103 protein-coding genes and 9 tRNA genes (1 of these 112 only partly in view) are annotated in these 115343 nt (G+C 27.5%); 69 read left to right on the forward strand and 43 right to left on the reverse strand.

Features of this window, described 5'->3' with window-relative positions; genetic code table 11:
* Window positions 1-13 precede the first annotated feature (13 nt).
* The 3 genes from CVV26_00065 (at window position 14) to CVV26_00075 (ending at window position 3026) form a co-directional block, all read left to right on the forward strand.
* Window positions 14-565 carry a hypothetical protein gene (locus CVV26_00065; GenBank protein PKL72654.1) on the forward strand — a complete coding sequence of 184 codons (552 nt, stop codon included), beginning with the start codon at window positions 14-16 and terminating at the stop codon, window positions 563-565.
* 362 nt (window positions 566-927) lie between these two features.
* Window positions 928-1533 carry a threonylcarbamoyl-AMP synthase gene (locus CVV26_00070; protein ID PKL72655.1) on the forward strand — a complete coding sequence of 202 codons (606 nt, stop codon included), beginning with the start codon at window positions 928-930 and terminating at the stop codon, window positions 1531-1533.
* A 5-nt stretch (window positions 1534-1538) separates the two neighbouring features.
* Complete coding sequence (locus CVV26_00075) at window positions 1539-3026, forward strand: hypothetical protein (GenBank protein ID PKL72656.1); 1488 nt, start codon at window positions 1539-1541, stop codon at window positions 3024-3026.
* Between the two features lie 2 nt (window positions 3027-3028).
* On the opposite strand, the gene CVV26_00080 is transcribed toward CVV26_00075, so the two are convergent.
* A complete protein-coding gene (locus CVV26_00080) occupies window positions 3029-4048 on the reverse strand; it encodes a methionyl-tRNA formyltransferase (protein ID PKL72657.1) in 1020 nt (339 codons plus the stop codon).
* Between the two features lie 46 nt (window positions 4049-4094).
* Window positions 4095-4601, reverse strand: a complete 507-nt coding sequence (gene def / locus CVV26_00085) for a peptide deformylase (GenBank protein ID PKL72658.1) — start codon at window positions 4599-4601, stop codon at window positions 4095-4097.
* 146 nt (window positions 4602-4747) lie between these two features.
* Between def and CVV26_00090 the strand changes: the two genes are divergently transcribed.
* From CVV26_00090 to CVV26_00120, 7 genes are all read left to right on the forward strand, one after another.
* A complete protein-coding gene (locus CVV26_00090; protein PKL72659.1) occupies window positions 4748-4927 on the forward strand; it encodes a preprotein translocase subunit SecE in 180 nt (59 codons plus the stop codon).
* A 33-nt stretch (window positions 4928-4960) separates the two neighbouring features.
* Window positions 4961-5506: a transcription termination/antitermination protein NusG gene (locus CVV26_00095; protein PKL72660.1), complete on the forward strand. Its 546-nt coding sequence runs from the start codon at window positions 4961-4963 to the stop codon at window positions 5504-5506.
* A gap of 178 nt (window positions 5507-5684) precedes the next feature.
* Complete coding sequence (locus CVV26_00100) at window positions 5685-6086, forward strand: 30S ribosomal protein S9 (GenBank protein ID PKL72774.1); 402 nt, start codon at window positions 5685-5687, stop codon at window positions 6084-6086.
* A gap of 168 nt (window positions 6087-6254) precedes the next feature.
* Window positions 6255-6326 (forward strand) — tRNA-Cys (locus tag CVV26_00105).
* Between the two features lie 64 nt (window positions 6327-6390).
* On the forward strand, window positions 6391-7767 hold the full coding sequence (locus CVV26_00110; protein PKL72661.1) for a cysteine--tRNA ligase: 1377 nt from the start codon (window positions 6391-6393) through the stop codon (window positions 7765-7767).
* Window positions 7768-7833: 66 nt separating this feature from the next.
* Window positions 7834-8997: a hypothetical protein gene (locus CVV26_00115; protein ID PKL72662.1), complete on the forward strand. Its 1164-nt coding sequence runs from the start codon at window positions 7834-7836 to the stop codon at window positions 8995-8997.
* Between the two features lie 159 nt (window positions 8998-9156).
* Window positions 9157-10668: a hypothetical protein gene (locus tag CVV26_00120; protein ID PKL72663.1), complete on the forward strand. Its 1512-nt coding sequence runs from the start codon at window positions 9157-9159 to the stop codon at window positions 10666-10668.
* 120 nt (window positions 10669-10788) lie between these two features.
* On the opposite strand, the gene CVV26_00125 is transcribed toward CVV26_00120, so the two are convergent.
* The 7 genes from CVV26_00125 to CVV26_00155 form a co-directional block, all read right to left on the reverse strand.
* Window positions 10789-10862, reverse strand: a tRNA-Gln gene (locus CVV26_00125).
* 77 nt (window positions 10863-10939) lie between these two features.
* Window positions 10940-12535 (reverse strand): hypothetical protein, encoded by a 1596-nt coding sequence (locus CVV26_00130; protein PKL72664.1) that lies wholly within the window; start codon window positions 12533-12535, stop codon window positions 10940-10942.
* A gap of 13 nt (window positions 12536-12548) precedes the next feature.
* Window positions 12549-13658: an RIP metalloprotease RseP gene (gene rseP, locus CVV26_00135; protein ID PKL72665.1), complete on the reverse strand. Its 1110-nt coding sequence runs from the start codon at window positions 13656-13658 to the stop codon at window positions 12549-12551.
* Between the two features lie 35 nt (window positions 13659-13693).
* Window positions 13694-14251, reverse strand: coding sequence for a ribosome recycling factor (locus tag CVV26_00140; GenBank protein ID PKL72666.1), 558 nt, complete (start codon window positions 14249-14251; stop codon window positions 13694-13696).
* Between the two features lie 24 nt (window positions 14252-14275).
* Window positions 14276-15352: a hypothetical protein gene (locus tag CVV26_00145; protein ID PKL72667.1), complete on the reverse strand. Its 1077-nt coding sequence runs from the start codon at window positions 15350-15352 to the stop codon at window positions 14276-14278.
* Between the two features lie 10 nt (window positions 15353-15362).
* The gene (locus CVV26_00150; GenBank protein PKL72668.1) at window positions 15363-16340 is read right to left on the reverse strand and encodes a hypothetical protein; all 978 of its coding nucleotides are present in this window, start codon (window positions 16338-16340) and stop codon (window positions 15363-15365) included.
* Between the two features lie 6 nt (window positions 16341-16346).
* Window positions 16347-17354, reverse strand: coding sequence for a rod shape-determining protein (locus CVV26_00155; GenBank protein ID PKL72669.1), 1008 nt, complete (start codon window positions 17352-17354; stop codon window positions 16347-16349).
* 216 nt (window positions 17355-17570) lie between these two features.
* On the opposite strand from CVV26_00155, the gene CVV26_00160 reads away from it, so the two are divergent.
* The 12 genes from CVV26_00160 (at window position 17571) to CVV26_00215 (ending at window position 31989) form a co-directional block, all read left to right on the forward strand.
* Window positions 17571-19748, forward strand: coding sequence for a hypothetical protein (locus tag CVV26_00160; protein ID PKL72670.1), 2178 nt, complete (start codon window positions 17571-17573; stop codon window positions 19746-19748).
* Window positions 19749-19920: 172 nt separating this feature from the next.
* A tRNA-Trp gene (locus CVV26_00165) sits at window positions 19921-19996 on the forward strand.
* Window positions 19997-20030: 34 nt separating this feature from the next.
* Window positions 20031-20642: a nucleoside-diphosphate kinase gene (locus CVV26_00170; protein ID PKL72671.1), complete on the forward strand. Its 612-nt coding sequence runs from the start codon at window positions 20031-20033 to the stop codon at window positions 20640-20642.
* The gene (locus tag CVV26_00175) at window positions 20626-23277 is read left to right on the forward strand and encodes a hypothetical protein (GenBank protein PKL72672.1); all 2652 of its coding nucleotides are present in this window, start codon (window positions 20626-20628) and stop codon (window positions 23275-23277) included. Before CVV26_00170 ends, CVV26_00175 begins: the two co-directional genes overlap by 17 nt.
* A 3-nt stretch (window positions 23278-23280) precedes the next feature.
* Window positions 23281-25323: a hypothetical protein gene (locus CVV26_00180; GenBank protein PKL72673.1), complete on the forward strand. Its 2043-nt coding sequence runs from the start codon at window positions 23281-23283 to the stop codon at window positions 25321-25323.
* Window positions 25324-25384: 61 nt separating this feature from the next.
* Window positions 25385-26491 (forward strand): NAD-dependent dehydratase, encoded by a 1107-nt coding sequence (locus CVV26_00185; protein PKL72674.1) that lies wholly within the window; start codon window positions 25385-25387, stop codon window positions 26489-26491.
* Window positions 26492-26532: 41 nt separating this feature from the next.
* A complete protein-coding gene (locus CVV26_00190; protein PKL72675.1) occupies window positions 26533-27087 on the forward strand; it encodes a pyruvate synthase in 555 nt (184 codons plus the stop codon).
* Window positions 27088-27116: 29 nt separating this feature from the next.
* On the forward strand, window positions 27117-27383 hold the full coding sequence (locus CVV26_00195; protein ID PKL72775.1) for a pyruvate synthase: 267 nt from the start codon (window positions 27117-27119) through the stop codon (window positions 27381-27383).
* A 4-nt stretch (window positions 27384-27387) separates the two neighbouring features.
* Window positions 27388-27915 (forward strand): hypothetical protein, encoded by a 528-nt coding sequence (locus CVV26_00200; protein ID PKL72676.1) that lies wholly within the window; start codon window positions 27388-27390, stop codon window positions 27913-27915.
* 8 nt (window positions 27916-27923) lie between these two features.
* Complete coding sequence (gene porA, locus CVV26_00205) at window positions 27924-29087, forward strand: pyruvate ferredoxin oxidoreductase (protein PKL72677.1); 1164 nt, start codon at window positions 27924-27926, stop codon at window positions 29085-29087.
* An 82-nt stretch (window positions 29088-29169) separates the two neighbouring features.
* Window positions 29170-30093: a pyruvate ferredoxin oxidoreductase gene (locus tag CVV26_00210; protein ID PKL72678.1), complete on the forward strand. Its 924-nt coding sequence runs from the start codon at window positions 29170-29172 to the stop codon at window positions 30091-30093.
* A 285-nt stretch (window positions 30094-30378) separates the two neighbouring features.
* Window positions 30379-31989 (forward strand): Asp-tRNA(Asn)/Glu-tRNA(Gln) amidotransferase subunit GatB, encoded by a 1611-nt coding sequence (locus CVV26_00215; protein PKL72679.1) that lies wholly within the window; start codon window positions 30379-30381, stop codon window positions 31987-31989.
* Here CVV26_00215 and CVV26_00220 read toward each other — a convergent pair.
* The gene (locus CVV26_00220) at window positions 31984-32949 is read right to left on the reverse strand and encodes a tRNA (adenosine(37)-N6)-dimethylallyltransferase MiaA (protein PKL72680.1); all 966 of its coding nucleotides are present in this window, start codon (window positions 32947-32949) and stop codon (window positions 31984-31986) included. The two genes, CVV26_00215 and CVV26_00220, sit on opposite strands and share 6 nt — an antisense overlap.
* Before the next feature lie 673 nt (window positions 32950-33622).
* Between CVV26_00220 and CVV26_00225 the strand changes: the two genes are divergently transcribed.
* Window positions 33623-34252 carry a hypothetical protein gene (locus CVV26_00225; GenBank protein ID PKL72681.1) on the forward strand — a complete coding sequence of 210 codons (630 nt, stop codon included), beginning with the start codon at window positions 33623-33625 and terminating at the stop codon, window positions 34250-34252.
* 110 nt (window positions 34253-34362) lie between these two features.
* Here CVV26_00225 and CVV26_00230 read toward each other — a convergent pair whose 3' ends face one another.
* The 3 genes from CVV26_00230 to CVV26_00240 all read right to left on the reverse strand — a co-directional run bounded on the left by CVV26_00230 (window position 34363) and on the right by CVV26_00240 (window position 37001).
* Entirely contained in the window at window positions 34363-34644 is a 282-nt protein-coding gene (locus CVV26_00230) for a hypothetical protein (protein ID PKL72682.1), read from the reverse strand.
* A gap of 62 nt (window positions 34645-34706) precedes the next feature.
* A complete protein-coding gene (gene miaB, locus CVV26_00235; protein ID PKL72683.1) occupies window positions 34707-35864 on the reverse strand; it encodes a tRNA (N6-isopentenyl adenosine(37)-C2)-methylthiotransferase MiaB in 1158 nt (385 codons plus the stop codon).
* A gap of 9 nt (window positions 35865-35873) precedes the next feature.
* Window positions 35874-37001 carry a hypothetical protein gene (locus CVV26_00240; GenBank protein PKL72684.1) on the reverse strand — a complete coding sequence of 376 codons (1128 nt, stop codon included), beginning with the start codon at window positions 36999-37001 and terminating at the stop codon, window positions 35874-35876.
* Between the two features lie 296 nt (window positions 37002-37297).
* Between CVV26_00240 and CVV26_00245 the strand changes: the two genes are divergently transcribed.
* From CVV26_00245 to CVV26_00255, 3 genes are all read left to right on the forward strand, one after another.
* Entirely contained in the window at window positions 37298-37639 is a 342-nt protein-coding gene (locus CVV26_00245) for a hypothetical protein (GenBank protein PKL72685.1), read from the forward strand.
* Between the two features lie 487 nt (window positions 37640-38126).
* Window positions 38127-40658, forward strand: a complete 2532-nt coding sequence (locus CVV26_00250) for a leucine--tRNA ligase (protein ID PKL72686.1) — start codon at window positions 38127-38129, stop codon at window positions 40656-40658.
* Between the two features lie 77 nt (window positions 40659-40735).
* On the forward strand, window positions 40736-41221 hold the full coding sequence (locus tag CVV26_00255) for a hypothetical protein (GenBank protein PKL72687.1): 486 nt from the start codon (window positions 40736-40738) through the stop codon (window positions 41219-41221).
* A 395-nt stretch (window positions 41222-41616) separates the two neighbouring features.
* On the opposite strand, the gene CVV26_00260 is transcribed toward CVV26_00255, so the two are convergent.
* Complete coding sequence (locus CVV26_00260) at window positions 41617-41931, reverse strand: hypothetical protein (protein PKL72688.1); 315 nt, start codon at window positions 41929-41931, stop codon at window positions 41617-41619.
* Window positions 41932-41960: 29 nt separating this feature from the next.
* The gene (locus CVV26_00265; GenBank protein ID PKL72689.1) at window positions 41961-42506 is read right to left on the reverse strand and encodes a hypothetical protein; all 546 of its coding nucleotides are present in this window, start codon (window positions 42504-42506) and stop codon (window positions 41961-41963) included.
* An 868-nt stretch (window positions 42507-43374) separates the two neighbouring features.
* On the opposite strand from CVV26_00265, the gene CVV26_00270 reads away from it, so the two are divergent.
* From CVV26_00270 to CVV26_00340, 15 genes are all read left to right on the forward strand, one after another.
* The gene (locus CVV26_00270) at window positions 43375-45837 is read left to right on the forward strand and encodes a hypothetical protein (GenBank protein PKL72690.1); all 2463 of its coding nucleotides are present in this window, start codon (window positions 43375-43377) and stop codon (window positions 45835-45837) included.
* A gap of 41 nt (window positions 45838-45878) precedes the next feature.
* Window positions 45879-46295, forward strand: coding sequence for a hypothetical protein (locus CVV26_00275; GenBank protein PKL72691.1), 417 nt, complete (start codon window positions 45879-45881; stop codon window positions 46293-46295).
* Between the two features lie 11 nt (window positions 46296-46306).
* Window positions 46307-47065, forward strand: a complete 759-nt coding sequence (locus CVV26_00280) for a hypothetical protein (GenBank protein PKL72692.1) — start codon at window positions 46307-46309, stop codon at window positions 47063-47065.
* A 139-nt stretch (window positions 47066-47204) separates the two neighbouring features.
* Window positions 47205-48260 (forward strand): hypothetical protein, encoded by a 1056-nt coding sequence (locus CVV26_00285; protein ID PKL72693.1) that lies wholly within the window; start codon window positions 47205-47207, stop codon window positions 48258-48260.
* Between the two features lie 133 nt (window positions 48261-48393).
* The gene (locus CVV26_00290) at window positions 48394-48612 is read left to right on the forward strand and encodes a ferredoxin (GenBank protein ID PKL72694.1); all 219 of its coding nucleotides are present in this window, start codon (window positions 48394-48396) and stop codon (window positions 48610-48612) included.
* Between the two features lie 7 nt (window positions 48613-48619).
* Complete coding sequence (locus CVV26_00295; protein PKL72695.1) at window positions 48620-49573, forward strand: hypothetical protein; 954 nt, start codon at window positions 48620-48622, stop codon at window positions 49571-49573.
* A gap of 47 nt (window positions 49574-49620) precedes the next feature.
* Window positions 49621-49695, forward strand: a tRNA-Arg gene (locus CVV26_00300).
* Window positions 49696-49818: 123 nt separating this feature from the next.
* Window positions 49819-51111 (forward strand): preprotein translocase subunit SecY, encoded by a 1293-nt coding sequence (locus CVV26_00305; protein PKL72696.1) that lies wholly within the window; start codon window positions 49819-49821, stop codon window positions 51109-51111.
* 125 nt (window positions 51112-51236) lie between these two features.
* Window positions 51237-52196 carry a thioredoxin-disulfide reductase gene (gene trxB, locus CVV26_00310; GenBank protein PKL72697.1) on the forward strand — a complete coding sequence of 320 codons (960 nt, stop codon included), beginning with the start codon at window positions 51237-51239 and terminating at the stop codon, window positions 52194-52196.
* 29 nt (window positions 52197-52225) lie between these two features.
* Window positions 52226-55690: a hypothetical protein gene (locus tag CVV26_00315; protein ID PKL72698.1), complete on the forward strand. Its 3465-nt coding sequence runs from the start codon at window positions 52226-52228 to the stop codon at window positions 55688-55690.
* Between the two features lie 34 nt (window positions 55691-55724).
* The gene (dprA, locus tag CVV26_00320) at window positions 55725-56813 is read left to right on the forward strand and encodes a DNA-protecting protein DprA (protein PKL72699.1); all 1089 of its coding nucleotides are present in this window, start codon (window positions 55725-55727) and stop codon (window positions 56811-56813) included.
* Window positions 56814-56844: 31 nt separating this feature from the next.
* Entirely contained in the window at window positions 56845-59046 is a 2202-nt protein-coding gene (locus CVV26_00325; GenBank protein ID PKL72700.1) for a type I DNA topoisomerase, read from the forward strand.
* Between the two features lie 15 nt (window positions 59047-59061).
* Complete coding sequence (locus CVV26_00330) at window positions 59062-60072, forward strand: hypothetical protein (GenBank protein ID PKL72701.1); 1011 nt, start codon at window positions 59062-59064, stop codon at window positions 60070-60072.
* 30 nt (window positions 60073-60102) lie between these two features.
* Window positions 60103-60924, forward strand: a complete 822-nt coding sequence (locus CVV26_00335) for a hydrogenase (protein PKL72702.1) — start codon at window positions 60103-60105, stop codon at window positions 60922-60924.
* Window positions 60925-60975: 51 nt separating this feature from the next.
* Window positions 60976-61060: transfer RNA gene (locus CVV26_00340), tRNA-Leu, on the forward strand.
* 296 nt (window positions 61061-61356) lie between these two features.
* On the opposite strand, the gene CVV26_00345 is transcribed toward CVV26_00340, so the two are convergent.
* The 6 genes from CVV26_00345 to CVV26_00370 form a co-directional block, all read right to left on the reverse strand.
* Window positions 61357-62445 (reverse strand): hypothetical protein, encoded by a 1089-nt coding sequence (locus tag CVV26_00345; GenBank protein PKL72703.1) that lies wholly within the window; start codon window positions 62443-62445, stop codon window positions 61357-61359.
* Between the two features lie 26 nt (window positions 62446-62471).
* Entirely contained in the window at window positions 62472-62666 is a 195-nt protein-coding gene (locus CVV26_00350; protein ID PKL72704.1) for a hypothetical protein, read from the reverse strand.
* A 45-nt stretch (window positions 62667-62711) separates the two neighbouring features.
* Window positions 62712-62927: a hypothetical protein gene (locus CVV26_00355; protein PKL72705.1), complete on the reverse strand. Its 216-nt coding sequence runs from the start codon at window positions 62925-62927 to the stop codon at window positions 62712-62714.
* Entirely contained in the window at window positions 62899-63111 is a 213-nt protein-coding gene (locus tag CVV26_00360; protein ID PKL72706.1) for a hypothetical protein, read from the reverse strand. Before CVV26_00360 ends, CVV26_00355 begins: the two co-directional genes overlap by 29 nt.
* Window positions 63112-63283: 172 nt before the next feature.
* On the reverse strand, window positions 63284-63832 hold the full coding sequence (locus CVV26_00365; GenBank protein PKL72707.1) for a hypothetical protein: 549 nt from the start codon (window positions 63830-63832) through the stop codon (window positions 63284-63286).
* 11 nt (window positions 63833-63843) lie between these two features.
* Complete coding sequence (locus CVV26_00370) at window positions 63844-64431, reverse strand: hypothetical protein (protein ID PKL72708.1); 588 nt, start codon at window positions 64429-64431, stop codon at window positions 63844-63846.
* Window positions 64432-64868: 437 nt separating this feature from the next.
* Here CVV26_00370 and recA point away from each other — a divergent pair, with 437 nt between their 5' ends.
* The 21 genes from recA (at window position 64869) to CVV26_00475 (ending at window position 84015) form a co-directional block, all read left to right on the forward strand.
* On the forward strand, window positions 64869-65876 hold the full coding sequence (gene recA, locus CVV26_00375) for a recombinase RecA (protein PKL72709.1): 1008 nt from the start codon (window positions 64869-64871) through the stop codon (window positions 65874-65876).
* 36 nt (window positions 65877-65912) lie between these two features.
* A complete protein-coding gene (gene nusB / locus CVV26_00380; GenBank protein ID PKL72710.1) occupies window positions 65913-66338 on the forward strand; it encodes a transcription antitermination factor NusB in 426 nt (141 codons plus the stop codon).
* Complete coding sequence (gene rnc / locus CVV26_00385; protein ID PKL72711.1) at window positions 66335-67039, forward strand: ribonuclease III; 705 nt, start codon at window positions 66335-66337, stop codon at window positions 67037-67039. The genes nusB and rnc overlap by 4 nt, the downstream gene beginning before the upstream one ends.
* Window positions 67040-67152: 113 nt before the next feature.
* The gene (locus CVV26_00390; protein ID PKL72712.1) at window positions 67153-67914 is read left to right on the forward strand and encodes a chromosome partitioning protein ParA; all 762 of its coding nucleotides are present in this window, start codon (window positions 67153-67155) and stop codon (window positions 67912-67914) included.
* Complete coding sequence (locus CVV26_00395) at window positions 67904-68833, forward strand: chromosome partitioning protein ParB (protein PKL72713.1); 930 nt, start codon at window positions 67904-67906, stop codon at window positions 68831-68833. The genes CVV26_00390 and CVV26_00395 overlap by 11 nt, the downstream gene beginning before the upstream one ends.
* Before the next feature lie 2 nt (window positions 68834-68835).
* Complete coding sequence (locus tag CVV26_00400; GenBank protein PKL72714.1) at window positions 68836-70815, forward strand: hypothetical protein; 1980 nt, start codon at window positions 68836-68838, stop codon at window positions 70813-70815.
* Between the two features lie 22 nt (window positions 70816-70837).
* A tRNA-Leu gene (locus CVV26_00405) sits at window positions 70838-70919 on the forward strand.
* A gap of 83 nt (window positions 70920-71002) precedes the next feature.
* Complete coding sequence (locus tag CVV26_00410; GenBank protein ID PKL72715.1) at window positions 71003-72268, forward strand: hypothetical protein; 1266 nt, start codon at window positions 71003-71005, stop codon at window positions 72266-72268.
* A gap of 53 nt (window positions 72269-72321) precedes the next feature.
* The gene (locus CVV26_00415) at window positions 72322-72540 is read left to right on the forward strand and encodes a hypothetical protein (GenBank protein PKL72716.1); all 219 of its coding nucleotides are present in this window, start codon (window positions 72322-72324) and stop codon (window positions 72538-72540) included.
* Between the two features lie 77 nt (window positions 72541-72617).
* Complete coding sequence (locus CVV26_00420; GenBank protein PKL72717.1) at window positions 72618-73466, forward strand: hypothetical protein; 849 nt, start codon at window positions 72618-72620, stop codon at window positions 73464-73466.
* Window positions 73467-75350, forward strand: coding sequence for an AmmeMemoRadiSam system protein B (amrB, locus tag CVV26_00425; protein ID PKL72718.1), 1884 nt, complete (start codon window positions 73467-73469; stop codon window positions 75348-75350).
* Window positions 75351-75409: 59 nt separating this feature from the next.
* Window positions 75410-76615 carry an AAA family ATPase gene (locus CVV26_00430; protein PKL72719.1) on the forward strand — a complete coding sequence of 402 codons (1206 nt, stop codon included), beginning with the start codon at window positions 75410-75412 and terminating at the stop codon, window positions 76613-76615.
* Window positions 76616-76626: 11 nt separating this feature from the next.
* Complete coding sequence (locus tag CVV26_00435) at window positions 76627-77580, forward strand: hypothetical protein (protein ID PKL72720.1); 954 nt, start codon at window positions 76627-76629, stop codon at window positions 77578-77580.
* Between the two features lie 291 nt (window positions 77581-77871).
* Window positions 77872-78339 (forward strand): hypothetical protein, encoded by a 468-nt coding sequence (locus tag CVV26_00440; protein PKL72776.1) that lies wholly within the window; start codon window positions 77872-77874, stop codon window positions 78337-78339.
* Window positions 78340-78359: 20 nt separating this feature from the next.
* Complete coding sequence (locus tag CVV26_00445) at window positions 78360-79754, forward strand: hypothetical protein (protein PKL72721.1); 1395 nt, start codon at window positions 78360-78362, stop codon at window positions 79752-79754.
* Window positions 79755-79759: 5 nt separating this feature from the next.
* Window positions 79760-80929, forward strand: a complete 1170-nt coding sequence (locus CVV26_00450; protein ID PKL72722.1) for a hypothetical protein — start codon at window positions 79760-79762, stop codon at window positions 80927-80929.
* A gap of 32 nt (window positions 80930-80961) precedes the next feature.
* Window positions 80962-81033, forward strand: a tRNA-Lys gene (locus CVV26_00455).
* 131 nt (window positions 81034-81164) lie between these two features.
* Entirely contained in the window at window positions 81165-81347 is a 183-nt protein-coding gene (locus tag CVV26_00460; GenBank protein ID PKL72723.1) for a 50S ribosomal protein L35, read from the forward strand.
* 4 nt (window positions 81348-81351) lie between these two features.
* Window positions 81352-81984, forward strand: a complete 633-nt coding sequence (locus CVV26_00465; protein ID PKL72724.1) for a hypothetical protein — start codon at window positions 81352-81354, stop codon at window positions 81982-81984.
* Between the two features lie 23 nt (window positions 81985-82007).
* Complete coding sequence (gene infC / locus CVV26_00470; GenBank protein ID PKL72725.1) at window positions 82008-82556, forward strand: translation initiation factor IF-3; 549 nt, start codon at window positions 82008-82010, stop codon at window positions 82554-82556.
* A 7-nt stretch (window positions 82557-82563) separates the two neighbouring features.
* Window positions 82564-84015: a hypothetical protein gene (locus CVV26_00475; protein PKL72726.1), complete on the forward strand. Its 1452-nt coding sequence runs from the start codon at window positions 82564-82566 to the stop codon at window positions 84013-84015.
* Here CVV26_00475 and CVV26_00480 read toward each other — a convergent pair.
* Window positions 84012-84971 carry a tRNA-dihydrouridine synthase gene (locus CVV26_00480; GenBank protein ID PKL72727.1) on the reverse strand — a complete coding sequence of 320 codons (960 nt, stop codon included), beginning with the start codon at window positions 84969-84971 and terminating at the stop codon, window positions 84012-84014. The two genes, CVV26_00475 and CVV26_00480, sit on opposite strands and share 4 nt — an antisense overlap.
* A gap of 154 nt (window positions 84972-85125) precedes the next feature.
* Here CVV26_00480 and murA point away from each other — a divergent pair, with 154 nt between their 5' ends.
* The 5 genes from murA to CVV26_00505 all read left to right on the forward strand — a co-directional run bounded on the left by murA (window position 85126) and on the right by CVV26_00505 (window position 92353).
* Complete coding sequence (gene murA, locus CVV26_00485; protein PKL72728.1) at window positions 85126-86382, forward strand: UDP-N-acetylglucosamine 1-carboxyvinyltransferase; 1257 nt, start codon at window positions 85126-85128, stop codon at window positions 86380-86382.
* 331 nt (window positions 86383-86713) lie between these two features.
* Window positions 86714-87337, forward strand: coding sequence for a hypothetical protein (locus CVV26_00490; protein PKL72729.1), 624 nt, complete (start codon window positions 86714-86716; stop codon window positions 87335-87337).
* A gap of 14 nt (window positions 87338-87351) precedes the next feature.
* On the forward strand, window positions 87352-90351 hold the full coding sequence (locus CVV26_00495) for an isoleucine--tRNA ligase (GenBank protein ID PKL72730.1): 3000 nt from the start codon (window positions 87352-87354) through the stop codon (window positions 90349-90351).
* 252 nt (window positions 90352-90603) lie between these two features.
* The gene (locus CVV26_00500) at window positions 90604-91086 is read left to right on the forward strand and encodes a peptidylprolyl isomerase (protein PKL72777.1); all 483 of its coding nucleotides are present in this window, start codon (window positions 90604-90606) and stop codon (window positions 91084-91086) included.
* A gap of 10 nt (window positions 91087-91096) precedes the next feature.
* Complete coding sequence (locus CVV26_00505; GenBank protein PKL72731.1) at window positions 91097-92353, forward strand: serine hydroxymethyltransferase; 1257 nt, start codon at window positions 91097-91099, stop codon at window positions 92351-92353.
* A 20-nt stretch (window positions 92354-92373) separates the two neighbouring features.
* On the opposite strand, the gene CVV26_00510 is transcribed toward CVV26_00505, so the two are convergent.
* The 3 genes from CVV26_00510 to CVV26_00520 all read right to left on the reverse strand — a co-directional run bounded on the left by CVV26_00510 (window position 92374) and on the right by CVV26_00520 (window position 93097).
* Window positions 92374-92446, reverse strand: a tRNA-Thr gene (locus CVV26_00510).
* 5 nt (window positions 92447-92451) lie between these two features.
* A tRNA-Gly gene (locus CVV26_00515) sits at window positions 92452-92526 on the reverse strand.
* 334 nt (window positions 92527-92860) lie between these two features.
* Window positions 92861-93097 (reverse strand): hypothetical protein, encoded by a 237-nt coding sequence (locus CVV26_00520; protein PKL72778.1) that lies wholly within the window; start codon window positions 93095-93097, stop codon window positions 92861-92863.
* A 33-nt stretch (window positions 93098-93130) separates the two neighbouring features.
* Between CVV26_00520 and CVV26_00525 the strand changes: the two genes are divergently transcribed.
* Both CVV26_00525 and CVV26_00530 read left to right on the forward strand, forming a co-directional pair.
* Complete coding sequence (locus CVV26_00525) at window positions 93131-93376, forward strand: hypothetical protein (GenBank protein ID PKL72779.1); 246 nt, start codon at window positions 93131-93133, stop codon at window positions 93374-93376.
* Between the two features lie 94 nt (window positions 93377-93470).
* Window positions 93471-96146, forward strand: coding sequence for a preprotein translocase subunit SecA (locus CVV26_00530; protein PKL72732.1), 2676 nt, complete (start codon window positions 93471-93473; stop codon window positions 96144-96146).
* A gap of 34 nt (window positions 96147-96180) precedes the next feature.
* Here CVV26_00530 and CVV26_00535 read toward each other — a convergent pair whose 3' ends face one another.
* From CVV26_00535 to typA, 18 genes are all read right to left on the reverse strand, one after another.
* Window positions 96181-96735 (reverse strand): hypothetical protein, encoded by a 555-nt coding sequence (locus tag CVV26_00535; GenBank protein ID PKL72733.1) that lies wholly within the window; start codon window positions 96733-96735, stop codon window positions 96181-96183.
* A gap of 263 nt (window positions 96736-96998) precedes the next feature.
* Window positions 96999-99884 carry a hypothetical protein gene (locus CVV26_00540; protein PKL72734.1) on the reverse strand — a complete coding sequence of 962 codons (2886 nt, stop codon included), beginning with the start codon at window positions 99882-99884 and terminating at the stop codon, window positions 96999-97001.
* Between the two features lie 147 nt (window positions 99885-100031).
* Window positions 100032-100667 (reverse strand): 50S ribosomal protein L25, encoded by a 636-nt coding sequence (locus CVV26_00545; GenBank protein PKL72735.1) that lies wholly within the window; start codon window positions 100665-100667, stop codon window positions 100032-100034.
* A 33-nt stretch (window positions 100668-100700) separates the two neighbouring features.
* Entirely contained in the window at window positions 100701-101027 is a 327-nt protein-coding gene (locus tag CVV26_00550) for a hypothetical protein (protein ID PKL72736.1), read from the reverse strand.
* A 16-nt stretch (window positions 101028-101043) separates the two neighbouring features.
* Window positions 101044-101268 (reverse strand): hypothetical protein, encoded by a 225-nt coding sequence (locus CVV26_00555; GenBank protein PKL72737.1) that lies wholly within the window; start codon window positions 101266-101268, stop codon window positions 101044-101046.
* The gene (locus CVV26_00560; protein PKL72780.1) at window positions 101261-101536 is read right to left on the reverse strand and encodes an antitoxin HicB; all 276 of its coding nucleotides are present in this window, start codon (window positions 101534-101536) and stop codon (window positions 101261-101263) included. The genes CVV26_00555 and CVV26_00560 overlap by 8 nt, the downstream gene beginning before the upstream one ends.
* A gap of 107 nt (window positions 101537-101643) precedes the next feature.
* Complete coding sequence (locus CVV26_00565) at window positions 101644-102114, reverse strand: ligand-binding protein SH3 (GenBank protein PKL72738.1); 471 nt, start codon at window positions 102112-102114, stop codon at window positions 101644-101646.
* A gap of 49 nt (window positions 102115-102163) precedes the next feature.
* Window positions 102164-103207 (reverse strand): hypothetical protein, encoded by a 1044-nt coding sequence (locus tag CVV26_00570; GenBank protein ID PKL72739.1) that lies wholly within the window; start codon window positions 103205-103207, stop codon window positions 102164-102166.
* Window positions 103208-103316: 109 nt separating this feature from the next.
* Window positions 103317-104318: a hypothetical protein gene (locus tag CVV26_00575; GenBank protein PKL72740.1), complete on the reverse strand. Its 1002-nt coding sequence runs from the start codon at window positions 104316-104318 to the stop codon at window positions 103317-103319.
* A gap of 42 nt (window positions 104319-104360) precedes the next feature.
* The gene (locus tag CVV26_00580; GenBank protein PKL72741.1) at window positions 104361-105935 is read right to left on the reverse strand and encodes a 2,3-bisphosphoglycerate-independent phosphoglycerate mutase; all 1575 of its coding nucleotides are present in this window, start codon (window positions 105933-105935) and stop codon (window positions 104361-104363) included.
* Window positions 105936-105980: 45 nt separating this feature from the next.
* A complete protein-coding gene (locus CVV26_00585) occupies window positions 105981-107534 on the reverse strand; it encodes a 2,3-bisphosphoglycerate-independent phosphoglycerate mutase (protein PKL72742.1) in 1554 nt (517 codons plus the stop codon).
* A 127-nt stretch (window positions 107535-107661) separates the two neighbouring features.
* Window positions 107662-108102, reverse strand: coding sequence for a hypothetical protein (locus tag CVV26_00590; protein ID PKL72743.1), 441 nt, complete (start codon window positions 108100-108102; stop codon window positions 107662-107664).
* A complete protein-coding gene (locus CVV26_00595) occupies window positions 108053-108604 on the reverse strand; it encodes a hypothetical protein (protein PKL72744.1) in 552 nt (183 codons plus the stop codon). The genes CVV26_00590 and CVV26_00595 overlap by 50 nt, the downstream gene beginning before the upstream one ends.
* 56 nt (window positions 108605-108660) lie before the next feature.
* Window positions 108661-109272 (reverse strand): hypothetical protein, encoded by a 612-nt coding sequence (locus tag CVV26_00600; GenBank protein ID PKL72745.1) that lies wholly within the window; start codon window positions 109270-109272, stop codon window positions 108661-108663.
* 66 nt (window positions 109273-109338) lie between these two features.
* Entirely contained in the window at window positions 109339-111480 is a 2142-nt protein-coding gene (locus CVV26_00605) for a hypothetical protein (GenBank protein PKL72746.1), read from the reverse strand.
* Window positions 111481-111517: 37 nt separating this feature from the next.
* A complete protein-coding gene (locus CVV26_00610; protein ID PKL72747.1) occupies window positions 111518-113134 on the reverse strand; it encodes a hypothetical protein in 1617 nt (538 codons plus the stop codon).
* A gap of 42 nt (window positions 113135-113176) precedes the next feature.
* On the reverse strand, window positions 113177-114604 hold the full coding sequence (locus CVV26_00615) for an aminopeptidase (GenBank protein PKL72748.1): 1428 nt from the start codon (window positions 114602-114604) through the stop codon (window positions 113177-113179).
* Window positions 114605-114633: 29 nt separating this feature from the next.
* Window positions 114634-115343, reverse strand: partial view of a translational GTPase TypA gene (gene typA, locus CVV26_00620; protein ID PKL72749.1) — the 3' portion only. The gene runs 1054 nt beyond the window's last position; 710 of the gene's 1764 nt are visible here — the last part of the coding sequence; the start codon falls outside the window, past its right edge; it ends in the stop codon at window positions 114634-114636.

Raw genomic sequence — 115343 nt, forward strand, 5'->3', positions numbered from 1 at the left:
AGGAACTGGGACCGTGATACCTGATCCAGGAACTGGGACCGTGATACCTGATCCAGGAACTGGGACCGTGATACCTGATCCAGGAACTGGGACCGTGATGGTGGCCCCAACCGCTGGGACTGTGGGGACAGTGGTCACTATTAGTGGTACAGGCTACGGGGCAAATGATAATATCACCATAGCGTTTGGAACAAATGATAATATTCAGCAGGCAGTGGCCGATGAATATGGATCATTTACCACATCGTTTACAGTTGATACCCAAGCCTATGGCACAACAACCATTACTGTTAGTGGTGTGGGTGTGACAGTTTTTGGGCTTTTCACCCTTGAAGAGCCAGTTGACATTGCAACGATAACAATCGTTTGCAATGTTGAAAATTCCGCCGTTTTCTTCGGCGGAGTTGAGAAAGGGTTAATTTTGGGAGGGAGGTTGTCCTTTGGGATAAACTCCCTTCAGAAGATGCTCATTCTGGTTGTAGAACCAGGTGGGCAAGAGAAGAATATTTCTCGGTATGTAATGCCGGGAGAAGGAGGTGAAATAACAATAACTGTAACGTTCTAAAAAGAAAGAGCGTTACACAAGAGGAGGGATAAAAAAATAAACTTTTATCCCTCCTCTAAATACTCACTTTCACTGTGTTAACACAATGGGAAAAATTATAAATTGAAATTATAAATTTTGAATTTTTTTTATTACTTTATTATATATAAAGAAAAACAAAACAAGATAAAATTTGTTTGAAAAATTTTATGTAGGGTCTCAAAATTTTACTTATTTTAACACACTTAACTAGATGTCTAGCTAAAATTTTTAAGATAATGTAAAATATAATTAAATTATAAAATAAAAAAAATCAAAAGATAAGCTCAAGAAACTTTCAAAATTCAAATTTTGATATAATTTTATTAATAATAAAATTTTCAATGACAAAATTTAATGAGTGTTTTTTAAAAAATTCTTCACAAAAAATTGCCTTTTTTTTAAAAGAAGGAATAATTGGTGTTATTCCAACAGATACTATTTATGGCATTTGTGGTTTAGCTTTAAATAAAAAAACAGTTGAAAAAATTTATAAATTAAAAAAAAGAAAACCAACAAAGCCGATGATTATTTTAATTTCTTGTTTAGATGATTTAAAAATTTTTAAAATAAAATTAAAATTGTGGCAAAAAAATTTTTTATTAAAAATTTGGCCAAGTAAAATTAGTATAATTTTAAATTGTCCATTTTTAGAATTTTCTTATCTTCATCGCGGAGCAGAAACATTATGTTTTAGAATTCCAGCAAAAAAACAGCTTATAAAAATTCTTAAAATTTCTGGACCGTTGATTGCTCCCAGCGCTAATTTAGAGGATTTTGCGCCAGCCGAAACAATTTCTCAGGCGAAAAAATATTTTAAAGATAAAGTTTTTTATTATAATGTTGGCGAATTAACTGGCTCGGCTTCAACTTTAATTGATTTAACTAAAAAACCAATTAAAATTCTTCGCAAAGGCGCTGATTTTAAAAGGTTAAATTTAATAGATTAATTTTTATGTTTTCAAAACAAGATTATATTAAATATCGTTTTTTAGAAATTATTCCCGGTGCCTTAACATGGACAACATTTTTTGTGGCAATTATAATTTCTTTTATTCAACCAATCTGGGCTATTTATTTTATTATTGTTTTTGATTTATATTGGTTTTTTAGAATTCTTTATTTTTTGGTTTATGTTTTTATTTCTTGGCGTAGATTTAGAAAAGATATAAAAATTAATTGGTTTAAAAAAGTTCAAATAATTTCTGATTGGGAAAAAATTTTACATTTAATTTTTTTACCTTCTTATAAAGAGGGGATTGAGGTTTTTAAAACTACTTTTGAAAATTTGATAAAAATAAATTATCCTTTAAATAAATTTATAATTATTTTAACTGGCGAAGAAAGAGACAAAGAAAATTTTTTAAAAAATGCGGAAATAATTCAAAAAGAATTTGGAGATAAATTTTATAAACTTTTTGTTTTTGTACACCCAAAAAATTTACATGGTGATTTACCTGGTAAATCGTCAAATATTACTTGGGCTGGGGAAAGAATAAAAGAATACATTGATCAAGAAAAAATTTCTTATGAAAATATTATTGTTTCTTCTTTTGATTTAGACTCATGCCCAAATGTTCAATATTTTTCTTGTTTAACTTATAAATATTTAACTCATCCAAATCCAACTCGTGTTAGTTATCAACCATTAATTTTGTTTCATAATAATATTTGGGATGCTCCAGCCTTGGCAAGAATAGTGGCTAATGGAGCTTCTTTTTGGTTATTAACTGAATTAGTTAAACATGAAAAATTGATTACTTTTTCTTCGCATAGTATGAGTTTTAAGGCCTTAGTTGATGTTGGATTTTGGCAAAGAGATATGGTTTCAGAAGATTCAAGAATATATTTACAAGCCATAGCTCATTATCATGGGGATTATTCAATTGTTCCAATATATATTCCGATTTCTATGGATGCAGTTTTAGGAAAAACATTTTGGCGAAGCATGATTGGCATTTATAAACAACAGCAACGTTGGGCATATGGTATTGAAAATTTTCCATTTATGGTTTGGTATTTTAAAAAAAATCAAGTTCCTTTTTTAAAAAGAATTCATTTTTATTATAATCAATTAGAGGGCGGTTTTTTTTGGGCAGTAGCGCCGATTTTAATTTTTATTTTGGGTTGGTTGCCTTTATTTGTTGCTAGTCATAGAGGGATTGGATCTGCTATTATACAGATGGCGCCTCATATTTTAGAAATAATAATGAATGCTTGTATGGTTGGGATTTTTACATTATGTGTTTTAAGCACAATAATTCTTCCTGCTTGTCCACAAAGATATAAAAAAACAAAATGGTTATTAATGATTTTACAATGGGTTCTTTTACCAATCACTTTAATTATTTTTAGCGCCATTCCAGCTATTGACGCTCAAACTCGGTTAATGTTAGGAAGATATTTGGGTTATAATGTAACAGAAAAAGCGAGAAAAAAATAAAATTAGATAGAATGTCCTTTTAAAAATTCTTGAGAAGACATCTTTTTTTTCCCTTCAATTTGCAATTCTTCAATAACCAAAATTCCTTGACCACATTGTATAGCCAATTGTTTATTTTCTGTTAAAAAAAAATTATCTGGTTGTAAATTACAATGGTTCAACCTTTGTATAATTTTTACTTGAAAAATTTTTAACTTTTTATCTTTAAATTTTGTAAAACTTCCCGGCCACGGAGAAAAGGCGCGAATTTGTCTTTCAATTTCTTGAGCCGACTTTGTCCAATCAATTTTTCCATATTCTTTTTTTAAAATTTTTGTATAACTCGCATTTGATTCATTTTGTTTTTTTAATGATGAATTTAGAGAAATAAATAAGGGATTAATAAAATCAATTTGTTTAATGGTTAAATTTTTTTGATGTTCTTTTTTCCAAAACTTTATTATTTTTTTTACTTCTTGAATATATTTTGGTAAAGTTTTTATTAATAAATCAGCGCCTAAATGCGCTAATTTATCATGTAAAATTTGACTAGTGTCATTATTTTGTATTTTAATTTTTGTGTTGGATATTATTTTTCCGGTGTCCATTTTTTCATCCATCAATATAATTGTTATTCCAGTTTCTTTGTCGTTATTTAAAATTGCAGATTGGATAGGTGAGGCTCCGCGATATTTTGGAAGCAAAGAAGCGTGAATATTTAAACAACCGAATTTTGGAATTTCTAAAATTTCTTTTGGTAAAATTTGTCCGTAAGAAGCAACAATAATTAAATCTGGTTGCATTTTTTTTATTAATTCTATATTTTTTTGATCTTTAATATTTTCTGGCTGAAAAATTGGAATTTTATATTTCAAGGCCATTTGTTTTACTGGCGAAGCCTGTAATTTTTGTTGTCTACCTACTGGCTTATCCGGTTGAGTAATAATATTAATATTTACGGGGTTGAACCCCGTACAATTTATAATAAGAAATTTTAAAATTGGCACAGCAAAATCAGACGTGCCAATGAAAATAATGTTCATAAATTTAAAATTTATAATTTCTTAACTTTTCTTTAATTTAAAATTTCTAAATAGTTTTGTCAATAAATAAAATTCCATTCAAATGATCTACTTCATGTTGAATAATTCGAGCGAGCAAATTTTCGGCTTTAAAACTTATTTTTTCTCCATTTTTATCCAATGTTTTAATTGTAATTTTTTTTGATCTTTTTACTAAACCAAAAATTAAATTAGAATTTTTATAAATCGAGAGGCATCCTTCTTTTTCAATTTCTTTTTTCCAAGATTTATTGATAATTTTAGGATTAATTAAAATTAAAATTTTACAATTTTTATTGTAATAAGTATTACAAAATGCATTATCATTTATTTCATCGTAATTGCGAACCAAAATTAATTTTATACTTTTTCCAATTTGTGGAGCAGCCAAACCGGCTCCTTTTACTTTTTCTAAAGTTTCAACCATTTGTTTAATTAATTCTTGAGTTTTCTTTTTTAAAATATCTTTTTTTTTAATTTTTTTTGATTTTAGTCTTAAAATAGGATTGGGATATTTAATAATTTCAAGAGACATAAAAGAAGGTTTAGTAAAATAAATTAAAAATTAAATTTGACTTTTTTATATTTAAATAGTAACATAAATACTAGATGTTGACAATTTATGGTTGACATTCTTTTAAATTAAAATTATTCTATAAATATAAAATAATTTTGTAATTTATGAATAAACTTATTCAATATTTTAAAGATTCAAAAATTGAATTAAAAAAAGTTACTTGGCCAACCAAACAAGAGACAATCAATCATACATTGATTGTTATTGGAATTAGTATTGCTATGGCTATTTTTTTAGGGATTATTGATTATTTTTTAACTATAGGCATAGAAAAATTACTTTAAAAATTAATTTTTTTATTCTTTTAATTATTTATTATGCCAAAACAAGTGTCACACGAAGGACGTCAATGGTATGTATTACATACTTATTCGGGATATGAAGAAAAAGTTGCTTCTAATCTTAAACAAAGAATAGAATCAATGAGCATGGAAGATAAAATTTTTAATATTTTAATTCCAACTGAAAAGAAAATAAAATTTAAGGGTGGGAAAAGAAAAACGATAATAGAAAAAATTTTTCCGGGATATGTTTTAATAGAGATGATTGTTACTGATGATTCGTGGTATGTTGTTAGAAATACTCCGTCAGTAACAGGATTTATTGGCACAGGAGTTACGCCTACACCTATTTCAGAAGAAGAAATAAGGTCTTTGCAAAAACGAATGAAAATAGAAGAGCCAAAATATAAAATTGATGTTAATGTAGATACATTAGTAAAAATTGTAGACGGACCATTTAAAAATTTTGAAGGTAAAGTTATAGAAATAGATGAAGCTCGTGGGAGAATAAAAGTTTCAATTTCTGTTTTTGGACGAGAAACTCCTGTAGAGTTAGATTTTTTGCAAATTAAAAAAATGTAAATTTTATGCTATATCCGATTAATAGCATAAATCTTGACATATTTCTATTTTAAAATAGAATTAAGATAGTTATTTTTATTTCAATAAATTAAATAAAATTATGGCCTTAAAAAAAGATACAATAAAAAAAGAAGAAGTAAAAAAAGAAGATGCTTCTATTCAAGAAGGAGTTTTTTCAATTTTTGAAAATCGAAAATATATTTATGCTATAGGTAGAAGAAAAAGAGCAATAGCGCAAGTACGATATTACGAAAAAGGAACAGGGAAAATTATAGTTAATAATCAAGATTTTACAAAATATTTTCCATATTTTGTTTGGCAGAAAAATATAACAGATCCATTAACAAAAACTGGAAAGATTGATAAAAGTGATATTTCTGTTTTAGTTAAAGGTGGTGGGAAAAATGGACAATCAGAAAGCATTAGACATGGTTTGTCTCGTATTTTAGTAAAAATTGAACAGGAAACTAAACCAATTTTAAGAAAGAGTGGATTTTTAACTCGCGATCCTAGAGAAAAAGAAAGAAAAAAACCAGGTCTTAAAAAAGCTCGTCGCGCTCCGCAGTGGAAAAAGAGATAAATTTTTCATTATGAATTATCAAATTAATCATATTGAATTCGTAAAATGATTATTTAAAGGTAAAAAAATTGTTTGTTGTTATAATTTTTCTAAAAAGAGGTTGTATTAAATTAAAAAAATATTAAAATATAATAAAACCTCTTTTAAAAAAGAGGTTTTTTATATTCTGGCCTGGTAGCCAAGCAGTAAGGCATTGGTCTGCAAAACCAATACGCGTGGGTGCAATTCCCACCCAGGCCTTAAAAAGTTAAAAGTTAAAAGTTGAAAGTTAAAAGTTGAAAGTTGAAAATTGTATTTATTATTTATGCTTAAAATTTATAACACTTTAACGCGAAAAAAAGAGGAGTTTAAATCAATTAAAAAAAACGAAATTGGACTTTATACCTGCGGTCCAACTGTTTATAATTTTGCTCATATTGGTAATTTGCGAACATATATTTTTGAGGATATTTTAAATCGTGTTTTACTTTATAATCATTATAAAGTAAAACATGTAATGAATATAACTGATGTTGGGCATTTAACAGGGGATCAAGATATGGGGGAAGATAAATTAGAAAAAGGAGCAAAAAAAGAAAATAAAACAGTTTGGGAAATTGTGGAATTTTATACTAAGGCATTTAAAGATGATTTAAAATTATTAAATATATTAGAACCTCATATTTGGTGTAAAGCGACTGATTACATAAAAGAGCAAATTGATTTAATTAAAATTTTAGAAAAAAAAGGTTATACATATAAGACAAGCGATGGTATTTATTATGATACTTCAAAATTTAAAGATTATAATAAATTAAGTCATCTTGATTTAGAAACTTTGCAAGAAGGCGCGCGAGTTGAAAAAAATGAAGAGAAAAAAAATCCGACTGATTTTGCTTTATGGAAATTTTCGCCCAAAGATTCTAAAAGACAGATGGAGTGGAATTCTACTTGGGGAATTGGTTTTCCTGGTTGGCATATAGAATGTTCGGCAATGAGTTTAAAACTTTTAGGCGATCAACTTGATATTCATTGTGGCGGGATGGATCATATTAATATTCATCATACAAATGAAATTGCTCAGTCTGAAGTAGCTACTGGGAAAAAGTTTTTTAATTATTGGATACATGGAGCTTTTTTAAATATTGCTGAAGGGAAAAAAATGGCAAAAAGCAAAGAGAATTTTCTTACATTAGAAAACGCTTTTATTAAACAAAATATTAACCCCTTGGTTTATAGGTTTTCAGTTTTACAAACGCATTATAGAAAGCCAATGGAATATAGCCAAAATGGAGCGGAAAATGCTCAAAATGGGTTAGAGCATTTATATAATCAAATAAAAAAATTAGGCAAAGACATCGGCGATATTGATCATAATTTTAAAGAGAAATTTTTAAAAGCAGTAAATAATGATTTAAATATGCCACAAGCATTGAGCGTGGTTCAAGAATTATTAAAATCAGATATAGCTAACCAAGATAAATTAAAAACTATTTTAGATTTTGATAAGGTTTTGGGATTAAATTTGGGGAAAATAAAAATAAATAAAATTCCAAAAGAAATTTTAGATTTAGTTTCTCAACGAGAAAAGGCTCGTAAGAAAAAAAATTGGCAAAAATCTGATGAAATTCGTCAAGAAATTGAAAAATTGGGTTATCAAGTTGAAGACACAAAACAAGGTTCAAAAATAAATAGCATTTAAAAAAAGAAATTGTTAAAATTTAATAATTAATTTCTTTAGCGTTTTAATAAACCTAGAGCCTATTTTATGAAAAAAATAATTGCCTTATCTATTATATTTTTTTGTTTTTTATTATTTCCATTTTCTTTTTCGCAAGCAATTGTCCAAAAAACAGGAGAAAGTATTCGTCTTAATTCAAATGAAATTATTGATGATGATTTTATTGCTTTCGGACAAAATATAGAAATTAATGGATTAATTAAGGGTGATCTTTTTGTTTTTGCCAAAAATATTACCATCAATGGAAATATTGAAGGAGATGTTATTGGTTTTACTCAACAAATTACAATTAATGGAAATGTAAATGGGAATATTAGAATTTTAGGAGAAACTATAAATTTTAATAATCAAATAGATAAAAATGTTAATGTTTTGGGACAAAATATTATTTTTTCTGAGAAAAGTAAGATTAAAAAAAATTTATTAATTTTGGGAGAAAGCATTGATGTAAATGGAAAAATTGATGGCAATATTTTTGGCAATGGGAAAAAAATTTCTTTGGCCGGAGAAAATAATAAAAATGTTTATTTAAATACAACAGCTCTTGTTTTACAACCTAAAACAATTATTAATGGAAATTTAGATTATGTTGCGTCTCAAAAAGCGGAAATAAAATCTGGCGCTCAAATTTTAGGAAAAACTTTGTATAAAATTCCATCCTTTGAAAAACAAGAAAAAAAATATACTATTGCTTTTTTCTTTTGGAAATTAGTTTCTTTGTTTGGGTTTTTAATTATTGGTTTAATTTTTATTTCTTTATTTCCTAAGAAAACATTGGAAATAATTAATCAAATTAAAAAAACGCCATGGAAAAATTTAGGCTATGGAATAATTTGTTTTATTGTTGTGCCGATAATCGCGCTTTTTTTAATTGCTATGCTCATTGGAATTCCATTGGCTTTTATTGGAATGTGTTTATATTTCATCTTTTTATATTTAGCTCAACTTTTTGTTGGTTTAACAATTGGCGTAGAAATAGATAAAAAAATTAGAAAACCAAAAGAGATCGTTTTGCCAGCTGGCGAACAAGAACAAAAAAATAATTTAATTTGGCCAATGATTTTAGGAATGATTATTTTAATAATTTTATTTAACATTCCTTATTTAGGTTGGGCTTTTAAATTAATAGTTATTTGTATGGGATTGGGAGGAATGATAGGGATAGTTAAAAGTTCAAAGTGTAAAGTGTAAAGTTAAAGAAATTTTAAATTTTTCTGTTATCTTAATCGAGGTTATATTTTGGTTTTGACACTCAAATATAACAATAATTCTTTGCGCGAGAGACCTGTTGAAGACAGTCTTCAACAGGTCAACATTTTTTTGCTTATTTTATTTTCTAAAGTTTTTTTTATGAAAAATCAAATGAAAGTTTTATTTGTAGGAGGGGAGTTGACGCCTATTGCTAAAGTAGGCGGATTAGCTGATGTTATTGGTGCTTTACCAAAGGCATTAAAAAAACTCGGAGTGGATGTAAAAATTATTATTCCAAAATACGGAATCATTGACGAAAAAAAATATCCTCTAAAAAAAATTGCTAGTGATATAAAAATTCCTTTTTATAATCAAGAGGAATTAGTTAATGTTTATTCCTGTTTTTTGCCAGACACTCAAAGACAAGTAGAGGTTTATTTGATTGAAAATTTAAAATATTTAAGTGAGGGCGAAATTTATTTTACCATTGACGCTTCTTCATCCGGCGCGCTTAATGAATGTCAACGGTTTGTTTTTTTTACCAAATGCGTTGCGGAAATTTTTTTAAATAACAAAATAGATTGGCAACCAGATATTTTTCATTGTCATGATTGGCACACTGGATTTTTACCCTTATTAATAAAAATTCAATCTGTTAATTTACAAATGAAACAAAAAACTTTATTTACAATTCATAATTTTGCTTATCAAGGTAAATATAATCCTCAAGAAATTTTAAAAATGCTTAATTTAAAAGAACAAGATTGGCCTTGTTTGCGAGAAAGAACAAAAAATCAATTTAAAGATCTCAATGCCGTTCAGCAAGCCATTTTAAACGCAGATTTAATTAATACTGTGAGTCCAACCTACGCGCAAGAAATTTTAACCCCAGAATTTGGTGAAAAATTAGAAAATAATTTACAAAAAAGAAAGGCTAATCTTTCTGGTATTCTTAATGGGATTGATGTGGATTTTTTTAATCCAGCAACAGATTTAACTTTAATAAAAAATTATGGATTAGAAATGCCTAAAGAAAAAATATTAGAAAATAAAAAAGAAAACAAAGAGTATCTTCAAAAAAATTGTAATTTAAAAATTGATTCTAATGTGCCTTTGATTGGTTTAATTTCGCGAGTTGCTGAGCAAAAGGGATTTGATTTAATTATTAAAATTTTTGATAAATTAATGGAATTAGATTTACAATTTGTTTTATTAGGCACGGGCGATCCAAAAATGGAAAAAACATTAGCAGAATTGTCTTTAAAATATCCTGATAAATTTTCTTGTAATCTTAAATTTAATACAAAAGTAGCTCAGCAAATTTATGCTGGTTCGGATATATTTTTAATGCCTTCACATTTTGAACCATGTGGTTTGGGTCAAATGATTGCCATGCGATATGGAACTACACCAATCGTCAGAGCCTGTGGTGGGCTAAAAGATACAGTTGAAAATTATTCATTACAAACTATTCATTATAAATTAGGGATGGGTTTTGTTTTTGAAAAGTATGAAGCAAATGAGATGTTAAATTCAATCAAAGAGGCGTTAGAGATTTATAAAGATAAAAAGGCTTGGCAAGAAATAATTTTTCATAATATGCGACAAGATTTTTCTTGGGAAAACTCAGCTAAAAAATATTTAGAATTATACAAAAAACTCCTAAAATAGGAGTTTTTTTGTTAGAAAAGTTTTAAGGAATTTTATTTTTTTAATTTAATATTAGTTCCAAGAGCTTTTATTAATTGAAAAAATGTTGGAAAAGTTTTATTAAGTTTGCATATTAAAAATTGGCTCGGGGACAGGGATTCGAACCCCGATCTTAAGGACCAGAACCTGACGTCCTACCATTAGACGATCCCCGAAAAAAATAATTATTTATAAATATTTTTACGATCAAGAGAATTTTTATATTAATGTTTCAAGATAATTTAAATATTTATTATTCTACAATTTTTCCATCAAATACATTTAAAATATTATTTAAAAATTTATCTTGATTTTCTTCAAGAAAACCATTTTTTATAGGAAGAATTTCTGTTTTAAGAATAACTTTTTGTTTTAAAATATCTTCTAAAATATTTTCAATTATTTCTTTATTTTTTCTATCATTAATTCTTTCCTGATAAAACTTATGTTCAAATCCAATTTGCAATATATTTTCTTTAAAGGAAAGTAACTCTGTTGTTCTTAAAAAAGTAAAAATAGAATGATTATGTTTTTTAATTTTTTCTAAAATTTTTCCCCATTTTTCTTTAATTTCTTCTAATTTAATTTTAGATTCTTTATTTAAGGTTTCAGATTTCAGATTTTCTGTTTCATTATTTTTTGCTTTTCGCTTTTCGCTTTTCGCTTCATTGTTTTCTGGGCGTACGCAAGGGTATGCCCTTACAAAATTGTTTTTTTGTTCCATTGTTTTATTGTTTTCTTGTTCTATTATTTCATCATTTTCTATAATTTCTAAAATAGCTATTTCTAATGGCAATTGAATAATATCTGTTTCGCCTAATTCTTTTTGTGTTTTAATTAAAATTTCAATTGCTTTGCTTAATTTTTTTATATTGATTTTTTCCGTTAATTTTAAAATTTTCTTTTCAATTTCTTTATCCATTTCTTGAGAGAAGTTGTTAAGGTTGAGATCTATTTTTATTAATAAAATTTTTCGCATTATTTCAATACAATCATTAATAAAATATTTTAAATCAATCCCTTGTTCTACTAATTTATTAATTAAAATTAAAGTGGCTTTTTTATTGTTTTCAAAAAGATGTTCTAATAATTCTAAAATTAAATTAAAGTTAGAGTGTGGGAGAATCAATTCGGCTTGTTCAAGATTTATTTCTTTTTCTCCTAAAACTAAAATTTGACCAAGAAGACTTTCGGCATTTCGAAGATATCCTTGGCTTTGATGAGCGATATTTTTTATAATTTGAGGATCAACTTTTATTTTTTCTAAATCACAAATTTTTTCTAATTTTTTTGTAATTTCTAAAAAATTAATTTTTTTAAAATTAAATTGTTGGCAACGAGAAATAATTGTTTCTGGGATTTTGTGAATTTCAGTGGTGGCTAAAATAAAAATAATATGAGCCGGTGGTTCTTCTAAAATTTTTAAAAGAGCGTTAAAAGCGGAAAGAGAAAGCATATGAGCTTCATCAATAATAAAAATTTTATAATTAAGATTATGAGGGATAAAACGGGAATTTTCAATAATATTTTCTCGAACATTATCTACTCCTGTTTGTGAAGCAGCATCAATTTCCATTATATCTAAAGATTTTCCTTCGCTAATTTCATTACAAAAAGTACATTTATTACAAGGTTCTGCATCTTTTTTATTTCTGTTTTTACAATTAATCGCTTTGGCTAAAAGACGAGCGCAAGTGGTTTTTCCTGTTCCTCTAGGCCCAGAAAATAAATAGGCATGATTAATTTGATTAGTTTTAATTTGATTTTCCAAAGTAATTTTAATATGATCTTGACCAACCAAATCTTTAAAAGTTTGTGGTCTATATTTTCGGTAAAGTGTTAAATTCATAATAAATTTTTAATTAAAAAATTCTTAAAAGTGCTTTTAAAATTTTTCCACCAAATTTAACGATATCTTGATAAGTGATGATTATAATTAATAGCATTAATAAAGCGAATCCAATACTATGAGTGATATTTTCTATTTCTTGATTAATTGGTTTTCTTCTAATTTTTTCAATTATTAAAAAAAGTATTCTTCCACCATCTAATGCTGGAAATGGGATAAAATTAATAACTGCTAAATTTAAAGAAAGTAAGGCGGTAAATTGAAGAATGTAAATAAATCCTAAATTAACCATCTGTTTTGTCATTATAACAATTCCAACAGGTCCAGAAATATCTGCTGATAATGTTTGATGAATAATTAAATTTTTAATTAATAAACAAAAGGCTTTAATTATTTCAAAGGTTAAAAAAATGGTTGTTTTGGCTCCTAAATAAATGGATTGATGCCAAGAATATGAAATAATTCCAGTACTAACTAATTGAGTACCTATTATTTTTCCATTGACTTTTTCAGAAAATTCTGGATAAATTTTTTTTTCTAAAAACTTATCTCCTCTTTTAATTTTTATTATGGTTTCTTTTTCAATATTTTTTATATATTTTTGAAATAAAGAAACATCTTCAAATTTTTGTCCATCTACTTCAGAAATAACATCGCCTAATTGAATTCCTGCTTTTTGAGCTGGAGAGTTTTCTAAAACTGACATAATTTGAATTTGTGGCTGATTGATTTTTTTTGCTCCTTTAATAGTTTCTTTATTTAATGCTTGTGGAAAACCAATCATAAATCCAATAGAAAATAATATGAATGCTAAAAAAACATTCATGATTACGCCAGCAGAAATAATGGCTACTTTTTCTGAAATTTTTTTTGAAACAAAACTATCTTTTTCAGAAGGATTGCCACCTTCATCTCCTTTGATTTTACAAAATCCTCCCAAAGGAATCCAATTTAAAGAAAAAAGCGTTCCTGCTTTTTTGATACCAAAAATTCGTGGAGGAAATCCAAAACCAAATTCTTCTACAGTTACACCCATTTTTCGAGCAACAAAAAAATGTCCAAATTCATGGACAAGAACCAATAGCCCTAAAATTACAATAAAAACAATAATAGTTAAAAACATATTTAAGAAATTAAAAATTATAAATTAAAAATTAATTAGATTGTCATTATTTCTTTTTCTTTTTTTATTTCTATTTCTTTAAGTTTTTCATTATATTCTTCAACAACTTTATCTAATTCTTTGAAATAATAAAATTTATCATCTTCTGAAATTTGTTTTTCTTGTTCTTGTTTTTGTATTTCTTTTTTTATTTCATCTCTAATTTGTCGAAAACTTACTCTTGTTTGTTCAAGTTTTTGATGAACTATTTGGACTATTTCTTTTCTTAGTTCTCCTGTCATTGGCGGAATATTTAGTCTAATCATTGTTCCATCTACTGCGCAAGGAAGATTCAGACTAGATATTGAAATCGATTTTTCAATATCTTTTAAAAGATTTTTATCCCATGGTTGAATAATAATTGTTTTTGCGTCAGATATATTAATACTAGCTAATTGTTTTAAAGGCATTTGTCCATCATAAGCCTTAATTATTAAATCTTCAACTAGCGCTGGATTAGCTCGGCCAATTCTTAATTTTTCTAAATCTTTTTCAAAAAAAATAATTGTTTTTTCAAATTCTGGTTTGTGCGATTCAATCAAATTTAGTTCCATAAAAAAATATTAAAAAATTAAAATTTATTTTTCCTTGTTTAAACCTGCATAAATTGTTGCGGGAGTTTTAGGATCTATTAATAAAACTTTTACTGCATTTAAAGTAGGTAATTTTTTAGTGATCCAAGTAATTCCATTATCATTTGTTTTATAAATAGCCCCATTTGTTCCATAATAAATTTCTCTTGAATTTTTAGGATTAACTGCTACAGAATAAATTTTTACAGTTCCAGGCAAAGATAATAATTTAAAATCTTTCCATGTTTTTCCTCCATCATCGGTTTTTATTAATCCATATGTTGTTGCGAGTAAAAATCCTTCTTTTTTGCTTGGATCAAAAGCAATATCAAAAATATTTTTTCCTCCAGCATATTTTTCTAATCCTAAAGTAATGTCTTGCCAATTTTTTCCTTGATCCCCAGATCTAAAAATACCCGCATTTACTGTGGTTACATAAAAAATTCGATTATCATAAGGATTTATTAAAATTTTATTTATCTTATTTTTTGTTTCGTTTTTTTTATTAAAACTTTCTATTGTATTCCAACTTTGTCCTGAATTTAAACTTTGTAAAAGCGCCCCATCGTTTGTTCCTGCATAAATTTTATTAGGATTTTTCCAATCAATTGCTAAAGATGTAATATATCTTTTATCTTGATTTTCAATAAAAATTTCCTGTAATTTTTTTTCTTGATTAAGTAATTTATAGATTTTATTATAATATGCCACATAAATAATATTTTTATTTTTTGGATCAATAGCTATGTCGTTAATTTCCCCTTTTGGAATAAAAATATTATTCCATTCATCTCCTGCATTAAAAGTAACAAATAATCCATTTTCTTTGGTTCCTAAATAGATAATTTTAGAATCATCTAAAGAAAAAAACATTTTTGTTAGATTAATCCTGCTAATATTTTGTTTTTCTTTTTTATTTTGAGATACTAGAGATGTTTTTTGTTCCCAAGTATTTCCAGCATCAGTTGATTTAAAGATTCCTCCGCTTCCATTTCCGTTTTTTTCAAAGTTAACTTTAATACACCCCGTCAAAAATAAAGGAATGAACATTAATAAAATAAAAGTAAGTATTTTTTTAAACATAATTTAGAAATTATAAATTTAAGGTGAAGTTTTCAAAAACTAATTTGGGATTTGCGTTGGTAAATAAATATTCTTTGGATTTTTTTATCTTTTTTAAAATTTGAAGTAATTGATTTTCGTCATAATTTTGAACCAATTCTTTTAGCTCGTTTTCCAAAAAAGAATGAATAATAAATATGTTTAAGGAATTTTTGATTAAAATTAAATCTCTAATTATTAAATCCCATTGAGACAGAATATTTTGTAAAATTTTTATATTTTCTAAAAATTCATTTTTAGTAGATAGGGTTTTTTCAATAATTTGAAATTTCTCATTTAAATTTTTTTGCGGAAAATTAATAAATTCTCGAATTTGTTTTTTATGTTCTTCTAATAAATTTTGATTTTGAAAAAAAGTAATTGCTAAACCAGGTTTATTTATTGAAATTTTTGCTAATTCTAAAGCTTGATTAGCCTCTAAATTAAATTGTTTTTCAAAATAATTGACAATATCTTTTGTTGCAACTGGTAGAAATTTTAAAATTTGTGTTCGAGAAATAATTGTTTTGGGAAGTAAATTTGTATTTTCGGCAATCAAAATAAAAATTGTTTTTGGATTTGGTTCTTCTAAAGATTTAAGAAGACAATTAGCTGCTCCTAAACTTAAAGTTTCGGCTTGATTAATAAGAATAATTTTATATGATCCATGAAAAGAATGTCTAATTAATTTTTCTTGTAAAAAACGAATTTGTTCAATGGTAATATTTTTTTTATCTTTTTCTTTATTTATAAAATAAACATCCGGATGAGTATTTTTTTCTAAATTTAGACAATGGATACATTTTTTGCATTTTTTTTCACATAATATTTCAGATAAAAAATTTTTAGCAATTGTAGTTTTTCCTAAATGCGCTGGACCGCAAAACAAATAAGCATGATTTAATTTATCATTTTTAATGCTTTTTTGCAAGAAATAAATAATTTTTTCATGCCCAATGATTGAATTCATATAATTTTACTTCGTCGCTAAAATGGCTCTTTTGTATGATTCTAAGTTTTCTAAAGCGATGCCTGTGCCACGCACGACACAAAGTAGAGCATCATCGGCAACATAAACTGGCACATCAATAGCGCGAGAAAGAAGTTTATCCATATTTCTTAAAAGAGAACTTCCGCCAGACAAAACAATACCTTTATCAATAACATCTGCGGATAATTCAGGAGGTGTGTCAAAAAGAACAGATTTCACAGCATTAATAATTTCTGTTAATTCATCTTGAATAGCTACTGTTGCATCATCTGAAGTAATTGTTATGGTTTTAGGTAAACCAGAAATTGTATCTCTGCCACGAATTTTCATTTTCAATTTTTCTTCTAAAAATAAAGCTGAACCAATTTGAATTTTAATATTTTCGGTTGTGCGTTCACCAATTGCTAAATTATATTTTTTTCGAGTATATTCAGCAATTGCGCTATCAAATTTATTTCCACCTAATCGTACTGAAGCATTGGTAACAATGCCACCTAAAGAAATAACCGCAATTTCGCTTGTTCCTCCGCCCATATCAACAATCATATGTCCCGAAGCATTGCCAATAGGAATATTTGCGCCAATGGCGGCCGCAATTGGTTCTTTAATAACATACGCTGCTTTTGCCCCACCAATTAATGTAGCGTCAATTACTGCCCGACGTTCAGTAGAAGTAATTCCAGCTGGTACAGCAACCATTACTTCTGGTCTAAAAAAATGAATTCCTCCCAAAGCTTTATTAATAAAATATCGCAACATTGCTTCAGTGGTTCTATAATCAGCAATTACCCCGTCTTTGAGAGGCTTACAAGCAATAATACTATCAGGTGTTCGACCCAACATTTCCTTTGCTTCATCTCCTACAGCTAAAACCTTTTTATCAAAAACAGAAATAGCAACTACAGAAGGCTCATTAATAACAATTCCTTTTCCTGGAACATAAACCAAAGTATTTGCTGTTCCTAAATCAATGCCAATTTTTTTTATAAACATAAGATAGAATTTTTTAAATTTTAAATTTTAAATTATAAAAACGAAAAATATAACTATATATAACATAACTTATTTAATCTATCAAGATAAAAACATTTTAAAATAAATAGATTATTAAAATTTGCTTTGTAATTATGTTTATAGTATAATTTTATTAAGAGATTAGGTTTTAAAAATTTAAAATTGTAAAAATTCTCTCTTAATTTTATTTATTCTATGTTTAATGCAAAAGATTCTAAAAATAATATTCAAGTTGCGAGTTTTTTAATTAATGATCCCAAATTAACTGAAATATGGGGAAATGTTTATATTGTTGAGCCTTCAAATGAACGAGAAAGAAAAAGGGGGCAATTAATAATTTTAGCCGCTCTTTCTGATTTTTCTTCTCAAAATCCTCAAAAAGAAATTATTGAGCGTATTATTAAAGAAATTCAAACTAATTATTATAGTTCAAACATAAACAAAGAAGAGTTAAACATTGAAGAAATATTTGAAGCAACTCTTCAAAAAGCTAATCAAGAATTTGCTAAAATAATAAGAGTGAGTCAAAGTAATTGGTTCAAAAAAATAAATATATTGGTTGCTGTGGTTAAAAATGAGTTTATTTATTTTGCTCAAATAGGATCGCTTTTTTCAGCTTTTTTAATTTATGAAGATAAAATAATTGATATTATTGAAAAAGTTAGAGTAAATAATATTTCTATTAATCCTTTAAAATTATTTTCTTCTATTACTAATGGTTCAATTAGCACTAATAATAATATTTTTTTTACTTCTTCCGGAATTTTTGATTTAATTAGTTCGGAAAAAATAAAAAAAATTATAAATAATTGGGAAGCTAATTCAGCTATTTCAAAATTTCAAAATCTTCTTAGTAATTCAAAAATTAAAAATATTTTAGCCGGAGTAATAATTAAAAATGTTTCATCTGATAAAAAAAATATAATAGAAAATATTGAATTAATTCCAACCAATAATCCTTTATTTGATTTAGCTAAACAAAAAGAAAAAACAGATAGAATTCTTAGAGCTTCATTTTTTTCTAAAATTCAAAAAAAATTGTTAAATTTATTTTCTCATTGCATTTCTTGTTTATTTTATTTTTTTAAAAAAATATTTATTCATTCAAAAAGAAAATTCTATATACAAAACAGGATTGATTCGTCAGTTAAAAGACAAGAAATACCTAAAGAAATTTCTAATATTTCAACTTTTCCAAAGAAAAGAAATCTATTATTTATTAGTCATTCTCCTTTTGTGTTAAAATGGATAAATAAATTTAGATCCCTTTCTTATTTTAGTAAAATATTATTTATTATTTTTTTAATTTTGGCTTTATTTTTTATATCTAGTCTTATTTGGTTAGCTAGAAAACAAAGCAATGACAATGAAATTAAAAAAAATAATCAATTAATTGAAAAGATAGAAAATAAACAAAACGCCGTGGGCGCTGCTTTAATTTATAAAGACGAGGAAAAAGCAAAAAAGAATTTAGAAGAAATTTTAAAATTATCTAAAGAATTACCAAAAGATTCTCCAGAAAATTTAGCAAAACTTCAAAAAATTCAAAAAGAAACAGAAATTCAGTTAAATAAATTAAGAAATATTATTAGCATTGATAATCCTTTGATAATTGCTGATTTAAATCTTTTGGATTTTAAAAATAAAAATTTTAATTTAGTTCTTTTAAATCAACAACTTTATTTTTATAATCAAGATAATTCAATTTTTAAATTTGATTCTAAAGAAAAAAAGATTTTTTTTGTTTTTAATAATTTGCAGGAAAATAAACAATTTGAAAACGCAAAACAATATGATAAAAATTCTATTTTATTTTACTATAACACTAATGAATTAGCCAAATTTAATGTTTTAAATAAAGATTTAAAATTAATGGGAATTAAATTACCCATTAAAACTAATAAAATTAAAGATTTTGTTGTTTATTCTCAAAAAATTTATTCATTAGATTCAGAAAATAATCAAATTTATAAATACAATTCAACTCAAACTGAAAAAAGTAATTGGATTAAAGATGAACAAATTAATTTAAATGAAGGAGTTTCATTGGCGATTGATGGTTCTATCTATGTTTTAAAATCTAATGGAGAAATTTTAAAATTTCTTCAAGGGAAAAAACAAGAGTTTGCTTTAAAAAATCTTGAACCAGCATTAGAAAATCCAACTAAAATTTGGACGGATTTTAATTCTAAATACATTTATATTTTAGAACCATCAACTAAAAGAATAATAATTTCTGATAAACAAGGCAAGGTTCAAAAACAATATACTTCTGAAAAATTTATCAAATTGCAAAATTTTGTTGTTGATGAAGAAAAAAATAAACTTTATATTCTTGCTGATAATAAAGTTTATGAGTTGAAGATTGAATAATAGAAACAAAAAAACAAAAAAACAAAGAAACACGAAAACTTAAAAAATTATGAATTTTGAATTAATTTTTTTCTGTCATTCCCTCGTAGGCGGGAATCTAGATTAAGATTTTTTTCTAGATCCCCGGGTCTCGTCCTCAGAGGACTCGCCCGAGGATGACAAAGAATTTTTTGCGGGTGTAGCTCAATTGGTAGAGCGCTGGTCTCCAAAACCAGAGGTTCCAGGTTCAAGTCCTGGCTCCCGTGCCAAAATAATTTTATTTATTTTTTTAATATTTTTTTTATGACAATAGAACATCCGAAAAAAGAAAGAACGCTGGTTATTATTAAGCCAGATGGCGTTCAACGATCATTAATGGGCGAAATTATTAATCGTTATGAAAGAGTTGGGCTTAAATTAGTAGCTATAAAAATGCTTATTCCAAACGTTGAACATATAGAAAAACATTATACCTTGGATCCAAATTGGCGAAGAATTACGGGAGAAAAAACAATAAAAGGATATATAGCTAAAGGGTTAACGCCACCATCCGAAGATCCATTTGAAATTACGGCCGTGATTTTAAAAAATTTAAAAACATATATGTCTAGCGGACCAGTAATTGCAATGGTTTGGCAAGGAGCTCATGTAGTTCAAATTATAAGAAAATTAACTGGCGGAACTGAACCTTTGACATGTGATGTAGGAACAATTCGTGGAGATTTTGTTTTGGATTCATATCAAATGACTGATGCTGATGGGCGAGCAATTAGAAATTTAATTCATGCGTCTGGAACAGTGGGAGAAGCCGAAACTGAAATTAATCATTGGTTTAAAAAAGAAGAAATTATGGATTATCGTTTAGTACAAGAACAAATTTTATATGATGTTAATTTAGATGGGATTAAAGAATAAATTTATGTTTAAAAAAGAAAATAAAATAATTGATTTAAGCGCTGAAAGAAAAAAAAGAGAAAAAGAAATAGAAGAAGCAAGAAAAAAAATGAATTTTGGGAATAATTTAAAAGTTGAAATTATAAAAGAAAAAATTGAAAAAATTTCAAAAAAATCTAAATTGAAAGAGTTTTTTAATTTAATTGGATTTTTAAAAATTAAACGAAAACAAATTAAAGAAAAAAAATTAGAACAAAAAGTATCTGAAAAAAATGAACCAATTATAAGAGATCAATCTAAAAAATTACAATTGCTATTAAAACTTTGTAATTCTTTTATTTCAGTGCCTATTTATCTTTTGGTTTTTTTTATTCCTTTATTTTTTCTTCCTTTTACTTTTGAAATTTTTGAATTTAATAAACAATATTTACTTTGGTTTTTAGTAACAATAGCTCTAATAGCTTGGTTAATTAAAATGGCGATTATAAAAAAAGGATTTAAATTTTTGAGAAATCCTTTAAATATTCCTGTTTTAATTTTAATGATAATTTTTGCTTTGGCTACTTTTTTTAGTTTAGATAGATATTCTTCAATTTGGGGAGTTTATGGTTGGTTTTCGGGAAATCTTTTAGAGATATTAAGTTTGGGGATGCTATTTTTTATCATAATTAATAATATTAATGAAACCAATTTAACTATTAATCGTTTAAAGAATGTTTTTTTATGCTCTGGATTTTTTGTTATTTTAATTAGTTGTCTTTCAATTTTTGGTTTTCTTTCAAAAGGAATAGCGCAAATTTCTTGGTTAAATAATTTCGTATCTGAAATTAATTTATCTAATTTTAATTCAATCGGTTCATGGGAAACTTTGAGTATTTATTTAGTAATAATTATTATTTTGATTTTAGGGAAAAAACCGCAAAATTTATTATTTATTATTAATAATTACTCATTACTTGTTATTTGTTGTTTATTACTTATAGGAATTAATTTTACTTTGGCATGGATTGTTTTATCAATTACCATAGGATTATTTTTTGTTTTTAAAATAGTAAAAAAAACAGAAAAAGAAAATAGTTTTAAAATTTATTTAATTAGTATTATTTTTATTATTGCTTTTATTTCTATTTTTTATCCATTAAATAAATTTATTAAAATAGATTTAAATAAAGAAGTAAGATTAGAAAATAAAATTAGTTGGCAAATTACTGCTGACACAATAAAGCATCATCCAATTTTAGGCACAGGCCCAAGCACTTTTATTTATAATTTTTCTAAATATCATTCAGCAGAATTTAATCAAAATAAAAATTGGCAAATTCGTTTTGGAAAAAGTGGAAATTATATTTCAGAATTAATAGTAAGTATTGGAATTTTGGGAATTTTGGTTTATTTAATTTTAATGGGAATTTTGTTTAAAAATATTTTTCGTTTACCATTTACCATTTATTGTTTTCCGGTATTTTCTCTTTTTATTGCTCAATTTTTTTATCAAGGGAACACGGTTTTAAATTTTTGTTTTTGGTTTTTTCTTAGTCTTTTAATAGCTGATTATAGAGAAATAAAACCAGAAATTTTTAAATATCAAAAAATTGGATATAAAATTTTAAAAAATGTTCCAGAATTTTCTATTATTTTAAATTTAGTTATTATTTTAATTTTTTTTATTTTAATAGGAGGAGGTTATTTTGCTGTTCAAAAATATAAAGCAGAAGTGTTAATAAAATATGGGTTAAAATCAAAACAACCGATGGAAAATTTTTATGAACAAAAAATTGAAATTTTAAAACAAGCTTTAATTTTAAATAGCGAACAAGTGTATTATCAAATAAATTTAATTCAAGCTTATTTAGATAAAATTTCAAACGAATCTCTAATTTTAAAAAATCAACAGTCTTATGAAAAAATGAAAGAAACAGTTAGTTTAGGAATTGATCAAATTAAAAAAGTTCAAAAAATAGCTCCATTTAATATAGAAACAGCAGAAGTTCAAGGGCGGTTTTATAAAGATATTGAAACAATGACAGAAGGAACAATTCCTTTGGCAATAGAAGGAGTAATCAAGGCTATAGAATTAGAACCCAATAGTCCTGTTTTACATTTAGAATTAGGGAAAATGTATGCAGATTTGGCGGAAAAAAATAAAGAAAAAGATTTAGAAAAAGAATCTCAAAAAACTATTTTAGAAAAAGAATCTTTTATAGAAAAAATAAAAAAAATGAGTTCATCTGAGTTAATTGCGTTAGCACAAAAAGAATTTCAAAAAGCTTTAGAATTAAAAAAGAATTTTTGGCCAGCTGAATTATATTTATCTCTTTCTTATGAAAAACAAGGAGACGTCAAAAAAGCCATTTCTGGTTTAGAAAAAATAACAATAGACTTGGATAAGGAAAAAAAAATTGAACCAATTGTTCTTTTTGAATTAGGTAGACTTTATTTTAATCAAGAAAAAACAGACGAGGCGATTAAAATATTTCAAATAGCTATTCAAATTTCACCTAATTATTCCAACGCTCTTTATGGTTTAGCAATCGCTTATGAGAAAAAAGAACTTTACGATCAAGCATCACAAATTTTTCTAAAACTTCAAGAATTAAATCCAAATAACAAAGGAATAGAAAGAAAACTTTTAGAATTAAAAGCAAAAAATAATTAAAATATGAATAAATTACTCACAATTTTTATTATTACTTTATTTTTTGGTTTCGCATTTCCAATAATGGCTTTAGTTCCAAATGATACTTATTATTCAAAACAATGGTATTTACCGATAATTAAAGCAGATAAGGCTTGGGAAATTGCTAATAATTATTCTTCAGAAATTATTGTCGCTGTTTTAGATGCTGGTGTTGATATTAATCATCCAGATTTAAAAAATAATATTTGGACTAATCCTAATGAAATAAAAGGAAATGGAATTGATGATGATAAAAATGGTTATATAGATGATATTAATGGTTGGGATTTTATTGAAGATTCAAATGATCCAAATCCTAAATTTCTTTCTAAATTTACTAAAGAAGCTATTAATCATGGGACAATAATAACTGGAATAATAGCTGCTGAAGGCAATAATAATCAAGGAATAATTGGAATAAGTCCTAAAGCAAAAATTATGTGTTTGCGAGTTTTAAATGAGCAAGGAAATGGAAACGACAGTTATATTGCTAAAGCTGTTGATTATGCTGTTAAAAATAAAGCGCGTGTTTTAAATTTAAGTTTTGTTGGAAGTAAAAAATCAGAACAATTATCAAAAGCAATTGAACGCGCTTGGAAAGCAGGATTAATTATTGTTACAGCAGCAGGAAATGGTGATAAAAAATCAGAAACTCAAATACAAGGGATAAATTTAGATGAAATACCTTTATATCCAATTTGTTATAATGAGCAAGAAAATAAAATAATTGGAGTAGGCGCTGTTGACAATAAAGATCAAAAGACAAATTTTTCCAATTTTGGAAAAAATTATGTGGATATTTCTGCGCCGGGAATTGATTTTTATGGAACTCAGGTTTATAATTCCAATGAAGCGAATTATAAAGAATATTATGGAGGATTTTATTCTGGAACTTCAATAGCTGCACCTCAAGTTACAGCAACAGCTGCTTTAATTTGGAGTCAATTTCCAAATTTAACAAATAAAGAAGTTCAAGATTTTATTTTAGATGGAGTTGATAATATTAGTGAACAAAATCCTGATTATAAAGATAAATTAGGAAAAGGAAGATTAAATGTTTATCAAGCTTTAAAATTGGCTCAAAGTTCCGAAGAAATTTTAAAAGGTAAAAAAATTTTTATAACATCTGATAAAGACAATAAAGTATATTTTAAAAAATTTAATATTGATACTAATTTAAATTATCAACAAATAATTTATAGTCAACATTTTGATGGTGGCATTAATATGGCAATAGGAGATATTGATAAAGATGGAAAAGATGAAATTGTTACTGGTCCAAATATAGGCGAACCTTTAATAAAAATTTTTGATACAAATGGAAATTTAAAATTTCAATTTTTGGCTTATGATTTAGATTATAATAAAGGTATTAGTGTGGCAATAGGAGATATTGATGGAGATGGAAAAGATGAAATTATTACTGGTCCTAAGTCAGGCGAACCTTTAATAAAAATTTTTGATACAAATGGAAATTTAAAATTTCAATTTTTGGCTTTTAATTCAAAATTTAAAGGCGGGGTTAATATAGCAACAGGCGATATTAATGGTGATAAACGAGATGAATTAATTGTTAGTATTGCTTCGCAAGAAAGTTCTTATGTGAGAGTTTATAAATTACAAGAAAATGATTTATATCTTGAATTTCAAACAATGATTTTTAATTCAAAATTTAAAGGCGGGGTTAATATAGCAACAGGCGATATTAATGGTGACAAACGAGATGAATTAATTGTTAGTATTGCTTCGGAAGAAAGTTCTTATGTAAGAGTATATAAAATACAAGAAAATGATTTATATTTTGAATTTCAATTTATGGCTTATAGTTTTGATTTTAAAGGTGGGGTTAATATAGCAACAGGCGATATTGATGAAGACGGAAAAGATGAAATTATTACTAGTCAAAGAGAAGCAGGACAATCAATAGTGAAAATTTTTGATAAAAATGCTAATTTAAAAACCGAATTTAAATCTTTTGATTCTGAATTTCAAGGAGGAATTAATGTGGCAATTGGTAGTTTGTAGAAAATTTTAAATTTGTTATTTTCTAAAAACCTAAAAAAGCTAATTTCTAATTTCTATTTTTATGTTTTCTCAAACAAAAGAAATTTTTAAAAAAAATATTTTAGTAACAGGAGGAGCTGGATTTATTGGTTCTCATCTTTGTGAGGAATTATTAAGATTAGAAAATGTTAATATTATTTGTCTAGATAATTTTTTAACCGGTCTTGAATTAAACATTGATCATCTTTTACAATTTCCTAATTTTGAATTTATTAAACATGATATTATAGAACCTATAAATTTAGAACTTTTTTTGAATTTAAAAAAATTTAAAATAAAATTAGGAGGGATACAAGAAATTTATCATTTAGCTTGTCCTGCATCGCCAAAAGAATATCACAATCATTCAATTGAAACTTTATTGGTTAATTCTTTGGGAGTAAAAAACATTTTAGATTTAGCTATTAAATATAAAGCTAAATTATTGCATTGTTCTGATGCGGCTATTTATGGTTCATCGCCATCTGATTTTACTCATCATTTTAAAGAAGAAGAAAAAGGTCACGTTAATCCTGTAGGATTGCAAAGTTGTTATAATGAAGGAAAAAGATTTTCTGAGGCAATGGTTGCTAATTATCGACGTAAATTTTGTTTTATGCCAAATGAGGAAAAAATTAAAATAAGTCCAGAAATTTTTGAACAAATAACTCAAAAAGAAAATTTACAAGAAATTATACCATGGGCTAAAATTGTTCGTATTTTTAATACTTATGGACCTCGAATGAAATTAGATGATGGAAGAATTATTCCAGATTTAATCAAACAAGCGATTTCAAATGAGCCAATGATGATTATTCAAAGAAAAGAAGAAGTAACTTCTTTTTGTTATATAGAAGATATAATAACTGGATTAATCAAAATAATGGATTCAAAAATAGAAGGGCCAATTAATTTAGGTGATCCTAATATTTGGACAATTGAAGAAATTGCTGAATTAATCATTAAAATAAGTGGTAGTTCTTCTAAAATAATTTATAAAGAACGCCCTGATTATATGAGTCGAATAGGTATACCAAATATTGATAAAGCAAAAAAATTATTAGAGTGGTTTCCAGTAATCTCTTTGACTGATGGGTTAATTAAAACTATTGAAATAATGCGCGCTAGTCGAATATTAAAACCATTTTAAATTTTATAATTTCTAATTTCTTTTTTTTAAAAAGTTATTTTATGTTTGAAATACGTATTCATGGTCGAGGTGGACAGGGAGCAAAATCATCTGCTCAATTTATTGCCGAAGCGGCCTTAAAAGAAGGAAAATTTATTCAAGCTTTTTCTGAATATGGACCTGAACGATCAGGCGCTCCTGTTGTTGCTTATGTCCGAATTTCTGATCAAGAAATTAAAACTCATGAACCTGTGATTTGTCCAAGTGTTATTTTGGTTTTAGATGAAACTTTAATAAAAGCCGTTGATGTAGCTAAGGGATTAAAGAAAGATGGAATTTTAATAATTAATTCATCAAAAAATGCTGATGTTCAATTTCGTCATCTTTTTCAAAATATAAAAATTTTAGATGCTTCAAGTATTGCTTTAGAATTTATTGGAAAAGACAAACCCAATACTGCAATGTTGGGCGCATTGGTCAAAATAACGCAAGTAGTAAAATTAGAAAATTTAATTAAGGTAATTAAAAAACATTTTTTAATTAAAGTGGGGGAGCAAGGTGCTAAAGCAAATATAACAGCAGTAAAGAAAGGATACTTAAGAAATTATAAATTATGAATTATAAATTAAATCGTAAATCTAAAATTATGACAAAAAAAACAAAACAAAATTTAATTGGAGGAGTAATTGACAAACCAGGTTCTTCAAAAGAATGCAAAACAGGAGAATGGAAAACATTTTGTCCGATTTGGAATAAGGAAAAATGTATTCATTGTTTGCAATGCGTTCAATTTTGTCCAGAAAATTGTATTCCTGTTAAAAATAATAAACGATTAAAAACAAATTTAGACTATTGTAAGGGTTGTGGTATTTGCGCTCAAGTCTGTCCAATTAAAATTATTAAAATGAAATAAATTTATGGAAACAATTTTAAATAATGAAAAAGAAAGTGAGTTTAAAGAAGCAAGAGAAATAGCAGTAAAATTTTTTTTGGAAAAATTAGGTTTGATTAAAGAATTTAAAGAATTAATAGAAGTTGGGGAGACAACAATAATTAAAGAAGCTGATGTAATTATTTATCAAAATAGTAATAAAAATTTAGTAGAAAATATTAGATTAAAAAACATAGAAATGCCTTTTGAAATAGGATTGGGGGATATAGAAGATAGAAAAATAGACAAAACTCATCTTTCTATTGTGATAGAAGTAGAAGAAAAATTAAAACAAGCAATTCGCGTAAATATATCAGGTTTATTATGGTTAGATAAAAATAAAAAAATAAATCTTGCATTTAATAGAGAGGAATATGAGAAATCATTATTAGGGTTGCTTGATGCTAAATATTTTCAAGAAACATTAAATCGTTATGAAATTGAAAAATTATGGATGTGCGGAGAAAAAGAAAATAAAGAAATTTTTGAAAGAATGAAAATTAAATATTTTTAAAAATATAAATGAAAAATGAAAAAATAAAATTAAATATTAAAGCATTGACTGGAGCTGAGGCTGTGGCTGAAGCAATGAGACAAATAAATCCCAGCGTTGTTTCTATTTATCCAATTACTCCTCAAACACCTATTATAGAAAAATTTAGTAAATTTGTGGCTAATGGATTGGTTGATTCAGAAATAATTACTGTTGAATCTGAGCATTCAGCAATGAGTGCAGTTGTAGGAGCTCAAGCCAGTGGAGTACGAGCAATGACTGCCACTTCTTCGCAGGGGTTAGCTTTAATGTGGGAAATTCTTGGAATAGCTAGTGGTTTACGTTTACCAATTGTGATGCCAGTAGTTAATCGAGCTTTGTCAGCGCCATTAAATATTCATTGCGATCATTCTGATTCAATGGGTTGTCGAGATTTTGGTTGGATACAAATTTATTCAGAAAATAATCAAGAGGCTTATGAAAATATTTTATTAGCAATGAAAGTGGCTGAGCAAGTAAAATTGCCAGCTATGGTCATGCAGGATGGATTTATTACTTCACATTGCGTGGAAGCAGTAAAAATTTTACCAGATAAAATTGTTCAAAAATTTTTAGAAAAATATCAGCCAGCGTATTCATTATTAGATATAAAGAATCCTATTACTGTTGGTTCATTTATTTCACAGCCATGTTTTTTTGAAATAAAATGTCAGCAAATCAAAGCTATGGAACAAGTGAAAAAAGTTTATTTACAAACTGGAAAAGAATTTTCAAGAATTACTAAACGAAAATATGAATATTTTGAAAAATATAAATTAGATGATGCTGAGTATGGAATTGTTGTGATGAGTTCTACAGCTGGTACAGTTAAGGCAGTGGTTGATAAAATGCGAAGTATAGGGTTTAAAGTGGGATTATTAAAACCAATTTTATTTAGGCCATTTCCTTATCAAGAGATAGCGCAAGCCTTAGCGCATCTTAAAGCAGTTGCCATTTTAGATCGTTCAGTTTCTGTAGGAGCTTTCCCTCCGCTTTACAGCGAAATTGTCAATTGTCAATTGTTAAATGTTAAATGTCAAAGTTATATTTTTGGTTTGGGCGGGCAAGATATTTTTGAAAAAGATATTGAAAAAGTTTTTATGGATTTGTTAAATAAAAAAATTAATAAGAAAGAAATTAAATATATTAAGTAATTATAAATCAAAAACCTGTAACTAGTAATTAGCACAGAAATTAAAATAATTATAATTTTCTAAAAATAGAAAACTAATTTATATGGATTTAAAAATATTAACTCAAAAAATTCAAGAACAAAATCGTTTTGTTTGTGGACATCGGACGTGCGCTGGTTGCGCTATTCCAATTATTGTTAGAACAATTTTGTCTGCCAGTAAAGATCCAGTGGTTGTTGTAAGCGCTACTGGTTGTCTTGAAATAGTTTCTAGCGTTTATCCTCAAACATCGTGGAATGTTCCATGGATGCACAATGCTTTTGAAAATACTTCTGCGACAATTTCTGGAATTGAATGTGCCTATTCTTTTTTAAAGAAAAAAGGGAAATTAAAAAAGAAAATAAATTTTGTTGTTTTTGGCGGAGATGGCGGAACCTATGACATTGGATTGCAATCTTTGTCTGGCGCTTTGGAACGAGGGCATAATTTTGTTTATGTTTGCTATGACAATGAAGCCTATATGAATACTGGAAATCAACGATCTTCTTCAACGCCATATGGCGCGAGCACGACTACTACGCCAGAAGGAAAAACACATCATGGGAAAGAAGTTTTTAAAAAAGATTTAATTAAAATTGTTGCGGCTCATAATATTCCTTATGTTGCTCAATCCGCTGTTCATTATTGGTCTGATTTATATCAAAAAGCTGAAAAGGCTTTTCAAGTTAATGGTCCGGCAGTGTTAAATGTTTTTTCGCCTTGTCAATTAAATTGGAAATTTCCTTGTGATTTAACAATTCAAATTTCAAAAATGGCTGTTGAAACTTGTTTGTGGCCTTTGTATGAAATAGAAAATAAACAATATAAATTAAATTATCAACCAAGAGAAAAGTTGCCAGTTGAAGAATTTTTAAAAATGCAAAAAAGATTCTCCCATCTTTTCAAACCAGAAAATAAAAAAATTATTAAAACAATCCAAGAGAAAGTGGATGAGAAATGGGAGGAGTTAAGAAATTATAAATTATAAATTAAGAAACCCCCTTAATCCCCCTTATCAGGGGGACAGAATTGATTAGCCCCTTCGATAAAGAAGTTGGGGATTTAATTAGCCCCCTTGATAAAGGGGGTTGGGGGATTTCTTAAAGACAAAAGAAACCCCCTTAATCCCCTTTATCAGGGAGACTTTACGGAAGAAGGATTTTCAAAATTATTTTTATTTTTTGTAGAACATCCCAACCGTATTAGCTATCCTTGCTAAAATTGTAAAAGCTAGTTTAATATCAATTTAAAATTTAAAATTCATAATTATTTTATGTACCTCCCAATTATTGGATTAGAAATCCATATACAATTAAAAACCAAATCTAAAATGTTTTGCAGTTGTGATAATTCTGGAGAAAATCAACCTCCAAACACAACAATTTGTCCTGTTTGTATGGGATTTCCTGGATCTTTGCCCGTGATAAATAGACAAGCTGTAGAATGGACTATTTTAATGGGTTTGGCTTTGGATGGAAAAATTGCTGAATTTTCTAAATTTGATCGTAAAAATTATTTTTATCCTGATTTGCCAAAAGGCTATCAGATTTCACAATACGATTTTCCATTTGTGCAAAATGGATATTTAATTATCCCTGATTTGAATAAAAAAATTCGAATCAATCGGATTCATTTGGAAGAGGATGCGGCGAAATTACAACATTCTCAAAATAAAAAATATAGTTTAGTGGATTTTAATCGATCTAGTACGCCATTAATGGAAGTTGTTACTGAGCCAGATTTTAGAACTTCACAAGAAGCAAAAAATTTTTTGCAAGAATTGAGACTAATTGCGCGTTATCAAGAAATTTCAGATGCTGATATGGAAAAAGGACATTTGCGATGTGATGCCAATATTTCATTGATGCCTTTGAAAGAATTGGATGGTATAAATGATTTTGACGCGAAAAAATTTTTAGATAAACTTTATCCGAAAACCGAAATAAAAAATTTAAATTCTTTTAAGGCAGTTGAGAAAGCATTGGAATATGAAATACGAAGACAAACAAAATTATGGGAGCAAAAGAATCCTCCCAAAGAACAAACAACGCGTGGTTGGGATGAAAACAAAGAAATTACAGTAGAACAACGGACAAAAGAGGAAGCACATGATTATCGTTATTTTCCAGAACCGGATTTACCTCCGTTATACATTAAAGAAAAAAAAGATGATACAAATGATTCATCAAAAATAATTTTAGAACAAATACGATTACAATTAAAAGAATTACCGCAACAAAAAAGAATAAGATTTATGGAAGAATATGGATTTACTTTAGATGAAGTAAAAATTTTGACAGAAAATTGCGCCTTATCTTATTACACCGAACAAGTGATTTCTGAATTAAGAGAATGGTTTTTTTCTTTTGATAAAATTCAAGAAAAACAAAGAGAAAAAGTATGGCAGGAAAATAAAGAAAAATTGCATAAATTAGCGGCAAGTTGGCTAATAAATCGTTTGGCAAAATATTTATCCAATACGAAAATTAAAATTCCTATTTGTCTTTCTAAAAACGATTTAGAATTTTGGAAAAAACAATCATTAAAAATTTCTCCGGAAAATTTTGCCGAGTTATTATGTTTAATTTATAAAAATAAAATTAATCAAATTAATGCGCAAAAAGTTTTAGAAAAAATGTTTAAAACAGGTGCTGATCCATCAGACATTATGCGAGAACAAGGATTGGAACAGGTGAGTGATGAGATAGAATTAGAAAATTTAGTTAAGAAAGTAATTGAAAATAATTTGGAAATTGTTAAGGAATATAAAAATGGCAAAGAAAGTGTTTTACAATTTTTAATTGGGCAAGCAATGAAAGAATCAAAAGGCAAAGCCAATCCGCAGATTATAATGGAAATTTTGAAGAAGATAATAATATTATAAAAAATTTGCAATTAATTTTTCAGATTGTTTTTGATTGGAAATCCAATTAATTCGATCGTCTTTTTTAAACCATGTCATTTGACGACGAGCATAGCGACGTGTATCGCGTTTAATTAATTCAATTGTCTCATCTAAATTTATTTCATTTCGTAAATACATACCCATTTGTTTATAACCAATTCCGCTCATACTTTGTAAATTCCAATTATATTTTTTTGCTAATTCAGTAACTTCTTTTATTAATCCATCTTTAATCATTTGATCAACTCTTTGATTAATTTTTTCTAATAATTTTTTTCGATTAGTTTTTATACCTAATTGTAAAACTCTAAATAAGGGTTTATTTTTTTGTCTTTGTTGAGAAAAAAGTTTTCCTTTAGATAAGCAAACTTCCAAAGCTCTAATAATTCGACGAGCATTATTTTTTTGGACAAATTTTTCAGTTTCAGGATCTAATTTTAATAATTTTTGATAAACTTTTTCTATACCATATTTTTTAATTTCATTTTCTATTTTTTCTCTTAATTTCGTATTTGGCGGAACTTTAGGAATTTGAAAATTATTAATAATACTAGAAATATAAAGTCCAGTGCCACCAACTAGAAATGGTATTTTGCCTTGTTTTTGGATATTTTTAATAATTTTAATTGTCATTTTTTTATATTTAGCCAAACTAAATTCTTTATTAGGATTAATAATGTCAATCATATAATGTGGAATGTTGTTGATTATTTGAACTTTGTTGTTTAAACTTTTTACTTTTAATTCTTTGACTTCATTTAGACTAAGTTTTTTATTTTTAATTTTATTGGTTCCAATATTCATTTTTTTATAAATTTGTCGCGAATCTGCTGAGACAATCTCGCCATTAAATTTTTTGGCCAATTTTAAAGCTAACTCGCTTTTACCAGAAGCAGTAGGGCCTAAAATAACAATTAATTGTGGTTTTTTTCTTAACATATTTTTGTATTTAAAATTATATTGTTATTTTATTACATTTTAATTTAAAAATCTAATTAAAAGACTGACTGTGGGCGATTACATGGAATCGGCCTACAGGATTTTCCATTGAATTTTTTTACCATTTTGTAGGGGCGGGTTTTATGCCCGCCCTTTTTTTAGAGACCCTACGTAAAATTGTGTCTGATATAATAAAAATTATTATTGACGTATCCGTAGGGGCGTACCCTTGCGTACGCCCAGAAATAAAAAACAAATAATTTAATTTAATGGGAAATTTTGTAGGGGCGTATTACAATACGCCCCTACAAAATGCAAATTGTTATGCAATACAATTCCGAAATTTTTTTCCTTTTCTTCCTTGCTTCTTTTCTTTTGCTTCTTCTTTTTAGCTAATTTTAGCTACTAGTCCATAGACTGTTCTATGGACTAAGAAATTTTATTCCATTCTAAATTCTATTTTTTATTTTTTGTAGAACATCCTAATTGTAGAGTAGTGGGGTAGATGAGAGCCTCTGCTCTCATCTTTTCAGAAATTAAGAAACCCTCTAAATCTCCCTTGTCAGGGAGACTTTTTAGTAAATATAAAATGCTAAATTGTGTTAAATTATGTTGACAATTATGTTAAATTGTGTTTGTAGTTTTTATTATTTTAGATTAAAATATAAATGACTTGTGCGTATTTTTTCATTTTAAACGCACCAAACTAAAGTCAAAAGGAGGTGACAAAGAAATGAAAAGGGTAATAATGACAATAGTCGTAATAATACTATCTGCTCAGGCAAGAGCAGACAGTATGTTATTTACGACTGACTGGGTAAGTGGAACCCAGTCGGTTTCCGGTGGCGGTATAGAGTTTAATTGTACCGTCACTGTCGACCCCAGCTCCACGGAAGGATGCTGGGGTGTGGATTTTTATGGGAGTTTTGAAGGGCTAACAAACCTTCAATTTCCCATATCAGCGTTTTGCGTTCAGAGCAAAACGCTTTTCGGGATTGGGAATTTATGGGTCCCACCCGGAAATTCTTTCACATTTTCGTACGAGATGCCTAACTCGTATGAGGCCGTAAGAGGGACCGCCACCTCTTACGCATATGTTCCTGTTCCTATAGGCTTTACTCCTGGGTTAATAGACCTAGGGGTTGAGGACTCAGATTCTATTTGGGTCCCTCGATTGCGACCTGTTGGGCAACCACCTAGTGGCAATGCTGTTCCCGAGCCATGTACAATGGCTCTACTGGGAATAGGCACGGTTGGCTTAGTGGGTCTTAGACAAAAAGGGGGCAGGATAGGCGCTAAATAAAAAAACCTCACCATATGTGAGGCAAAGGAGGTGATTTTTATTTAAAAAAAGAAGAAAAAATACACGTAGAGAGAAATTCTCCCCAATCTCTACGTGTATTAAATTAATAATTAGGAAAAAAAATCTTCTTCTTTTATATCTGTTACTTTTTGTTCTACTGGATCTATATCTGTTACTTTTTGTTTTAAAGAATCTATATTTTTAAGAATTTCCTCTAAATTTTTTGCTAAATCATTTAACTCACTCCCACTAAGAGTTTTAAGATTTTCAAGAGTAAATTCATTTTTTTTAATAAAATCTTTAATTATTTTATTAAAATCTTTAGTGTCAACAATATTATTTTGTTCCCATAAAAGATTGTAACGTTGTCTTTGTTGTTCCTCTTCAGTCATATAAAATATTTTTTTAAAAATAAAATTATTTTAATAATAACAATTTTTTAAAAAAAGTCAAGTTAATTTTTGTTTATTATCTCATTTAAAATTTTCCATCTTTTCTTTTTTTCTTCTTTAGAAACATCATTTTTTAATTTAAAGGCGACGGTTTCTGCACGAGGGGAATATTGAGAAATAAAGGCTTTGTTAAATTTTATTTTTTTACATAATTTAACAGTGTTTTCAAATTGTTTTTTTGTTTCTCCAGGAAAACCAACAATAATATCAGTGGAAATAAAAATTTTTGGTATTTTTTTACGAATTTTTTGAACAAGATTTAAATAATTTTTAACTGTATATTTTCGATTCATTTTTTTAAGAATTTCATTATCGCCTGATTGGACTGGTAAATGGAGTTCTTTTTTTATTTTTTCGCATTTTGCCATTGTGTTAATCAGTTCATTAGACATATCTTTTGGATGAGAAGTCATAAAAGAAATTTTAAAATCACCAGAAATTTCATTAATCATTTTTAACAAAGAAGGAAAATTTATAAATTTTGATTTTTTAGATGTAGTTTTGACATTTGACATTTGACATTTGACATTTGACTTGTAGCTATTTACATTTTGTCCCAGCAAAATAATCTCTTTGCGTTCTTTTTTAATTAAATTTTTTATCTCTTTTAAAATTTCTTCTGAAGACCGTGAAATTTCTCGTCCGCGAGTGTATGGAACAATGCAATATGAACAAAAATTATTACATCCCGTCATAATCGGAACATAAGCAATAGTTTTATTGGAATAGCTTGGTTTAATATGAAAATAATTAGCGGAATTTATTTTTCCAAAAGGATTAAGGGATTCTTTGACTTTGTTTGATGGACTATCGGACTTCGTTTGAAATGACAAAAGAATTGATTTTAGTTGTGATAATTCTCGTATGTCAAAAATTAAATCCACTTTATTTTTAAATTTTTTTTTGTCTTTTTTTAAAATACAACCAGTAAGCGCAATAATTAAAGATGGGTTTTTCTTTTTTAATTTAGCAAAATTTTTCTCTTGTCCAAAAATTCGATCAATTGCTTTTTGTTTAACAGAACAGCAGTTAATCAATATTAAATTAGCTTTATTTTCATCTAAAGTAGGCTGATATTTCATTTTTTCTAAAACAGTTGTAATTCGTTCGGAGTCAGAAATATTCATCTGACATCCAAATGTGATAATTTTATAAAACATAAATAAAATTTATTGAATTATTATTTCTATATGGTTTTTAATTTTTGGAATTCTTTTTACCCAAAAAGGAGAAAATTTTATTTCTGTTTTTTTAATTCCTTGAAATTGACTAAAATATTCCTCTATTTCTATTTTTTTTAAACCAATTAATTTGTTTTTATTTAAAATTTCTGATTCTGAATTTAAAGTAGATATTCCTTCTAAATGAACTTTAATCAAAGCTTCTTTGGTTTTAGAATTATATTGTTCAACTGAATAAGTAAAATTTTGTAAAGGATTAACTAATTTTTGATAAGTATAAATTTTTTCTAAAAGTTTAGTTTTAGCTTTTGCTAGTAATTTTTCTTTATCAAAAATAATTGCGGTAATTTTTAATTTAATTCCTAAATTAAATTCATCTTTTTGTTCTCCAATTTCAACATCTTTTTTTGTTTCTATAATTTCAGAAACAAAAAGACAGGGGATTAAATGATTTTTTTCATTTTCTAGCGCAAATGGTTCATCAATTGCTTTTTGAATTTTTTGTAAAATTCTTTTTTTTAATTCATCCGTGGCATTTTTAATATTTTCTTTGGTAACAATTTTATTTTTTTTAATACTTTTTTTTATTGGTTTATTGCTTTGAGCATAAATTTGATCTTGTATTTGTTTAGGAAGTCCGGGAATAATAAAATGAATTTCTGATTGAGAAATTTCACTTTCTTTTCCTGGTTGATCAGCATAAATTTCAACTTCAATTTTTCCATTAGAAGGAACATATGCATCGTTTTTAATACGATATAAAATATTATCTGGAGAAAGAAGGCGAGTTGTAGCAATTAAACGGCGATCAATGGAAGTTTGGTTAAAAATTGTTGCTTTTCCAATAGCTCGTGTTTCTATTTCTGTGTTAGTTTCTTGAGAAGGGAAAGTGTCTTGTTCTTCTTCAAAAGTTTCAGAAAAATTAACTAAAAACTCATTTGAATTTTTAGAATCAATAATTTCTTTTGCCAAAATAGTAAAATCTATTTCATTTTTTTGAGAATCAGGATAAATAAAAATCATTGCTTTTGTAAAAGAAAAATAAATAATAACTAAAATTAAAAGAGTTGTGAATGCGATAAAAGAAATACTTATTTTTTTAAGAAGCTGATCCATATAATGAAAAATGAAAATTAATAATCAGATATTATCATACTTTTTCTCATATTTCAAATTATGTCAAAGTAATGTCAAAGCAATTTAGAAATGTCATACCTTGATAAATTAATTAAGTTAAAAGTTGAAAGTTAAATGTTATAATTTCTTAAGAATAATTAGAAAATTTTGATTTGACATTTTTTAAATCCGTGTTTTAATTAAAATTAATTTTAAACAGATAAAATTGATTTAATAATACGAAAACAGTTCGTATATAAACGAGTTAGACGAAATAATTTTTTTATCTCAATAATATGGAAACAATTTTTGACGAAATTTTTAAAGCGCTTGGGTACTTGTTTATAGCGGGTATAGTTTACTTTGCATGGAAAACAGCAAACGACAACGCAACGGGCGGTAAATATAAAACTGTTTTATGGAAAGGTTTTTTATGGTGCGCTGGCATAGCTTTATTTGCAAGCATAACCTTGGGAAATCCTACTTGCGAAGAACGCTCTGATCCTGTTTATGGTGGTTGTGAGCAATATGCTGATGATGGTTATGAACCAACTACTGAACAGAGAGCGGCAAAATTTGCTTATTTCATGACATTGCTATATATACCGGTAGTAATTGGCGCTTTAAAAAAGAGATAAAAAAAATTACATCGTCTAACACGGCATATCTGCAAGAGCTAAAGCCACATTTCGCCACTCTAATTAAAATAATAATGGATGTGGCGAAACGTCAGATACGCCGAAACGTTATGTAAAATAGCCAGAAATTTTTTTTATTTTTATTTATCTCGTTAAAAAATCTTACCTTGCTTACTTTTTCTAATAAGGTTTATTTATCGGCAAATTTAGATTGCCGATTTTTTTTATTTTTGCTATAATCCACTTTGGATTACGAAATGTAATTTAAGAAAGCGCCAAATGCAAAATTATAAATCCTAATCCGCTAGCTGGCGGACTTAAAAAAGTTGAAAGTTAAAAGTTAAAAGTTAAAAGTTATTGTATTCGTTTTGCTCATAAATAATAATAAAATTATTTGGTGCGAAGTAACACCTTAATTAAAAATTTATAATTTCTTGCAAAGTATCTATTTTATTTATAATTTATAATTTAAAATTTATAATTTCTTATGTATTCTCATCAAAAAATTGAAAAAAAGTGGCAGGAGATTTGGGAGAAAAACCAATCTCATAAAACAAAAAGCGCTTCAAAAAAGAAAAAATTTTTTTGTCTTGATATGTTTCCCTATCCTTCTGGCGAGGGATTACATGTGGGACATTTGCGAGGATATTCTTATTCAGACGCAATTGCCAGAAAGAAAAAAATGGAAGGGTATAATGTCCTGCATCCAATGGGCTGGGACGCTTTTGGTTTACCAGCTGAAAATTTTGCTTTAAAACATGGGGTTCATCCTATTGAAAGTACTAAAAAAAATATAGCTAATATTAAAAAACAACTTGAAGCTTCGGGATTTATGTATGATTGGACACGAGAAATTAATTCTTCTTCTTTAGAATATTATCAATGGACGCAATGGTTATTTTTACAATTATACAAAAATGGATTAGCTTACAGAAAAGAAGCACCAGTCAATTTTTGTCCTTCTTGTGAAGCCAGCTTAGCTAATGAAGAAGTGGTGGATGGGAAATGTGAACGATGTGGAACATTGACAATTAAAAAAAATTTAAAACAATGGTTTTTTAAAATTACAAAATATGCTGATCAATTAGTTGATGATTTAAAAGTTTTGGATTGGCCGGAAAAAGTTAAAACAATGCAAAAAAATTGGATTGGCCGTAGTTTTGGAACAGAATTTTTTATGGAGATTTTACATGGAGAAAAGGGTGTAATGGAATCAGAAAATATTGATAAATTTACTCAACAACGATTAAAAATTAATTTAAATGAAACAGTAAAAATAAAGGTTTATACAACTCGCATTGATACTATTTTTGGAATTACTTATGTTGTTTTGGCGCCAGAACATCCTTTGGTTCCTTATTTAACTACTCAAGAATATAAAGATGATATAGAAAAATATGTAGAAAAAACGAGAGATGCTTCAGAAATTGAAAGAACTTCACAAGAAAAAGAAAAAACTGGCGTTTTTACTGGTTCCTATGCGACGAATCCTGTTAATGGCGCCAAGGTTCCGATTTGGATTGCTGATTATGTTTTGTTTGAATATGGCACTGGCGCGATTATGGCTGTGCCAGCTCATGATGAACGAGATTTTATTTTTGCTAAAAAATATGACTTGGAAATTATTGAGGTAATAAAATCAGAGGATAAACAATCTTCTATTGAAAATTGCGCTTTTATTGATGATGGAATTTTAATAAGCTCGGGAGAATTTGATCAATTGTCATCGGTTGTAGCGCGAGAAAAAATTACTCAATGGTTAGAAAATCAGGGTTTGGGATTTGGAACAAAAAAATATAAAATCAGGGATTGGCTTATTTCTCGACAACGATATTGGGGAGCACCAATACCAATTATTTATTGTAATCAATGTGGAGAAATTCCAGTTTTGGAAGAAAATTTGCCAATTAAATTACCAGAAAATATTCAAAATTTTAGCCCCACAGCGGATGGAAGATCTCCATTGGCTAGTGTTAAAGAATTTATTGAAACAAAATGTCCTTATTGTGGAGGATATGCCGAAAGAGAAACAGACACAATTTCTCAATGGGTATGTTCTTCCTGGTATTTTACTCGATATGCTGATTCAAAAAATTCAAAAGAAATTTTTAATAAGAAAAAAGTAAATCATTGGTTGCCGGTTGATTTGTATATTGGTGGTGTGGAGCATGCAATTTTACATTTACTTTACGCGCGATTTTTTACAAAGGTGATGCGTGATTTAAAATTAATAGAATTCAGCGAGCCATTTATTCATCTTTTTAATCAAGGAATGATTTATTATAAAGGAAAAAAAATGAGTAAATCCAAAGGCAATGTTGTTAACCCAGATGAATTTTTTGAAAAATATGGCGCTGATACGATGCGAGTTTATGAACTTTTTATGGGACCTGCTGAACAAGATGTTGAATGGAATGATCAAGGCGTGATTGGAGCAAATCGATTTTTGCAAAAAGTTTGGAAAATCGTTGAAAATTCCGTAAACACGAATCCTTGTGGTTGTTTAGAAAATAAAACAATAGAACAATGTAAAAACTTAAAAGTATTGGAACGACTGACTCATCAAACAATAAAAAAAGTGACTGAAGATATTGAGGCTTTTAAATTTAACACAGTAATTAGCTGTTTAATGGAATACACGAATTCAATTTTTAATAATAAGTTTAAAGTTCAAAAAGAATATGTTGAAATTTTATTAAAATTGCTTGCGCCGATTGCACCTCATATTTGTGAGGAATTATGGCACAAACTACATCCAGAGCTTTTTGAAAAAGAAAGTATTTTTGACCAAAAATGGCCTAAATATGACGCTGATTTAATTATAAATGAAAAATTTGAATTGGTAGTTCAAATTAATAGTAAAGTAAGGTGTAGTATAGAAGTAGAAAAAAATATTTCTGAGGCTGAAGCAAAAGAATTGGCTTTGAAAAATGAAAAAACAAAAAAATGGATTTCAGAAGAATCTAAAATTAAAAAAATTATCTTTGTTCCTGGGAAATTAATTAATATTGTGATTTAATTAAATAATTAAATAAATTTACTTATCATATGGACTCTTTATATTTCAAAATATAAAAATGAAAGGCGGTGAAAATTATGGAAGATAATAAAAATTTAGAAACAGGCTGTTGCCCAAAATTTAATCCAGAACCATGGAATGACAAAGAAATTGTTTGGGAAAATAAATTATTTGTTAAAGATTGTGTAAAAAGTTTTTTTCATATCCCATTAAATTTTGGCAAGATTATGACGAAAAATATGGAAAAGATTAAATTAGCAAATGTTTTTGATTCTGAAATGATTGTAATGACAGATGAAAAATCTTTATGGGGTAGCGATGTTTATATTTCAGTTAGCAAGGACGCGCCTGAATTAGAAATAGTAAAAATATCCGGAACATTTTTAACCAAGGTTTTTGAAGGGTCTTATAAAAATATGGGTAATTGGATTAAAGAGATGCAAGGTTTTGTTAAATCAAAAGAAAAAGAGATTAAAAAAATGTTCTTTTTCTATACCACCTGTCCCAAATGCGCTAAGATATATGGCAAAAATTACACGGTTATTTTAGTGCAAATTAAATAATTTACTTTGAATTACAAAACTCTCTATTTTGTCATTCCTTCGATGGCAATTAGAAATTTATTTAGTCCATGGACCAGTCTATGGACTATTGGCTAAAATTAGCAATTTTAAATTTATAAACAAGAAAATAAAATTTTAAACTGTATTATTTTTAATATGTTAACATAATATAAATTTTTATATTGAAAGGTGTATTTTTTTGAAGTCACCTTCGTATTTTGTAGTAGAAGGGAAAAATATTAAAATCTAAAAAATATTATTTTACGGTGTGTTGACTAATAGACTCTATATTTCGATCAAATTCACCGATAAAACTTGGTTGTGTGGCAAGGCTTTTGGCTGGGGCGATTATTCTTATTTCGTCGCCTTTTTTAAGTTTTTCTGGAGTCATATTGTTATTTTAATAATTTATTTTTAAAGTTAAATCCAAAATTTTTAGGACTAAATAGTTTTAATCCTTTAGGTGTTCGCCATAATTTGCAACATTTTTTTCCAAAAACTTTCACCTTTTTATCTAAGGAAATATCACTATTATATAAAGGATAATTATTAATATCTGTACATATAATTAAATCGGGGCAAGTCAGGATTATTTTTTTATTAATCCAAAATAGGAGATATTCATTTTTAATAAACAATCGTCCTTCTGAGTTTATATTTTTAATCCTAATATCTTTAGTAATAAACCCATTCTTTTCTTTTTCTTTTATAGAAGAAACTGTTCCTTCATATAATAATTTTAATTCTTCATTTTTAAAAGATCATTAAAATTATTAGAATTAATAATTTTGCCAATTTTCAAAGCTTCTGACACAGTGCCGGTTTCTATTTTCTTTTCCAAAGTTTTTTTAGAAAAAGGGTAACCCACAACAAAAGTTTTTTCTTTAGAAAAAGTTCGCAAAATTCTTTCCTCTTCTTTAAAAGAAATTGATTTAGTAAAAATTGCTATATTGCCTTCTGTTCCAACTAAAACAAGAGGTGTTCTATTTAGTTTAAAGAGACTAATTGTTTCCAAAAAAATTTCCGGAGCAGACTTTCCACCTACAAAATCTGCATCAACAATTGGTAATTTTAATTCTGAAGCTATAAAAAAAGCAGATGCTAACGAAGTTGGACCAATTTCTACTGGGATTATTCCTTTTACCTTCTTTCCTAAATAATTTAATAATTCTTTAACTCCTTTTTTAATATAAGTTACAGGATCAATGTCTTTTATGGATGATCCTACCCCAAAGGCCGTGATAAATAAATAAAGAGAGACCCTACATAAAATTGTGTCTGGCATAGTAAAAATGTATAATTAATTTTGTCATAATAGTTAAAGTGTTTTAATAATAAATTTAATATTTATTCTAGATAAAAAAAGCTAGACACACTTTTATGAACGGTCCCTTTTTTTTTTCGCCATTGGACAATCCCAATCCGTTGGCATCTCATCCACCTCCGAGACCTTTTGCCATGGGGGTAAAAGATCGGGAACCCTCATTGCGATCCATGTTTTTAGATCGTCTTTTTTTATTTTCATTTTTTTCCTCCTTAAAAATAGAATAGAATTTTTCCTTTTCAGAAATAAAAAATCCCTTCTGAAAAGGGATTGAGCGTGAAGAATAAAAATTTAAACAAAACCAATCACAACCAATCTCTTTTCAAAAGAATTGATTGTGATGATGTATATAAATATTATTTTTTATTAAAGCTTGTCGCATATATTTTAAAATAAAAATTTTTAGTCTTACCGTGTTAACACGATGGAATTAGTACTCTAAAAATTATTTTGTTGGAGCATTAGTTTTTAGAAAAATAATTTAAAGAGGATTGAATTTTTAAATATTTAATTTTCTCACTGTGTTAACACAATAAAGAATATAAAAAATAAATTATTTTAAATCTATATATTTATATATACTTATTTTATAAAAATTGTCAAATTTTTTTTCCACAGGCGTCAAAAAAACAATTAACATTTAATTTGGGGGTACGATACTCAAACATAACGACACTTAAATATAAAAAATGGACAGGAGGATAATTTTACATTATTATATAAAAAATAAAATGAATTAAATTTTTAATAAAAAGAATATGACTAATTCGGGAGTTGAACTTCTGACATTGGCATACGCTATTATTTAACGATATTTTAATTATTTTTTATGCAACATCAAGGATTAAAAGAAAATGAAATTAAAAAATTAAGAGAAAAATTTGGGGAAAATTCTTTGCCAGCTGAAAAACAATTTTCTTTTATAACAATTTTTTTCTCGCAATTTAAAAGTCCATTGATTTATATTTTATTTTTTGTCGGGCTGATTTCTTTATTTTTCAAAGAATATATTGACGCTGTTTTAATCGTTTTAGTTGGTTTATTTAACGCTTTGCTCGGTTTTTTTCAAGAATATAACAGTCAAAAAACCTTGGTTGCTTTAAAAAATATTATTAAACCTAAAGCGCTTGTTATTAGAGATGGTTGCAGAAAACAGATTGAAGCCAAAGAATTAGTGCCTGGTGATTTGGTTATTATTGGTTCTGGAGATAAAATTCCAGCTGACGGTGAATTGATTGAGAGTTTAAATTTGTTAGTTAATGAAGCGATTTTAACTGGCGAAGATGAGGCTGTTGCTAAAAAGTTAACTGATAATAAGTTGTTTATGGGCGCTACTGTTATTTGGGGTAATGGCATTATGAAAATTAGCAAAATTGGTCTTGATACTGAAATTGGTAAAATTGGTTCTAGTATAGTTGAAATAAAAGAAAGTAAAACCCCAATACAAGTCGCGTTAGATAAATTCGCTAAAAATTTGTTATTTATAATTTTTATAATTTGTTTAATAATTTTTATTACTGGCGTGCTTTATCAGGAAAATTTTTGGGCAATGCTTAGAACCTCAATAGTGCTGTCAGCGGCTGCCATACCAGAAGGTTTACCAGTTGCTATTACTATTATTTTAACTTTGGGCATGAGACGAGTTTTAATTAAGAAAGGTTTAGTTAGAAAACTTTTATCAATTGAAACATTAGGATCAACTTCTGTAATTTGCGTTGATAAAACAGGAACATTAACTGAAGGAATTATGAAAGTTGTTAAGTCTGATTTTTTTGATAACGACAAGGCATTTTTGGCTTTAACATTGGTTAATAATCAGCGGATGAATTTAGAAATAGCTCTTTGGGATTATGTAAGGAAAAATCCCTCTAACCCCCTTTATCAAGGGGGGACTGCTCAAGATCCACAGGAAATTTTTAACAGTCACTTGAGAATTTACGAAGAGCCGTTTGATAGCGAGAAAAAATACGCTTTAAGCATTAATAAAATAAATAATAAAAATACAGCTTTTGTTTTAGGAGCGCCGGAAATTGTTTTATCGTTTTGTCAATTATCAGCTCAAGAGTCAGTTGATACTTTAAAAAAAATAGATGATTGGGCCAGCAAGGGTTTACGGATTTTGGGAGTTGGTTTTAAAGAAAAAGGGGAGTTAAAAGAAAAAAAAGATTTTGTATGGTTAGGTTTGGTAGCAGTTGAAGATCCTTTGCGTTCAGGCGCTAAAGAGGCTATAGAACAAGCCATGCAAGCTGGTATTAAAATTAAAATTATTACAGGAGATCATAGCAAGACAGCTGAAAAAGTCGCTAGAAATTTAGGTTTTAAAATTGGACCAAACAATATTTTGTCAGGCAATGAGCTTGGCATGATTTCTGATCAAGAATTAAAAGACAGAATAGATGATATTATTTTATTTAGTCGTGTTTTGCCTCATCAAAAATTAAAAATAGTAGAAGCTTTGCAAGCTAAAAAAGAAATTATCGCTATGACTGGCGATGGAGTTAATGATGCTCTTGCTTTAAAAAAAGCGGATATTGGAGTAGTTATGGGCGCTGGTGCTGAAGTGGCAAAAGAAGTCGGGGATTTGATTTTATTAGACAATAATTTTAAAACCATTTTAACAGCTGTAGAAGAGGGCCGTTTAATTTTTTCTAATATCAAAAAGGTTGTTGCTTATGCCTTATCTAACGCTTTTGTTGAAATTGTTTTGATATTTGGAGCAATAATACTTAATTTTCCTTTGCCATTAACAATAGCTCAAATAATATGGATTCAGCTTATTTGCGATGGTCCTCCTGATATTATATTAGGTTTTGAACCTAAGGATAGAGATTTAATGAAAGAAAAGCCTATTGATAATAAAAAAGATGGTTTTTTATCTAAGTCTGTTATGTTTTTAATTATTGCTGTAAGTTTAAGCATTGGCTTATTAACTTTATTTTTATTCTGGTATTTTTATAATAGAACCAATAGTTTAATTTTAGCTCAAACTATTGCTTTTACTAGTGTTGCTTTTGTTGGTTTGTTTTATATTTTTTCTTTTAAAAATCTTTCTAAACCTTTATTTAAAATAAATAATTTCTTTGGTAATAAATATCTATTATGGAGCGTGCTTTACGGTTTTGTGTTAATTTTCGTCGCTTTATATGTTCCAGCTTTAAATAAAATTTTAAACACTGTTCCTCTTAATTTTTTTCACTGGCTGTTTGTTTTAGGGATTGCTATTATTTCAATTTTGATTATTGAGATATTCAAGTTTTTTTTAATAAAAAAACAATTAGTATTAAAAATTTAACTTTTTTTGTTTTTTTATATTTTTGATATATTATAATAAATATGATAAAAAACAAAATTTTATTTTGGAAAAATTTATTTTTTTCACCGCTTTTTTTATTTTTAGGAATAATTATTTTAACATCCTATTTTTTTTCTGTAGGCAAAGAAACCTATAAACATTATAAAATTAATAAAGAAATAGAAGGTTTAAAACAAGAAATAAAAAATTTGGAAGAAAAAAAAATACAAAGCAAAGAACTAATTCAATATTTAAAAACAGAATCTTTTCAAGAAAGGCAAGCTCGATTAGAATTAGGAATGAAAAAACAGGATGAAGATGTGGTAATTTTGCCTACGATTATTCCAAAAGAAATAGAAGAAAAAAATGAATTTGTAAATATTGATTTTGAAAGAAATAAAAAAGATGATCAAAAAATTATTAATCCTATTAAATGGTGGAAATATTTTTTAAAATAATTCTTTAATTTATGATAGATAATAATCAACAAAAAGAAAAACAAGCCAAATGGAGAGAAATAATATTAAATATAATAAAAGAAAAATCAAATTTTCCAAAACAAATTCAAAAAAAAGAGGGGATTGTAGAAAATAAAAAAGAAATTAAAAAAATTAAAATTAAAAAACCCAAAACAAAAAGGAATATATATAAATTAGTAGTATTTATTTTTTTGGCTATTATTTGGTTTTTAATTTCTTTTGGGATTGGGTTGTATAAATATAATTGGGATAGCGAAACGATAATTAAAATAACTCGAATTATTCCTTATCCAGCGATAATAATTAAAAATAAAGAAATAAACAATTATAAATTAATAAAGTATTCTGAATTTCAAGAAAATTTTAAAGCAACTAAACTTTTTTTTCAAAAACAAAAACAAGCTGATTCAACTTTTCAAATTCTTTCTGATAAAATTTTAAAAGAAAATATTTCAGAAATGATGATAGAAGATTATTTTATTTTTGAAACTCTTAAAAAAAATAGAGTGATCATTAAAAAAGAAGAGGTAGATAATAAAATTCAAGAAATTATTAAACAAGTGGGTTCTGAACAACAATTTGAAAAAATAGTAAAAAATTTATATAATTGGGATTTAACTCAATTTAAAGAAAAAGCAATTAAACAAATGATTTCGCAAGAAAAAATAGAAAAGGTAATTGCTCCAAAAAAATTAAGAGAATGGTTGAATGAACAATTAAAAACAATAAAAATTTATAAATTTATTTAAATAAATTTATATAATTAAAAAACATTGGAAGCAAGTTTAGTTATTTGGATATTTTAAATTGGGACAAAGTTTTTGAAATTTTGTCAATATATTGCAACAAAAGAATGAACAAAAAATAAGAGTAAAGAGTAAGAAGTATTTGAAAAAATTTAAAAATATTAAAATGAAAAAGATTATAAAAAAATTTGCAAAAGATTTTAAAGAACGAATCAGTTTTAGAAAATACGCAATATTTTTTTTGGCTTTAGTTATTTTAAGTTCACCATTTGTTATTGAATATTTTAAATTATTAAAGCCAATCATTTTAAAACCTTCTTTAGCAAAACAGGTTTTATTTATTGAACCAGAAGAAAAAGAAGCGCCTATTTTAAGAGAAATTGAAAAAGCTCAAAAATCAATTAATTTAGAAATGTATCTTTTATCTGATAAAAAAATTATTCAAGCCTTAAAAGATGCGAAAAAACGAGGAGTAGAAATAAAAATAATTTTAGAAAAAAATCCTTACAATTTAGAATGGTTTAATAAAAAAATTTTTAAAGAATTAAAAGAGGTTGGGATACAAACCCAATGGAGTAATTCTGAATTTAGCCTTACTCATAGCAAATTTATGATTATTGACGATCAAAAGGCGATTATTATGACTTGCAATTTTACTTATTCCGGGCTTAATAATAGTCGTGATTTTGGTTTAATTAATTTTGATTTAAAAGATGTGTTGGAAATAAAAAAATTATTTGAAGCTGATTGGCAGAAAGAATCATTTTTTTCTTCTCGCCCAAATTTAGTTATTAGTCCGATTAATTCTCGTTTTAAATTAGAAAGTCTAATTAAAAACGCAAAATCAGAAATTTTAATTGCTACTGAAATAATGAAAGATCAAAGTATACAAGAGCTTTTAATAAAGGCACAAAAAAATGGAGTGCAAGTTAAAATTCTTTTAGCTGATATTAAAACGGGCGAGATTAACAGAGATACTGGAAAGTATTTTCAAACACAGAATATGCAAGTGAAGTATTTGCAAAAACCGTTTTTGCATGCTAAAATTATGATTATTGATAATAAAATTTTATATTTAGGATCAATTAATTTTTCTTCCGCATCAATGGATGAAAATCGAGAATTAGGAATTTTGTTGGTAAATAAAGCCTTAATTCAACAAGTTAGAGATGTTTTTGAAAAAGATTGGACAATATAATTTAATTATTAGAAGGATGTTTGGTAATATTAATAATATAAATTATAATAAGGAAGTGATTTTTAAAAAAGGATTTGATTTAGTTTTTAAAAATAATTTTTAATTTAATTTTTAATTTTTAATTTTGTTTTTTATGACAACAATTATTCATGAAAGAGAAAAGTGTATTGGTTGCGGAGCTTGCGCGGCTTTGTGTTCAGAGTATTGGGAAATGGCAGATGACGGAAAATCTTTATTAAAAGGAGCAAATAAAAATCCAGAAACAGGAAATAATGAGCTTGAAATACAAGATTTAGGATGTAATGGAAATATAGAAGAATCTTGTCCAGCTCTTTGCATTCATATTAAATAAAAAGATTATGTTTTCTTTAAAACAATTAATTAATAATTTTTTAGAATATCTTGAAATAGAAAAAAATCGTAGTCCAAAAACAATTAGAAATTATAAATTTTATTTAGAAAGATTTCTTAATTGGGCAAAGGAACCAAAACCAGAAGAAATTAATTTAGAAATGATTCGTCAATATCGGCTTTGGCTAAATCGATTTCAAAATTTAAGAGCAGAAGGTTTAAAAAAAGATACTCAAAATTATCATTTAATTGCTTTGCGTTCTTTTTTAAAATATCTCTCTAAAAGAGATATTCAAAGCTTATCTTCTGAAAAAATTGAATTAGCTAAAGTTTCTGAAAGATCAATAGAGTTTTTAGAAGGAAAAGATTTAGAAAATTTTTTGGAAGCACCATTCAAAGTTCAAAGTTCAAAATTCAAAGTTCAAAGTAAAAGAAAATTTGACCTCATTCAATTGAGAGATAAGGCAATTTTAGAATTATTTTTTTCTACTGGATTGCGAGTTTCTGAATTAATTAAATTAACTAAGGAACAAATTAATTTAGATAAAGATGAGTTTACAGTTCGAGGTAAAGGGAATAAACTAAGGATTATTTTTTTATCTCAGCAAGCTAAGTATTGGTTAAAAAAATATTTAGAAGCTAGAAATGATATGGAAATTATTTTATTTATTAGGCATGATAAATTATCAAAAAATAAACAAATAAATAATTTAACTCCAAGAAGTATTCAGCGTCTTGTAAAAAAATATGCTAAAATAGCCGGGATTACAAAAGAGATAACTCCTCACACAATCCGTCATAGTTTTGCTACAGATCTTTTAACAACTGGAGCTGATATACGTTCAGTGCAAGCTTTATTAGGACACGCGTCTATTACAACGACTCAAATTTATACCCATGTAACAGATAAACATTTAAAAGAAGTTTATAGCGCTTTTCATGACAAAAGACGAAAAAAATAAAGAAATTATAATTATTAAAATTTTCTTTTAAAAATTTTTACTTATTTGCCCTCGTAGTTCAGCGGATAGAACACCAGCCTTCTAAGCTGGTTACGTAGGTTCGATTCCTGCCGAGGGCACCATTTTATAATTTATAATTTATAATTTATAAATTATAAATTATATTTTTTTTGCATTTTGCATTTTTTTAAAAATAAGTTATAATAACTATTATATTTTTATTTTTCTTTTTTTTATTTTAAAATATGTTATCAAAAATTTTTCAAAAATTAATTCAAATTTTCAAAATCCGTGATTTACGAAAGAGTATTCTTTTTGTTTTAGCAATGTTAATAGTTTTCAGAATTGCCGCGCATATTCCTTTAACTGGAGTTGATTTGGAAAGTTTAAAAAGATTTTTTACGCAAAATGAAATTTTGGGTTTTATGAATCTTTTAACTGGCGGAGGCATGAGCAATTTTTCTTTAGTGGCTTTGGGCGTTGGGCCTTACATCACAGCTTCAATTATTATTCAACTTTTAACAATGATTGTTCCTAGTTTAGAAGAATTAGCCAAAGAAGGCGAGGCAGGATATCATAAAATTAATCAATACACTCGTTTATTAGCTGTGCCTATGGCTGCTTTACAATCTTATGGAATGATTGTTTTGCTTTCTAATTCATCAGGACAAAAAATTATTTCTAATTTAGGTATCTGGCAATTAAGTTCAATGATTATTACTATGACTGCTGGTTGCGTATTTTTAATGTGGTTGGGTGAATTAATTTCAGAAAAAAAAATAGGCAATGGAATATCCTTGATAATTTTTGCTGGAATTGTTTCTGGCTTACCTTCAGTTTTACAACAAACAGTCGTTAGTTTTGATTCAACGAAATTTGTTAATTTATTAATTTTTATTATCCTAGGATTAATCACTGTTGCAGGAGTAGTTATTATTACTGAAGGGCAAAGGAATATTCCTATTTCTTATGCACGTCGAGTAAGAGGTAACAAAATGTATGGGGGAGCGAGTACTTATTTGCCTTTGCGCGTAAATCAAGCGGGAATGATTCCAATTATTTTTGCCATTTCTATTGTTTTATTTCCGCCAATCGTTGCTCAACTTTTAATGAAATTTCAAATTGGATGGCTTAAAGTTCCAGCTGAATTTATTTATACCATTTTTCAACCCAGCCATTATTTTTATGGCATAGCTTATTTTGTTTTAGTGGTCGCTTTTACATATTTTTATACTGCTGTTGTTTTTCATCCTCAAAAAATAGCTGAAAATCTTCAAAAACAAGGTGGGTTTATTTTAGGAATTAGACCTGGCAAACCAACATCTCAATATATAAGCAATGTTTCACAAAGAATTATGTTAGCTGGCGCTACTTCTTTGGGAATTATTGCTATTCTTCCTTTAATTACTGGGCCTATTTTTGAAATTAGATCTATTGCTTTAGGAGGCGCTGGTTTATTAATTATTGTGAGTGTAGTTCTTGAAACAATAAAACAAATTGAGTCTCAATTAACGATGAGGGAATATGAAGGACTTTAAAAAAATATTTGTTTGAAGGTTTAAATTATAAAGCATAAATAAATATAATTTAAAAATAATTAAAATTTAAAGAAAAATTTTTATGCGCTATTGGCGCATTTTTATATTTTAAAAATCTTTTTAATATGAAAAATATGTATGATGTTATTATTATTGGCGCTGGAGCAGCTGGAATGACAGCAGCTATTTATACCAGTCGTAGAATGTTAAAAACCTTAGTTATTAGCAAAGATTTGGGCGGTCAAGCATCTTTAGCTACAGAAGTAGAAAATTATCCCGGATTTGATGAGGCTATTTCTGGTTTTAAAATAATGCAAAAATTTAATCAACAGGCACGAAAATTTGGCGTAGAATTTATTTTTGATGAAGTGGAGGAAATTAAACCAGAAAATGATTTTTTTGAGATTAAAACTAATACTCAAAATTATCAAACCAAATCGGTAATTTTGGCTTTTGGTTTAACTCCTCGTGATCTTGATGTTCCTGGGGAAGAAAAATTTAAAGGCAAAGGGGTTTCTTATTGCGCTACTTGTGACGCTTTGTTTTATAAAGATAAAAATGTGGCCGTAATTGGTGGAGGCAATGCCGCTTTAGATGCAACTTTACTTTTATCAAAAATTGCCAAAAAGGTTTATTTAGTTCATCGTCGAAATGAGTTTAAAGGAGATGAAATATTAATTCAAAAAATTAAGGAACAAAAAAATATTCAGTTTGTTTTAAATTCAACAATTAAAGAAATTAAAGGGGCTGAATTTGTGAAATCAATTATTGTTAATAAAATAGATAAAGAAAATGAAGAAGAAATTGAAGTGAATGGTGTTTTTGCGGAAGTTGGGTATGAAGTAAAAGCGGATTTTATTAAAAATTTAGTTAATTTAGATGAAAAAAATCAGGTTATTACAAATAAAAATTGTGAAACTTCATTGTCGGGAATTTTTGCTGCTGGCGATGCGACAGATATTTTGTATAAACAGATAATTATTTCTGCTGGTGAAGGAGCCAAAGCGGCTTTAAGCGCTTATAAATATATTCAAGAAAAAGGAGGTAAAAATTGTATTAATTTAGACTGGGGAGCTAAAAAATAATTTTTTAGTTTTTGGTAAAATTTAGAATAATGATTTTTTTAAATAAACAAACATTAAAAAATAATTTAAAAAAAATTGTTGGCGCTGTTATCTATAATAGAGGGGTTAATTATTTTAATTCAAAATATGTTAAAAAAATTGAGGTGTTATCAAATAATTTTTCAGAAAATATTAAAATTATAGGTGACATAAAAGGTTCTTTTAAAAATTTTTATAAAAGTAATATATTTTTTGATTTAGAAAAAAATGAATTTAGTAGATTTAGTTGCTCATGTCCATGTTATGAAGAATGTAAACATTGCGTAGCATTGGGATTGGAATTTATTGATGTTTATTTTGAATTTTTAGATCAAAAAGAATTACAAAATTTTAATGGAAATATTTCTTTTTTAAGAGATAATTTAACAAGATGGATTAATAAAGATGAAAAACAAAAAAAGAAATTGGGTTTAATAGAACAAAAAGCAAGAACTTTTTTTGATAAAAAAAATCAAGAAAAACAAACTAAATTTAAAGAATTTTTAAAAAAATTTCCGCTTTTGTCAAACAAACAAATTCAAATTAAAGAAAAAATAAAATCTTCAAAATTTGAAATTGAAAATTATCATATTATTTTGGATTTTAATGAGAATAAAAGGATATATGCTAAAATTAAAAAAGATAGGCAAATTTCGTATTATGATTCAAATATTAAACCTTCTGAAATATTAAAGCATAAAAAAAAATTAACTCAGCCACAAATTGAATTAGTTGAATTTTTGAAAGAAGAATATCTTTGGAAGGATAATATTGATTATGAAAAATTTTTTATTTTACTCAGAGATTCAAAAATTAAAATTTATAGAGAGCAGGAAAAAAATAAATTATTTTTTGGAGATATTTCTGAAAAATTAAAAGTAGAATTATTTATAAAAAAAGAAAAAAATAAATATTTTGATTGGATAAAAAAAGATTTTATTTTTAAATTAAATAAGTTTGATTTTTCTACAGAAAGAGTTATTTTTTTTATTGGAAAAGAAAATTTAATTATTATTAATATTATCAGCGGAAACATTAGTTTTTATAAATTGTCTAAAAAATTAATTGAAATAATTTCTCAAATTAGCACAAAAGAAATGTATGATTATGTTATAAAAGAATATAAATATCCATTTGAATTTAAATTAACAGAAAATGAAATTATTGATTTAAATTCAATTATTAAAGATATAAAAATATATTTTGATTTAAAAACAACGAAACAATTAGCAGATAAAAATTTTAAAATTAAAAAATTTAATAAAGCAGAACCTTATATTTTAGTGGACTATAAAGAAGAAAAGAATTTTTTAAAAATAAAAGCAACAATTGATTATGAATTTTGCAAAGTAAATGTTTCTGATACAGTTTGTAGTTATTATCAAAATCAAAAAATTTTTTTTAAGAGAAAAATTAATGAAAATTTTATTGATTATTTTATTAAAGATAAGTATATAATTAAAATTGATGAAGAAAATATTTTTTATACTAAAGCGAATAAAAAAAAAGAATTAGAGTTTTTTCAAAAATTTTATGGAAATTATGGATTTAATAAAAAAGTAGAATGCGAAAGAAAAAACGAAAAAGATATTTTTAAATATTTTAGTAAATATTGGGAAGATATTAAAAAAATTGGTTATAAAATAGAATTTATTGGTGATAAATTTGAGCTTGTTGAAGAAAATTTTAATGCGGATTTTAATGTTAATCTTGACGAAGAAAATGGTTTGCTTGCTTTTGATGTAAATTGTTATTGTGCAAAGGGCAAAATTAATTTAGATGATTTAAAAAATTATATTAAAAATAAAAAAGAATATATAAAAATAGCAGATGGTCAAATGTTGAAAATTAGTAATTATGAAGAATTAGAGCGATTTATTATGATGTTGGAAAGTTTTTATAGAAAAGAAAAAGATCATTTTGAAGGAGGACTTTATCATGCTCCAGAATTAAAAAATATTTTTACTAGTTCAAAATATTACAATACTAAAGTTGAAGAAAGTTTTAATAAATTTATTCAAGAGGCTCAAACAGGTAAACCAGTAAAAAAAATAAAAATATTAGAGCAATATAAAAAAATTTTACGAGATTATCAAAAAGAGGGGATTGATTGGTTTTATTTTTTGCGTAAGTATCATTTTGGTGGAATTTTAGCTGATGATATGGGTTTAGGAAAAACTTTGCAAACTTTAATTTTAATTCAACTTGAAAAAATTAAAAACAAACCTTCAATTGTGATATGTCCTAAAACTTTACTTTATAATTGGGAAAGCGAAGTAAAAAAATTTGTTCCTAAAATAAAAACAATAATTTTTGATGGCTTACCAATAGAACGTGAACAAAAAATTAAAAATTTTAAAAAATATGATTTAATTATTACTTCTTATGCTACCTTGCAAAAAGATTTAGAAAAATATAAAGAAGAAAAAATTAAATTTAATTATTGTATTTTAGATGAAGCTCAATTTATTAAAAATCATTCCACTAAAAATGCTCAAATGGTTAAAAAGATTGATGCTGATTATAGATTGGCCTTGACTGGCACACCTTTAGAAAATAATGTATCTGAAATTTGGTCAATTTTTGATTTTTTAATGCCAGGATTTTTAGGTTCTTATAAACTTTTTGTTGAAAAATTTCAAAATCCAATAATGAAACGAAATAATCTTCAAACATTAGATAATCTTCGTAAAAAAATTAGTTGTTTTATGCTTAGGCGAACCAAAAAAGAGGTTTTAAAAGAATTGCCTTCTAAAATTGAACAAATAACACATTGTCATTTGGAATCTTCTCAGAGTATTTTATACCAAGAAATTTTAGTAAATGTAAAAAGTCAAATTTTTGAAATAGTAAAGGAAAAAGGTTTTGCTAAATCGCAAATTCATATTTTAGCTGGGTTAACCAAATTAAGGCAAGTTTGTAATCATCCAGTACTTTTACTTAAAGATAAAGATTATACCAAATATGAATCAGCTAAATTAAATATTTTTCTTGAATTAATTAATGAAATTGTTTTAGCTAAACGAAAGGTTTTGGTTTTTAGTCAATTTACAAAAATGTTGGATATTTTGGTTGAAGAATTAAAAAAGAATAAAATCAATTATTCTTATTTATCTGGTAAAACAAAAAATAGACAAGAGATTGTTAAGGATTTTAATGAAAGCAACAAAAAACAGGTTTTTCTTATTAGTTTAAAAGCTGGAGGAACTGGATTAAATTTAACTTCAGCTGATAATGTAATTATTTTTGATCCTTGGTGGAATCCAAGTGTAGAAATTCAAGCGATTGATAGAACACATAGAATTGGACAAAAAAATTCTGTAAATGTTTATAGATTAATTACCAATGGAACTATTGAAGAAAAAATTGTTGATTTGCAAAAAAGAAAACAATTTTTGTCTGATAGTTTAATAGGAGAAAGTCAAGATTTATTTAAAAAATTAACATGGGAAGATGTTAAAGGATTATTTGAATAAAAATTAATATTAATATTTGTTTAATTTTATTTTTATGAATGACTTAAAATATTGGGTTGCTTTTTCATATTTGTCGGAAATTGGAAGCGCGCGTTTTCAAAAGCTTTTAAATTATTTCAAAAGTTTAGAAAAGGCATGGACAGCTGGTGTTAGTGAATTAGAAAAAGCTGGAATAGAAAATAAAATAGCAGAAAGAATAATTTTAAAACGCAAGCAAATAAATCCTGACGAAAAAATGGAAAAATGCGAAAAAGAAAATATTCGAGTCATTACTTTTAATGATCCGCAATATCCAAAATTACTCAAAGAAATTAATAGTTTTCCTGCTTTGTTATTTTATAAGGGAAATTTTCAAAGACAAGATGAATTTAGTTTAGCCATTATAGGAACTCGAAAAATGAGTCTTTATGGAAAACAGATTATTGTGGAAATTATTAGAGATTTAGTTCAAACTAATTTGGTTATTGTTTCTGGATTGGCAAGAGGAGTAGATACATTGGCACATCAAATTACTCTTGAATTTGCAGGTCGGACGATTGCTGTTTTGGGTTCTGGACTAAATGAAAAAAATATTTATCCTTTTGAAAATAAAGCTTTAGCTCAAAAAATTGTTGAACAAAATGGACTTTTACTTTCTGAATATCCACCAGAAACTTTTCCTCAAAAATATTTTTTTCCATATCGTAATCGAATTGTCGCTGGTTTAACCTTGGGAACTTTAGTTATTGAAGCGCCTGAAAGAAGCGGAGCATTAATTACGGCTCGTTATGCTTTGGAACAAGGTCGTGAAATATTTGCTGTTCCAGGAAATGTTCATAGTTTAAATTCTGTTGGTTGTAATAATTTGATTAAAATGGGAGGCAAATTAGTAAATAATGCCAATGATATTTTAGATGCGTTGAATTTTGTTCGAACAGTTAAGCCGATTGTTCGAAAAGTTATTAAACCATCCAATAAAGAAGAGGCTGAATTGTTAAAATATTTATCTGAAGAACCAATTCATGTTGACAAATTGATTGAATTTTCTAAACTTAGTCCAACTGATATAAATAGCGTTTTGACAATGATGGAAATAAATGGCAAGATAAAACACTTAGGAGGGATGTATTATATTTTAGGGTAGTTTTATATTTTTTAATAAAAATTAAAAAATTATGATTTTAATTATTGTGGAATCGCCAACTAAGGCAAAAACAATTGAAAAATTTTTAGGTTCTTCTTATAAATTAGAATCTTCTTTTGGGCATATTCGTGATTTGCCAAAAAAAGAGATGGGGATTGAAATAGAAAATAATTTTAAACCAAAATATGTAATTCCTGACAAGGCTAAAAAAAAGGTGGGTGAATTAAAAATGATTGTTAAAAAAGTTGATTCAATTATTTTGGCAACTGACGAAGACAGAGAAGGGGAGGCGATTGCTTGGCATTTAACACAAGCCTTAAATTTAAAAAATAAAAAAGTTGAAAGAATTGTTTTTCACGAAATTACTAAAGAAGCAATTTTAAATGCCTTAAAAGCTCCTCAAAAAATTGACATAAATCTTGTTGATGCGCAACAAGGTCGACGAATTTTAGATCGTCTAGTTGGTTATGAGTTGTCTCCTTTTTTATGGAAAAAAGTAGCTCGCGGTCTTTCAGCTGGTCGAGTCCAATCAGTGGCTGTTCGTTTAATTGTTGATAGAGAAAGAGAAATTGAAGCTTTTAAATCAGAAGAATATTGGACTGTTGAAGCAAGGCTTCAACAGAAAATTCTAAATTCTAAATTTGAAACTGAATTTTTGGCAATGTTAATAAAAAAAGACAAGAAGACTATTTCAAAATTGGAAATTAAAACAAAAGAAGAAGCTGATAAAATTTTAAAAGATTTAGAAGAAGCAAAATACAAAATAATTGATATTAAAAAAAGAGAAATTAAAAAAAATCCAAACGCGCCATTTATTACTTCTACTCTTCAGCAAGAAGCAAATCATAAATTGGGTTTTTCCGCAAAGCAAACAATGATGATTGCTCAACAACTTTATGAAGGAATTGGATTAGGTAAAGAAGGCTCAGTTGGTTTGATTACTTATATGCGCACAGATTCTTTTAATCTGGCGGAAAATTTTTTAGAAAAAACTCAAAATTATATTAAAGAAAATTTTGGATCAGAATATGCTTTGGAACAATATCGTAGATTTAAAATTAAATCTAAATTATCTCAAGAGGCGCATGAAGCCATTAGGCCCACTGAAATTATTAGATCTCCTGAGATGGTAGAAGCATTTTTAGATAAAAATCAATTTAAATTATATCAATTAATTTGGCGACGAACATTGGCGTGTCAAATGAAGGAAGCGATTTTTGATTCTACTTCTGTGGATATTGAAGCTAAAAATTATATTTTTAGAGCCAGTGGTTCTATAATAAAATTTGATGGATTTCTTAAAATTTATCCGTCAAAGACCGAAGAAAATATTTTACCGTCGTTAGAAATTAATGAAATTTTAGCTTTGAATAAATTAATTTCCAATCAACATTTTACTCAACCGCCAGGTCGGTACAATGAAGCCACTTTAATTAAAGCCTTGGAAGAAAATGGGATTGGTCGTCCTTCAACTTACGCGCCAACGATCAGCACAATTGTTGAACGAAATTATATTATTAAAGAAAATAAATATTTGAAACCTACTGATATTGGAATTTTAGTCAACGATTTACTTGTTGAACATTTTCCTAAAATTGTGGATATTAAATTTACTGCTCAAATGGAAAACAATTTAGATGAAGTAGCACAAGGAAAAGTAAAATGGCAACCAATAATTAAAGAATTTTATGATCCGTTTAAAAAAAATCTTATACAAAAAGAAAAAGAGGTTTCAAAAAAAGCATTAACAGAAAAAGAGAGTGATGAAAAATGTGATAAATGTGACAAACCAATGATTATAAAAGTGGGTCGTTTTGGCAAGTTTTTGGCTTGTACAGGATTTCCTGATTGTAAAAACACAAAGCCATTAGAAAAAGATTTGAGAGAAATGGAATTGTCTAATGAAAAATGTGATAAATGTGGCGCAGATATGATTATTAAACATGGTCGATTTGGAGCATTTCTTTCTTGTTCAAAATATCCAGAATGCAAAAACATAAAATCAATTAAAAAATCAACAGGTGTAAAATGTCCTCAATGTAATAAAGGCGAGATTGTTGAAAAAAAATCAAAAAAAGGTGGTCGCACTTTTTATGCTTGTGATCAATATCCTAATTGTAAATTTGCTCTTTGGCAAAAACCAGTTAATCAAAAATGCGACAAATGTGGGAGTTTAATGGTCATGGCAAAAGATGACGAAAAGAGATGTAGCAATAAAGAGTGTAAAATATAAATTATTTATTTTTTTATGTCTCAAGCGCAATTACAAAAATTTATTGCATTTTTGCAAAAACAAAAATATTCTGTTTTTGGGTTGTTTGAAGAAAATGAAATAATAAAAATTAAACCAATTTTAAACCCTAAAAAATTTAAATTATTAGGAAAGTTTTCTTTTTATTCATTTAAGAAATTTTTTCTTTTTTCAAAAGAAATTTTATTTAATTTTAAAAAAAATCGTTTAATAAAAAATAAAGACATTATCTTAAAACAAGCCTTATTAGGAATGAGCATTTTTGATCTCAAGGCTTTGATACTTTATAATAATGTCTTTGAAAAAGATTGTTATTATCAACAAAGAAAAAAAAATACGCTTGTTATTGGGCAAAGCATTATGCTTTCGGATGAAAAAACTTTTCAAATTTGGGAAGATAAATATGAGGAAGATATTTTAGAACATTTACATTTTGATATTTTTTTAGGAATAATAAATAAGTCTTTAGTTCAATCTTCCATGGGTTCTAAAAAAATAAAGTACAAAGTTTTTACTGGAACAATAATTGGTCAAGAAATTTTAGATAAATTTGGATTTAAAGATTATGAACATATTCAATTTGCTGGACCAATTAAAGAAGAAGGATTGGATTTGGAAATGGTTAAAATTAAAGATGCGATGAAAAAAAATTATAAATCTGAAATTTGGGAAGAATTAGGAAAAAAATGTATTGAATGTGGAAAATGTTCCTTGGTTTGTCCGACATGTTTTTGTTTTAATATTTATGATCAAATGGATTTAGAAAAAAATAAAGGACAAAGAGTACAATGTTGGGCAAGTTGTTTTTATCAAGAATTTTCAGAAATTGCTGGAGGATATAAATTTTTAGATAGTACAGCTAAAAGAATTTATAATTGGTATTATCATAAATTTGTCCGAATTCCTGAGGAATATAGTTTTTCTGGATGCGTTGGTTGCGGTCGTTGCATCAAGGTTTGTCCTGCAGGAATTAATATTAGAGAAACATTGGAAAAAATTAAAAAATAAATATACGGGGTTCAACCTTGTCAAATTTTTATGAAAAATATTTATCAATCCAAAACAGCTATTATTAAAAATATTAAAACCCAAACCAAAGAGGTTAAACTTTTTACTTTGCAATTTAAAAAAAAGAAAGATCAAAAAGATTTTTTCTTTACCCCAGGTCAATTTATAGAAGTTGGGATATTGGGTTTTGGCGAAGCGCCTTTTGCTATATGTTCTTCAAATGTAAACGTAGATTTTTTTCAAATTTGTGTTCGAAAAGCGGGACAATTGACAATAAAATTACATTCTCTTAAAATTAATGACGAGATTCAAATTAGAGGACCTTATGGAAATGGTTTTCCTAAAATTGAAAATTCAACAACAAATTTGCTTTTGATTGGTGGTGGGATAGGGTTGGTACCTTTGAGATCAATTATTAAAACAATACAAGATCAAAAACAAAATATAAAAAATAAAATTATTCTTTTTTATGGAGTGAAAGATTATAATGAACTTTTATTTAAAGATGAATATAAGCAATGGGAAAAATTTTTAGATTTACATATTGTTCTTAACAAACCAGATTTAAAATGGAAAGGCGACATAGGTTTAATCACTGTCTTATTTGATAATGTAAAATTGGCAAATGGTTATTTGTCTTTACAAGCATTTCTTTGCGGTCCTCCAATAATGTATAAATTTGTTGTTCAAAAGTTAAAAGAATTAAATATTCCAGATGAAAATATTTTTTTATCTTTAGAGCGTCGGATGCATTGCGGAGTTGGAATTTGTCAGCATTGTGCCATTGGTTCACGATATGTTTGTAAAAATGGTCCAGTATTTAATTACGCGGAAATAAAAAATAGCTTATAGCTTGTAGAAAATAAATTAAATTTTAAAATTGAAAATTGAAAATTAATTTTTGCCCAGGTGGTGAAATTGGTATACACGCTAGGTTAAGGACCTAGTACCGTGAGGTGTGGAGGTTCAAGTCCTCTCCTGGGCACCAAATTGGATTTCGTGATTTTTTGCGGGTGGAAGCAGAGGTTTGCTCGCCCCGCCTGCAGAAAAAAAAGGAGACCCTACATAAAATTATTTCTGGTATTCGGATTTCTTCCGAGCATGCTATCGCTGGCATTAAAAGATTGCGAATTGTAACTGACAAATTTAGGAATAAAACAAATAAATTTAATGATAAGGTTATGTTTTTAGCTTGTGGACTCTGGAATTATCAATTAAAATATTGCTAATTCCAAAATTTATAAGGATAGTCTATCTTATTGAGTTATTCCGCAACTAGTTTAATTATCTTTTTTTAATATCACCAGTTAAATTAAAGGTCTTATTTTTAGCCATCGAGAGAAACCGGCTTGCTGTTTTGCCTATTTCATCGCTGATATATTTTGCATTGCTATATTGCGAGGGGTAGCCGACTAATTCCATAAAGCCGACACCGCTTACTTTTTTATTTTCAAACAAACCTTCCACGCGAAGCGGTCCCTCCCAATAGTTAATCGAACCAAATAGCATTTCCTGATTTTCAATTTTTGCCGTTAGGTTTAAATCAATATTTTTTGCCGGCATTTTGATTTTCCATGCCAATGGATAAACCGCCTTGCTCTTTGGACTTGTCCATCGTTCGTCCAAAGGAGTAATCTCGACTTCCTGATAATGTTCTTGGTGGTTATCCGCATAAGAAATATCCGCAAAGTAAGTTTTCACCTTGCCGTCATCATATAATCCGCAAACCATTTCTGTTTTATTGTCCAATTGCACCGAAAACCAATCCCATTTATCCTTGGAGTAACTCGCGTCCGCCCATTGATGATCCATCCACGATTTGCCGGTAACATCTATCCATTTGCCCTTAATTTTTATTCTGCCCTCTGTCTTTAAGTTAGTTAATGAATAGTAATAGGTAGTTTTGGAATGGAGATCAAGGTATCCTTTTCCGCCCTCAAGCAGTGGCTTTTTAGTTGAAGTCAAAATTAAATCAATATCCTCGTTTTTTATGTGATATGTTGATTCGCCGGTTTTTTCAATAACGCAGTTGGTATAACCGTTTTTGATTTCTGGATTAAGATAATTTATATAAAGCAGGGGCTTGGAAAAACTATCGTCAGAAATGACAGAAAATGGGGCTATTCTATGGTGAAAACTTTTATGCTTTAAATCCGAAACAAGGGAATGAGAAAAATAAGATGTTTTAAGCGGTATCTTGCTTAAAAATGGAATTTTTACTTTTTTAACATCCACTTTAAAAAAGCAATCCATAAAAGAATATCCGTTGCCGTCCTTGTCTTTTAAGTGACCGTTAAAATACCACCACTCAATTATGTAATTATGTCCTGATTCGTCTGCTGGGAATTTTATTGGTTTATATTCTTTATGCATAAAACTATTTTTAAATTATAGAAGCATTATGAGACGCTCCATTTTGTTATCGTAAACAATTTTAGTAATGGAGCGTCTGAAATGCTTTTATTGATTGAAGGGTGGCTTTTTTCTGACCATGCCCACCAAAGATAACCGCCAATGGCTATAACGGCGATTATTGCTATTCCAATTGTTGTTGGACTTGACCAATCTATGTTTGTTAGAAAATTTGTTGGCATAATTTTACATCCTTTCTAATTAATCTATAAAACCCTTGAGGCGGGCTAATCCTCGACTTTTTTTGATTTTTTATATTCCTTTTCCCAAATAGGATCAAAAACCTTAGCTAAATCTTTGTCATAATTTATCATTTTTTTGTTATATTCCTTGTCTTGCAAGGCCTGCTTTGCCGACTCATCAATAGGTTCAGGTTTATCTTCGTCAATAAATTCTCTCATTTTTTTATAATTTTTACTTTGAACTTGTTTTTTCAGTTTCAAAATTCTTTAAGAATAATTTGGTAGCTTCGATTTCTGCCTGATTTCCGACCTTTATTATTTTTTCTATAATTTCCCACTGCTCATCTCGGTATTTTTTACCTTTGATTTTGCCGTGAAAATTATCCAACACCAACATTTCAAACTCGTTGATGTGTTTTACTAATTTTGAATTTGTTTCTATCATAAGTTTATTTATTTAATTTTTTAGTCAAAGTGTCCAAACTTATAATTAAATATATTTGAATATATCGGCCCAAATAAAATAAGATGCACTTCAACAGCAAGATATTTTGTGGCGATATTAAAACGTCCATCCTTATCTAGCCTTCTGACAGATACGGGTATTTGAATACTTTTCAAAAAATCGAATTTCTCAATTCTCTGCCTATCCTTAAAACGTAATCGTGGTCTTCGGCTAATTTAATTTTTTCATCAAAGCCACCTATTAATTGATGGACTTCTTTCTTGGCAAAGATACAAAAACCTGGCGCATGAGAAAACCTTTTTTTAGTTGCCTGAAAATATAAATTAACTGCGCCATGCAAAAACTTATCTATTTTTCTGTCGCTCAAGGGATTAATCAAACAAGAAGCGGAAGAAAGAGTTGAACCGTTAATTTCTTTAACAGCCTTCTCTAAAAAATCAGGCGGTAAAATTACATCAGCGTCTAAAAACAATAGCCACTCACCACGAGCAACCTTAGCGCCATTATTACGACCGCAAGCCGGCAATCCGCCCCCAACCACTTTTGCTCCGCTTTTTAAAGCAATCAAGCGTGTAGTATCAGTTAAATTATTGTCGGCCACAATAATTTCAAAATCTTTAAATACCTGATCTTTAAGAGATTTTAAAAGATGCGGTAAAAATTTTTCTTCGTTGAAAGTTGGAATAACAATGCTTAACATAAATTTATGATTTAAAATAAAATCGTAACAATTTGATTAGATACTTTTTCAGAGTCAATTTTTTTATTTAAAAAAGAATACTCCAAAAGTAATCCGTCCATCATACCAGTAAGCAAAGATGTTAATAATCGACTATCAACTTTTTTATTTAATTTTTTGCTTGAAAAAACTTCCTCTATCACTGGCTGAATTACATTAGCAACCTGTTCTCTTAATTTTTCGGTTCGCTTTGTTATTTTAGAGTCAGCTGGCGAAAGTTTTACAACTAAAGCCTTGATAAGATTTTTTTCCTTAAAACCAAAATCTAAATAATTTTTAATTATTTTGTGCAATTTTTTATCAACCGCAGTTTCGCTTAATGCTTGAGTAAGGGTTAGATTTAAATCATTAAAAACATTATCAATCACTTTTCCATAGATTTCTGCTTTGCCGGTGAAATGATAATAAAGCGCAGCTTTGGTAATATTTAATTTTTTTGCAATATCATTCATTGAAACACCCAAATAGCTATATTCAGAAAAAAACTTACGGGCTGTATTAATGATGTGATTCTTGGTGTCTTGAATAACACCCTCAGATTTTTTTGCAATTATTTCCATATTTTTTATAATTTTATTATTGTATACTTACCACTCGGTAAGTATATCAGAAAGGATAAATATCTGTCAAGCAAAAATTTACAAAGACGATAATATTTGTTAAACTTATAATTAAGAAATAGTTTTAGGCGGCGCGCCAGCTTTGCTGGCACGAAAAATTGCGGCGGCGAAAAAAGAAGCGGCGAAAGCGAGGGCGGGCAAAAATTCCTTCCTCCCAACCCTCTTCCTTTTTGCCCGCCCGAGCGTTCGGTTTCGGTTCTGCTACGCGAAACGCGGCAATCAGTCAGTTTCGTTCAAAAAAAAGGTTCGCGCATTTTCAAACAATGGGCACCAAATTGGAGACCCTACAAAAAAAATTATACACATTCTTGATAAATTTTAAAAATTTGATATTATATAAAAAATAAGTAATTTATTTATTTTTATAATTAATTTTTATGCAAAAAGAATTAAAAACGTCAGATAAAAACAAGGCTACTTTTGAAGCGATTTCTCAAATTAAAGAACGCTTTGGTGAAGGATCAATTATGAAATTAGGTGAATCTAAAACAATGAAAGTAGAAACAATTCCTACTGGTTGTCTTTCTTTAGATATTGCCTTGGGAGTGATGGGTGTTCCTAGAGGACGAATAACGGAAATTTTTGGTTTGGAAGCTTCAGGGAAAACAACTTTAACTCAACATATAATTGCTGAGGTTCAAAAACAAGGCGGAATAGCTGCTTTTATTGATGCTGAACACGCTCTTGATCCAGAATATGCTAAAAAAATAGGAGTTAATATTGATGAACTTTTAATTTCTCAGCCAGACACAGGAGAACAGGCTTTGGAAATTGTTGAAACATTAGTTCGTTCTAATGGTATTGATGTAATTGTAATTGATTCTGTTGCCGCGTTAACACCAAAAGCTGAAATAGAAGGGGAAATGGGAGATTCGCATATGGGCTTGCAGGCAAGATTAATGAGTCAGGCTTTAAGAAAATTAACAGCAATTGTGAGTAAAACAAAAACTGCGGTAATTTTTATTAATCAAGTAAGAATGAAAATTGGGGTATTTTTTGGAAATCCAGAAACCACGACTGGTGGTATGGCTTTAAAATTTTATTCTTCAGTTCGAATTGAAGTGAGAAAAGCAGTACAAATTAAACAAGCGGAGAAAATTATTGGTAATCGAGTTAAAGCTAAAATAGTTAAAAATAAAGTTGCCGCTCCTTTTAAAGTTTGTGAATTTGATATAATGTATAATGAAGGAATTTCTATTACCGGTGATCTTTTAGATTTAGGAGTAGAACATAAAGTGATTTCTAAAACAGGAAATTCTTATTCTTTTAAAGAAACAAAATTAGGTGTTGGTCGTGAAGTAACAAAGAATTTTTTAAAAGAAAATTCTAAATTACAAAAAGAAATTAGAGAGGAAATTTTAAAAACCATAAAAGATGAATTATAAATTATAAATTTAAAATTAATTTTATTTGTAAATTTTATGTCCAATCGTCATTTAGCGCGGTCTATTATTTTGCAAACACTTTATCAATGGGATTTTAATGAAGAGAAAAATGAACAAATACTAGTTATTTTAAATAATAATTTAAAAAATTTTGCTTCAGAAATTAATAATCAAGATTTTATAGAAAAAATAATAAATGGAATTATTAAAAATATAAAAGAAATAAATCAATGTATTCAAAAATATGCACCCGAATGGCCAATCGAAAATATTACCGTTGTTGATCGCAATGTTTTAAGAATAGGAATTTATGAACTTATTTTTTCTTCTGAAGTTCCTCCCAAAGTAGCTATTAATGAAAGTATAGAATTAGCAAAAACATTTGGCGGGGATTCTTCTGGAAAATTTGTTAGTGGTGTTTTAGGCGCTCTTTATAAGGATAATTTTGAAAATAAAAAATGAAAAAAAATTTATCTGAATTAGAAAAAAAAATAAATATAATTTTTAAAAATAAGGATTTATTAAAACAAGCTTTAATTCATCGGTCTTATTTAAATGAAAATCCAAATTTTTCTTTAGGACATAATGAACGTTTAGAATTTTTAGGAGACGCTGTTTTAGAATTAGTTGTCACAGAATTTTTATATATTTTGTATCCAAATAAACCAGAAGGAGAATTAACTAATCTTAGAGCAAGTTTAGTAAATTCTCAAATGCTTTCTGAATTGGCCTTTGAACTTGATTTAGATGAATATATTTTTTTAAGCAGAGGAGAAGCGCAAGAAAATTCAAAAGGAAAAGCGCGACGTTATATTTTAGCTAATGCAGTAGAAGCTTTAATCGGAGCTATTTATTTAGATCAAGATTACAAGAAAACAAAGAAATTTATTGAAAAATATTTTTTAGTAAAATTACCTGAAATTTTAATTCAAAAAACTTACATTGATCCAAAAAGTAAATTTCAAGAAATTGCGCAAGAAAAGGAAAAGGTAACTCCTTTTTATAAAGTTTTAAAAGAAACTGGGCCTGATCACGCCAAACATTTTCAAATAGGGGTTTATTTAGAAGAAGAATTAATAGCTAAAGGAGAAGGAGAGTCTAAACAAGAAGCGCAAGTAAGCGCGGCAAAAGAAGCTTTAAAGTTAAAGAAGTGGGAATATTAAATAAAAATTAAAAGTTTATAATTTAATTAAGGTAATATTTAAAATAAAAACTGATCTTAAAAAGGGTCAGTTTTAAAATTGTCAAAAAGATATAAATTTAGTATACTTATTTTATGTGTAAAATAATTTCAATTGTTAATCAAAAAGGTGGAGTAGGAAAAACAACAACTGCTGTTAATTTAGGGGCTTTTTTAGCAAAATTAGGAAAATCTGTTTTATTAATTGATTTTGATCCCCAAGGCAATGCCTCTTCGGGCACAGGAATTGAATGTAAAAACAAAGAAAAAGGAGTTTATGAAGTTTTGATAGGAAAAAAAATATTTAAAGAAATAATTCAACCAACTTTTTTTTCTAATTATTATGTTGCTCCATCCAATGAGTCTTTAGCTGGCGCGACAATAGAATTAATTAATTTAAAAGACAGAGAATTTTGTTTAGCAAAAGCTATTTTAGAAATTAAAAATAATTATGATTATATTATTATTGATTGCCCGCCATCTCTTTGTCTTTTAACAATCAATGCTTTAATGGCGACAGATAAAATTTTAATTCCAGTTCAAGCTGAATATTATGCCTTAGAAGGTTTAGCACAACTTTTAAAAACAATTAATCTTGTTCAAAAAAATTTAAAACCAGAGTTAGAAATTTTAGGGGCAGTGATTACAATGTATGACAAAAGAAATAAATTATCTGAAGCTGTTTTGCAGGAACTTCATCAACATTTTCCTTATAAAATTTTTCAATCAATTATTCCTCGATCAGTAAGATTAGCTGAAGCTCCTAGTTTTGGACAGACAATTTTACAGTTTGATCCAATTTCAAAAGGAGCTGAAGCTTATGAAAAATTGGCCATGGAAATTTTAGATGCATTTTAATATTTTAAAAGCTAATGCTATTTTTATTATGAAACATTTAGGACGTGGATTAGGAGCTTTAATTCCTAATCAAAATATTTCTCAAAAAAATTTTAAAAAAGAAAAAAAATCTTCTGATTATTTTAATTTTGATCAAAAAGAAAAAAATCAAAATGGTGTTTTTGAAATATTAATAGAAAAAATTAAAAAAAATTCCAAACAACCTAGACAAAATTTTAATCCCGAGGCAATGGAAGAATTGGTTGATTCTATTTTAGAGCATGGAATTTTACAACCCTTGGTGGTTAGTAAAGACAAAGAGCAGGGATTTTTTGAATTAATTGCTGGCGAAAGAAGATTAAGAGCATCTCAGATAGCTGGATTAAAAACCGTGCCAGTAGTAGTTCAAAAAGTAAATGCGTCAAAAAAATTACAATTGGCTTTGGTAGAAAATATCCAAAGACAAAATTTAAATCCTGTTGAAGAAGCGCGAGCCTATCAAAGATTAATAGATGAATTTCATTTAACACAAGAAGAAGTTGCAAAAAAAGTGGGCAAGAATCGAGCGACGATCGCTAATATTTTAAGAGTTTTGATTTTGCCAAAAAAAATTCATGAGGCTTTGATTTTAGGTAAAATTAGTTTAGGGCATGCAAAAATAATTTTAGGTTTAAATAATCCCAATGAGCAATTAAAACTTTTTGAAAAAATTCTTTTAAACGAATTAAGTGTGAGAGCAGTAGAAAATATAAAAAAGAAAAGCAAGCAAATTAAAAAAAATATTTTATTAGACCCTAATTTAAAAGAAAAAGAAGAAAATTTAAGAGAAACCTTAGGAACAAAAGTTAAAATTTTACCTCAAGAAAAGGGTGGACAAATTATTATTGAATATTATTCAGACGAGGAATTGATTGAAATAGTAAAAAAAATAGTTAAATAAATATGTCAAAATTAAGCAAAAAACTTATCTCTCAACAAATAGGGCAGGGAATAATTGAACATTTGCATTTTAAAACACAAGAACAAGAGGTTCAAAAAGTAATAGAAAAAATTATAGAATTACAATCAAATGTCCAATCTCCAGTTTCTAATTGTCTATCAACTAATTGCAGTTGGAATGATTTTGCTATTTTAGTTAGGGCTAATTCTCAAGCCGAACCATTTTGTCAGGCATTAGAACAAGCAGGAATTCCTTATCAATTTGTTGCTAAACAAGGACTTTATAATAAACCAATAATTTTAGATATTTGGGCTTATTTAAAATTATTAGATGATTATCATGAAAGTCCAGCACTTTATCGAATTTTAAATTGCCCGCTTTTTAAAATAGAAACTAAAGATTTAATAAATTTAAATTATTGGGCTCGAAGAAAAAATTGGTCTCTTTTTGAAACTTTAAATAAAGCTGTAATTTTGGGTGGATTTTCTAAAGAAACAATAGAGCAGACAAATAAACTTTTAGGATTTATTCAAAAACATAGTCAATTAGCTCGAGAAAAAAGTGTCAGTAAAGTGGTTTTTGCTTTTTTAGAAGACACTGGCTATCTTAAATTATTAATACAATCCGAATGTAAAAAAAATGAAGATTCAATTAATTTTTTAAATCAGTTTTTTAAAAAAATTGAAGAATTTGAAAGAAATAATATTGATAAATCAATAAAAAATTTTAAAGAAGAATTAGAATTAATTTTAGAAGCAGGTGATGAAGGCGCTTTAAAAGATGATTTAAAAGAGGGACCAGAAGCAGTAAAAGTAATGACTATTCATGGAGCAAAAGGCTTGGAATTTAAATATGTTTTTATTGTTAATTTAGTTGATCGTCGTTTTCCTACAATTGAAAAAAAAGAAAGTATTGAATTGTCTAATGCTTTAATCAAAGAAATTATTCCAAAAGGGGATATTCATTTGGAAGAAGAAAGGCGTTTATTTTATGTGGCAATGACTCGTGCCAAAATGGGACTTTTTTTTACTTCTGCTGAAGATTATGGCGGGCAAAGAAGTAAAAAATTATCAAGATTTTTAGATGAAATCAAAATTCAATCAATTTTAAAAAATAAAAATTCTGTTGAAAAAATAGATAATCAATTAATAGTAGATAAATTTATAAAAAAATATTCTAAAAAATTTGCTATAAATTCTGATGAAATTGAAAAAGATATAAAATATTTTTTTCCAAAAAAATTTAGTTTTACTCAATTTAGGGCTTTTGAAACTTGTCCTTTGCAATATAAATTTGCTCATATTTTACGTATTCCGATTAAAGGACGATTTACTTTTAGTTTTGGAAAAACAATGCATAGTACTTTATATAAATTTTTTCAAAGAATAATTACTCCTTTAAATGTAGAACAAATGGATTTATTTTTTTCTTCAGATCAATTATTACAAATTTATAAAGAAAGTTGGATTAATGATTGGTATGAAAATAAAAAACATCAAGAAGAATATAAAAAAATAGGAGAAGAAATTTTAAAAGAATTTTTTAATTCAATTAAAAATAATCCACCAAAAGTTAAATATTTAGAATTGGGATTTAATTTTAAATTAAATGATTTTATTATTAAAGGAGTAATGGATAGGGTAGATGAAACAGAGAATGGAATTGAAATTATTGATTATAAAACAGGGAAGGTTAAGGATGAAAAAAAAATAACCATAGAAGATAAGGAACAACTTTTAATTTATCAAATGGCCGCACAAGAAATTTTTAAAGGAAAATCATTAAAATTAACTTTTCATTATTTAAATGAGAATAAAAAAATTTCTTTTTTTGGGAAAGAAAAAGAATTAAATTTTTTGAAAGAAAAAATTATTAAAATAATTGAGGAAATTAAAAAAAGTGATTTTGCTCCAACTCCTAATCAATTTAAATGTAAATTTTGTGATTTTAAAGAAATTTGCGAAGCATCAAATAAAATTTAAAATTTAAAATTATTTTAATTTTGTCGGAGTGGCGAAATTGGTAGACGCGCTAGGTTTAGGGCCTAGTAGGGAAACCTGTGAGAGTTCGAATCTCTCCTCCGATATTTATAAATAAAAATGGACAAAAGGATAATTTTATATATTATTATAAATAATAAAATGAATTTTATTTTTAATAAAAAATAATATGACTAAAAAAATTAATTTAATTTTAATTATCGCGATTATTGTTTTGGTAATTATAAACATTGGTACTGTTTATTTTTTGTATTTAAAACAAAATAATAAAATTGATAATAAAAAACAAGAAGTTAATATTATTCCAGAAAATAATATTAGCAATGAGAATGAGATATTGGCTGATAAAAAATTATCAACCAGTACATCAGAAAAAAATATTGTGGTTGCTTGGAATGAGTGGCCAATTACAACAATTTTTGGGCAATTATTTCCTTATGCGCAAATCGAGGAAGTAGTAAAGAATTTTAATAGCAAAAAAGAGAACATAGGTAGTCAAATTGATAAGGACGTTTTTGAAGATAGCGTTAAAATTTATAAAGTTGGCGTAATAGCGCAAGGTGATTATTTAGGTGGAGAATTGTTTATTTTAAAATGTATATCAGGACAAGAAGGGATGTATAAAGAACAAATGTTTCGTGTAATTAAAACAAAGGATGATCGTCTTGTTCTACTTTCTAAATATTCACAAGAACCTTTAGATATTCTAAAAGAATTATGTATTATAGATGATAAAACTGTAATTTCTGATTTAGAAAAATTGCCAGTCAATATTTCAATACTAAATTCCAAAATTAAATTAATAAAAAATTTAAAAGAACCATTTTTATTAATTAATGATTATCAAGAACCAAAAAAACTTTTTGAATATAGTAAAAATGAATTTGTTTATAAAGACAAAGAAAGCAATTGTTTTTTTATTAAAGCGCCGGATGGAACAGCCAAAGAATATTATTTGGATTTAGATTTTATTGGTTTAGCAGGAAATAGCGAAGGATCTAATAATAAAAGTATGTTTGCCTACGGAGGTATAATTCCTAATATGTTGGATTTTATTTGGTTGGATGACAGTAAAAATAGTAATGAATATACTTTTCAAAAAACTGGTATGTGTGGCTCTTTTGGTTGTTATAATTACGCCGATTATATTACTGATATTTCTCAATTAGAAAAAGTTGGACAAACGGCAAATAACAATGCTATTTATGAATTAAAAGATAAAAATTTTACTATCAAAAATGCTGAAAATAGTATTTTAAAAGAAATCTATAATAATTACTATCCGGGATATGATGAAGTAAAAAAACAAGAAAAAACAAAAATAAGTTTTGAAGAATTTGTCAAAGAACACCCGCTTATTTATTGGCAAGATCCATTTGGAGAATTTATTGAATTTAAAAACGCTAAATATCTTCCAGCTGTTGAATGTAGCTAATTGGTTTAATTCAAACAGAAATTGATGAATTTATTGATTTTTGGTTGCCTAAGATGCAAAAAGATAATTATTATTTTATAACTTTTGTTTCGCAAAAAGAGTTTAATTTAATCGCGCCGTTAAATGTTTTGCCTCAGCCAGACACTGTTATTAAAGTATTTATGGATTATCAAGGTTTAGATAAACCAGTTCCAATTGAAGAGCAAGAAATTTCAATTCCAAAAAGAAATGGTTTTACTGTTGTTGAATGGGGTGGCGCGTTAAGAAAGTAATTAAATTTTATATTGTTATTATTTTAAATAAATCTGATGATTATTAAAATAAATAGATTTTTTAAAAAATTTAAAATATGAAAAATAATCAACTTATTGTTTTTCAAAATAAAGAGATTCGTCGCCATTGGGACGAGAAACAAGAAAAATGGTATTTTGCCATTGTTGATATCATTGCTATTTTGACAAATAGCGATAATCCACAAGTTTATTGGCGTGTATTAAAAAAACGTCTTATTGATGAAGGTTCAAATAAAACCGTTACAAAATGTAACGGTTTGAAAATGGTGGCGACAGATGGGAAAATGCGTTTTACTGATGTTGCAGATGTGGAAATGTTATTGAGATTAATTCAGTCAGTTCCAAGTCCAAAAGCAGAGCCAATTAAATTATGGCTGGCAAAAGTTGGTTATGAAAGAATTCAAGAAATATCTGATCCGGAAAAAGCTTTAAATAGATCAAGAGATTATTGGCAAAAAATGGGCAGAAGTCAAAAATGGATACAACAAAGAATGATGGGGCAGGAAATTAGAAATAAACTAACAGATTATTGGAAAAATAATGAAGTTAAGGAGCAGGATGAATACGCTATTTTGACAAACATTATCCATCAAGAATGGAGCGATTTATCTGTTAAGGAGCATAAAAATTTGAAAAAGTTAAAAACAGAAAATTTACGCGATCATATGTCTGACGCTGAATTAGTTTTTACAGCATTAGCGGAACTTTCCACTCGTCAAATCGCTGAAACTATGGAAACAAAAGGTTTGGAAGAAAACAAGATTCCAGCTAAAAAAGGCGGAAGAATTGCTAAAAACGCTAGATTAGAATTAGAACAAAAAACGAAAAAAAGTATAGTAACTGGCAAAAATTTTAAATTGCCTGTTAGAAGAAATAAAAAATTATCTAACAGAAAAAATAACTAAATGCAAAGAATAAAAACCACAATGCTTTTCTCAATATTAATCCTGCTAATAATAATTCAAGCAGGATTAATTTTTTGTTATCAATCTAGTTTTAAAGATGCGAGCAAGGGTTTACATCTATCAACTGCGCAAAAAAATAATATCGCTCCAAGCAATATGCCAACTCATTATTCTTATTTTTCAAAAAAAGAATTTTTTGATGAGGCGTATGAACAAGCAATTGGACAAATAAAATCAGCTGATTCTAAAATTTATGGCGGAATAATTCCTCATCATTTAATTGTCAAAGATAAAATCGCCGCGTTTTTTGAAGGCATTAAACAAAATAATTATGAAACAATTATTTTAATCGGACCCAATCATTTTAGACAAGGCAAGTCTGATATTATTTTATCTCAAGCTCAATGGAAAACTCCTTATGGAATAATTGAACCGGATCTTAATTTAATTGAAAAATTAAAACAAATAGCTGGCATCAATATTGAAGAAGAACCGTTTATTGCCGAACATTCAATCTCTGGGTTGGTTGGTTTTATTAAAAAAAGTTTTCCTGATTCTCAAATCGTTCCAATCATTTTAAAAAATAAAACTTCTTCAGAAAAAAGTACGCAATTAGCCAAAGCAATTTATGAAAATGTTGATCCAGAAAAAATTTTAGTTTTGAGTAGCGTTGATTTTTCGCACTATCAGCCAACAGCAGTCGCCAATTTTCATGACCAAAAAAGCAACTCAGTAATCAGTAATTTTGATTTTGATAAAATTTATAATTTAGAAATAGATTCTCCCTCTTCTATTTATGTTTTGTTAAAATATTTAGAAAAAATAAAAGCGAAAAATAGCGAATTAATTTTTTCAACCAATTCAGGAACTTTAATACAAAAAACAGACGAACCAACAACCAGCCATAATTTTTTTTATTTTAAAAAACACGAAGTAAAAAAAGAAAGTTTAATTAACTTTCTTTTTTTTGGCGATTTAATGCTTGATCGCAATGTTGGTCAAAAAATAAAACAACATGGGTTAGATTATTTTTTTTCTAAATTGGCTGGTGAAGAGAATAGATTTTTTCAAGGCATTGATATAATTAGCGCTAATTTAGAAGGCGCGACGACAAATAATGGCGCTCATTACAATCCAAAAATGGCTTATGATTTTGCTTTTAATCCCGAGATTATAAAAGCATTAAAAAAATATCATTTTAATTTTTTTAATTTGGCGAATAATCATTTTTCAGATCAAGGTGAAAAAGGAATAACAGAAACTACGCAAAATTTAGACAAATTAAAATTAAATTATTCTGGTTGTCGCGATGGAATGATTGATGAAAAATGCGCAAGCAAAATTATTGAAATAGACAATCGTAAAATTGGTTTAATTGGATTAAGTATGGTTTATAGCGAATTAGACAAGAAAAAGCTTGATGATATTTTTAAAAAAATAAAAAATAAAACTGATTTAATAATTGTTAATATTCATTGGGGAACAGAATATAGTCATAAATTCAGTAAAACCCAGCAAGAAATAGCTTATCAATTAATTGACGCTGGAGCTGATATTGTTATTGGTCATCATCCGCATGTTGTTCAAGGAATGGAAATTTATCGTAATAAACCAATTTTTTATTCTTTGGGTAATTTTATTTTTGATCAATATTTTTCAAAAGACACGCAAGAAGGATTGGCGGTTGGTGTAAATGTAATTCAATCAAAAGAACAAAATAAGCTTGAATTTTATTTATTTCCTTTTAAATCAATAGCCAGTCAAGTAAAATTAATGGACAACAAAGAAAAAAATAAATTTTTAGAAAATTTTATTAATTGGTCAAACATTGACGAAAAAATTATTGAGCAAATTAAAAGTAATAAAATAGAATTTAATTATTAAATGTAGTATACTTTGAAATATTATAAAATATATAGTTTCAAGGATTTTAATAAAAATTTATGCAAGAAAATCAATTATCGCCATTGGCCGATCGAATGAGGCCGGAAATATTAGAGGATTTTTTAGGACAGGATGATATTTTAGGTTCGGACAAAATGTTAAATCAAGCCATAAAAGAAGACAAAACGCCTTCAATGATTTTTTGGGGACCACCGGGAAGCGGCAAAACAACATTAGCAAATATTATTGCCAAACAAACAAAATCAGATTTTATTCAAATTAGCGCGGTTTCGTCCGGGGTAAAAGATTTAAGAGAGATTATCAAAAAAGCGCAAGAAAATAAATTGCAAAATAAAAGAACGATTTTGTTTATTGACGAAATTCATCGATGGAATAAAACTCAACAAGATGGACTTTTGCCTTATGTTGAAAAAGGACTAATTGCTTTAATTGGCGCGACAACTGAAAATCCCAGTTTTGAAGTTCGCTCGGCCCTGCTTTCTAGATGTCGGGTTTTTGTTTTAAAACAATTAAGCGAAGAACATTTAATTGAAATTTTAAACAAGGCGATAAAAGATAAAGAAAAAGGATTGGGTGATTTAAATTTAAAAATAGAAAAAAATATTTTGAAAAAAATTAGCCAGATGTCAAATGGCGATGCGCGAGTTGCCTTGAATGTTTTGGAATACGCGTCTAGTTTGTCAAACAATATTACTTTTAAAATTATAAAAGAAGCGTTTCAAAAATCGTATTTGCTTTATGATAAAGATGGCGATGAACATTATAATATTATTTCCGCTTTGCATAAATCAATGCGCGGTTCTGACGCTGATGCCTCATTGTATTGGTTGGCGCGAATGTTAGAAGCAGGAGAGGATCCTTTGTATATTGCTCGCAGATTAGTTCGTTTTGCCAGCGAAGATATTGGTTTGGCAAATTCTCGCGCTTTAGAGCAAACTGTGTCCGTATATAATGCTTGCCATTTTATTGGTATGCCTGAATGTAATGTTATTTTAGCACAAGCTGTTGTTTATTTAGCAAAATGTAAAAAATCAAATGATTTATATTGTGCTTATGAAAAAGCAAAAAAAGATGTTGAACGGTATGGTAATTTACCTGTGCCTTTACATCTTCGCAATGCGCCGACAAAATTAATGAAAGATTTAAATTATGGCAAGGATTATAAATATAGCCCGGATTTTTATTATCAAGAATCGCAGGAATACTTGCCTAAGAAATTAAAACACAGAAAATATTTAAAATAATTACAAAAAATATGAGAGAAAATGAATTTTATTTTAATGACAAACCAAAAGATGAAAATCTTTTATTAGAAGAAGAAATTGAGGAAGGATCTTTTTTAGAAAAAGGGAAGGAGTTTGAATTGTTTCAAAAAAATGAAGAATTATTTCAAGCTTTAGAATTAGAAAATGCAAAAGAAGAAAGAAATGAAAAGGAAATTAAAAAAATTAAAGATACGATTATTTTGGCTAATAGAAAATTGGTAATTTTTTTTGTTAATAAGTATAGGGATCAAGGACTTGAAGTATCTGATTTAATTCAAGAAGGAAATATTGGTTTATTGGAAGCAGTAGAAAAATTTGATTATCGAAAAGGTTATAAATTTTCCACTTACGCTATTTTTTGGATTAAACAGGAAGTGGTTAGAGCTATAGCTGAGCAATCAAGAATTATTCATCTTCCTGAAGGTATAATACAAAAAATTGGGAGATTTGAACAAGCTAAAAATACTTTAATTCAAGAATTGCAAAGAGAGCCATCTTTAGAAGAAATTGCCAAGAAAATGGGAGTTGATCATGAAACAATACGAAGCATAATGCAGGCATTTCAAAAAGTAGTTTCATTAGAAACACCAGCTAACAATGATGGCGATACAGTTTTAGGGGATTTTATTTCTAATGAAGAGCCAGTCATTAAGCAAGAAATAGTGTCTGAAAGGTTTATGAGCTATATTAAAGAAAGAATTTTTCAATCACAAATTTCACAGAAAAAAAAAGATATTTTAGGAGATTTATTTGGTTTAAACAATGTAAAATTAGAAACAGAAGAAGAAATTGGGGAAAAATATAATTGTTCTAGACAGTATGTTTCTGCCACTAAAAAAAAGTTTATTAAAAAGATTAAAGGGCTTTCAGAATTTGAAAAATTATATATGGAACTTTTTAGAAATTCGACTAAATATAAAAAAATAACTGGTTTTGACCATTAAACCATCATTGTCCAATAGTTTTAAGGGAAAGTATAAAGAAATTAAACTTCCAATACTTGTAATATTATCAGAAGATGATAAAGTAATAGATACTAAAATAGCTGAAGAATTTTATCAAGAAATTTCATCCACAAAAAAGTAATTGATTATTTTGAAAAATTCAGGGCATGTTATTCAGCTTGATTATGAATGGGAAAAAGTTGTTTCTGCTATATCAATATTTATTTATAAAAAATAATTTATTTATTAATTACTCATTAAATAAAAAATAATTTGATGAGAGAAAAAAATATGGGAAATTTTAATCGAGGTGTAGGAAGTTTTGACAGAGGCAATCGAAGAGCTGGAAGTCGTTTTAGCGGAAGAGATTTAGGAAAAGGAGATAGAGGTCCAATCACTATGTTTAGAGCAATTTGTGATGAATGCAAAAAACCTTGCGAAGTTCCTTTTCGTCCTACAGCAGGAAAACCTGTATATTGTAATGATTGTTTCAATATACGTGGCAGGGTGAATCAAGATAGAGCACCTAAAAGAGATTTTAATGACAGACCACAAACTCCAAGACCTATTTTTTTAAATAATGAAAAAGAAGATGATATAAAAAAACAATTAGAATTAGTAAATTCAAAGTTAGAAAAACTTATTAGTTTAATAGAAAATTTTTCTAAAGAAAAACTAAATAAAAAAGTAGAAATTGTAAAAAATATCGTAGCCTCTTTACCTAAAAAAGAAATAAAAAAGAAAACTATTAAAAAATAGTATAAAAAAAATTAGTAACTATGGATAAATTGTTATATAAAATTAAAAAATATATTCCATTAAAAATCTTTAAAACTTTACGGCCTTTTTATCATTTTTTATTTAGCATTGCATCGGCAATCTGGTATCGCTTTCCATCTGATAAATTAATTGTTATTGGTATTACCGGAACAACAGGTAAAACCACGAGCGTTTTTTTAATGGCAAAGATGTTGAGTGATATAGGTTATAAAGTTGGATATATTTCTACGGCCATGTTCAGCGATGGTAAAAAAGAATGGTTAAACGATAAAAAAATGACTATGCCTGGTCGTTTTTTTATTCAAAAAATGTTATTTGAAATGGTAAAAAATAAATGTCATTATGCTATTGTTGAAACAACATCAGAAGGTATTGAGCAATTTCGTCATCGTTTTATTAATTATGATATTTTAATTTTTACAGGTCTTTATCCAGAGCATATAGAATCTCATGGTAGTTTTGAAAATTATCGTAAAGCTAAAGGCAAACTATTTGCTTATTTGAAAAAATGTCATACAAAATATGTTGATGATAAAAAAGTTGTAAAATTAGCTGATAGCGGTATTAAAAAAATTATTTTAAATAAAATTAAAAAAATTATTATTATTAATACTGATGATAAAGAAGCTGATTATTTTTTTAATTTTTGGGCTGAAGAAAAAATGGGATATAAAATTGATAATGAAAATTATCAAAATAAATATAATATAATTAAATATGGAAAAATAAAATCAGATATACATGGCATTAATTTTATTGTTAATAATCTTGAAATAAAATTAAACATATTAGGTGAATTTAATGTTTCCAATGCTATGAATGCAGTTTGTCTTGGTTTATCTCAAGGGATTGATTTGGCAAAAATTGCTGATAGTTTAAGTAAAATTCAGCAAGTGCCTGGGAGATTGGAATTAATTAAAGAAGCGCAACCTTTTACTATAATAGTTGATTATTCTTTTGAGCCTGGAGCAATGACAAAACTTTATGAAACCATTGAAGTTTTGCCACATCAAAAGATTATTCATCTTTTGGGTTCTTGTGGCGGTGGGAGAGATACGTCTTATAGAAGTGAAAAAGGAAAAATTGCTGGAGCTAAAGCGGATATAGTAATTATTACTAATGAAGATCCTTATGATGAAGATCCTCAAAATATAATTAATCAGGTTTCATTGGGCGCTATAAGTTCCGGTAAAATTTTAGAAAAAAATTTATTTAAAATTTTAGACAGAAGAGATGCAATTCATAAAGCATTATCTCTAGCTAAAGAAGGGGATTTAGTTTTAATCACAGGCAAAGGTTGCGAACAAGCAATTTGTGTAGCATCAGGAGAAAAAATCCCATGGGATGATAGGAGAGTTGTTAAAGAAGAATTAAAAGATTTTTTATTTATATAAAATATATGTTTTATTTTAATATTTCAAAATTACTCCCGCGTCTCTTAAAAAGAGAAGTGGCTGAATTATACATTACTGTTGCCATAAAAAGTTTCGCTCTTTCAATGATTTCTATTTTTGAACCACTTTATTTTTATAAATTAGGTTTTACGATTCCACAAATTTTGCTTTTTTATTTAGCAACCTATATTTTATACTTTTTTATTGTGCCTTTGGGAGGCAAAATTATTAATCGTTTTGGGTTTGAACATTCAATCTTTTTTTCTGTTCCGTTTTGTATCCTATATTTTTTAACTCTTTATTTAATTTCGATTTATTCTTTTTTTATTCTAATTGCCCCTATTTTTTTAATTATTTATAAAACATTATATTGGCCTAGTTATCATGCTAACTTAGCTAAATATGGCATTGAAAAAGAAAGAGGAAAAGAGGTAAGCGCATTAAATGTAATTGATTTATTATTTGGAGCGATTGGCCCTATTTTGGGAGGATTGATTATTACTTCTTTTGGATTTAATATTTTATTTATTATTGTTGCTTGCATTCTTCTTGTTTCAGTTATTCCTCTTTTTACAACAAAAGAAAAATTTATTTCTAAAGAAATCTTTTCATATAAAAAATGCTTCGAACGTTTATTTGCTTTAGGAAACAGAAAGGCAATGTGGAAATTTATGGGACTAGGCGAAGAAATGATTTATTTAATTATTTGGCCTATTTTTATTTTTTTAATTATCAAAAATTATTCAGTTATTGGTGGTTTAATGACTTTATCTCTTTTAATTAGTGTTTTTGCTACATCTTATATTGGTTATTCTTTTGATAATGGTAATGGAAAAAAAATATTAAGAAAAAATTTAATTTTATATTTTATTTTATGGCTCATTCGAGGATTTATTAGTACGCCAGTAGGATTTTTTTTAATAGAACTCTTTAGTAAAATCACTAATGCTGGCATTCATATTCCTTTAATGGCACATACTTATAAAAAAGCCAATAAATATGGAACATTAAAATATTCTATATTTTTTGAACAAGCATTAATTATTGGGAAAACATTCATCACTTTTATTGTCTTTTTATTATTTTTTATTTGGGGTGCGGGATTTTGGGTTTGGGTTGTTTGTTTTTTTATTGCTGGTTTATGTTCTTTATTGTATTATATTGATTCAAAATAAAAAATAATATAGAATTAAATTCTATTTTTTTTCCGCCTATAGCTCAATGGTAGAGCAGTAGCCTCTTAAGCTATTGGTTCCAGGTTCGAGTCCTGGTGGGCGGAAAAAAAATAGAAAATTTTTACTTATTATTATTTATTATTTTACAATTTTCTATAAATTTGGTATTATTAAAATAAGATTTAATTTTTATTTTTCGTAACTATATATTAGTTACGAGTTACTCTAAATTTTTATGATAAAATCTCATAAATCAATTACAAAACGTTTTAGTAAAACTAAAACTGGAAAAATTTTGCATCGCGTTTGCGGGCAAGATCATTTTAATGCGAGAGAGAGTGGCAATACAACTAGAAATAAACGCAAAGACAAAGTATTGTCTCCGGCATTTCAAAAAGCTTTGAAAAAATTATTTTAAACAAATGAAATTTATTCGTTCAAAAAAACTTATTTTTGTAAATAATAAAGGAGGAGTTGGTAAAACTACATTGGCTTTTAATACTGCTGTTAAATTTTCTGAAAATAGAATTATATTTTTAGGATCTGATTATTTTATCGCGCCTTTAATGCCTGATGCTTTTTCTGTTCAAGGTATTGAGAATTTAGGAAATACTTTTGAGGAATGGAAAGATAATTGGAAAAAAACTGCAAGAGTTTTAGCAAAAGATAAGGGGATCGCTCATAATAAAGTTTTAGATGGTGAAGGACTGTTTATAGGTTATGTAATAAATTCATATAATCAATATTCAAAAAAGCCAATTAAAAATAATGAAGAATGGATTGCTAAAATTCCTAGTTATATTAAAAAATATTTATCAGAAAAACATTGTAGAAATGGACTTGTTGAAAAATCTTGGAAATCAGAATTGGCGTTGATTAAAGATTTTGGACAATTGTCTCCATTAGCGTGGATTAAAAATAAAGCTATATTTAATCTTGATCCAATTATTGATGGTTTTGAAAATATAAAAAGGACTAAAGAAAATCTTGAGCAATCTAAAAAAGAATTTAGCCAGCTATCAGAAAAGATTTTAAAAATCCTTTCAAAATATTAATTTTAATTTTAATTTTTTATTTCATGAGAACTTATCGCAATAAATTTGCTGCTTATAAAAAACAAAAAAAATTTTATTATAAAAATGAAAAAATATTTGCTTTAGAGGTTAAATTAGTTGATGAACAAGGTGAATTCATTGGAATTTTTCCTACTAAAGAAGCTCTTGAAATGGCCAAAGAAAGGGGATATGATTTGGTAGAAATTTCTCCAAAAGAAAATCCTCCAGTGGCAAAGTTTTTAAATTTTGGACAACTTCAGTACGAAGAACAAAAAAAAAGACGAAAAGAAAAGGCTAAATTAAAAACCATAGAAACAAAAGGAATAAGATTAAGTTTACGAATCAGTCAACATGATTTAGATATAAAATTAAAACAAGTTCAAAAATTTTTTGAAAAAAAACATAAGGTAAAAATAGAAATGAATTTAAAAGGAAGAGAAAGACAACATGCAGATTTAGCAATGCAAATTATTCAGAAATTTATTGAACAATTAGGAGAAAAAGTTGTTATTGAACAACCAACAGCAAGACAGGGTGGTCGTTTATTTATTTTAATAAAAGAAAAAGAATAATAAAACTATGGCAGAAGAAGTAATTTTGAGATTTGATAATGTATCATTTGAATATTTATATAAAAAACCTCTTTTAGAAGAGGCTAGTTTTAGTATTCGTAAAGGTTCAAAAATTACCTTAATGGGACAAAATGGCGCTGGCAAAAGTACTCTTTTTGGTTTAATAAAAAATGAACTTAGTCCAAAAACAGGAAAAATATCAATTACTAATAATGCGACAATTGGTACGGCCATGCAAGTAATTAATAGAGAAGATTTTGATTTAACAATAGAAGAATATTTTGCTAAAGCTTTTGAAATAGTGCCAGCTGATCTTAAAAGTAAAATAAGCAAGGTAATGGAAGTAGTAAATTTAGTTATTTCTATAGATAAAAAAGTGGGTTTTCTTTCTGGAGGACAAAAAGCTCGATTGTTATTGGCCTATGCCTTAATTAAAAACCCAGATATTCTATTATTAGATGAACCAACAAATAATCTTGATCAAACAGGAATTGATCATTTAATTACATTTTTAATAATGTATGAAAAAACTGTTATTGTTATTTCTCATGATGCTGATTTTTTAAATTGTTTTACTGAGGGCGTTATTTATTTGGATATATTTACTAAAAAACTTGAAACATATGTTGGAGATTATTATTCTGTGGTAGAAGAAATAGAAAAAAGAATAGAAAGAGAAATAAAGAAAAATGCTCAATTAGAAAAACAAATTCAAGATCGAAAAGAAAAGGTTAATTTTTTTGCTAATAAAGGTGGAAAAATGCGAAAATTAGCACAAAAATTACGAAATGAAACAGAAGAGATGGAAGAAAATAAAGTGGACGTAAGAAGAGAAGATAAAACAATAAGAAATTTTATAATTCCTTGTCAGGATATTTTTGGAAATATTGTTACAATAAAATCGGTAAAAATTATTAAGGATCATCAACCAATAATTAAAAAAATAGACAAGGTATTAACAAAAGGTATGCGTATGTTAATTTCTGGTCCAAATGGAATTGGTAAAACTACTTTTTTGCGATCGCTGATAAATAATGAAAACGAGGGAGCTAATATATTAGATGGAGTTTGTGTGGGATATTATAGTCAAGATTTTACTAATTTGAATTTTAATGACACTGTTTTTGATTCATTAGAAAGTATTTTAAAAACAGGCACAGACGAACAAGAAATGAGATCAATTGCTGCTGGTTTTTTAATTACTGGCGATTTAATGGGACATAAAGTATCTCATTTATCTGAGGGGCAAAAAGGGTTATTGTCTTTTGCTCGGCTAGTATTAATGTGTCCGGGACTTTTGATTTTAGATGAGCCAACGAACCATATTAATTTTAGACATATTCCAGTAATTGCCAAAGCCCTTAATGAATATAAAGGAGCAATGATTTTAATTAGTCATATGCCTGAATTTGCAGAAAAAATAAAAATAGATGAAAACCTTGATTTAGGAAAAATTTAAAATTCTTTTTTATATTGAGCAAGGATTTTTTGGGCTTCTTTTAAATTTTTAGTTTCCATTAATTGTATTCGAATTTTTTTAGCAAGAGGAAAACCAGTGATATAAGTATTAAAATGTTTTTTTAAAACAGCAAAATTTTTCGATTCTTGATAATTTTTATAAAATAAAAAAGCATGTTCTTGGGTAATTATTATTTTTTCTAAAGGTGAAATTAATTGTTTATCTTTTTTAGAATTAAATATCCAAGGATTTCCAATGGCTGCTCGGCCAATCATAATCCCATCTGCTCCTGTTTCTTTTGCTTTTATTTTAGCTTCTTTAAGATTTTTAATATCACCATTGCCAATAATTAAGGTTTCACTTTTTTTGGCAATTTTTACTGCCTCTTTGATCATTTCCCAATGCGAAGGAAAGGAAAACATTTCTTTTCTTGTTCGAGCGTGAATGGTAATTGCTACTGGAGCTTCGGCTAAAAGTTCTGGTAACCAACTTGTCAAAATGTTTTTATCATAACCAATCCTTGTTTTTATTGACACAGGTAATTTTCCAGCACCTTTTTTTGTTGCTTGAATAATTTCTCGCGCTAGTTTTGGGTTTTTAATTAAAGATGCGCCAGCTCCTTGTTTTTCTATTTTTTTATCAGGACAACCCATATTAATATCAATGCCGTCAAAACCTAATGTTTTAATTAATTTTGCCACTTTAAAAAAATTATCTGGTTTAGCGCCAAAAATTTGAGCTACAATTGGTTTTTCATTTTTTTCAAAAGCAAAATAAGGCAATAATTTTTCTTTTGCTTGCGAACAAAGTCCGTCTACAGAAACAAATTCAGTAAAAAAAACATCTGGTTTGCCGTATTTTACAAACATTTGTCGAAAAACAATATCAGTCACCTCGTGCATTGGCGCTAAAATAAAGAAAGGTTTTTTTAATTTTTCCCAAAAGCCTTTTTCCATATTATCAGTTTAATATAGACTTAATTTTTTTTCAAATAATAATTTAAAAAACTATGGGATAAACTATGGGCGTTAAAAACCCATAGTTTATTTTTAATTTTCTTTTTATATGTGCCATTGGTAATGATTTAAATTTTATGTTAATATTTTATATATGAAATATATTATTCAAGGTAAAAGAAAATTAAATGGAGAAATCAAGGTTAATGGAGCTAAAAATTTAGCTTTAAAAGCATTAGCCGCTTCTTTTTTATTTAAACAAGATATTATTATTAATAATGTTCCGGATATTGAAGATATAAAACAAATGTTAGAAATAATAAAAGATTTAGGAGCCAAAGTGAAAAAAATTAATGATTATAAATATAAAATTTCTACAAAAAATATTAACAAAATAGAATTGAGTTCTAGTTTAGCTCCTAAATTACGAGCCTCTATTGTTTTAATTGGTCCAATGTTGGCAAGATTTGGTGAAGCAAAACTTCCATATCCAGGTGGATGTATAATTGGTATGAGACCAATTGATATTTTTATTGATGGATTTAAAGCATTGGGAGTTGAAATAGAAGAAAATAAAAATGGTTTTTATTTTAAAGTAAAAAAATTAAAAGGCGCTAAATTTATTTTTCCAATTATTAGTGTTACGGCAACGGAAACATTAATGATGGCGGCAACGTTGGCTAAAGGTAAAACAACTTTGGTTAATTCTGCTTGTGAACCAGAAATTTCAGCTTTGGCTAATTATCTTAATTCTTGTGGAGCAAAAATTTCTGGGGCAGGGACAAGCACAATTATTATTGAAGGAGTAAATAAATTATTAGCTAAAGACGTTTTTAATATCATTCCGGACAGAATAGAAGCTGGCACTTTTGCTATTATGGCTGCAGCAACAAAAAGTGATATTTTAATTAAAAATTGTGATCCTAATCATTTAGAAATTCCTCTTTTAATGTTAAAAAAAATTGGTGTAAATTTTGAAACAAAAAAGGATTATATTCACGTATTTCCTTCTAAAAATTTAAAAGCGACAAATATTGTCACTCATGAATATCCTGGATTTGTTACTGATTTACAAGCGCCATTTACTGTTTTATTAACTCAAGCTCAGGGAATTAGTTTAATTCATGAAACGATTTATGAAGGAAGATTATTTTATATTGATAAATTAAATAGAATGGGCGCGCATATTATTTTATGCGATCCACATCGAGCGATTGTTAATGGCTTAACAAAATTATATGGCAAAAAAGTAGAAAGTCCAGATATTCGAGCGGGTATGGCAATAATGATTGCTGCTCTTATTGCCGAAGGAGAAACAGAAATTGATAATATTTATCAAATTAATCGAGGATATGAAAAAATTGATGAACGATTACAAAAGTTGGGAGCAGAAATTAAGAGACAGGATTAAAAATCAGTAATTAGTAATGGTTAAACAAATAATGTGAGTGAGGGTTTGCATCTACTTAATTTATTTTTTGGGTAAGTTGGAAAGTTTATTTTTTTGGGTAGGTTGGAGCCTCTGCTCCAACCAAAAAATGAGAGCAGAGGCTCTCATCTACCCCAAGAATTGGAATTAGGGAATTGGAATTAGAATGAATTAGGGACCGTTCATAAAAGTGTGGCTAGCTTTTTTTATCTTTTTGGGTTTAATAGTTAAAAATGGTTGCAATAATAGTTAAATTTGTTTTATTATTAGAATAAATATTAAATTTATTATTAAATAATTATACATTTTTACTATGCCAGACACAATTTTATGTAGGGTCTCAAGAATTATAACTTTTAGAAATAAAAATAATAAAATGCAATTTAAAAATTTTCCTAAATTTCAAGAAGGAATTCATTTTATCACAACAAAAACATTTAGAAATTATCCATATTTTAAAGATGAAAAAAATTGTCTAATTTTATTAGAAGAATTGAATTTTTATAGAAAAAAATTAGATTTTAAGATTTTGGGTTATGTAATAATGTCAGATCATTTACATTTTTTAATTTGGTGGGACATAGAAAAATATCCAGAATTAACGATTTCAAAAATAATGCAAGGGATAAAAGGACATTCAGCTATAAAAATAAGAGATTATATAAATATAACGGGTAGGTTGGAGCCTCTGCTCCAACCAAAAGATGAGAGCAGAGGCTCTCATCTACCCCATAAAAAAGGTCTTAAATATAAAATTTGGCAATCTGGATTTTATGATTTTAATATTATTTCTGAAAGAAAATTTTTAGAAAAGTTAAATTATATTCACAACAATCCAACCAAGTTTGGTTTATGTAAAAATTTAGAAGATTATAAATGGTCAAGTTATCGACAATTTATAAATTTAGATAAAAATTTAATTTTAAAAATTGATTAGTTATAAATTTTTTTATGGAAAAATCATTTTTCTCAAAAATGGAAGAAGAAATTTTAATTTTTTGGAAAGAAAATAATGTTTTCAAAAAATCTATTGAACAAAGAGATATAAAAAAGTCTTATGTTTTTTATGATGGCCCACCATTTGCTACAGGCACTCCGCATTATGGGCATATTGTTGGTAGCGTTATGAAAGACATTATCCCTAGATATTGGACAATGAAAGGTTATCGCGTTGAAAGAAAATGGGGATGGGATTGTCATGGTCTACCAATTGAAAATATTGCCGAAAAAGAATTGGGTTTTAAAACAAAAAAAGAAATTAAAGAATTAGGAGTGGAAAAATTTAATGAAATTTGTCATTCAAAAGTTTTGAGTTATGTTAAAGAATGGGAAAAAGTAATTGAACGATTGGGTCGTTGGGCAGATATGGATAATGCTTATAAAACTATGGATTTGGATTTTATGGAATCTGTTTGGTGGGTTTTTAAACAATTATGGGATAAAGGTTTAATTTATGAAGGCTATCGTTCTATGGCTATTTGTCCTCGTTGTGAAACAACTTTATCACAACAAGAAATCGCTGAGGGATATAAAATAATTAAAGATTTATCAGCAACAGTAAAATTTGAATTAGAAGATGAGCCAAAAACTTTTGTTTTAGCTTGGACAACAACGCCATGGACATTAATTGGAAATGTCGCATTGGCAATTGGAGAAAATATTGATTATGTAAAAATAAGTTTAAAGTTGAAAGCTTGTGAAGAGCTTGCTGAATCCATTAAAATACAAAAATTAGGAGAATATTTTATCTTAGCCAAAGATAGATTAATTGAAAATTTTAAAAATCAAGAATATGAAATTATTAGTGAATTTAAAGGATCAGAATTAATTGGCAAAAAATATAAACCTGTTTTTGATTATTATTTTAAAAATGAAAATTTAGAAAATAAAAAAAATGGTTGGAAAATATATTCCGGTGATTTCGTAACAATTGAAGAGGGGACTGGTGTTGTTCATATTGCGCCGGCTTTTGGTGAAGATGATATGAATTTAGGTAAAGAAAATAGTTTACCTTTTATTCAACATGTAAATATGGATGGAACAATTAAGATAGAAGCAAAGAATTTTGCTGGTATGAATGTCAAACCGATTGGCGATACTCAAAAAACAGATATTGAAATTATAAAATACTTGGCTCATAATGAATCATTGTTTAAAAAAGAAAAATATGAACATAGTTATCCGCATTGTTGGAGATGTGAAACCCCATTAATAAATTATGCGACTACTTCATGGTTTGTGGCTGTAACCAAGGTTAAAGAAAAGGCAATAAAATTTGCGCAAGAAATAAATTGGTCTCCTTCTCATATTAAAGAAGGTCGTTTTGGCAATTGGCTTTCAGGTAGTCGAGATTGGTCAATTAGCCGTCAGAGATTTTGGGCATCGGTTATTCCTATTTGGAAATGTTCTTGCGGAGAGATGAAAGTTTTTGGATCTGTAAAAGAATTAGAGGATTTAATAGGGCATAAAATTACTGATTTACATAAACATACTGTTGATAAAATAACTTTTAAATGTGAAAAATGTGAAAAAGAGATGAAACGAATCCCAGACGTTTTAGATACTTGGTTTGATTCAGGATCAATGCCATACGCGCAAATGCATTATCCATTTGAAAATAAAGAAAAATTTGAAGCTAATTTTCCAGCAGAGTTTATTGCTGAAGGAATTGATCAAACTCGCGCCTGGTTTTATTATTTACATATTATTGGAACAGCAATTAATAATAGCAATGCGTTTAAAAATGTAATTGTTAATGGGATTGTTTTGGCTGAGGATGGCAAAAAAATGGCAAAGAGATTAAATAATTATTCCGATCCAAAGGAAATTTTTGATAAATATGGAGCAGATGCAATGCGTTTTTATTTAGCTTCTTCTCCAGTAATGAAAGCAGAAAATTTATCTTTTTCTGAAAAAGGAGTAGATGAAGCAAATAAAAAAATATTAAATACTTTATGGAATGTTTATAAATTTTATGAATTGCATTCTAACAATCTAGAAATTAAAAGCTATAATATAAAAACTACTAATGTTTTAGATCAATGGATTTTGGCTAAATTAAATTTATTAATAAAAGAAATAACAGTAAATATGGATGCTTATAAAATTATTAATAGTTGTCAATTTTTTGAAACTTTTATTAGTGAATTATCAACTTGGTATATTCGTAGAAGTCGCGAACGATTTAAATTAATAGATGAAAATAATTTTAAACCATTAATTGTTTTACATTATATTTTATTAACATTATCAAAATTAATGGCGCCATTCACTCCATTTATTGCTGAAAAAATTTACCAAAATTTAAAAACCTATAACCTACAACCTACAGCCTACAATTTATCAATACATTTATGCGATTGGCCTCAATTAGATGAAGAAAAAATTGATCAAGAATTGATTAAACAAATGGATTTGGTTCGACAAATTTGTGAATTAGGACATAGTTTACGCTCAGAAGCTGGCATTAAAGTACGACAAACACTAGGAAAATTTTCAATTTTCATCTGCCAGCTGGCGGATCAATTTTTAATTAATGAAGATTGTTTAAATTTAATCAAAGAAGAATTAAATGTAAAAAATATAGAAATAGTGGGAGAATTACCAAAGGGAGAAAATTGGAAAACAAGAGAAGAAAATAAAATTCAAATGGCTTTGAATATAGAAATAACGCCTGAATTAAAACAAGAGGGAATTTTTAGAGAAATTATCCGTCAGATCAATGTTTTGCGCAAAGAGAAGGGTTTAACAATTAAGGATAAAATTGATTTATATGTTTATTTAGAGATAGGGGAGACAAAAGAGGTTTTTGAAAAATTTAAAGAAAAAATAGAAATAGCAACATTATGTAATCAATTATTATTTATTGAGCATAAAAAAGAAGGGGTTGATTTTGAAAAAGAAATTAAGATTGAAAATCAAGTAGTTTGGACAGGAATAAAAAAATATTAAAATTTAAATTTTTATTGTTTAATATATTTTTATATGAAAAAAAATATTTTTTTTATATTAATTATTGTGCTATTATGTTTTATAATAGGTGGCTATTTTTTATGGCAAATATTTATTAAAAACAATCAACATGTTTTTCCTTCTGATTTTGTGAAAGAAAAAATTAGGGAAAATAATGAAATGATAGATAAAAAAATAGAGGATAATAAAATTTTAAATAATAACAAAGAAAATATTTCTTTAATAAAAAATATGCAACATATAATAACAATCAAAACTAATATGGGTGAAATTCGTTTTATGACTTATGACGCGGATGCGCCCAAAACTGTTAATAATTTTATAACTCTTACTCAAAAAGGATTTTATGATGGAACAATTTTTCATCGAGTGATTGATGGGTTTATGATTCAAGGTGGAGATCCAGAGGGTACTGGAATGGGTGGTCCGGGATATACCTTTGAAGACGAATTAAATTCTCAAACTGATTCTTATAAGGAGGGTTATAAAAAAGGAGTAGTTGCTATGGCTAATGCAGGACCAAATACAAATGGTAGCCAATTTTTTATTATGACCGATGATTATCCTTTACCAAATAATTATACAATTTTTGGAAAAGTAATTTCTGGACAGGAAGTCGTTGATAAAATTGTTAAAACAAAAGTTGGTCAAAATGATCGTCCAATTTCTCCTATAATAATGGAAAAAGTGTCTGTATTAGAATTTAAAAATTAATTTTAATTTTATGTCTATTTTAAAAAAAATTGATTCTGAAATTGCTGAGGCGATTGAAGGGGAACTTAATAGACAAAGAAATGGTCTTGTAATGATTCCATCAGAAAATCATGCTTCAGAAGCTGTGCTTATGGCTATGGGGACTCCTGTTTCTAATAAATATGCCGAGGGTTATCCATATAAACGTTATTACACTGGTAATGAATTTATAGATAAAATTGAAAATTTAGCTATTGAACGGGCAAAAAAACTTTTTAATGCTGAACATGCTAATGTTCAGCCCAATGCTGGTTCTGGCGCTAATATGGCAATTTATCTTGCTATGCTCAAATATGGCGATAAAATTATGGGATTAAAACTTGATCAAGGTGGTCATTTAACTCATGGGCATCCTGTAAATTTTTCCGGTCAACTTTATAATTTTGTTCAATATGGTGTTAATAAAGAAACTGAATTAATTGACATGGACGAAGTGCGTAAAATTGCTTTAAAAGAAAAACCAAAAATGATCGTAACTGGCGCTACGGCTTATCCTAGAATTTTTGATTTTAAAGCATTTAAAGAAATTTGCGATGAAGTCGGGGCTTTGCTTTTAGCTGATATTTCTCATTTTGTTGGTCTTTGTATCTCAGGAGATCATCCAGAACCATTTCCTTATGCTGATTTTGTGATGACCACTACTCATAAAACCTTACGTGGTCCAAGAAGCGCTATCATTCTTTCTAAAGAACAACACGCCAAAGCAATTGATAAAGCTATTTTTCCTGGCACTCAAGGCGGACCAATGGAACATATCATTGCTGCCAAGGCAGTTTGTTTTAAAGAAGCTTTAGACCCAGAGTTTAAAAAATATGCTCATCAAATAATGCTTAATGCTAAGGCATTAGCCAAAGTTTTATTAGATGAAGGATTGCGACTTGTTTCCGGAGGTACTGACAATCATTTAATATTAATTGATTGTCGTTCGCTTAAAATTACTGGCAGACAAGGTTCGGAAGCGTTGGAAGAATGTGGAATTTATACTAATAGAAATACCATTCCATATGATGATAAAGGCACAGCTTTTGAGCCAAACGGTATTCGCTTAGGTACTCCTGCCCTAACAACTCGTGGCATGAAAGAAGAAGAAATGAAATTAATTGGTGAAATGATTGTAAATATTATTAAAAATATTGGAGATGAAAATATTAAAAAAAATGTTAAATTTAAAATTAAAGAATTAACAGAAAAATATCCATTATATAAAGGTTTGAGTTATGTAAAATAAAAAAAGTTTATTTTTTTCTAAGCCCCTTGTTGGAATTGAACCAGCAACCTACGGTTTACGATACCGTTGCTCTACCAATTGAGCTAAAGGGGCAATAATGGAGCAGGTGAAGGGATTCGAACCCTCGATCTCTTCCTTGGGAAGGAAACATGTTACCGCTACACCACACCTGCGGAAATTTTAAAATAGTAATTAGTAACAAACAATCCGTAACGAGTAAACAGATAAAAGATTATTTTTAAATTTAATGTTTAGTATTAATATAAAAATATTACCCGTTACTTATTACTGATTACGTGTTACTTTATTAAGTATAAAATGTTTTTTATAAAAAAACAATTTAATGAACAATATAAAAATATTATTTCTTTAGGAGTTTTTAGTTTTTGCTTTTTTGCAGGATTTGGTTTATTGTTTTATTCTTTTTTTATTATTTATCCTATAGAACAAATTTCTGATACAGAAGACCAAAATATTATAGATGTTAGCGCAGATATAAATATTGTATCAAAACCATTTGATCTTAGTAAAGTTAAAATAAATGTTAATACAGAAATAGAATTTCAAAAAATAAAAAATGCAGAGAATAAAGAAGCAGAAAGAATTAAAGAAATAGAAAAAATAAAGCAAGAAAAAATCAAAGAAGCAGAAAGAATTAAAGAAATAGAAAAAATAAAGCAAGAAAAAATCAAAGAAGCAGAAAGAATTAAAGAAATAGAAAAAATAAAACAAAAAAAAATTAATGAGACAAAAAAAGCAAAAGAAACAGAGATTGGTATGGCTAGTTGGTATTGTCCAAGATGGTGTAATAAATTGACTGCGGCTCATCCAAAATATCCCAAAGGAACCAAATTAAAAGTAACTAATTTAAAAAATAAAAAATCAGTAATTGTTATTGTAAATGATTTTGGACCGATTAAAGCTATACATCCTAATAGAATAATTGATTTAACAAAAACAGCTTTTCAAAAAATTGCTAGTATTAAAGCAGGAAAAATAAAGGTTATGGTAGAAAAATTATAAAAAAATATACAAAGGTTCAACCCTCACTTTTATAAAAATTTGATTTTTAATTAAAATTTGTTAATCTTAAAAAATTAATAATAAACTATTTTTTATGCTTTTCTTTCTAAATCCTAATAAAAAAATATTAAAAAAACTGCAACCGATTGTTGATCAAATTAATGCGCTAGAACCAACATTTGAAAAATTTTCTGATCAAGAATTGCACGAACAAACCAAAAAATTTCAACAAGAAATAAAAGAACAAAAAAAATCTTTGGATGATATTTTGCCAGAAGCTTTTGCTGTTGTTAGAGAAGCAGCAAAAAGAGTAATAAAACAAAGACATTTTGATGTTCAGCTTTTGGGTGGGATTATTCTTCATCAAGGAAAAATTGCTGAAATGAAAACAGGAGAAGGAAAAACCTTGGTTGCTACTTTGCCAGCTTATCTCAATGCCTTAGAGGGTAGGGGAGTGCATATTATTACTGTTAATGATTATTTAACTCAAAGAGATGCTTTATGGATGGGAAGAATTTTTAATTTTTTAGGCTTAAGTATTGGATGTATTCAACATGAAAAAGCCTTAAAATTTTTTTCTGAAAAAGAAAATAATTTATTACAAGATCTACAAACTATAAACTACAAACTGCAAACTGATTTAATTCCTGTTTCTAGAAAAGAAGCGTATGCTTGCGATATTCTTTATGGAACAAATAATGAATTTGGTTTTGATTATCTAAAAGATAATATGGTTTATAATTTAAATGAAATGAATCAACGATCATTTAATTATGCAATCATTGATGAAATAGACAGTATTTTAATTGATGAAGCAAGAACTCCTTTAATTATTTCCGCGCCTGCTGAAGAATCAGCGGAACAATATAATCAATTTGCTCAATTAATTCGTCGGCTTAAAGAAAATGAAGATTATAATATTGATGAAAAAATGAAAGCTGCCACTTTAACTGAGGAAGGAATTTCTAAAATGGAAAAATGGTTAGGAATGCAAAATATTTATACTGAAGGAGGTATTAATTTAGTGCATCATTTAGAGGAAGCATTAAAAGCAGAAACACTTTTTAAGTGTGATAGAGATTATGTAATTAAAGAAGGAGAAATAATGATTGTGGATGAATTTACTGGACGTTTAATGCCAGGGCGACGTTATTCTGGAGGACTTCATCAAGCTATTGAAGCAAAAGAAGGAGTTCAGGTTCAAAAAGAAAGCGTTACTTTAGCAACAATTACTTTTCAAAATTATTTTCGTATTTATAAAAAATTAGCTGGAATGACTGGTACAGCAATTACTTCTGCGGAAGAATTTTCTAAGGTTTATAATTTAGACGTTGTTGCAGTTCCAACTAATAATTTAATGATCAGAAAAGATTTAGCAGATAAAATTTATAAAACAGAAGAAGGAAAATATAAAGCCATTGTTGAAAAAATTAAAGAATTACATCAAACCAAACAACCGGTTTTAGTTGGAACAATTTCTATTACAAAAAATGAATTATTAGGAGAACTGTTAGATAAAGTTGGAATTCCTTATGAAATTTTAAATGCCAAAAATCATTGGAAAGAAGCGGAAATTATTTCTCAAGCAGGTAAAAAAGGAGCTGTAACAATTGCCACAAATATGGCTGGACGTGGAGTAGATATCATTTTAGGAGGAAAAAAAACAGAAGAAATTTCAGAAGAAGAATATCAAAAAACACATAATGAGGTAGTTTCTTTGGGTGGTTTATATATGATTGGCAGTGAAAGACATGAAGCAAGAAGAATTGATAATCAATTAAGAGGACGATCTGGTCGTCAAGGAGATCCTGGATGTTCTCAATTTTTTATTTCCATGGAAGATGATTTAATGAGAATTTTTGGTTCAGTTAAAATGAAAGAAATAATGACTCATCTAGGTTTGCCTGATGATATGCCAATTGAAAATAAAATGATTTCTCATTCTATTGAAGCTGCTCAAAATAAAATTGAAGGATATAATTTTGACGTAAGAAAACATTTACTTGAATATGATGATGTTATTAATAAGCATCGTGAAACTATTTACAAAAAAAGACGTGAAGCGTTAGAACCATCTAAAAATTTAAAAGAGATAGTTTTAGAAATGATAGAAAAAGAAATCGAACAAGTCGTTTCTTTTCATACTTCCTTAGAAGATGAGCGACAATGGGATTTAGAAGAAATTTATGAAGTGGTTCATACAATTTTTCCTATTTCAAAAGAAGTTAGAATAAAATTAGAAGACATAGAAAGAGAAGCTGGAAATAAAACTCAAGATATATTAGCAAGAACAAAAATTATTCAATATTTAGTTAAATTGTCTTTAAAAGAATATGATAAATTAGAAGAAAAAATAAATTTAGCTATTAATAATAATCAAACTTTAATAGAAAATAATGACTCTATGAGAAAAATTGAAAAAGAAATTATATTACGCAGTATTGATAATTTATGGATTGAACATCTAGAAGCCATTGATTATTTAAAAACAGGTATTGGTTTACGTGGTTATGGACAAAGAGATCCATTAATTGAATTTAAAAAAGAAGCTTATAGAATGTTTAATGAATTAATAAATATCATTGAAAAACAAATTGTTTATAGTATTTATAAAATTGGTTTTGCTGTTGAAATAGCTCCATCAATAATGCAAAAAAATAATAGCAAATTAAATACTTCTTCTAAGATAATTTTGAAACAAAAAATTAGCCGAAATGATTTATGTTCTTGTGGTTCAGGAAAAAAATATAAACATTGTTGTGGAAAATAATAAAACATTTTACTTAGATAATGCAGATGTAGTTTTAGTTTTTTCTCGTGGCAAAATATAGTTGCATTTGTACTATTGTTGTGCTGATTTGTATAATAAACATTGAAAAAAATAAAATTTTAAATCCCCATTGATTAACAATTAACGTTCCAATAAAAGAAGCGACGCTGACTGCCAAAAATGCGCCCCCGCTCTCAAAGCCCCATTGCGATCCCTCTTTCCCTTTTTGAATATACTTTGCAAATAGGGCAGTTAATGGCGCTGACAGACAAGCTGTCCCTATTGCGAATATGACTTGTAGAAAAAATAATTGCCACGGGCTTGATATAGTTAAATATAACAAACTACCTAAAGCATACATGCCGTATCCGAAAATTGTAATAAGTTCTTTATTTAGTTTATCAGACATTTTACCGACTACCATCATTAAAACACCTGTACAAGCACTAAAAACTGTGACAGTAAAACCAATGTCTAAAATACTGCCACCAATTTTTTCAACAAACACAGCATAAAATGGACCAATTAGGTTATCACCAAAATTTGCCATTAAACTAGCGGTTAAAAGTATTTTATATCCTTTTTTCATTTAAGGGGATTTAAATTTAATTTTTATTCCAAAGAAAAATTAAATTTCGTCTATGGAATTTTAAATTAAAAAATAAAAAATAAATTTAATAAATTTTATGACATAAATTCTAGTAAATTTTTCACTTGTGAGTTGTTTTATCATTGAGCTATTATGATGCAATAATTAATTAGGATGACTCAAGAAGAGTTATCAAGGGTAGTCGCATAAGGTTTATTGTGCGACGCGATATATATTTTAAAACCGTATTTCCTTTCCTTTTATTAATTATCCCCTTTTATATTAATTATTAATTTTTCGCTTTGAAATGTTTTATCGTCTTTATTAATAACAACAGCATAAAGAAAATAATTTCCTGTTAAAGTGTCGTGCCAATCAAAATTTATTTGATTATTTTGAATATTATTTAATTCTCCTATTAAATATTCTTGCATTGTATAAATATTTTGCGCATAAATTTTTATATTTTTAGGATTAAAAATATCTATTAAAGAAAGCTTTAATTGTATAAATTCAAATTTTTGAAAAATAGAATTATTTTGAGGTATAAGCCATAAAATTTGAGGATTATAACTTTTTTCTCTTAATAAATTAAAATTTATTTCATTTTCTCCTTGATTATCAATGTCATCATAAAAAACAACCTTTAATTTATGAAAACCATTTTCTAAATTAGAAATTGGCACTTGTTCAAAATCTTGAGGAAAATAATTAATTGTTTTGGCTAATTGATTATCAATAAAAAATTCAATTCTGTTTATTTTTTTTCGAGGTATTTCTGCCCCAATTTTTGTTTCTATAAAAGAACTTGTGTATGTTTCATTGTCATTTGGAAAAATTATTTTTACTTTAGGTTGGTTTTCTTTTATATGTAAATCATCATATTCTGTAGGTATAATTTCATCTAAATATCCTTTTTCTTTCGCCCATTCTTTAACAGGAGCCTCCCAATTTTTAAATTGAGGATCTTTCCATGCATTTTTAGGATAAGGTCCTTGAGGATCTTCTTTGTTTATAAAATATAAAATATCATGCACTTTAGAATATTTTTTTTCTATAATAAAAGAGGATGGAGTTAAATCCGTAGCTAATTTTCCTGAAGCCTTATCAATTTTAACGATTGTTTCATCGATAAATTTTCCATTTAAAACCGCTTTATTAGTAACTATTTTTTTAGGTAAAGTAAATTTTTCTATTGGTGTATTTTTTAAAACTTCTTTCATAAAAGCATTCCAAATAGGCGCAGCAATATCTCCGCCAACTGCTTTTATTTTCATTTTGGTATTATCATTATTCCCCACCCAAACACCCACAGCTAAAGAAGGTGTATACCCCATTGTCCAAGCATCTCGAAAATCATTAGTTGTTCCGGTTTTAGCTGCCACTGGTCTTTTCCCTAAATTAAGATTATTGCGAAGACCAAAAATAAAAGATCGCGCATTATTATCAGATAAAATATCATTAATTTGTCGACAAACTTCTTGATCTAATATTCTTTGCCCTTGATTATCAGAAGTATAATCTTCTATTATTTTTCCTTGATGATCCTCTATTTTTAAAATTGGCGTAATTTCATGTTTTATTCCTTCTTGAGCAAAAACTCCAAAAGCGATTGTATGTTCCAAAAGTTTTACTTCGCCAGCTCCAAGAGCTAAAGGAAGACTAAAATTTTCTCTATTTTGAAAAGTAGAATAACCTAATTCATCAGCCAAATCTAAAACAAAATTTATGCCAGTTAAATAAAGAATTTTTATTGCCGGAATATTTAAAGAACCAGCCAAAGCCTTTTTTAAAGTTACTTGACCATGTTCTGTCCCGTCATAATTTTTAGGAACATAAGATTTTTTGCCAGTCGTATCAAAATTAGTTTCTAAATCAAAAAGTACTGTTTGAGGAGTAAATCCTTTTTTAAAAGCAGCTGCATAAACAATAGGTTTAAAAGAAGATCCTGGTTGACGGGGACGAAGAGCAATATTAACATTTCCGTCTTCTTTTAAATTAAAATAATCTTTTGAGCCAACCATAGCTAAAATTTCTCCTGTTTTTGGATCAATTGCTACTAAAGCGGCATTAGTTGCTTCCCATTTTTTATTTTTTTCAGCGCCTTGTTTAATTTTTTCTTCGGCTATTTTTTGTTTTTCAAAATCCAAAGAAGTATAAACCTTTAATCCCCCTTGCTCAACAATTTTTTCTCCATACCTTTGAGTAAGAAGTTCTTTAACATACATAACAAAATGTGGAGCTAGAATATTTTCTCGACGAGAAACAATTTTTTTTAAAATATCTATCTTCTTAGCTTTTTCTACTTCTTCTTTTTTTAGGTGCCCTTCTTGAATCATTAAATCTAAAATTAATTTTTGACGAACTAAAAGTTCTTCTTTATGATTTCCCCAAGGTGAATAATAAGTAGGGGCTTTTGGTAAAGCGGCTAATAAAGCTGATTCAGCAATATCTAAATCTCGCGCTGATTTAGCAAAATAAGTTTGAGCTGCCGCTTCAATTCCATAAGCTTGAGAACCATAAGGGATTTCATTGAGATACATTTTTAAAATTTGATCCTTGGAAAATTTATTTTCTATTTGATAGGCCAAAACAATTTCTTTAATTTTTCGAGTATAGGTTTTTTCAGGAGTTAGAATAGCATTTTTAATAAATTGTTGAGTAATTGTGGATGCTCCTTGAAATGTTCCTCCTTGAATTAAATTAATATAAAAAGCTTTAATTATTCTTTTAAAATCAAAACCATGATGTTGATAAAATCTCTTATCTTCAACAACAATAGCGCTCCATTTTATATATTCAGGAAGTTCTTCTAAATTGATTATAGTTCTTTTTTTCTCCCCATGAATTTCATAAAGCATTATTTTACCTGTCCGATCATAAATTTTAGTGCTGAGTTCTTCAGAGCGTTCTAATAATTTATCCGGATCTGGTAAATCTTTTGAAAGCCAAGTCCATCCTAGTACTCCTGTAATCCCTATTAAAATTAAAAAAATAAAAAATATTAAAAAACAGATTTTTAAAAAATTTTTTATTTTAAAACCTATCTTTATAGAATTTTTTCTTTTTTTTGTTTTATGAAAGAAAAAAGATTTTTTTTTAGGATTAGGATCTGCCCAATTTTGGGGAGATTTAATTTTTAAACGCATAAAAGAAATAGAATTATATTAGAATATTGATTTATATTATCTTAAAAAATAAACAACCCTCAAATAAATTGAAGGTTGTTTATAGAAAAATGTATATTTAAAATAAGTAATTTGTTTCTTGTTGTTCTTAACTCAATCCCCTCCTCTTTATTTATTAATAGCAGATTTATTAGTTGGTTCTTTTTTTTCTTCTTCTTTCTTTTCTTCAACAACTTCTTTTTTCTCTTCTCTTTTTGGTGGCACAACAGCAGAGACTATTTCATCTAATTTATCTAAAATTTTAATATTTAAAGGAATTTTAAGATCTTTAATATGAATAATATCTTCAAAAGTATTAAGACATGAAATATTAACATCTATTTCAGAAATTAAATCTTCAGGCAAACATTCAATTTCAACAGAGTCTACATTTCTTATTAATACTCCACCCAATTCTTTTATTGCTTTAGATTCTCCAATAAAATTCAATTTTATTGAATGAGTTATTTTCTCTCCTTTTTTAATTTGATAAAAATCAATATGCAAAATTTCACTTTTTACTGGATCTTTTTGAATTTCTTGAATCAAAACTTTTATAGGTTTTTGACCATCTATTATTAAATCCAAAAGGCTTCCATCTCCTACTTGTTTATAAAGTTTTTGAAAAATAGATTTTTTAATTTCAATATTTTTATTTTCTATTCCATGCCCATAAATTACAGCTGGTAAAATTCCCTTTTTTCTTAAACTTTTACTTTTTTTATTTATTAAAGTTCTTAAATTTGTTTTTAAAGTTAAATCCATAAAAATTTATTATTATAAAATAAATGCTTGCAATTAATTTTGTTGATTTTTTTGAAAAAAAGATTGATGAACCAAAATAACATCATCATTATTAACAATAGAAGAATTTTTAAATTTTAAAACATCGCTCTCTATTAAATCAGTCACTAAACCAACTGAATTGACACCTAAATTATCAGTAGTGACCAAAGAAACAATTGAACTATAACATTTTTTACATTTTGAATAAATTAAATGTTTATTGCCTTTTTCTTCTAAAATTTTAACTTCTATTAATTTATGGTGTTCATTGCAGATTGGGCAAAAAGAAATTTTTTTTAATACTTCTAAAGATATTTGATTTAAAAAATTATTAGACATAAAAATAAATTTAAAATTAAAAGTTATTTTCTAAATCATCTTTTGAAATTTCAGCTTGTTTTAAAATGCTAAATATTGTACCCTTAGGTAAATCTTTTGTATGATAAGACAAAGTAACTCTTTGTTTTGTTATTAAATGATAAAGAATATAATGACTGCCAGTGATATGATCTATTTCAAATCCTTTTTTCTTTAAAATTTTTAAAAGTTGTTTTGAAGAATAATTGGGTATTTTAGGCATAAACCAAAGAAGGTTTTTTTATAAAAACTTTTTCTAATTCTACGGTAGTCATAAAAGTTTCTTCATCAGAAGGAATTAATTCTTTGTGTTTTTTAAGACTAGCAACATAACCCTTGATGGCGTCAATAGCCATAATTTTTGCTTCTTTTAAATCTTTTCCATAAGTAATGCATCCCGGAAGACTGGGAATAATAACAGTAAACCCTCCTTCTGGTTCTGCTCGAAAAATTATATTATAATGAAAAAATTTTTGTTCTATTTGTTTCATAATTATTAGAAATTTAAAATTTTTTTCTTCTTTCAATTAAAAAAATAAAAACTTAAAAATATTTTTATTTTTTTATATTTTATATATTATCAAAATCTATTTTTTTGTCAAATATTATATGCCAATATTCCCATGGTTATTAGTGTAATTATTAAGCCAGCTAATAATACTCCAACAAAAATCAATCCTAATGCTTTCCAATAAGGTATTCCAAATAAAAATGCGGCAACTGCGCCAGACCAAGCCCCAGTCATTGGTAAAGGAATAGCGACAAAAATAATTAAAGCGATATTACCATATTGTTTAAATTTTTGATAAAAATTTTTTCTGGTTCTTTCAAAAAGCCAAGTAAAAAATCTATTAAAAAAATAAAACCGTTCCATTAAAATTTTAGACAAAGACCCAAAAAACCACAATAAAAAAAATATAGGAATCATGTTTCCAAAAACAGCCCAAAAAAATGCTTCAAAAACTGGTAATTTATAAATTCCTATAGCTATTGGGATAGTTCCTCGAAGTTCATTAATTGGCGTCATTGCTATTAATAAGGTCATTAATTGTTCATTTCCTAAAATCATAATAACACAAATTTAAAATAATTTTAAATAATCTTCTATAATTTATAATTTACAATTTCTTTTCTTTCCATTTGTAATTTTCAAAAATCCATTCAATTAAATTTTTCATTTCTATAAAATTTTTTTTCTTTGTTTTATTACCTAATAAAACAGCAATGATTTCATTTCCGTCTTTATTTTCCGCCTGAATAACCAAACAACTACCTGCTTCATTGGAAAAGCCTGTTTTTCCTGCTTTAATTTTTAATGCGCCTCCCAATAATTCATTAGTATTTTCCACTATTATTTCTCTTATTTTTTTTAATCCCAAAAAAGTATCAAAATTATATTTATCAATAATTAAAATTTTTTTAATTTCTTGATTTTTTAAGGCTTGTTTGGCTAAAATTGCTATTTCTAAAGCAGTGGATAAATTATCCGGGTCTAATCCAGTGGGTTCAACAAAATATGTATTTTTTAATCCCATTTTTTGAGCTTTTTCATTCATTTTTTTAACAAAATCTTTTTTATTTAAACCAGTGGATCTATTTAGAGCTAGAAATGCATTATTTTTTGAACCAATTAAACCGGCGTAAAATAAATCTTTTGTTTTAATTTCTTCTTTAAAATTTACATTTAATCGAGCGCCTCCTATTTCATCTTCTTTTATAATTTTTATTTTTTTCATTAAATCAGGATTTGTTTCTAAAAAAATCAAAGCACTCATTAATTTAGTTAAGCTAGCAATACTTTTTTTCTCTTGAGGTTTTTTTTGCCAAAGAATTTTTTTTGTTTTTAAATCAACAACTATTCCATTAGGAACAGCCAATTTAATCTCTGGATTTTGCTTATTAATTCTAATAGGTTCTTTAGATTTTAAAGGAGCTGGTTTTAAATCTACTCTTATATTTGTGGTTTGTTTTGGCAAAGTATTAAATTTTGTAAAAATATCTTTTTCTAAATATTTAGGCAACATCAAATTTATTTTAGATGTATCACTAATTAATTTGGTATTGTTTGTTAATTCTAAAGAAAATAAATTTATTAATTGTCCAAAAAATATTATCAATAAAGTTGTCAAAATTATTAAAAGCCATTTTATATTTTTCTTCATGTAAATTTTAATTAAATTTTTAATTTAAAATAGCTAAAAGTTATTTTAAATAAACCCTCCAATAAATTTTTAACGTTGCTTTGGTATTGTTTTTCATAAAGAAAAAAGATTACTGATTTTGTAATTGCCATTCTAAACGGTTGGGATTATTTAATTGAATGAAGTCATAAGCCAAATCTAAAATATTTTGCTTGGAACGATAATTTTTTATTAAAGCAATTTGTTTTGCTTTTGGATAATCTTTTTTAAATTGCATTACATTGCTAATTGAAGCGCCACGAAATTTATAAATTGATTGGTCATCATCAAAGGAAACGGTAATATTATTTTTTTGGGCACTTAATAATTTTATTAATTCATATTGAGCCCAATTGGTATCTTGAAATTCATCAACAAGAATATATTTAAATTGTTTTTGATATTTTTCTAAAATTTGTGGCCTTTTTTTAAATAATTTTAAGGTATAATTAATTAAATCTCCAAAATCCAGGGCACTGTTTTCTAATAAAAGTTGTTGATAAATATGATAAGCATTTGCAATTTCATTAATTCGCGCAATTTCTTGATCTTTAATTTTTTCTTTGTTTAAATTTTTTTTCAATTTTTCGGCATATTTTAAATAATCCTCCGGCCAAATTTCTTCATCCTTGGCTCTGGAAAAATGTTTAATCATTGCTTGAATAAATTTTGTTGGATTTCCCAAAGGGCGATAATAATCCAAATTAAATCGATCAAAATTTCGTCTGATTAAAAAATTTTGTTCTGTTTGTGTCAATAATTTAAAATTATCAGACAAGCCAATATCAATGGCGTGTTGTTTAAGAATTCTTTCCGCAAAAGAATGAAAAGTAGAAATCCACAAATCAACATAACCATAAGGCAAAAGTATATCCACTCTTTCCTCCATTTCTTCTGCCGCTTTATCAGTAAAAGTTAAAGCTAAAATTTCTTCTGGCTTCGCTTGATTAGATAAAATTAACCAAGCTATTCTGCTGGTAATAACGGTCGTTTTCCCAGTTCCTGCTCCGGCAATAATAAGCAAAGGACCATTTTTATAAGTCACTGCTTTTTTTTGTTCTTCATTTAAATTTTCTAATAAATTTTTTTCCATAAAAATATGTTTAGGTATGTTTGGGGGTCGTATCCACAAACATTAGATTAAACTGTTTCCTGTCATTTCTTCTGGTTCTGAAATATTCATAATTTTTAAAATTGTTGGGGCAATATCAGCTAAAACACCAGAAGAAACAAGTCCACTTAAATCTGGATTAATTCTACCTAATTCTATAGCTTTATTTTCCCATTGTTTTCCAATTAAAATAAACGGCACTGGATTAGAAGAATGTTCTTTATCAATTTCTCCTGTATATAAATTAATAACTTCTTCAGCATTACCATGATCAGCAGTGATTAAAGCAGTTCCATTTTTTGATAAAATTTCATCAACAATTTTTTTTAAACATTCATCAATATATTCCGTTGCTTGAATAACCGCTTTTAAATTTCCTGTGTGCCCAACCATATCTGTGTTAGCAAAATTTACTACAATAAAATCATATTCATCTTTGGAAATTTCTTGAAGCAATTTTTCTATTATTATAGGGGCACTCATTTTTGGCTGTTCAGCGTATGAAGAAATTTGAGGAGATGGAACAACAATATTGCTTTGTCCTTTGAAAGGTTTTTCTTCTCCACCATTAAAAAAATATGTCACATGAGCGTATTTTTCCGTTTCGGCAATATGTAATTGATTTAATCCTGAATCACTAAGAATTTTTGCTAATGGCATTTTAATTTCTTCTGGCGAAAAAGCTATTTTTACTAAAAGATCTTTTTCATATTCAGTCATTGTTGCAAAATATAAATTTTTCAAAAATTGAGGTCTTTTAAAATTTTGAAAATCTGGTAAAACAAACGCCTGAGTTAATTCTCTAGCGCGATCTGATCTAAAATTAAAAAAAATCACCGCGTCTTTGTCTTGAATTTTAGTAATTGGCTCTTTGTTTTCATTTAATAAAACTGTTGGCAAAAATTCTTCATCAAAAATATTTCGATCATAAGAATCTTGAATTGCTTCAATTGAATCATTAAAACTTTTTTCTGATTGTCCCTCTGTCATTGCTAAAAAAGTTTTTTCAATCCGATCCCAATGATTATCTCTATCCATCGCATAAAATCGTCCAGAGATTGTAGCAATTTTTCCGATACCAATTTGATTTATTTTTTCTTCTAACTCTTTTATAAATTCTATACCACTATTATAAGCCACGTCTCGACCATCTAAAAATGCGTGAATATAAACTCGTTTTTGTTTTTCTTTTTTTGCTAATTCTAATAAACCGAAAAGATGTTCATTAAAACTATGTGTCCCGCCATTTGAAACCAACCCCATCAAATGCAAAGCAGAATTATTTTCTTTGGTATATGAGCATGCTTCTAAAAAAACTTTGTTATTAAAAAAACTTCCATCTAAAATAGATTTATTAATTCGAGGTAAATTTTGATAAACAATTTTTCCAGCTCCCAAATTTAAATGTCCGACTTCTGAATTACCTACTTCTCCATAAGGTAATCCCACTGCTTCTCCAGAAGCCTGCAAAACAGCGCTAAAATAAGTGGTAATATATTTATTAAAATTAGGAGTTTTTGCTAAGCTAATTCCATTTCCTCTGGATGCCGGAGCCACTCCCCAGCCATCAAGAATAATTAAAACAATTGGTTTTTTCATCTTAAAATAAACTCGTAACAGTAAACCAGTAACGAGTAATTAAAATTAGAAATTTAATTTAAAATTTTCAATTAAACTTTTTCCTTTCATTTCTTTTGGTTTTTCTATTTCGAATAATTCTAAAATTGTTGGAGCGACATCGGATAAAATTCCATCTTTTCTTAATTTTCTTTTTTGATTATCTACTAAAATAAATGGCACGGGATTTTTTGAATGTTTTGTGTCAATTTCTCCAGTTTCCAAATTAATCATTTCCTCAACATTGCCATGATCAGCTGTTATTATTACTGTTCCATTTTTTTCTTGAACCTTTTTAATAATTTTTCCCACACATTTATCAACGCATTCTATTGCTTGGATAGCTGCTTTTAAATTTCCTGTATGACCAATAATATCTGGGTTAGCAAAATTCACCGCAATAAAATCATAATTTAATTTATTTAAAACTGTTTTTGTAATTTCTGGCGCGCTCATTTCTGGTTGTTTATCATAATAAGGAATATCTAATGAAGGAATTTTTATTCTTTCTTCGCCATTCACAGGATCAGCATATCCGCCATTAATAAAATAAGTCATATGAGCATATTTTTCTGTTTCAGCAATATAAACTTGTTTAAATTTTTCCAAAACAAGAGGCAAACACATTTTTATATCACGAGACGGAAAAGCTGTAAAAACATGAGGTAAATCAGGTCCAAAATCAGTCATTGCTACAAAACGAATATTTTGCAAAACTTTCTTTCTTTTAAATGAACCTTCGTTCATTTTATTAAAATCTTTTTGAAGAAACGCCTTGGTTAATTCTCTAGCGCGATCAGATCTTAAATTAGAAAAAACAATCATATCATTGTCATGAATAACACTTATTGGTTTTTTGTTTTTTGTAATTACTGTCGGAGAAATATATTCATCAGTTAAATTTTTATTATAAGCCTTTGAAATTGCTTGTTCTGGACTTTCCGCTCCCTCCCCCTTTCCTAAAACCATTGCATTATAAACACTTTCAATTCTTTCCCATTTTTTCTTTCTATCCATGGCAAAAAATCGTCCAGAAATTGTAGCAATTTTTTCTTGACCTTGAAAATAAGCCTCAACTTTTTTTAAATATTTTATTGCTCCATGCTGAGAAGAATCGCGACCATCAGTGAAAAAATGAAAAAAAATTTTATTACTATTTATTCCTTGTTGTTCAATTAATTTTAATAAAGCGTGAATATGACTCAAATCAGTATGAGGACTTTGTGAACCTGAAAGCAAACTCATTAAATGAATATTTGTTTTATATTTTTTTGTGTGTTTTATTGCTTCTAAAATGGCTGTATTTTTAAAAAATGTTCCATCAATAATACTTTCTGAAATATAAACAGCATCTTGTTTAACTATTCTGCCAGCTCCTAAATTAATATGCCCGGCTTCAGAATTGCCATCCTGATAATTAGGTAAGCCAACATATTTTCCATGGGCTTTTAATAAAGTATTTGGATATTTTTTATATAAAAAATCCATCACTGGCGTCTTGGCTAAAGTGACAGCATTTCCTTTTGACGCCGGAGCAATTCCCCAGCCATCAAGAATAATTAAAACTATTGGTTTTGACATAAGAAAAATATTTAAAAAAATTCTAAATTTTAAATTTCTAAAACCTAGAACATAATTAAAATTATACAAAAAAACTTCAAAATAGCAATTTAAAAATAAAAGATTATAATTTTTATTATTTTAATAATTAAAAATCAGCAACTTCTTGCCATGAAATAATATTAATTGTTGGATTTATTTTATCAATAATAATTTTTGCTTTTCTAATAATTATTCCGACTGTGCCAGATGAAGTGATTGTGCGATTTTGTCCACCTTGACTTGTGACAGTGTAAGCGCAAATTCCTTGTCCCAATGTAAGACTGCCACTACCAGTATATGAAGTTGAATCTCTCATTTGTTGAAGCGCTTCTTCTGCGCAGGCATTAGTCAATGCTTTGGCTTGATTTGATTGCTCAATTGCAAAACTTGTTCGCGATGATCCAACACCAAGCAAAAGCAATGATACTACAATTGCTATTCCAATCGCACCTAACACTAACACGCTTATTAATACCACATATCCATTATTTTTATATTTAACGGAGCGAAGCAGATCCATAAAATGTTTTTGAAAAATTATACTCATTACGATTTGATAAATTTTGATGTATAAGTGTAAATTGAATACGAATTATGCCTGACGTATTAGTGCGAGATAAATTTGAAAAAGAAAGATTAGAAACAATAACGCGAGAATTGGTAATAGACACATTTGAACCGGTCCCCTCTTTAATTTTAATCACGCCGTTAGTAAGATCAAAAATTGTCGGATCATTTGCACTAGCAATAACATCTAATGTTAAAGATGAAGCGCTTATGCCTTGCAAAGGCGAAATGATGGCTTCCGCATTCCGCGCTGTTTGTGTAATAATTTGCATCACTGCTAATCCTTGTTGTTCCACTTCAGCAATGGTTTGATTTTTCACACGCGATTGAAGTAATAAAAATAAAAATATAGAAATAGCCAAAAGCATTATTGATGCAATGCTAATGTAAAGCAATAATTCAATAAGAGTAAAACCCTTGGTAGCTTTTAGCTGATAGCTGTTAGCTAATAGGTTTTTAAATTTATTTTTTTTTATTTTCATAATTAAAAAGCTAATTAATTTATTAGAAATTTCCTAAAAAGCTAAGAAGCTAGAACTTATTTTGCGCAACAAGTGTCAGCAGAAGGAATAGTGCAAAAAGAGTCACCGCCAGATAAATATATTTCATTATATTTAACGCATTGTTGTTCATTTTGTCTGCAAATGCCAGAAACATATCCTTGTTGCACAGCATAATCATTGCAAGAACCAGGAACAGGCGCGCTTTTTTGCCAATTTGTCATTCTAGAACTTAATGACACCAAGCCAACCCGTTGTGGATTTTGTTGCCATGTAATATTTGAAATAATATTTTTACGATTTAAATCAATTGATGAAATAATAATTTGTCTAGTAAAAATATCATTCATATCTTGCGAGCCAGAAAAATTCCATTGATTACCAGAAATTACAAGACCATGATTTGCATCAGTTAAATTATTAAAATTAGCATCACGAATATTACGCGTTGCTTCTAATCCTTCCTCAGCCAACATTGTTGCTCGTACTCGATTACCCGCAAACACACTTGCTTCTTGCGCATAGAGATATGCGCCCACAAATGTCGTAACCAATAAAACAAAAATTGCGCTAACAAGTATAATTTCAACAAGACTAAAACCTTTATTAAGTGTTAAGTTGAAAAAATTGTGTTTTGATTTTATTTTCATTTTTTTAAAATAAAAATAAACAATAAAACTTTAAAAAAAGAATAAACTTTTATATTAGGCTTAGTCTTAATATAAATTATTTAAAATTTCTTCAAATTCTTTTTCATTAATTATTTTTACTCCCAATTCTTTTGCCTTTTCGTATTTTGAGCCTGGATGTTTGCCTAAAACCATATAATCAGTTTTTTTACTGACTGAATTTGAAATTTTTCCGTGCAAACTTTTTATTTTTTCTTTTGCCTCGTCGCGCGTCATTGATTCTAATTCTCCAGTCAAAACAAAACTTTTGTTTTCTAAAATAAATTTTTTCTCAACTAAAACTATAGGATAAATAATTTCAATTCCTAATTGATCAAATTCTTTTAATAATTCTATATTTTTTTTATTTTTAAACCACTCTTGAATACTTTCTACCATTTTAATTCCCACGCCATTAATTTTTTCCAAATCTTCTTTCTTTAAGTCTCTTTGACAAAGGAGATTTAGAAGGTTTATTGTGTTTGAAAATCCCCCAACCCCCTTTATCAAGGGGGCTTTAAATGTGTTTGAAAATCCCTTAACCCCTTCGATGTCCATCAGAAAAGCTCCATTTTCTTTAAGTTTTTCTAAAATTTGTTTTGATAATAATGTTGCGGTTTCTTCTCCAATATGTCTAATTCCTAAAGCGAAAATAAATTTTGCTAAATAAATTTTTTTACTTTCTTGAATTGCTTTAATTAAATTTTGACTAGATTTTTCTGCGAAACGTTCCAATGGTTCAAGGTCTTCTCGAGTTAATTTAAAAATATCCGCTGGAGTTTCAACCAATCCTTTGCTCATTAATTGCTCAACAATTTTTTCGCCCATTCCATCAATATTAAATCCTTTTTTTGAAATAAAATGAATAATTTTTTCTTTTTGTTGAGCAAAACAATTTTGATTCACACAATAATGAGCTACTTCCCCTTCTATTTTTTTAATATCAGAATTGCATATCGGGCATTTTATAGGCATCTCAAATTTTTTTTCTTTACCTTTACGTAATTTTAACAACACTTGAACAATATCTGGGATCACATCACCCGCCTTTTGAATAATCACTGTATCACCAATTCTAATATCCAATCTTCTTATTTCATCTTCATTGTGTAATGTAGCTCGACTGACAATTGTACCCATCACCTTAACTGGTTTTAAAACAGCCACCGGAGTAAGTACGCCAGTTCGACCAATCTGAATAATAATATTTTCAACAATTGTTGTAGTCTGTTCCGCAGGAAATTTAAAAGCAATTGCCCAACGTGGCGCTTTACCTGTATAACCCAAGGCTTCTTGATTTTTTCGTTCATTAATTTTAATGACAATTCCATCAATCCAATAATTTTGCGCTTCTTTTTTTTCTTTCCATTTTTCCCAATACTTAATTATTTGTTCAACATTTTCACAATATTGATAATATGGATTAACCTTAAATCCCAATTTTTTTAATGTTTTTAATTCTTCTTTTTGAGAAATCGGTAAATTACCATCTTCTTGCCAAACTAAATCATAAACAAAACAATCTAATTTTCTTTGTGCGACAATTTTTGAATCCAATTGTCTAATTGTTCCGGCAGCCGCATTTCTCGGATTTGCAAATTCTGGCTCTGCTTTTTCTTTTCTTTTTTTATTCAATTCTTGAAAAACTTTTTTGCTCATCCAAATTTCACCTTCAACCATTATATTTATTGGCTCTTCCAATTTTAAAGGAATACTTTCAATAGTTTTTAAATTTTGAGTAACATCCTCCCCTACTTTACCGTCTCCTCGTGTTGCACCAGCAACAAAAATTCCTTTTTTATAAGTTAAAATGACATGCAACCCGTCTATTTTTAACTCGCAAAGATAATCTATAAAATTATTTCGTTCTTGTTTTTCTAAAAATTTTTTATTTCTTATTTCCCAATCAAAAATTTCTTGAGAATCAAAAGCATCATTAAAAGACCATTGTCTAATTTTATGTTTTAATTTTTTAAATTTTCCTAATGGTTGTCCGCCCATTCTTTGAGTGGGCGAATCAAAAGTAATAAATTCTGGATTTTCTTGTTCTAATTTTTCAAGTTCATGCTTTAAAGAATCCAAGGCAGCATCAGAAATTTCTTGTTGATCTAAAACATGATAAAGATAACGATGATAATTTATTTCTTTTTTTAAATTTTCAATCCTTTGTTTAATTTCTTGTTTACTCATATTTTTTATAAAACAACATGGGTTAAACCCTATATTTTTAATATTTTTTTACTCCATATTCTTTAAAAATTTCTTCAATCTCATCGTATTCTAACTCTTCTTTTTTTAATAATTCATTAGCAAATCGTTCAACTATTTTCCATTCTTTTTTTAATAATTCTTCTACATTTTTTGCGCAAGAAAAAAATATTTCTTGAGTCTCGTTATTTAATTTTTCTTTAATACTTTCAGAAAGTTGAGCCTCTGGAATTACTGAATAGTCGCCAATAAAACCATTTTGTCCCATACCAAATTTCCAAACCATATCATGAGCAATAATCATTGCTCCCTTAAAATCACTAGCCACTCCATCAGAAGTAATTCCATATTTTAATTTTTCCGACACATATCCAGCCAAAAAAACCTTAATATCAGCCAAAATTTTATCTTTGCTGGAAGTAAAAAGTTCTTCTCTAGGTTGTGAATAAACAACACCCAAAGATTCTTTTCTTGAAATAATCGAAGCTTTAAAAACATCATTGGTTGGATGTAAAAAATACATTGTTATTAAATGTCCGGCTTCATGAAAAGCAATCATCTCTCTTTCTTTAGGAGTTATTTTTCTTCGATGTTTAATCCCAATATCAATTCGTTCAATTGCTTCGGTAATATCTTCATATTTAATTTCTTTTCTTGCTTCTCGAGTAGCAATTAATGCCGATTCTTTAACAATATTTTCAATATCAGCTGGAGATTTATGAACTGTTTTTTTTGCCAAACGAGAAATATTAATAGAAGAAGAATCGTATTTAATTTTACCAAGATAATATTTAAAAATTTTTTCTCGACCAACAAGATCTGGACGATCAATATAAAGTTTTCGATCAAAACGTCCAGGTCTTAATAATGCTGGATCCAATACTCCATCCGCCGCATTTGTCGCGCCAATTACAATTACATCGACATTTTTTTCTTTTAAGCCATCCATTTCAACTAATAATTGATTTTGAGTCGCATTTGTTTCTTGGCCTCCCATAAAACTAAAAGATCGTTGACGACCAATTGCGTCTAATTCATCAATAAAAATAATACAGGCTCCATGACCATAAGCTAATAATCGTGCTCGTTTAAAAAGTTTTCTTACTCTGGCTGCGCCCACGCCCACAAAAACCTCTGTAAATTCACTGCCTGAAACTGAAATAAATGGCACCTTTGCTTCTGTGGCAATCGCTTTAGCTAAATAGGTTTTTCCGCAACCCGGAGGGCCTACCATTAAAAGTCCCCTGATTACTTTTCCACCAATTTTTATTAATAATTTTCTATCTCTAATTAATTGAACAACCTCCCATGCTTCTTGTTTTGATTCATCCATTCCAATCACATCATCCCATTTAATATCAATTTTTTCACCTTTAATTTTATTTGAAGGCATTTTAGAAAATCCACCTTGAAGAATTAATTGATAAAGAAAAACAAAAATTACCGCATTAACGCCAGCCAATAATAAATTAATCGGCATACTTGCCAAAGTCATTTTGCGATAAAAAGATTCCAAAGAAAGCAATCCCCAAATAGCCAAAGTAATCAAAATAATTAATATAAAACCTATGAGCATTTTTAACCAATGCATCATAAAGAATAATTTAATTTTTCTTAAAATAAATAAATTCCGCATAAAATAATTTTAATAGAAATATACAGGGGTTGAGTCCTATATTTAGGAAATTAAAAAGGCTTTATAACCTAAATAAGCACAATAAATATCAGCTTTGGAAACAATTTCTAATGGAGCGTGCATATTAAATAATGCTACTCCAATATCAACAACATCAATATTACGATTAGCTAAATATTTAGCGATTGTTCCTCCACCACTCTGATCAACTTTACCACCTAATCCACCAGAAAACTGATAAACAATATTTTTATCTTGTTTAAATATATTTTTCAATTTTTGCAAAAACTCAGCCGATGCTTCAGAAGTAGAATATTTACCACCATGACCAGTATGTTTTTCTATAGCTAATCCAAATCCCATTTTACAAACATTTTTTAATTCAACAAAATTTTTATAATCAGGATCTAGCGCCACTGTCACATCAGCTGAAATTGCTTGACTTAAAGAATAAGAATTATAAATTTCTTCTAAACTACTTTTACTTTTATTTAATTTTAAAATATTCAACAAAAAATTTTCAATAAACAATGATTGAGAGCCAGTATTTCCATCTGATCCTATTTCTTCTCTATCAATTAAAATACAAATTTGCGTTTGATCAACTATTTTCGCATCTAAAAAACTCATTAAAGATGAATAAGCGCACACCTTATCATCATGTCCATAAGCTGAAATTAAACTTCTATCAAAACCCAAATCTCTTGCTTTTTCACTTGGCACAGCTTGTATTTCTGCGCTAACAAAATCCTCTTCTTTAATTCCATATTTATTAAAAAGATATTCTAATATTGCTAATTTAACTTTTTCTTTAACTTTTTTATCATTAACAGGCAATGACCCTAATAATAAATTTAATTCTTCTCCTTTAATTTCATGAAATTCAGATTTCCCTCCACTAACATTTCGATCAAGATGCGGTAATAAATCTGTAATCATAAAAATCGGTTCATCAATTTTTTCTCCAATTTTAATATTTACTTTTTTTCCATTTTCTAAATAAACAACTCCATACAAAGCTAATGAAACAGTTGGCCATTGATATTTTTTAATTCCTCCATAATAATGAGTTTTTGCAAAAACTAAATTTTCTTCTTCATAAAGTGGATTTACTTTAAAATCTAAATGAGGAGAATCAATATGCGACATAATTATTTTCATTCCTTTTTCTAATCCTTTTTTTCCAATTTTAGCTAAAAATAAACTTTTATCACGATTAACTGCATAAACTTTATCACCAACAGAAAGAGATTTTATTTCTTTAATATTTTTAAAACCGTTTTCTTTAGCTAATTTAATTCCTTCTTCAACTGCTTCTCTTTCTGTTTTAGCTTCACTTACAAAATTTTTATAACCTTCAGCAAAATCAAAAGCATTTTTTTTAATTTTATCATCCCAAACTTCCCAACAACTTTTTTTTTCTAATTTAAGTTGTTTTTCTAATTTTTGATAATCGATTTTTTTAGACATAAAATAATAAGTTAAAAATAAAAGTTAATTTATCTTTTTGCTTTTAAATTTTGTTTACGCAAACGAATATTTTTTGGTGTAATTTCCAAATATTCATCTTCAGCGATAATTTCCAAACCACGTTCCAAAGTTAAGTCTATTGGCGTAATTAATTGAATAGCAATGTCAGCGCCTGAAGATCGCATATTACTCAATTGTTTTCCTTTGGTTGGATTAACAACCATATTATAACCTTTGGCAGTATTGCCAATTACTTCGCCCTCATAAACTTCTACATTTGGATTTATATATAAAGCGCCACGATCTTGAAGATTAGCCAAAGAAAACGCCAATGTCTTTCCTGTTTCTCCAGAAATCATAGAACCCAAATTGTGTTTTTCAATTTCACCAGCATAAGGTTTAAAATCTATTAATTCGCTACACAAAATTCCCTCTCCTTTTGTGTCAACAATAAATTCACCTCGATAACCCAGAAATCCACGAGTTGGCATTTCAAAAATTAATCGGATATGATTTTGTTCTGGATTCATTTCAATCATTTGCCCTTTTCTTTTTGAAATTTTTTCTATAATAATACCAACAAATTCTTGCGGAACATCGATGGTAATTCTTTCAAATGGTTCATTTTTTTTACCATCAATTTCTTTAAAAATTACCTGCGGTTGAGAAACTTGAAGTTCAAATCCCTCGCGTCGCATATTTTCTAATAAAATAGCAATATGTAATTCACCACGACCAA

The sequence above is a fragment of the Candidatus Kuenenbacteria bacterium HGW-Kuenenbacteria-1 genome (genome assembly GCA_002839745.1).
GTDB lineage: Bacteria > Patescibacteriota > Patescibacteriia > UBA2591 > PGYQ01 > PGYQ01.

Excerpts from the sequence above, each read along its gene's own strand:
- CVV26_00070 (PKL72655.1), top strand. The coding sequence starts at position 928 with ATGACAAAATTTAATGAGTGTTTTTTAAAAAATTCTTCACAAAAAATT.
- CVV26_00075 (PKL72656.1), top strand. The coding sequence starts at position 1,539 with ATGTTTTCAAAACAAGATTATATTAAATATCGTTTTTTAGAAATTATT.
- CVV26_00080 (PKL72657.1), bottom strand. The coding sequence starts at position 4,048 with ATGAACATTATTTTCATTGGCACGTCTGATTTTGCTGTGCCAATTTTA.
- def (PKL72658.1), bottom strand. The coding sequence starts at position 4,601 with ATGTCTCTTGAAATTATTAAATATCCCAATCCTATTTTAAGACTAAAA.
- CVV26_00090 (PKL72659.1), top strand. The coding sequence starts at position 4,748 with ATGAATAAACTTATTCAATATTTTAAAGATTCAAAAATTGAATTAAAA.
- CVV26_00095 (PKL72660.1), top strand. The coding sequence starts at position 4,961 with ATGCCAAAACAAGTGTCACACGAAGGACGTCAATGGTATGTATTACAT.
- CVV26_00110 (PKL72661.1), top strand. The coding sequence starts at position 6,391 with ATGCTTAAAATTTATAACACTTTAACGCGAAAAAAAGAGGAGTTTAAA.
- CVV26_00115 (PKL72662.1), top strand. The coding sequence starts at position 7,834 with ATGAAAAAAATAATTGCCTTATCTATTATATTTTTTTGTTTTTTATTA.
- CVV26_00120 (PKL72663.1), top strand. The coding sequence starts at position 9,157 with ATGAAAAATCAAATGAAAGTTTTATTTGTAGGAGGGGAGTTGACGCCT.
- CVV26_00130 (PKL72664.1), bottom strand. The coding sequence starts at position 12,535 with ATGAATTTAACACTTTACCGAAAATATAGACCACAAACTTTTAAAGAT.
- rseP (PKL72665.1), bottom strand. The coding sequence starts at position 13,658 with ATGTTTTTAACTATTATTGTTTTTATTGTAATTTTAGGGCTATTGGTT.
- CVV26_00140 (PKL72666.1), bottom strand. The coding sequence starts at position 14,251 with ATGGAACTAAATTTGATTGAATCGCACAAACCAGAATTTGAAAAAACA.
- CVV26_00145 (PKL72667.1), bottom strand. The coding sequence starts at position 15,352 with ATGTTTAAAAAAATACTTACTTTTATTTTATTAATGTTCATTCCTTTA.
- CVV26_00150 (PKL72668.1), bottom strand. The coding sequence starts at position 16,340 with ATGAATTCAATCATTGGGCATGAAAAAATTATTTATTTCTTGCAAAAA.
- CVV26_00155 (PKL72669.1), bottom strand. The coding sequence starts at position 17,354 with ATGTTTATAAAAAAAATTGGCATTGATTTAGGAACAGCAAATACTTTG.
- CVV26_00160 (PKL72670.1), top strand. The coding sequence starts at position 17,571 with ATGTTTAATGCAAAAGATTCTAAAAATAATATTCAAGTTGCGAGTTTT.
- CVV26_00170 (PKL72671.1), top strand. The coding sequence starts at position 20,031 with ATGACAATAGAACATCCGAAAAAAGAAAGAACGCTGGTTATTATTAAG.
- CVV26_00175 (PKL72672.1), top strand. The coding sequence starts at position 20,626 with ATGGGATTAAAGAATAAATTTATGTTTAAAAAAGAAAATAAAATAATT.
- CVV26_00180 (PKL72673.1), top strand. The coding sequence starts at position 23,281 with ATGAATAAATTACTCACAATTTTTATTATTACTTTATTTTTTGGTTTC.
- CVV26_00185 (PKL72674.1), top strand. The coding sequence starts at position 25,385 with ATGTTTTCTCAAACAAAAGAAATTTTTAAAAAAAATATTTTAGTAACA.
- CVV26_00190 (PKL72675.1), top strand. The coding sequence starts at position 26,533 with ATGTTTGAAATACGTATTCATGGTCGAGGTGGACAGGGAGCAAAATCA.
- CVV26_00195 (PKL72775.1), top strand. The coding sequence starts at position 27,117 with ATGACAAAAAAAACAAAACAAAATTTAATTGGAGGAGTAATTGACAAA.
- CVV26_00200 (PKL72676.1), top strand. The coding sequence starts at position 27,388 with ATGGAAACAATTTTAAATAATGAAAAAGAAAGTGAGTTTAAAGAAGCA.
- porA (PKL72677.1), top strand. The coding sequence starts at position 27,924 with ATGAAAAATGAAAAAATAAAATTAAATATTAAAGCATTGACTGGAGCT.
- CVV26_00210 (PKL72678.1), top strand. The coding sequence starts at position 29,170 with ATGGATTTAAAAATATTAACTCAAAAAATTCAAGAACAAAATCGTTTT.
- CVV26_00215 (PKL72679.1), top strand. The coding sequence starts at position 30,379 with ATGTACCTCCCAATTATTGGATTAGAAATCCATATACAATTAAAAACC.
- CVV26_00220 (PKL72680.1), bottom strand. The coding sequence starts at position 32,949 with ATGTTAAGAAAAAAACCACAATTAATTGTTATTTTAGGCCCTACTGCT.
- CVV26_00230 (PKL72682.1), bottom strand. The coding sequence starts at position 34,644 with ATGACTGAAGAGGAACAACAAAGACAACGTTACAATCTTTTATGGGAA.
- miaB (PKL72683.1), bottom strand. The coding sequence starts at position 35,864 with ATGTTTTATAAAATTATCACATTTGGATGTCAGATGAATATTTCTGAC.
- CVV26_00240 (PKL72684.1), bottom strand. The coding sequence starts at position 37,001 with ATGGATCAGCTTCTTAAAAAAATAAGTATTTCTTTTATCGCATTCACA.
- CVV26_00245 (PKL72685.1), top strand. The coding sequence starts at position 37,298 with ATGGAAACAATTTTTGACGAAATTTTTAAAGCGCTTGGGTACTTGTTT.
- CVV26_00250 (PKL72686.1), top strand. The coding sequence starts at position 38,127 with ATGTATTCTCATCAAAAAATTGAAAAAAAGTGGCAGGAGATTTGGGAG.
- CVV26_00255 (PKL72687.1), top strand. The coding sequence starts at position 40,736 with ATGGAAGATAATAAAAATTTAGAAACAGGCTGTTGCCCAAAATTTAAT.
- CVV26_00265 (PKL72689.1), bottom strand. The coding sequence starts at position 42,506 with ATGCCAGACACAATTTTATGTAGGGTCTCTCTTTATTTATTTATCACG.
- CVV26_00270 (PKL72690.1), top strand. The coding sequence starts at position 43,375 with ATGCAACATCAAGGATTAAAAGAAAATGAAATTAAAAAATTAAGAGAA.
- CVV26_00275 (PKL72691.1), top strand. The coding sequence starts at position 45,879 with ATGATAAAAAACAAAATTTTATTTTGGAAAAATTTATTTTTTTCACCG.
- CVV26_00280 (PKL72692.1), top strand. The coding sequence starts at position 46,307 with ATGATAGATAATAATCAACAAAAAGAAAAACAAGCCAAATGGAGAGAA.
- CVV26_00290 (PKL72694.1), top strand. The coding sequence starts at position 48,394 with ATGACAACAATTATTCATGAAAGAGAAAAGTGTATTGGTTGCGGAGCT.
- CVV26_00295 (PKL72695.1), top strand. The coding sequence starts at position 48,620 with ATGTTTTCTTTAAAACAATTAATTAATAATTTTTTAGAATATCTTGAA.
- CVV26_00305 (PKL72696.1), top strand. The coding sequence starts at position 49,819 with ATGTTATCAAAAATTTTTCAAAAATTAATTCAAATTTTCAAAATCCGT.
- trxB (PKL72697.1), top strand. The coding sequence starts at position 51,237 with ATGAAAAATATGTATGATGTTATTATTATTGGCGCTGGAGCAGCTGGA.
- CVV26_00315 (PKL72698.1), top strand. The coding sequence starts at position 52,226 with ATGATTTTTTTAAATAAACAAACATTAAAAAATAATTTAAAAAAAATT.
- dprA (PKL72699.1), top strand. The coding sequence starts at position 55,725 with ATGAATGACTTAAAATATTGGGTTGCTTTTTCATATTTGTCGGAAATT.
- CVV26_00325 (PKL72700.1), top strand. The coding sequence starts at position 56,845 with ATGATTTTAATTATTGTGGAATCGCCAACTAAGGCAAAAACAATTGAA.
- CVV26_00330 (PKL72701.1), top strand. The coding sequence starts at position 59,062 with ATGTCTCAAGCGCAATTACAAAAATTTATTGCATTTTTGCAAAAACAA.
- CVV26_00335 (PKL72702.1), top strand. The coding sequence starts at position 60,103 with ATGAAAAATATTTATCAATCCAAAACAGCTATTATTAAAAATATTAAA.
- CVV26_00345 (PKL72703.1), bottom strand. The coding sequence starts at position 62,445 with ATGCATAAAGAATATAAACCAATAAAATTCCCAGCAGACGAATCAGGA.
- CVV26_00350 (PKL72704.1), bottom strand. The coding sequence starts at position 62,666 with ATGCCAACAAATTTTCTAACAAACATAGATTGGTCAAGTCCAACAACA.
- CVV26_00360 (PKL72706.1), bottom strand. The coding sequence starts at position 63,111 with ATGATAGAAACAAATTCAAAATTAGTAAAACACATCAACGAGTTTGAA.
- CVV26_00365 (PKL72707.1), bottom strand. The coding sequence starts at position 63,832 with ATGTTAAGCATTGTTATTCCAACTTTCAACGAAGAAAAATTTTTACCG.
- CVV26_00370 (PKL72708.1), bottom strand. The coding sequence starts at position 64,431 with ATGGAAATAATTGCAAAAAAATCTGAGGGTGTTATTCAAGACACCAAG.
- recA (PKL72709.1), top strand. The coding sequence starts at position 64,869 with ATGCAAAAAGAATTAAAAACGTCAGATAAAAACAAGGCTACTTTTGAA.
- nusB (PKL72710.1), top strand. The coding sequence starts at position 65,913 with ATGTCCAATCGTCATTTAGCGCGGTCTATTATTTTGCAAACACTTTAT.
- rnc (PKL72711.1), top strand. The coding sequence starts at position 66,335 with ATGAAAAAAAATTTATCTGAATTAGAAAAAAAAATAAATATAATTTTT.
- CVV26_00390 (PKL72712.1), top strand. The coding sequence starts at position 67,153 with ATGTGTAAAATAATTTCAATTGTTAATCAAAAAGGTGGAGTAGGAAAA.
- CVV26_00395 (PKL72713.1), top strand. The coding sequence starts at position 67,904 with ATGCATTTTAATATTTTAAAAGCTAATGCTATTTTTATTATGAAACAT.
- CVV26_00400 (PKL72714.1), top strand. The coding sequence starts at position 68,836 with ATGTCAAAATTAAGCAAAAAACTTATCTCTCAACAAATAGGGCAGGGA.
- CVV26_00410 (PKL72715.1), top strand. The coding sequence starts at position 71,003 with ATGACTAAAAAAATTAATTTAATTTTAATTATCGCGATTATTGTTTTG.
- CVV26_00415 (PKL72716.1), top strand. The coding sequence starts at position 72,322 with ATGCAAAAAGATAATTATTATTTTATAACTTTTGTTTCGCAAAAAGAG.
- CVV26_00420 (PKL72717.1), top strand. The coding sequence starts at position 72,618 with ATGAAAAATAATCAACTTATTGTTTTTCAAAATAAAGAGATTCGTCGC.
- amrB (PKL72718.1), top strand. The coding sequence starts at position 73,467 with ATGCAAAGAATAAAAACCACAATGCTTTTCTCAATATTAATCCTGCTA.
- CVV26_00430 (PKL72719.1), top strand. The coding sequence starts at position 75,410 with ATGCAAGAAAATCAATTATCGCCATTGGCCGATCGAATGAGGCCGGAA.
- CVV26_00435 (PKL72720.1), top strand. The coding sequence starts at position 76,627 with ATGAGAGAAAATGAATTTTATTTTAATGACAAACCAAAAGATGAAAAT.
- CVV26_00440 (PKL72776.1), top strand. The coding sequence starts at position 77,872 with ATGGGAAATTTTAATCGAGGTGTAGGAAGTTTTGACAGAGGCAATCGA.
- CVV26_00445 (PKL72721.1), top strand. The coding sequence starts at position 78,360 with ATGGATAAATTGTTATATAAAATTAAAAAATATATTCCATTAAAAATC.
- CVV26_00450 (PKL72722.1), top strand. The coding sequence starts at position 79,760 with ATGTTTTATTTTAATATTTCAAAATTACTCCCGCGTCTCTTAAAAAGA.
- CVV26_00460 (PKL72723.1), top strand. The coding sequence starts at position 81,165 with ATGATAAAATCTCATAAATCAATTACAAAACGTTTTAGTAAAACTAAA.
- CVV26_00465 (PKL72724.1), top strand. The coding sequence starts at position 81,352 with ATGAAATTTATTCGTTCAAAAAAACTTATTTTTGTAAATAATAAAGGA.
- infC (PKL72725.1), top strand. The coding sequence starts at position 82,008 with ATGAGAACTTATCGCAATAAATTTGCTGCTTATAAAAAACAAAAAAAA.
- CVV26_00475 (PKL72726.1), top strand. The coding sequence starts at position 82,564 with ATGGCAGAAGAAGTAATTTTGAGATTTGATAATGTATCATTTGAATAT.
- CVV26_00480 (PKL72727.1), bottom strand. The coding sequence starts at position 84,971 with ATGGAAAAAGGCTTTTGGGAAAAATTAAAAAAACCTTTCTTTATTTTA.
- murA (PKL72728.1), top strand. The coding sequence starts at position 85,126 with ATGAAATATATTATTCAAGGTAAAAGAAAATTAAATGGAGAAATCAAG.
- CVV26_00490 (PKL72729.1), top strand. The coding sequence starts at position 86,714 with ATGCCAGACACAATTTTATGTAGGGTCTCAAGAATTATAACTTTTAGA.
- CVV26_00495 (PKL72730.1), top strand. The coding sequence starts at position 87,352 with ATGGAAAAATCATTTTTCTCAAAAATGGAAGAAGAAATTTTAATTTTT.
- CVV26_00500 (PKL72777.1), top strand. The coding sequence starts at position 90,604 with ATGCAACATATAATAACAATCAAAACTAATATGGGTGAAATTCGTTTT.
- CVV26_00505 (PKL72731.1), top strand. The coding sequence starts at position 91,097 with ATGTCTATTTTAAAAAAAATTGATTCTGAAATTGCTGAGGCGATTGAA.
- CVV26_00525 (PKL72779.1), top strand. The coding sequence starts at position 93,131 with ATGGCTAGTTGGTATTGTCCAAGATGGTGTAATAAATTGACTGCGGCT.
- CVV26_00530 (PKL72732.1), top strand. The coding sequence starts at position 93,471 with ATGCTTTTCTTTCTAAATCCTAATAAAAAAATATTAAAAAAACTGCAA.
- CVV26_00535 (PKL72733.1), bottom strand. The coding sequence starts at position 96,735 with ATGAAAAAAGGATATAAAATACTTTTAACCGCTAGTTTAATGGCAAAT.
- CVV26_00540 (PKL72734.1), bottom strand. The coding sequence starts at position 99,884 with ATGCGTTTAAAAATTAAATCTCCCCAAAATTGGGCAGATCCTAATCCT.
- CVV26_00545 (PKL72735.1), bottom strand. The coding sequence starts at position 100,667 with ATGGATTTAACTTTAAAAACAAATTTAAGAACTTTAATAAATAAAAAA.
- CVV26_00550 (PKL72736.1), bottom strand. The coding sequence starts at position 101,027 with ATGTCTAATAATTTTTTAAATCAAATATCTTTAGAAGTATTAAAAAAA.
- CVV26_00555 (PKL72737.1), bottom strand. The coding sequence starts at position 101,268 with ATGCCTAAAATACCCAATTATTCTTCAAAACAACTTTTAAAAATTTTA.
- CVV26_00560 (PKL72780.1), bottom strand. The coding sequence starts at position 101,536 with ATGAAACAAATAGAACAAAAATTTTTTCATTATAATATAATTTTTCGA.
- CVV26_00565 (PKL72738.1), bottom strand. The coding sequence starts at position 102,114 with ATGATTTTAGGAAATGAACAATTAATGACCTTATTAATAGCAATGACG.
- CVV26_00570 (PKL72739.1), bottom strand. The coding sequence starts at position 103,207 with ATGAAGAAAAATATAAAATGGCTTTTAATAATTTTGACAACTTTATTG.
- CVV26_00575 (PKL72740.1), bottom strand. The coding sequence starts at position 104,318 with ATGGAAAAAAATTTATTAGAAAATTTAAATGAAGAACAAAAAAAAGCA.
- CVV26_00580 (PKL72741.1), bottom strand. The coding sequence starts at position 105,935 with ATGAAAAAACCAATTGTTTTAATTATTCTTGATGGCTGGGGAGTGGCT.
- CVV26_00585 (PKL72742.1), bottom strand. The coding sequence starts at position 107,534 with ATGTCAAAACCAATAGTTTTAATTATTCTTGATGGCTGGGGAATTGCT.
- CVV26_00590 (PKL72743.1), bottom strand. The coding sequence starts at position 108,102 with ATGAGTATAATTTTTCAAAAACATTTTATGGATCTGCTTCGCTCCGTT.
- CVV26_00595 (PKL72744.1), bottom strand. The coding sequence starts at position 108,604 with ATGAAAATAAAAAAAAATAAATTTAAAAACCTATTAGCTAACAGCTAT.
- CVV26_00600 (PKL72745.1), bottom strand. The coding sequence starts at position 109,272 with ATGAAAATAAAATCAAAACACAATTTTTTCAACTTAACACTTAATAAA.
- CVV26_00605 (PKL72746.1), bottom strand. The coding sequence starts at position 111,480 with ATGAGTAAACAAGAAATTAAACAAAGGATTGAAAATTTAAAAAAAGAA.
- CVV26_00610 (PKL72747.1), bottom strand. The coding sequence starts at position 113,134 with ATGCGGAATTTATTTATTTTAAGAAAAATTAAATTATTCTTTATGATG.
- CVV26_00615 (PKL72748.1), bottom strand. The coding sequence starts at position 114,604 with ATGTCTAAAAAAATCGATTATCAAAAATTAGAAAAACAACTTAAATTA.